The sequence below is a fragment of the Chitinophaga sp. RCC_12 genome (assembly GCF_041360695.1).
Lineage (GTDB): Bacteria > Bacteroidota > Bacteroidia > Chitinophagales > Chitinophagaceae > Chitinophaga.
Genome location: NZ_JBFUPS010000013.1, coordinates 173015 through 277738, shown reverse-complemented (window position 1 = coordinate 277738; position 104724 = coordinate 173015). Strand labels below are relative to the sequence as shown.

Annotated in this window: 68 protein-coding genes and 1 tRNA gene (1 of these 69 running past the window's edge); 25 read left to right on the top strand and 44 right to left on the bottom strand. The window is 46.7% G+C overall.

Annotated features, from left to right (window positions below):
• The 7 genes from AB6805_RS29550 to AB6805_RS29520 all read right to left on the bottom strand — a co-directional run.
• A partial coding sequence (locus AB6805_RS29550) for a hypothetical protein (RefSeq protein WP_370913038.1) occupies nt 1-256 on the bottom strand: 256 nt, incomplete at its 3' end.
• 80 nt (nt 257-336) lie between these two features.
• Nucleotides 337-1191: an SDR family NAD(P)-dependent oxidoreductase gene (locus AB6805_RS29545; protein ID WP_370913037.1), complete on the bottom strand. Its 855-nt coding sequence runs from the start codon at nt 1189-1191 to the stop codon at nt 337-339.
• Nucleotides 1173-2123: an adenosylcobinamide-phosphate synthase CbiB gene (gene cbiB, locus AB6805_RS29540; protein ID WP_370913036.1), complete on the bottom strand. Its 951-nt coding sequence runs from the start codon at nt 2121-2123 to the stop codon at nt 1173-1175. Before cbiB ends, AB6805_RS29545 begins: the two co-directional genes overlap by 19 nt.
• Nucleotides 2108-3130, bottom strand: a complete 1023-nt coding sequence (locus AB6805_RS29535; protein WP_370913035.1) for a histidinol-phosphate transaminase — start codon at nt 3128-3130, stop codon at nt 2108-2110. The genes cbiB and AB6805_RS29535 overlap by 16 nt, the downstream gene beginning before the upstream one ends.
• 12 nt (nt 3131-3142) lie before the next feature.
• On the bottom strand, nt 3143-4612 hold the full coding sequence (locus AB6805_RS29530) for a cobyric acid synthase (RefSeq protein WP_370913034.1): 1470 nt from the start codon (nt 4610-4612) through the stop codon (nt 3143-3145).
• Nucleotides 4613-4703: 91 nt separating this feature from the next.
• Nucleotides 4704-7313 carry a M1 family metallopeptidase gene (locus tag AB6805_RS29525; RefSeq protein WP_370913033.1) on the bottom strand — a complete coding sequence of 870 codons (2610 nt, stop codon included), beginning with the start codon at nt 7311-7313 and terminating at the stop codon, nt 4704-4706.
• Nucleotides 7314-7441: 128 nt separating this feature from the next.
• Nucleotides 7442-8020: an HdeD family acid-resistance protein gene (locus AB6805_RS29520; protein ID WP_370913032.1), complete on the bottom strand. Its 579-nt coding sequence runs from the start codon at nt 8018-8020 to the stop codon at nt 7442-7444.
• A 169-nt stretch (nt 8021-8189) separates the two neighbouring features.
• Between AB6805_RS29520 and AB6805_RS29515 the strand changes: the two genes are divergently transcribed.
• Together AB6805_RS29515 and mgrA are read left to right on the top strand one after the other, a co-directional pair.
• The gene (locus AB6805_RS29515) at nt 8190-9101 is read left to right on the top strand and encodes an acyl-CoA desaturase (RefSeq protein ID WP_370913031.1); all 912 of its coding nucleotides are present in this window, start codon (nt 8190-8192) and stop codon (nt 9099-9101) included.
• A 255-nt stretch (nt 9102-9356) separates the two neighbouring features.
• Nucleotides 9357-10349: an L-glyceraldehyde 3-phosphate reductase gene (gene mgrA, locus AB6805_RS29510; RefSeq protein WP_370913030.1), complete on the top strand. Its 993-nt coding sequence runs from the start codon at nt 9357-9359 to the stop codon at nt 10347-10349.
• Between the two features lie 45 nt (nt 10350-10394).
• Here mgrA and namA read toward each other — a convergent pair whose 3' ends face one another.
• Nucleotides 10395-11465: an NADPH dehydrogenase NamA gene (gene namA, locus AB6805_RS29505; RefSeq protein ID WP_370913029.1), complete on the bottom strand. Its 1071-nt coding sequence runs from the start codon at nt 11463-11465 to the stop codon at nt 10395-10397.
• A 171-nt stretch (nt 11466-11636) separates the two neighbouring features.
• On the opposite strand from namA, the gene AB6805_RS29500 reads away from it, so the two are divergent.
• Nucleotides 11637-16463: a PKD domain-containing protein gene (locus AB6805_RS29500; protein ID WP_370913028.1), complete on the top strand. Its 4827-nt coding sequence runs from the start codon at nt 11637-11639 to the stop codon at nt 16461-16463.
• 240 nt (nt 16464-16703) lie between these two features.
• The gene (locus tag AB6805_RS29495) at nt 16704-17453 is read left to right on the top strand and encodes a phytanoyl-CoA dioxygenase family protein (RefSeq protein WP_370913027.1); all 750 of its coding nucleotides are present in this window, start codon (nt 16704-16706) and stop codon (nt 17451-17453) included.
• A 186-nt stretch (nt 17454-17639) separates the two neighbouring features.
• Here the strand turns inward: AB6805_RS29495 and AB6805_RS29490 are convergent, their stop codons facing one another.
• From AB6805_RS29490 to AB6805_RS29475, 4 genes are all read right to left on the bottom strand, one after another.
• The gene (locus AB6805_RS29490; RefSeq protein WP_370913026.1) at nt 17640-19448 is read right to left on the bottom strand and encodes a RagB/SusD family nutrient uptake outer membrane protein; all 1809 of its coding nucleotides are present in this window, start codon (nt 19446-19448) and stop codon (nt 17640-17642) included.
• Between the two features lie 27 nt (nt 19449-19475).
• A complete protein-coding gene (locus AB6805_RS29485; protein WP_370913025.1) occupies nt 19476-23024 on the bottom strand; it encodes a SusC/RagA family TonB-linked outer membrane protein in 3549 nt (1182 codons plus the stop codon).
• 56 nt (nt 23025-23080) lie between these two features.
• Nucleotides 23081-24118 carry a FecR domain-containing protein gene (locus tag AB6805_RS29480; protein WP_370913024.1) on the bottom strand — a complete coding sequence of 346 codons (1038 nt, stop codon included), beginning with the start codon at nt 24116-24118 and terminating at the stop codon, nt 23081-23083.
• Between the two features lie 67 nt (nt 24119-24185).
• The gene (locus tag AB6805_RS29475; protein ID WP_370913023.1) at nt 24186-24797 is read right to left on the bottom strand and encodes an RNA polymerase sigma factor; all 612 of its coding nucleotides are present in this window, start codon (nt 24795-24797) and stop codon (nt 24186-24188) included.
• A gap of 104 nt (nt 24798-24901) precedes the next feature.
• Between AB6805_RS29475 and AB6805_RS29470 the strand changes: the two genes are divergently transcribed.
• The gene (locus AB6805_RS29470) at nt 24902-25069 is read left to right on the top strand and encodes a phosphatidate cytidylyltransferase (RefSeq protein ID WP_370913022.1); all 168 of its coding nucleotides are present in this window, start codon (nt 24902-24904) and stop codon (nt 25067-25069) included.
• A gap of 118 nt (nt 25070-25187) precedes the next feature.
• On the opposite strand, the gene AB6805_RS29465 is transcribed toward AB6805_RS29470, so the two are convergent.
• On the bottom strand, nt 25188-25550 hold the full coding sequence (locus AB6805_RS29465) for a helix-turn-helix domain-containing protein (RefSeq protein ID WP_370913021.1): 363 nt from the start codon (nt 25548-25550) through the stop codon (nt 25188-25190).
• Between the two features lie 619 nt (nt 25551-26169).
• On the opposite strand from AB6805_RS29465, the gene AB6805_RS29460 reads away from it, so the two are divergent.
• The 5 genes from AB6805_RS29460 (at nt 26170) to AB6805_RS29440 (ending at nt 34064) form a co-directional block, all read left to right on the top strand.
• Nucleotides 26170-29325 (top strand): SusC/RagA family TonB-linked outer membrane protein, encoded by a 3156-nt coding sequence (locus AB6805_RS29460; protein WP_370913020.1) that lies wholly within the window; start codon nt 26170-26172, stop codon nt 29323-29325.
• Between the two features lie 33 nt (nt 29326-29358).
• Entirely contained in the window at nt 29359-31260 is a 1902-nt protein-coding gene (locus AB6805_RS29455) for a RagB/SusD family nutrient uptake outer membrane protein (protein WP_370913019.1), read from the top strand.
• A 26-nt stretch (nt 31261-31286) separates the two neighbouring features.
• Nucleotides 31287-32468 carry a DUF5000 domain-containing lipoprotein gene (locus tag AB6805_RS29450; protein WP_370913018.1) on the top strand — a complete coding sequence of 394 codons (1182 nt, stop codon included), beginning with the start codon at nt 31287-31289 and terminating at the stop codon, nt 32466-32468.
• 30 nt (nt 32469-32498) lie between these two features.
• Nucleotides 32499-33605 carry a DUF4998 domain-containing protein gene (locus AB6805_RS29445; protein WP_370913017.1) on the top strand — a complete coding sequence of 369 codons (1107 nt, stop codon included), beginning with the start codon at nt 32499-32501 and terminating at the stop codon, nt 33603-33605.
• Between the two features lie 186 nt (nt 33606-33791).
• Entirely contained in the window at nt 33792-34064 is a 273-nt protein-coding gene (locus tag AB6805_RS29440) for a DUF4242 domain-containing protein (protein WP_370913016.1), read from the top strand.
• 27 nt (nt 34065-34091) lie between these two features.
• On the opposite strand, the gene AB6805_RS29435 is transcribed toward AB6805_RS29440, so the two are convergent.
• Nucleotides 34092-34616, bottom strand: a complete 525-nt coding sequence (locus AB6805_RS29435) for a hypothetical protein (protein ID WP_370913015.1) — start codon at nt 34614-34616, stop codon at nt 34092-34094.
• Between the two features lie 342 nt (nt 34617-34958).
• Between AB6805_RS29435 and AB6805_RS29430 the strand changes: the two genes are divergently transcribed.
• Both AB6805_RS29430 and AB6805_RS29425 read left to right on the top strand, forming a co-directional pair.
• The gene (locus tag AB6805_RS29430) at nt 34959-38000 is read left to right on the top strand and encodes a SusC/RagA family TonB-linked outer membrane protein (RefSeq protein ID WP_370913014.1); all 3042 of its coding nucleotides are present in this window, start codon (nt 34959-34961) and stop codon (nt 37998-38000) included.
• A gap of 28 nt (nt 38001-38028) precedes the next feature.
• The gene (locus AB6805_RS29425) at nt 38029-39411 is read left to right on the top strand and encodes a SusD/RagB family nutrient-binding outer membrane lipoprotein (protein WP_370913013.1); all 1383 of its coding nucleotides are present in this window, start codon (nt 38029-38031) and stop codon (nt 39409-39411) included.
• 83 nt (nt 39412-39494) lie between these two features.
• Here AB6805_RS29425 and AB6805_RS29420 read toward each other — a convergent pair whose 3' ends face one another.
• From AB6805_RS29420 to AB6805_RS29405, 4 genes are all read right to left on the bottom strand, one after another.
• The gene (locus AB6805_RS29420) at nt 39495-41075 is read right to left on the bottom strand and encodes a hypothetical protein (protein ID WP_370913012.1); all 1581 of its coding nucleotides are present in this window, start codon (nt 41073-41075) and stop codon (nt 39495-39497) included.
• 439 nt (nt 41076-41514) lie between these two features.
• Nucleotides 41515-42069: an RNA polymerase sigma factor gene (locus AB6805_RS29415; RefSeq protein ID WP_370913011.1), complete on the bottom strand. Its 555-nt coding sequence runs from the start codon at nt 42067-42069 to the stop codon at nt 41515-41517.
• Nucleotides 42070-42133: 64 nt separating this feature from the next.
• A complete protein-coding gene (locus AB6805_RS29410; RefSeq protein ID WP_370913010.1) occupies nt 42134-44230 on the bottom strand; it encodes a molybdopterin cofactor-binding domain-containing protein in 2097 nt (698 codons plus the stop codon).
• Between the two features lie 18 nt (nt 44231-44248).
• A complete protein-coding gene (locus AB6805_RS29405; RefSeq protein WP_370913009.1) occupies nt 44249-44689 on the bottom strand; it encodes a (2Fe-2S)-binding protein in 441 nt (146 codons plus the stop codon).
• 225 nt (nt 44690-44914) lie between these two features.
• Between AB6805_RS29405 and AB6805_RS29400 the strand changes: the two genes are divergently transcribed.
• Together AB6805_RS29400 and AB6805_RS29395 are read left to right on the top strand one after the other, a co-directional pair.
• Complete coding sequence (locus tag AB6805_RS29400) at nt 44915-48100, top strand: two-component regulator propeller domain-containing protein (protein WP_370913008.1); 3186 nt, start codon at nt 44915-44917, stop codon at nt 48098-48100.
• A gap of 1 nt (nt 48101) precedes the next feature.
• Nucleotides 48102-48866, top strand: a complete 765-nt coding sequence (locus tag AB6805_RS29395; protein WP_370913007.1) for a response regulator — start codon at nt 48102-48104, stop codon at nt 48864-48866.
• An 80-nt stretch (nt 48867-48946) separates the two neighbouring features.
• On the opposite strand, the gene AB6805_RS29390 is transcribed toward AB6805_RS29395, so the two are convergent.
• The 5 genes from AB6805_RS29390 to AB6805_RS29370 all read right to left on the bottom strand — a co-directional run bounded on the left by AB6805_RS29390 (nt 48947) and on the right by AB6805_RS29370 (nt 57063).
• Nucleotides 48947-50869 (bottom strand): RagB/SusD family nutrient uptake outer membrane protein, encoded by a 1923-nt coding sequence (locus tag AB6805_RS29390; RefSeq protein ID WP_370913006.1) that lies wholly within the window; start codon nt 50867-50869, stop codon nt 48947-48949.
• A 32-nt stretch (nt 50870-50901) separates the two neighbouring features.
• Nucleotides 50902-54138 carry a SusC/RagA family TonB-linked outer membrane protein gene (locus tag AB6805_RS29385; protein WP_370913040.1) on the bottom strand — a complete coding sequence of 1079 codons (3237 nt, stop codon included), beginning with the start codon at nt 54136-54138 and terminating at the stop codon, nt 50902-50904.
• 486 nt (nt 54139-54624) lie between these two features.
• A complete protein-coding gene (locus tag AB6805_RS29380; RefSeq protein ID WP_370913005.1) occupies nt 54625-55728 on the bottom strand; it encodes a glycoside hydrolase family 105 protein in 1104 nt (367 codons plus the stop codon).
• A 414-nt stretch (nt 55729-56142) separates the two neighbouring features.
• The gene (locus AB6805_RS29375; RefSeq protein WP_370913004.1) at nt 56143-56562 is read right to left on the bottom strand and encodes a DoxX family protein; all 420 of its coding nucleotides are present in this window, start codon (nt 56560-56562) and stop codon (nt 56143-56145) included.
• Nucleotides 56563-56658: 96 nt separating this feature from the next.
• On the bottom strand, nt 56659-57063 hold the full coding sequence (locus AB6805_RS29370) for a VOC family protein (RefSeq protein ID WP_370913003.1): 405 nt from the start codon (nt 57061-57063) through the stop codon (nt 56659-56661).
• A gap of 137 nt (nt 57064-57200) precedes the next feature.
• On the opposite strand from AB6805_RS29370, the gene AB6805_RS29365 reads away from it, so the two are divergent.
• Entirely contained in the window at nt 57201-58178 is a 978-nt protein-coding gene (locus AB6805_RS29365; RefSeq protein WP_370913002.1) for a GlxA family transcriptional regulator, read from the top strand.
• Between the two features lie 41 nt (nt 58179-58219).
• Here the strand turns inward: AB6805_RS29365 and AB6805_RS29360 are convergent, their stop codons facing one another.
• Nucleotides 58220-58750: a hypothetical protein gene (locus tag AB6805_RS29360; protein ID WP_370913001.1), complete on the bottom strand. Its 531-nt coding sequence runs from the start codon at nt 58748-58750 to the stop codon at nt 58220-58222.
• A gap of 81 nt (nt 58751-58831) precedes the next feature.
• On the opposite strand from AB6805_RS29360, the gene AB6805_RS29355 reads away from it, so the two are divergent.
• Complete coding sequence (locus tag AB6805_RS29355) at nt 58832-58924, top strand: BrxA/BrxB family bacilliredoxin (RefSeq protein ID WP_370913039.1); 93 nt, start codon at nt 58832-58834, stop codon at nt 58922-58924.
• Between the two features lie 277 nt (nt 58925-59201).
• Here the strand turns inward: AB6805_RS29355 and AB6805_RS29350 are convergent, their stop codons facing one another.
• Complete coding sequence (locus AB6805_RS29350; protein WP_370913000.1) at nt 59202-59798, bottom strand: Crp/Fnr family transcriptional regulator; 597 nt, start codon at nt 59796-59798, stop codon at nt 59202-59204.
• 108 nt (nt 59799-59906) lie between these two features.
• Between AB6805_RS29350 and AB6805_RS29345 the strand changes: the two genes are divergently transcribed.
• Nucleotides 59907-62279, top strand: coding sequence for a carboxypeptidase regulatory-like domain-containing protein (locus AB6805_RS29345; RefSeq protein ID WP_370912999.1), 2373 nt, complete (start codon nt 59907-59909; stop codon nt 62277-62279).
• 171 nt (nt 62280-62450) lie between these two features.
• On the opposite strand, the gene AB6805_RS29340 is transcribed toward AB6805_RS29345, so the two are convergent.
• A tRNA-Pro gene (locus AB6805_RS29340) sits at nt 62451-62524 on the bottom strand.
• A gap of 543 nt (nt 62525-63067) precedes the next feature.
• Here AB6805_RS29340 and AB6805_RS29335 point away from each other — a divergent pair.
• Nucleotides 63068-63523 (top strand): (2Fe-2S)-binding protein, encoded by a 456-nt coding sequence (locus AB6805_RS29335; protein ID WP_370912998.1) that lies wholly within the window; start codon nt 63068-63070, stop codon nt 63521-63523.
• A 29-nt stretch (nt 63524-63552) separates the two neighbouring features.
• Nucleotides 63553-65841 (top strand): molybdopterin cofactor-binding domain-containing protein, encoded by a 2289-nt coding sequence (locus tag AB6805_RS29330; RefSeq protein WP_370912997.1) that lies wholly within the window; start codon nt 63553-63555, stop codon nt 65839-65841.
• Nucleotides 65842-65902: 61 nt separating this feature from the next.
• On the opposite strand, the gene AB6805_RS29325 is transcribed toward AB6805_RS29330, so the two are convergent.
• From AB6805_RS29325 to AB6805_RS29315, 3 genes are all read right to left on the bottom strand, one after another.
• Complete coding sequence (locus AB6805_RS29325) at nt 65903-66805, bottom strand: helix-turn-helix domain-containing protein (protein ID WP_370912996.1); 903 nt, start codon at nt 66803-66805, stop codon at nt 65903-65905.
• A gap of 52 nt (nt 66806-66857) precedes the next feature.
• Nucleotides 66858-67625, bottom strand: coding sequence for an SDR family NAD(P)-dependent oxidoreductase (locus tag AB6805_RS29320; protein ID WP_370912995.1), 768 nt, complete (start codon nt 67623-67625; stop codon nt 66858-66860).
• A gap of 93 nt (nt 67626-67718) precedes the next feature.
• Nucleotides 67719-68279: an RNA polymerase sigma factor gene (locus tag AB6805_RS29315; RefSeq protein ID WP_370912994.1), complete on the bottom strand. Its 561-nt coding sequence runs from the start codon at nt 68277-68279 to the stop codon at nt 67719-67721.
• A 198-nt stretch (nt 68280-68477) separates the two neighbouring features.
• Here AB6805_RS29315 and AB6805_RS29310 point away from each other — a divergent pair, with 198 nt between their 5' ends.
• From AB6805_RS29310 to AB6805_RS29290, 5 genes are all read left to right on the top strand, one after another.
• Nucleotides 68478-69482 carry a FecR family protein gene (locus tag AB6805_RS29310; RefSeq protein ID WP_370912993.1) on the top strand — a complete coding sequence of 335 codons (1005 nt, stop codon included), beginning with the start codon at nt 68478-68480 and terminating at the stop codon, nt 69480-69482.
• Between the two features lie 150 nt (nt 69483-69632).
• Nucleotides 69633-72824 carry a TonB-dependent receptor domain-containing protein gene (locus AB6805_RS29305; RefSeq protein ID WP_370912992.1) on the top strand — a complete coding sequence of 1064 codons (3192 nt, stop codon included), beginning with the start codon at nt 69633-69635 and terminating at the stop codon, nt 72822-72824.
• Nucleotides 72825-72844: 20 nt separating this feature from the next.
• Nucleotides 72845-74557 carry a hypothetical protein gene (locus tag AB6805_RS29300; protein WP_370912991.1) on the top strand — a complete coding sequence of 571 codons (1713 nt, stop codon included), beginning with the start codon at nt 72845-72847 and terminating at the stop codon, nt 74555-74557.
• A gap of 28 nt (nt 74558-74585) precedes the next feature.
• The gene (locus AB6805_RS29295) at nt 74586-75326 is read left to right on the top strand and encodes a DUF4397 domain-containing protein (RefSeq protein ID WP_370912990.1); all 741 of its coding nucleotides are present in this window, start codon (nt 74586-74588) and stop codon (nt 75324-75326) included.
• Nucleotides 75327-75342: 16 nt separating this feature from the next.
• A complete protein-coding gene (locus AB6805_RS29290) occupies nt 75343-76518 on the top strand; it encodes an IPT/TIG domain-containing protein (RefSeq protein WP_370912989.1) in 1176 nt (391 codons plus the stop codon).
• 108 nt (nt 76519-76626) lie between these two features.
• Here AB6805_RS29290 and AB6805_RS29285 read toward each other — a convergent pair whose 3' ends face one another.
• The 7 genes from AB6805_RS29285 to AB6805_RS29255 form a co-directional block, all read right to left on the bottom strand.
• On the bottom strand, nt 76627-77037 hold the full coding sequence (locus AB6805_RS29285; RefSeq protein ID WP_370912988.1) for a VOC family protein: 411 nt from the start codon (nt 77035-77037) through the stop codon (nt 76627-76629).
• A gap of 55 nt (nt 77038-77092) precedes the next feature.
• Nucleotides 77093-77590 carry a DinB family protein gene (locus AB6805_RS29280; protein WP_370912987.1) on the bottom strand — a complete coding sequence of 166 codons (498 nt, stop codon included), beginning with the start codon at nt 77588-77590 and terminating at the stop codon, nt 77093-77095.
• A gap of 22 nt (nt 77591-77612) precedes the next feature.
• Nucleotides 77613-78143 (bottom strand): YbhB/YbcL family Raf kinase inhibitor-like protein, encoded by a 531-nt coding sequence (locus AB6805_RS29275; protein WP_370912986.1) that lies wholly within the window; start codon nt 78141-78143, stop codon nt 77613-77615.
• A gap of 82 nt (nt 78144-78225) precedes the next feature.
• On the bottom strand, nt 78226-79083 hold the full coding sequence (locus tag AB6805_RS29270; RefSeq protein ID WP_370912985.1) for a helix-turn-helix domain-containing protein: 858 nt from the start codon (nt 79081-79083) through the stop codon (nt 78226-78228).
• Nucleotides 79084-79320: 237 nt separating this feature from the next.
• Nucleotides 79321-80436, bottom strand: a complete 1116-nt coding sequence (locus AB6805_RS29265; RefSeq protein WP_370912984.1) for an endo-1,4-beta-xylanase — start codon at nt 80434-80436, stop codon at nt 79321-79323.
• Nucleotides 80437-80454: 18 nt separating this feature from the next.
• Entirely contained in the window at nt 80455-81540 is a 1086-nt protein-coding gene (locus tag AB6805_RS29260) for a glycoside hydrolase family 43 protein (protein WP_370912983.1), read from the bottom strand.
• Between the two features lie 42 nt (nt 81541-81582).
• Nucleotides 81583-83583: a family 43 glycosylhydrolase gene (locus AB6805_RS29255; protein WP_370912982.1), complete on the bottom strand. Its 2001-nt coding sequence runs from the start codon at nt 83581-83583 to the stop codon at nt 81583-81585.
• Nucleotides 83584-83918: 335 nt separating this feature from the next.
• Between AB6805_RS29255 and AB6805_RS29250 the strand changes: the two genes are divergently transcribed.
• Nucleotides 83919-88028 (top strand): two-component regulator propeller domain-containing protein, encoded by a 4110-nt coding sequence (locus AB6805_RS29250; RefSeq protein WP_370912981.1) that lies wholly within the window; start codon nt 83919-83921, stop codon nt 88026-88028.
• A 71-nt stretch (nt 88029-88099) separates the two neighbouring features.
• Here the strand turns inward: AB6805_RS29250 and AB6805_RS29245 are convergent, their stop codons facing one another.
• The 8 genes from AB6805_RS29245 to xylA all read right to left on the bottom strand — a co-directional run.
• Entirely contained in the window at nt 88100-90256 is a 2157-nt protein-coding gene (locus AB6805_RS29245) for an endo-1,4-beta-xylanase (RefSeq protein WP_370912980.1), read from the bottom strand.
• Between the two features lie 28 nt (nt 90257-90284).
• Nucleotides 90285-91238 carry a DUF5627 domain-containing protein gene (locus tag AB6805_RS29240; RefSeq protein ID WP_370912979.1) on the bottom strand — a complete coding sequence of 318 codons (954 nt, stop codon included), beginning with the start codon at nt 91236-91238 and terminating at the stop codon, nt 90285-90287.
• A 49-nt stretch (nt 91239-91287) separates the two neighbouring features.
• Complete coding sequence (locus tag AB6805_RS29235; protein WP_370912978.1) at nt 91288-93057, bottom strand: RagB/SusD family nutrient uptake outer membrane protein; 1770 nt, start codon at nt 93055-93057, stop codon at nt 91288-91290.
• Nucleotides 93058-93089: 32 nt separating this feature from the next.
• Nucleotides 93090-95909 (bottom strand): SusC/RagA family TonB-linked outer membrane protein, encoded by a 2820-nt coding sequence (locus AB6805_RS29230; protein ID WP_370912977.1) that lies wholly within the window; start codon nt 95907-95909, stop codon nt 93090-93092.
• 47 nt (nt 95910-95956) lie between these two features.
• A complete protein-coding gene (locus AB6805_RS29225) occupies nt 95957-97834 on the bottom strand; it encodes a RagB/SusD family nutrient uptake outer membrane protein (RefSeq protein WP_370912976.1) in 1878 nt (625 codons plus the stop codon).
• A gap of 11 nt (nt 97835-97845) precedes the next feature.
• Nucleotides 97846-100983 carry a SusC/RagA family TonB-linked outer membrane protein gene (locus AB6805_RS29220; protein WP_370912975.1) on the bottom strand — a complete coding sequence of 1046 codons (3138 nt, stop codon included), beginning with the start codon at nt 100981-100983 and terminating at the stop codon, nt 97846-97848.
• 416 nt (nt 100984-101399) lie between these two features.
• The gene (locus AB6805_RS29215) at nt 101400-103376 is read right to left on the bottom strand and encodes a family 43 glycosylhydrolase (RefSeq protein ID WP_370912974.1); all 1977 of its coding nucleotides are present in this window, start codon (nt 103374-103376) and stop codon (nt 101400-101402) included.
• Nucleotides 103377-103555: 179 nt separating this feature from the next.
• Nucleotides 103556-104724: the 3' portion of a xylose isomerase gene (gene xylA / locus AB6805_RS29210; protein WP_370912973.1), read on the bottom strand. It continues 160 nt past the right edge of the window; the window shows 1169 of its 1329 coding nt (coding positions 161-1329); its start codon lies off the right edge, out of view; it ends in the stop codon at nt 103556-103558.

Here is a 104724-nt window from a genome sequence, read left to right as displayed (position 1 = left end):
GTTCAATATGTTGGAGAATACTTCTTTTCTGCTGGGCTGTAAAGGAACGGTTTTTCTTACGATGATAATCTTCTGAGCCATACAAACGCATCCAGTTTGCTAAACTGGACCCTGATATGCCATAGTGTTCACATACGACCTCTCGCCTTATTCCTGACTCTACGCTTGCTACTACCTCTTTTATCAATTGTTTACTACACTTTTGATGAGGATCTGTCCTTAAATCGGAATTGTTAAGACCTTGTTCTACTAACATAACACTTTTTTTAGTGTATAGTTTTTTTAGGACGGGTCACTCTGTCTCATTTTGCCCCCGGATGGACAGGTGTTGGTACCTTAAACATTGATATTATTAAACACCTGTAGCGGATCATCATACAGAAAACTATATCCCAGCACGTTTCTAAGTTTACTGGAACCTACAATTTTATAGGGCTCCTCTTCGGCGGGTAATCTGCGTGGCATCTGGATGCCGAGGTATTGCGCGGCTGCCTTATAATAGTTGCTGCGTTGCGGATGCCCGCTGGCGCAGGCGTTGAATACTTCTCCCCACATCTTCTTTTCTATCACCTGCCGGATAATACCGATGCAGTCATCGCGGTGGATGACATTCATGGGCTGGCCGTTGGCTTTCCGGCCTTCCATGATCCGGCGCTGATCCGGCAGCCGGTCGTAGCCAATGAGCCCGCCGAAGCGCAATACGGTGGTATCAAATGCGTCTGACTCCAGCAGGAGGCTTTCGGCTTCCCGTAGCGCCATCCCGTTGGGAGTGTCCGGGATTTCATCATTTTCTTCTGTTACCAGGCCGTTGATGTCTTTATAGACAGAAGTGGAGCTCACAAAGATAACTTTGCTGATGGGGGTAGTGGCTATAAAGCTGCGCAACAGTGCTATTTCTGATACATGTGCATCTTTGCCTCTTTCTTTCCGCGGCGGGATATTTACGATCAGTATGTCGGCATCCCAGAAGGCATCGGGGCCGGTCAGCACGTCTTCTGACAATACCACCGTATACGCTTCGAGGCCGAGGGCCTGCAGCTCCTGTACGCCTGCCATGCTGGTGCGGGCTCCCTTTACGGCATAACCTGCGGCCTGCAGGTGCAATGCCAGCGGCTTCCCGAGCCAGCCACAGCTTAAAATACTGATCCTTTCGTTTCTTTCCTGTCGGGGGGTTACTGCTGTGCTGTCCATATAAAATAATATTTTACGGCAATAATGCTGATGATCATCACGAAAGTAACTGCCTGATTAAGGTACATTACCTTGCTGAATTCTCCATGTTCAATACTGCGTTCATTTTCACCGATGTAAGGTTTATTTACCACTACTCCCTGGTAGAGGTTGGGACCACCGAAGCGGCAGTCCAGGATACCTGCCAGTGCGGCTTCGGGATATCCTGAATTGGGGCTGCTGTGTGCCGGTCCGTATTTAATCATAAAATGCCAGGCACGGCTGCTTCCATACAGGAGGATCATCAGCAGCGCCGTAATACGGGCCGGGATAAAATTGGCTACATCATCCAGGCGCGCAGCGAAGCGTCCAAAATACAGGTATTCCTTGTCCTTATAGCCTATCATGGAATCCAGGGTATTGATCATTTTATACAACATCATGCCGGGTAGCCCCAGCACGGCGTAAAAAAACAGCGGTGCTACTACCCCATCGCTCAGGTTCTCAGACATCGATTCAAATACCGCGATGCGGATCTGATTGGGTGAAAGATGGGCGGTATCCCTTCCAACTATCCACGACAGCCGCCTGCGGCCGGCTTCCACTCCTTCGTGATGTAAAGCTGCAAATACTTCTTTGCCTTCCTGTAGCAGGCTTTTGTTAGCCAGCGCGAAAAAAACAAACACTGCACTGAATGCATAGTACACTACCGGCCACCCCGATAGTACTATAAGCGTAAAATAAAAACTTATATATACTGCTACGCACAGGGTAACCGTGAGCAAGGCCCCCTTCCAGAACCGGGCGCCTCCCCTGTTCAGCCAGCGTGTGCCCCGGCTGATCAGCCAGCCATAAACTTTCACCGGATGCGGCCAGCTGCGGGGATCTCCCAGCAGCAGGTCGGCGATATACCCTAACAGTAGCGGCAATACGAATTTTAATACAGGGTCCATTGGCGCAAAGCAGTAGTCAGTAATTGATTGTCGGCGGCATTGCGGCAGGCAACCCGGCAATGCCCGGCCTCCAGTCCGTAGAAATTGGAAGCATCCCGGATCAGCAGGCCATATCTCTCCATCAGCCATGCTTTCAATGTAGCGGCGGTACCGGTTAATGTTTCAAACAAAAAATAATGCGTATGCGATGCATATACTTTGTACTCCGGCATCTTACGGATACTCTCCCACAAATGAAAAGTTCCCTGCAACAGGCTGTCGGTCGCAATGGTAAACTGCTCCGGGTGTTCCACGATATAATAGCCGGCTTCCAGCGCCAGGCTGTTCACCGACCATGGCATCCGGAAAGCCCTGACACGGTCCAGCAGTTGTTTCCTTCCTGCCATATACCCCAGCCGTAAGCCCGGGATACAACAGGTTTTAGTCATGGATCTCAGCACCAGTACATTTGGCAACCGGTGCAGGAACGGCAGCATGGTAGCGGCATTGAGTGTAAACTGTATATAGGCTTCATCAATGATGAACACCGTATGCTTATTATGGGCGATGAGTTGTTGCAGCGCTGTTTCATCCAATGTCTGCCCTGTAGGATTGTTAGGATTGCAGATAAATACCAGGTCGCTGCTGAACACGGTACCCGGTGTGAGCTTATCCCATTGCAGGTACAACACCTGGTGCCCATACAGCTTACACGCATCTGCATACTCCGAAAAAGTGGGTGCTACCACCGTGGTAGTGGCGCCTGTAAACGCCTGTGCCACCAGGTAAATGGCCTCTGTGCCACCGTTGGTAACCAGGATGCTGCCGGCGGGGAGGGCCGCCTGGTTTTCGAGCATGCCCTGGAGCTTTGAGCCACCCGCATCCGGGTAATGATCTATGCCCGTTACTTTACTCCTGAGATGCTCCTTCAATCCTTCCTGTAAACCGCCATACCATACGTTGGAGCTGAAATCAGCTTTCACCTGTTGGGCAAACAGATAACCATCATCACCGTGTCCTTGTATCATAATGCAATATTATTATAATTCCAGTGCCTTATAAACAGCCGGAATGTCCAGATGTTCACGGATGTGTGTTGCCAGTTTGTTATATTGTTCCTCCTTAAACCGGCGGTAATCGAATTCCTTTACTACTGCGGGTTTCCCGCAATGCGCCAGCAGGTCGTTGATCACAGTGTCGTTATCGAGGATGCCGTGCAGGTAAGTACCCCAGCAGTTGGCCCGGAGGAAATACCCGTCTGTGCCGCCATCTGTAAACGTGTTCAGCGGGGAAGCCACTGCGGCGGTGGTATCTCCCATATGAATTTCATATCCTTCACATACTTTCGGCTGATCCCGGTAATAAAAACTTCTTTGCCTGGTGATCTTTTCTTTTGTAAGCACGGTAGTAACAGGCAATATCCCCAGTCCCGGTATACTGCCGGCAGGACCTTCCACACCATCAGGATCCGCTACCTGCTGTCCCATCATCTGGTAGCCACCGCAAATACCGATCACTGCTTTATTTCGTTTATACGCATCCGTTATTGCGGCAGCGGTACCGTTATTCCTGATGGAGACCAGGTCGGCAATCGTATTTTTACTGCCCGGCAGGATGATAATATCTGCGGCCGACAGTTCTGCCGGATTATCTGTATAAAATATATTTACGCGCTCATCTTTTTCCAGCGCATTGAAGTCGGTGAAGTTGGACATATGCCGCAGCAGTACGATGGCTATATTTATCTGACCGGCGGCAAACCGTTTCTGCTTAAGCTGCAATGAAACCGCATCCTCTTCTTCAATATGAATATCGTGATAGTAAGGTAGTACACCGGTTACGGGTACGCCGGTAATGCTTTCCAGCATCGCCCGTCCGTCTTCAAACAACCGGATATCGCCACGGAATTTATTGATGATAATTCCTTTGATCAACGCCTTTTCTTCCGGCGGCAGCAGGGCGATAGTCCCATATACGCTGCCGAAAATACCGCCGCGGTCAATATCCGCGATCAGGTACACCGCTGCTCCCGCATGCAGCGCGATCCGCATATTGGTGATATCTTTTGCACGCAGGTTCAGTTCTGAAATACTGCCTGCCCCTTCCATTACCAAAGGATTGAACCGCTGCGACAGGCGGTCAAACGCCCCTTTCACTTCTTCAAAGAGCGCACGTTTGTCGTCTTCCATAAAGTATTCCCAGGCCGACTGATTACCAGCTGGTTTGCCGTGTAGCACCAGTTGCGCATTGCGGTCGCTGGTAGGTTTCAACAACACGGGATTCATATCGGTGTGGCATGGCACCCCCGCAGCTTCTGCCTGAACGGCCTGCGCACGGCCTATTTCCAGGCCATCGGGTGTAGCATAGCTATTGAGCGACATATTCTGGGCCTTAAAAGGCGCGGGTGTATATCCATCCTGTTTGAAAATACGGCAAAATCCCGCGGTGATCACGCTTTTGCCTACATCGGAAGCCGTACCCACAAACATTACCGGCCGGAGTTGTTTCATTCGTTCATGACGTTAGTACTGCCGCGAAGATATTAACTTTAAGACAAGTATGCCACCTTTATGCCGCCTGTAAGGGAGTGGCCTGCGGCAATTATTTAAACACATCATCTCCCAGCCCACTGTTAATAGCCGCCTTTTTCACTTTCATCACCGCGTCATAACCGCCTGTATTGGTAGTAATGGTAAACGGCAGTTGTACACCATTCACGTTGCGGTAATCAGTGTAATCAGTAGTGGTTTCCTTTTCATTGCCTTCCTGTCCCGGCAGGGAAACAGTGCGTACTTTCAGGCCCGTTTTCACATCGTAGTAGTTGCGCAGCAATGCCCCGTTGGAAGTAGCCACACCGATAACATAGGCGCTTGCGTTATTTACGTCGGCTGTCAACGGCGCCAGTTCCAGCTTAACATCGCCGGCATGGTTAAGGTATTGCAGTTCGGGAAACAGGCTGTTTTTATCCTTCAGGATAGCCTTGTCCGCCGGTGAAAGTGGCACCTCCTGCCCCATGCGGGCCATGCTCACGTTATTGCCATTGATAAGTAACTTATAGGCAATTAACTTATTCACCGGAACGCTTACCACCTGCAACATTTTATCGGGTTGTTTCACCTGCACACTGCGTTCAATAGCCGTTCCTGCAATATCTCCATCTTCTTCCAGCAACAGGTCTTTTATGCTATTCAGCTTATCGGCGCCGCCTATGGCATCGATATATTTTTTTAATATAGCCGTTCCCGTAGTACCGTCGGGTACAGGTTTACCGGTGTCTGCTTTCCAGCTGTTATTTACAGGATTGATATCGGGGAAATTGCCTGCAGGATCGATGATCACACTGGTGAGCTTAGTAGTGGAAGGATAACGGAATGTCCAGTTGCTGCCGCGTTGCCACACTTCCACCGGCAGATGAACGGTATCTGTTTTACCGTTGGCGTCTGTTACTGCCAGCACTACCGGCATGGGAAGTTGTTCCAGGTTCTGAATGGTAATGAGCGCGCCCTGGGCAGGGTCGTTCTTTACATATTTGACATCTTTTACTGCCTGGTCCAGTTTCCAGGTATTAAAGAACCAGCCGCGCCAGAACCAGCTAAGGTCTTCACCGGCAGCGTTTTCAATACTTCTGAAAAAGTCCCACGGTGTAGGGTGTTTAAACGCCCAGCGCTTAATATATTCCCGGAATGCATAATCGAAACGTTCTGGACCCAGGATTTCATTCCTGAGAAGATTCAGTCCTGCTGCGGGTTTATAATAAGCCGCGATGCCATTGTAATTGAGACCGATAACATCCGGAGTATTCATTATGGCTTCCGCATTGGCGGAAAACAGCATGGGGGCTGCTCTCTGCATACTTTGACGGGCAGCATATTCTCCGCTGTTGAAATTTTTAGTGGAAATACCGTTAATGAAGGTGTTGAAGCCTTCATCCATCCAGGCGTATTTACGTTCGTTGGAGCCCACGATCATGGGGAACCAGTTGTGTCCGAACTCGTGGTCTGTAACGCCCCAGAGGCCGCCCTTGGTGGACTTCCAGTTACAGAAAACGATACCGGGATATTCCATTCCGCCCACCACGCCTGCTACGTTGGTGGCTACCGGGTAAGTATATACGTACCATTTATCTGAGTAGTGTTCTATACAGCCTTTCACATATTCGGTGGATCTGCCCCAGCCGTTTTTACTGGCTACTTCTACCGGGTAAAGTGATTGCGCCAGCGCCTTTTTGCCACCGGGCAGGTTAATGCGGGCGGCATCCCAGATGAACGCTGCGGAGGCGCCCCAGGCTACGTCACGGGTATTTTTACATACGAAATGCCAGGTACGGTTTCCTTTGGCGGTATTGTTTTTTACATCTGCGCTGTCGCGGATATACACGGTTTCATCGCTGTTGCGCGCTTTGGCCAGCCGGCTCATTTCTTTCGGCGACAGCACCTGCGCTTCATTCAGCAGTTGCCCGGAGCCGCCTATCAGCAGGCTGGCGGGAGCTGTAATGGTATAATCGAAGTTGCCGTATTCCAGATAAAACTCCGACGCGCCCAGGTAGGGGATATTATTCCATCCGAGAACATCATCGTATACGGCCATGCGCGGGTACCATTGTGCTATTTCGTAGATCCATCCGTTGGCGGTGCGCAGGCGGCCAGTGCGGTCGGTGCCATATTCCGGGATGGTATGGGCGTAATCTATTTTCAGTTGCACGGAGGCGCCTGTTTTGAGGGCATCTGCCAGCTTCACCTGCATACGGGTATCATTTACCAGGTAATTGGCGGAGGCGGATTTGCCGTTGGCAACTACGCTTACGCTTTTCAACTCAAAGCCCTGTGTAAAGCTCCGGTTGGCAAAGCGTTCGCCGGAAGCCGCTACGGTAGCGCTGCCGCGGGAATCTTCCCGGTAAATGTTCTGGTCCAGCTGCAGCCATAAAAAGGGCAGTTGGTCCGGGCTGTTATTTTTATAGGTAATGACTACGGAGCCGCTTATACGATGTTGTGCCGTGTCGAGCGTTACGGCCAGTTTATAATCTGCTGCGTTCTGCCAGTATTTTGGTCCTGGTTGTCCGCCTGCACTGCGGTATTCGTTACCGGGAGCAGGATAGAATAGCGGGGAAAAAGCCTCATGCGCATCATATTTAGATACTGTTTGGCCCATTACCTGCTGCATCCCGGTGCATAATAACAAGGACGCGATAGCATAGATTCTGTTGATTTTCATCGGAAGAGAATAGATTTAGCAGCACCGAATATACAGAAAATGCCGACAGCATAAAGCTGTTACAGCGAACGGCAAAGTGGTGAATTACTTTGTGGTTCGCTGTAACAGCTTCTACGGCGTATCTTTTTTTAAAGACCGTGTTCTTTTAATTCTTTTTTAACATGTTTGAGACGGAAAGCGAAGATAATGCTGAGGATACCGGTTCCCCAGAAGGCAGCGGCCATCAGTCCGAGTACAGTAGCCACACCGAGTGCGGGGTTATCGAGAATAAAGATAGCGATAATAATAAGCCCGATTCCTCCCACCAGCAGCCAGCCCCAGTTGGGCACCTTATCTGTTTGAAGCTGGATAGAGAATCCAATGAGGCTGATACCTTTGAACAGAAACCAGAAAGCCAGGAAAAGCGGGATCACAGCCATACTTACCGAGGGATACAGCATCAGGATAAAGCCTATCACCACATCTATGATGCCTGAGGCCAGCGACCATCCCCACCCGTGGTGCCCCCTGCGGTTGCCGGCTGCAAAAGCTATTTCAAAGATCCCTGTCACGAAAAGGGTGACACTGAAGAATATACTTAGCAATACGTAGCTGCTGAAGGGATTGGCGAAAACAACGCAACCTGCTATGAGGAATATGATCCCGTTGAGCAGGTACAACCACCAATACTTCACATTGTTCCTGATAGCCGAAATGAATTGTGACATAATAATTACTTTAACGTGATGAAAGGATAGTACTACGTTTCTCTCTAACACATCCGGTTGTAAAATGTTCGCCGGAATATAGGCGCGCAAAAACCGGGGAAAAGCACTTAACTTTGTCCAAATGATTTAAATCATTTATTTAATAAAAGACGGAAATTATCTTTGTGGAATGAATAAGGCGATCAAGCAAGAAAGACAGCCACCTAACTGGTGGCACCAGGCAGACTTCATGGGCATTCACGCGGTGCCCTTACTGGCATTTTTCACCGGTACAACAGCTTTTGACTGGATATTGTGCGGTGTACTGTATGTAGTACGTATGTTTTTTGTAACGGCTGGTTATCACCGTTATTTCTCGCACCGTGCATTTAAAACGTCGCGGTTCTTCCAGTTTATCCTGGCGGGAGGTGCGCAAAGCAGTTTACAGAAGGGCGCCTTATGGTGGTCAGCCAATCACCGTATTCACCACAAACACAGCGACACCCCGGAAGATCCGCATTCGGCGAATGTTTACGGATTCTGGTACGCGCATATCGGCTGGATCATGGGCCCTGAATACAAGCCTACCCGTTTCGACCTGATCAAGGACCACAAAGCGAAGGAATTGTTGTGGCTGAATAAATGGCATATGATACCGGCAGTGGTACTGGCAATAGCAGTGTATTTTGTGGGCAATAAAGTAAATGGTACTGGTTGGTTCGACTGGTCCGCCGGGTTATCTACTTTACTGATCGGTTTTTTCCTGAGCACCGTACTGTTATATCATGGTACTTTTACCATTAACTCTCTTATGCACAAAATTGGTAATAAGAGATATTATACCGGAGATGAGTCCCGCAACAGTGCCATCCTGGCGCTGATCACCCTGGGAGAAGGCTGGCATAACAACCACCACTACTACCAGAGTGCAGCCAGACAGGGCTTTTACTGGTGGGAATTTGATATCACCTACTATGTGATCAAAACACTGGGTTTCCTGGGAATCGTCTGGGAAATACGCCCGGTTCCAGCCAAACTGAAGGAAAGCAATAAGCTGAAGCAGGAAGCTGCTCCGCGCGTACCGGTGGAGGAACTGAGCTAAAGCGGATGTTGTCTTGGAACACTGATTACGCTGATTATACTGATTAGCTTGATTTTTACTTTGGATTTATAAAGGATTAAGGGAGATAGAAGCGAGTATTCGCTCTTATCTCCCTTAATTATTATTGTAAGAAATCTAAAAATCCAAAAAAATCCAAAAGTAAAAATCAAGCTAATCAGTATAATCAGCGTAATCAGTGTTCCAAGACAAAATCCGCTTTATTTTTCTATCTTGTCTCCCTAAAATTAAAATTCCATGCATTACACACCCGCTGCAGACAGGTATAACAATATGACCTACAACAGGTGCGGTAAGAGCGGTTTACAGCTGCCTGCCGTATCACTGGGTTTATGGCATAACTTCGGCTCTGTTGATAATTTTGAGAACGGACGCAGTATTATTCATAACGCTTTTGATAAGGGTATCACTCATTTTGACCTCGCCAATAACTACGGGCCATTACCTGGTAGTGCGGAGGAGAATTTCGGCAGGATATTGAAACAGGATTTCACCGGGCACCTGCGGGATGAACTGATCATTTCTACTAAAGCAGGTTATACCATGTGGCCTGGTCCTTATGGCGACTGGGGATCCCGTAAATACCTTGTTTCCAGCCTGGACCAGAGTTTACGCCGTATGCAGCTCGAATACGTGGACATTTTTTATTCTCATCGCCCGGATCCGGCTACCCCCATTGAAGAAACAATGGGAGCGCTGCATAGCATTGTGCAACAGGGCAAGGCGCTGTATGTGGGACTTTCCAACTATACTGCCGAGCAAACAAAAGTAGCTGTAGAGATATTGAAATCGCTTGGTACGCCCTGCCTCATACACCAGCCCAAATACAGCATGTTTGAACGCTGGATAGAAGGCGGACTGCTGGATGTACTGGAAGCCAACGGCGTAGGTTGCATCCCCTTCTCTCCCCTGGCACAGGGATTACTGACAGACCGTTACCTGAATGGTATCCCGGCCGGCTCCCGCGCCAGCAAACCAACAGGATTTCTGCAGGAAGGTGAAGTAACGCCTGAAAGAATTGAGAAAGTAAAAAAGCTGAATGTATTGGCGCAACAACGCGGCCAGTCCCTCGCCCAGATGGCGCTGGCGTGGATCCTGAAAGATAAACGGATCACCACCGTATTGATCGGCGCCAGCTCTGTTGCCCAGCTGGACAACAACCTGGATACACTGAAAAATACCGCCTTTACAAAAGAAGAACTGGACGCAATTGAAGCGATACTGAAATAGTTTCTTAGCGGTTAGCCGTTAGCAGGAATTGCTAACGGCTGCCTGCTACTTTCTTCGTTTTGCCCGCTCGTATTGCACCGGCCATTTGATCTCAGCCCCCAGTTCATGGGCCGCCCTCATCGGGAAATATGGATCACGCAACATTTCACGCGCCATCAATACCATATCCGCACGCCCCCCGGCAATGATAGATTCTGCTTCTTCAGCTGTGGTAATTAATCCTACTGCACCGGTGGCAACGCCGGCTTCCTTCCGGATTTTCTCTGCAAAAGGGGTTTGGTATAAAGGTCCCACTTTTATTTGCTGATGTGCGGCCAGTCCGCCGGAAGAACAATCTACCAGGTCTACCCCCTTCCCTTTTACAATTGCTGCCAGCTTTACAGCTTCCTCCGGGTTCCATCCACCTTCCGCCCAGTCGGTAGCCGAAATACGCAACAACAAAGGATATTGCACCGGCCACACTTCCCGTACCGTTTCTATTGTTTCTACCAGCAACCGTATCCTGTTTTCAAAACTGCCTCCATATTCATCTGTACGTTGATTACTAAGGGGAGATAAAAAGTTGTGCAGGAGATAACCATGCGCGCCGTGTATTTCTATTACCTGGAAGCCGGCCTTCTGAGCCCGGATAGCGGCGGCCTTAAAATCATCTTTTATTTTACGTATGCCTGTTTCCGTGAGTGCTACCGGCATAGGATATACGTCGTTGAAAGGAATGGCGCTGGGCGCCACTACCTGCCACCCGCCGTCTTCTGCAGGCAGGGCGTGGCTGCCCTCCCATGGTCTTACTGTGCTGGCTTTCCTGCCGGCATGCGCCAGCTGAATGCCGGGAACGGCGCCCTGCGCGGAAATAAATGAGGTGATTTCCTGCAGCATAGGTATGTGCTCATCTTTCCAGATACCCAGGTCGTGAATGGAAATACGGCCTTCGGGGGATACGGCTGCGGCTTCCGTGAGCACCAGCCCTGCGCCACCCACTGCCCGGCTTCCAAGATGCACCAGGTGCCAGTTGGTGGCAAATCCATCGGTAGAAGAATATTCACACATAGGCGACACCGTTATCCTGTTCCGGAACGTAACTTCCCTCAATTGCAGAGGGCTAAACAAATGTGACATAAAACGCTGCTTTTAAGACCTTTAAAATTAAGCATTAATCGTATAGCGAAAACATAATATTCAAGACCCGCCTGGCAAAGCAAATATCCGCGGAAAAGCCTATTTTTAGGGCTTATACCTATACGTCCGATGTACCGTTTCCCTGTCCGATGCAAATTTGTTGTATCCCTTGTGCTATGTTTTGTTACCAGTTTATGTGCAGTCGCGCAACAAAACGCCGACTTTTCTGCTTCCGCCATCAGCGATTGTGAATCGCTCATTACCAGTTTCACCGACCTGTCTACCGGTAACCCCACCGCCTGGCTGTGGGACTTCGGGAATGGAACTACTTCTACCAAAAAAAATCCCGGCGCCACCTATGTAAAAACCGGAAAGTATACTGTATCCCTGAAAGTAACCTTTGGTGATGGCAGTACGAAAACGGCCGTTAAAGCAAACTATATCGCCGTAAGGGCAAAGCCGGCAGTAAACTTCAGCGTGTCTTCCGGCAAAGGATGCGCGCCGTTTACGACTACGTTTACGGATAAATCCACTGCGGAAGGCAGCCTGCAAAACTTCAGCTGGGACTTTGGCGACGGCGAAGTTTTACAGAACGGCAGCGGCGTAGTTGATCACATTTACAGCAAACCAGGAATTTACAGTGTAGTACTTAGTGTAACTGACAGCTATGGCTGCACGAATTTCAAAGTACTGGATAAGGCAGTAGATGTAGCCCCTGCTATAAATGCTGATTTTACTGTAACAGAAAAAACCTTGTGCAGTGGTCCGGCCGATGTGTTCTTTAAAAACACTTCTACAGGTCCGGGGACCCTTTCGTATAAATGGGAATTTGATGATGGTGGCAGCAGTACTCAAAAAGATCCCGCCAAACATACTTTCAACAAAGGGCAGCACAGCATTAAGCTCACGGTTACCAATGAAAGAGGATGCAGTGATACAAAAGAAGTAAACGATATCAACGTCGCCAACTATGGTACCGACATTATTGTTCCGGCGCTTATGTGTTCTAACGAATATGCCACCTTTAATGCCAGTTTTAGCGGGGTTACTCCAAACAGCACCTTATGGGAATTTAATGGACAAAACGCTTACGGCAACTTCGACAACGCCACCTATATGCCCTATGGCAGTGCCGGCACTATTACGGTACGGCTAACCGCCAACTATGGAAGCTGTAAAGAAGTAGTAGAGAAAAAAGCGGTTATTAATCCCGCTCCTACAGGGAATCTGCTGATAGAAAGTCCTCCAACCTGCACGGTACCGGCTACCGTCAAATTCAAAGACAATTTAACCGGCGCCAGCAGCTGGAAATGGGATTTTGGGGACGGACAAAGTTCCACCGAACAAAACCCTTCTCATATTTACCAGGCAGAAGGCGCTTACCAAATTGTGTTGACCGGCACCAGCAGCAACGGTTGCGCTATGAACAGCTACAGTGCGGTGACGGTTTATACTACAAAAATATCTGCCATCGCCTATAATGACAGTGGTTGCGAAGGCATGTCGTCCGGCTTTACCGCCATTGGCAACTATAATGATCCCATTACAAAATATGAATGGGATTTTGGGGATGGCAGCCCGGTGTCCCATGAAGCCACACCAAACCACATTTTTAAAAAATCCGGCATCTTCGAAACATATCTCCAATATACCACCACGGCAGGCTGTACAGGCAGAATAAAAGTTTACAACGACGTCAGGGTATTTAAAAAACCAGTGGTAGATTTCAGTTCTCCCAATGCACCTGTCGTTTGTGGGAATTCTATGGTTACCTTTAACGACAAATCTGATGTTGCCGATGCCTGGTTCTGGGAATTTGGAGACGGCGCAGGAGATGGCCATAAAAGCACTCAACATGAATACAGTGAACCCGGTGCATATGATGTAACACTTACCGTATGGAACGGCGGTTGCCCTGCTACGCTTACCAAAAAGGCATACATCACTACTGTTGATCCCTTCCCGCGGTTTACGATAGACGATGTGGATTGTGCGAACCGGAATGTAATCACCGTGACCGATGGTTCTCTGGGCGCCACCGGCTGGAAATGGGAATGGGGCGACGGGCAGGATACCGCTTATACGGTGAGCAGCAATAAGATCTCACACTATTACCAAAAAACCGGCACCTATATTATTAAACTTACTACAACAGCGGGCAATTGCACCACTTTTAAAGAAGTAATGGCGCGTATATATACTAAATCCCCGATTGAAATCACTACTGATAAAACCATATTATGCGCCGGCGAGGCGCTGACCACCACCATTACTAAAGCTGATCCTTCCTATTATGATGTAGCTGGTTACTACTGGCAATTAAACGATCTTAGCAATTTTCACAATAATTCTTCCCAGTCGTTTGGTTATTACATCATGGAACCCGGTAAATATCGCGTAAGGGTAATTGGTATCAATGATCTCGGCTGTGTAGACACCAGTAATTCGATTGATGTAAACGTACGCGGCGCTGTTGCAGATTATAATTTCCCCGTTCCCTATTCCTGCCGCGGCACCGAAATGAGCTTTACTGATAATTCAAATGTCAGTAACAGCAGTGGAATTGTAAAATGGGAATGGGATTTCAGGGACGGAAGCACTCCGCAGACGTTTACAACCCCTCCCTTCAAACATACCTATAACAAATCCGGCTATTACCAACCCTCCGTTACTATTACGGATAAAGAAGGTTGCAGGAATACATTTGATGGCAGGTATATCCAGGTGAATGGCCCCATAGCCGATTTTGAAGCAGATAACTATATAGTAAAACCCGGTACAGACGTATTTTTCCGCAACACCTCGAGTGAAGTGGGTGGCAATATCTCTATGGTAACATGGAATTTTGGAGACAATAATACTTCCAATGCCATGCAGGATGTAACCCATAATTATCCCAATAAAGGAACATATCCTGTAACTATAAAAGTAAATGACAATAACGGCTGTACGGACGAGGTAACCAAAAATATCAAAGTGGCATCTGTTGCCGCAAGTTTTGTTTACACATCAGAATTTGTAAACGGCGGAAAATGCGCTCCTATGATATTCCGTTTTAGTAACCGGTCCCTCAACTATCTGAACAGCTCCTGGGATTTTGGTGATGGCGGTACCTCTAATCAAAGTGATCCCGTACATACCTACACAGAATCCGGCCATTATACCGTAAAATTAAAGGTATACGGAGAAGCCGGCACTGAAGATGAATACAGCGAGATAGTGATCGTTACCGGGCCGTACGCCACCATCGCAACCAGTGCCGACGGTGGTTGCCTGGAAAAAGAGATCACCTTTACCATCAAACCGGAAAATGCCACTACCTTCAGCTGGGACTTTACGGATGGTAACGTTGAACAAACCACGTCGCTCGAAATAAAACATCATTTCACCGAACCTGGCATTTATAAACCACGGCTATTACTGAAAGATGATGCCGGTTGTAAAGGCAGCGCCTTCCTTGATCACCTGGTAGTAATAGATCAACTGGATATTAAGTTGAATCCCTCTCCCACAAAAATATGCGATGCGGGTACGCTTACTTTTGCACCGGAGTTTAATAGCTATTCTGCAGATGAACTGGGTATTACCCCTGCTTATACCTGGACCTATGATGCCGCACTTACTCCTACAGATATCAATACCACCACACCGGTATTTCACCTGGACAAAACCGGCGAATACATCTTCGGCATGACGGCCACCACTAAATACGGCTGCACACAAACCGTAACGGTACCGGTAAACGTATACCCGAAGCCGTTAGCTGCCATCAGCGCGCCCGATAAAGCGTGCAAGGACGTGCCGGTTACCTTCAGTGGCAGCGTTACCAAAACGAATGACGTTACCTGGAGCTGGGATTTTGGTAATAATACCACCAGTGATGTGCAGCAACCATCGGCCTTGTCTTATTCCCAACCCGGCCTGGTGCAGGCAAAGCTCACTGTTACCAGCAAAGACGGCTGCACGGACGAGGTAATACATCCACTAAATATTTTACCGTTGCCGGATATCAATGCCAGCGTCCCCGCAGATTTTGTTTGTCTTGGTAACACCACCGTATTACATGCCGGCGGCGGCGGCACCTATGAATGGACTCCTGCCACCGGACTAAACGATCCCACCATCGCTACACCTACGGCCGCTCCATTGGTAACCACCGCCTACCAGGTAAAGGTAACCGACAACAACGGCTGTATCAATAACGATGAAGTAGCAATACGCGTAGTACAGCCCTTTCAGATACAGGCAACGCCTGATACTGTTTTATGTCTCGGTGATAAATTGCCGCTGCAGGTATCGGGTACAGATTATTATACGTGGACCGGCACCGGAATCGACAAACCCTCCTCCGCTGCGCCTGTAGCCACGCTCAACGCCACAGGGCAATATGTGTATGAAGTAACCGGGTTCGACAAAGACAATTGTTTCTCCGATAAAACTTCCCTTACTGTAAAAGTAAATCCTGCTCCAACCGTAAATGCTGGTGTAGACCGTGAAATTATGGCGGGCATCCCCGTATACCTAGCAGCCCATGCCAGCAATGATGTGATCCGCTGGCGCTGGACTCCTGCGGAATTCCTGGACTGTGCTACCTGTGCACGGGTGCAGGCACTGCCTGATTTCACCACAAAATACCGGGTAGAAGTAGAAAACGCGTATGGCTGCAAAGCTGCCGACGAAGTAGTGCTGCACATCCTCTGCAACCAGGGCGCCGTTTTTATGCCCAACGCCTTCACGCCCAATCATGATGGCAGAAATGAACGCATCTATCCAAAAGGAAAAGGTGTAAAAGAAATTGAGTGGCTGCGCATCTACGACCGCTGGGGTACCCTTGTATTTGAGAACACCCACTTCGCTATCAACTCGCCTGCCTCCGGCTGGGACGGCCGTAGCGGCAACAAGGAAGCGCCAATGGGCACTTATATTTACTCCATGCAAACCGTATGCGAAGGCGGCGAGAAATTCGAGTTTAAAGGGAGTATTACGCTGATTAAATAACGCGGATTTTGTCTTTCTCGCTGATTACGCTGATTATACTGATTACTTTGATTTTTACTTTTGGATTTTATAAAGGATTAAGGGAGATAGAAGCGGATATATTCGCTTTTATCTCCCTTAAATATTATTAATCTAAAAATCAGAAAAAAATCCAAAAGTAAAAATCAAAGTAATCAGTATAATCAGCGTAATCAGCGAGAAAGACAAAATTCGCGTAATTTGCAAAAGAATAATTGAAACATGACGAACGAAGCCATCACACAACACCGGCTGGAATTAAGCAGGGACGGATATACGGTGATCCCCGGTATATTTCCGGAAAGTGCTATAGAGGAAATGATTGCTTTGATCGACGGCGTGGATCCTACCGGTCCCCTATTCCGGAAAACCAACGACCTCTTTGCCATCCGTTGTTTTTTGCAGGAGGTTCCTGCCATCACCCCGCTGATATTTACACCAGGTATCAGGCAAATTATCCGGGAGCTGTTTGGCGAACAGCATGTGCCGGTTAAATCCATTTATTTTGATAAGCCCGGGCAATCCAACTGGTTTGTGGCCTGGCACCAGGACCTCACTATTTCCGTAACAGAAAAACGCTCCGTAGCCGGTTACGGCCCCTGGACCGTGAAACCCGGCCAGTTCGCAGTACAGCCACCGACAGACATCCTGGAAAGCATCTATACCCTCCGCATTCATCTCGATGATACGGATGAACAGAACGGCGCATTAAAAGTACTGCCCCGCTCACATGCCAAAGGTGTTTACCGGGCAGACAGTATTGACCTGAACGAAACACCGGATGTTAGCTGCCGCGTAAACAAAGGCGGCGTGATGATCATGCGGCCTTTACTGATGCATGCCTCCGGACGCAGCAGCAACGGGCATAACCGCCGTGTAATCCACATCGAATTCAGCGACCGGCAACTGGCGGGTGGCCTCGAATGGGCAGAGGCTCAGAGCGGATTTTGTCTTGGCTCAGGATTACGCTGATTATACTGATTAGCTGGATTTTTACTTTTGGATTTTTTTTGGATTTTTAGATTTTCTTAAAATAATAATTAAGGGAGATAGAAGCGAATATCCGCTGCTATCTCCCTTAATCCTTTATAAAATCCAAAAGTAAAAATCCAGCTAATCAGTATAATCAGCGTAATCCTGAGCCAAGACAAAATCCGCTTAATACCCCGCGTTCTGCTTCAACGTAGCCGTACCGTTTTTAACACTGAGATCGATCTGGCGTTGCGGAATAGGGAACCGCACGTTTTTGCTGGTGAAGTTGCCGTTTACGATGTCGGTGGTGATATTTTTTTCGTAGCTGAAATAGCGGTTCAGTTCTGTTTGTGCGATGCCCCAGCGTACCAGGTCAAAGTAGCGGTGCCCTTCCATTGCCAGTTCCAGCTTGCGTTCAAACTGGATGGCTTTGATGGCCCATGCTTTGCCGTTGGCGGTAAAGGCGCCGGCAGGATAAGCTTTGATGTTGTATTTCGCGGCGGGCGTGTTGGTATATCCGTCCATCGGGTGTGATGGATTCAGGTATGTTTTCACCCAGCCAACAGGATTTGCAGCACGCGTGCGAACGGTATTGACATGGTCCTGTGCAGTAGCCAGGCTTCCGGCCTGGGCCTGGCATTCGGCGGCCATGAGCAGCACATCGGCGAAGCGGATCAGTACATAGTTGATGGCGTTGCCGGGCGCCCAGCCATTACCATCGTAAAACTTATCCTGGGTAGCCTGCATGTACACGTTTTTGATGGCAGCATAAGGGCCAGCGGATTGCTGGTCGCGCACCCAGTTCATACCAGGATGATTACCCCAGTCGAGAAAAGGAATACCGCGGCGGCCAACGGTCCAGTCGAGACGAGGATCCAGGTTGCCTGCATCCGGTGTAAAAGCGGCGCTGCTGGCTAGTCCCATGTCGTTTTTCACAGGATGACTGTTAAAGTCATCGATGTAGGGCAGCCCGTTGGCGTCGGTACGATAAGAGTTCACCAGGTCTTGTGAAGGCTGGTAGAAACCACAGCAGCTGAAAGGTCCGTTGTAAGGATAGTTCAGCATTTCGCCCTGGTTGGCGTTGCCGGTGCCGCCGGAACCATCGTTGGCGCTGTATTGAATGGAGAACACTGCTTCACTGTTATTCTCTGTAAAAGCATCAAAATTATCATGGAACTTTGTAGTGAGGGCGTAAGGAGTTCCTTTGGCAGTAACGCCGTGCGCAATCACATCTTCAAAAATGGGCATGGCTTCCGCATATTTCTTTTCATAGAGCAATGTTTTAGCCAGGTAGGCTTTGGCGGCCCAGCTGTTAGCGCGACCTATTACATCCTGTATTTCATTAAGATTTTCAGCTGCATATTTAAAATCCGCTTCAATCATCGGCCAAACGTCTTTGTCGTTCGGTATTTTATATTCATCTACATCGAGCTTGTTGTAGCTGTTGGAACTTTCATCTACCCAGGGAACATTATCAAACATCTTTTTCAGGTCGGAATAAAAATGTCCGCGAAGGAACCGGGCTTCCGCTGCCAGTTCTTTCTTTTCATCTTCCGTCATATCTGTAACATTTGGCAGGATGTGCAATACAAAGTTACAGCGGCGCACGCCTTCATAGTTTACGCGCCATTTATCATTGAAGAAGCCGTTGGTAGCATTTCCCACGAAGGTGCCGATTTGCAAAATAGCGGCGGCATCACCGGGATCACTGCCTTTATGGGCATCTCCCCCGCATACGCTGCCATAGATCCAGTTATCGGGAGATACGGCAAAACCGCTGCCACCGGAGATATTCACCATATCGCCATCTTTAAAATCCTGCCCGTCCAATGCGCCATAGGCGCCTATGAGCAGCGTATTTACACCCTTTTTATTGGTGAGGGAAGATTCTTCCAGGGAAGATTGCGGGGTGCGTTCGAGAAAACTCTTGCTGCAACCGGAAATGAAGGGAGTTGCAATGGCCGCACTCAATAGTATATGATATAATGATTTCATGATCCTACTTTTTTAAATGAGCAATTGTTAGAAACCCAGGTTGATACCAATGAGGAACTGCCGTTGGTTGGGATATGCGCCTTCGTCTACCCCAAAGTCGGTGATATCGGAACCGCCGATTTCAGGATCCAGTCCGGAATATTTTGTAATGGTGAATACGTTGGCAGCCTGTATATAAACACGCAGCTTTTCTACGTGTATACCCGACAGCAGTTTAGTGGGCAGGGTATATCCGAGCTGCATATTTTTGGCCCGGAGATAAGCGCCGTTTTCCACCATATAGGAATTGGGAACGCCTTGTGTGCTGGTAGATCCATCCACTTCCTGGATAGGCGCTGTTGCGTTGTGGTGATCGGGTCTCCAGGAATCATACAGGGCAGTTTTGCTTTTAGCACTTTCAAAGGATGGATAGAAATCGCGCCACCAGCGTACGTTATTCCAGATATGGTTGCCATGTGTACCGAAGAGGAAGATGCTGAAATCAAATCCTTTGTAAGTTACGCCCAGGTTGATGCCGTAGGAGAAGTCGGGGTTAGGATTGCCGAGGAAGGTACGGTCATCCGGTGTGATGATACCATCGCCGTTCACATCCTGGTAGCGGAAGCGTCCCAGTCCTTCGCCTTCCTGGTAAATGGCGTCTGTGCTGTTGGTTACTTTCTTTGCCTGTTCATCTGCTGCTGCAATTTCAGATTCTTCATTCCAGAAGCCTATCACTTTATATCCAAAGAAAGAGGAAACCGGTTGTCCTACTGCGTTGCGGATGATGTTGCTGCCATCGAAGCGGCGACCGTCGCTATCGAAGTAGTCTACGCCGTCGGCAATTTTCACGATTTTATTTTTATAGGTAGTGAGTGTACCGCTGATGTTTAGCTGCAGATCTTTGTTGATATTTTTATGCCAGCCGATGGAGAAGTCGAATCCTTCATTTTTCATGCGGGCAATATTTACAAAAGGTTGAGCCCCGGTGCCGGCAAGTCCGGGCAGTTCAGGATTGTAGAGCAGGTCTTTGATATCTTTGCGGTAGTAGTCGGCAGAGAAATCTAATTGCCCGTTAAAGAGACTGGCATCGATACCAATGTTTGCATTCACATCGCTTTCCCATTTGGCATCGGGGTTACCGATTTGTGTGCCTGCAAAGCCGGCATTGAGGCCATTGTTAACACCAGCCAGGTCGTAATAGGAAGAGTTGCGGTTACCACCGTAAAGGAAGTAGCCGTTGTTAACGCTGAGGTTGAGCTGGTTGCCCATGATTCCCCATCCGCCGCGGATCTTCAGGTCGGTGATCCAGCTGATCTTCTTCATAAATTCTTCCTGGGAAATACGCCATCCTGCGGTAATAGCGGGGAAGGTGCCGTAATGGTCGTTTACAAATTTGGAGGAACCATCGCGGCGTATGGTAGCGCTTAAAAGATACCGGTCGTTAAATGAATAATCAACGCGGCCCAGGATAGAAAACAGTCCTTCCGATGCCCGGTTACTGTAGTTGGTTTGCGTGCCGGTGCCGGTGCTCAGGTCGGGGAAGTAATCATCGAAAGTGAAGTAATCTTTCGTGGTACCACCTACTGCGCGGTTGCGGCTATCAAAAGATTCCGTACCGGCAATTATTTTCAGGTCGTGTTTATTAAACGTCTGGTGATAGGTAAGGGTGTTGGTCCAGGTCCAGCTATGTGCGTTCACAGATCCTTCTGTGTAGGAATTGCTGGTGGAATTTTCTTTGTTCTCATATTGCGGGAACAGGAAAGAGTGTGACCAGCCGGAGGCTACCTCTCCGCCGAAGCTGGTGCGGAAGGTCAGGTACCTGAGGAAGTCCACTTCTCCATATACATTACCAAACAAACGGGTATTAAGGCCTTTATTATTCCGGGTACGATATTGCATCGCCACAGGGTTAAAAGCGTCTCCCAGTGCGTCGCCGGAGGAACCGGCAAAGTTACCTTTGATATCATATACCGGTATAATGCTTTGTTCGCGCATAGCATGACCAATAGCGGCATCCGACGTATTGATATCTACCGAAGGATTTTCTGACATGGAAAAAGCGAGGTTCTCTCCCACCCTGATACCGGGTGTAATATTATACTGGGTGTTGGAGCGTACCGTATATCTTCTCAGGTAGGTGTTCATTAAAGTTCCCTGCTGATTAAAATAATTAAGGGAGAAGAGATAGTTCCCTTTATCGCCGCCGCCGCTCACCGCTACATTGTGGCTGGTGATAGGCGCCGGGCGGAAGATCTCGCGGTACCAGTTGGTACCTGCTTTGTTGGCCTTTGAAATCTGGTAGAAGCTGTTATAATCGTCGAGGTCAGTATAGTTTGGATTTACATAATAGAGAGATGGGTCAACGGAAGGATCTCCTTCCATTGCGCCCGATGGCAGGATGTAATCCGGGATAACGGGTTTTGTACCGTTGCCATAGAGTTCTGTTCCGGGATCTAATCCGGAATTTTTATAGGCCAGCCACCGGAGGTCGGCCTGTTCCTGCGGGTTGAGGGTATTCCATACGTTACCTTTCTTTGGATATTGCCGGCCATAGTAGCCGTCGTATGCCACCTTTACCTTGCCGGAACCGCGGCGGGTGGTGATGATGATCACTCCGTTAGAGGCACGGGAACCATAAATGGAAGCAGCGCCGGCATCTTTTAATACCTGCAGGCTGGCTACGTCGTTGGGGTTGAGGTCTGCGATATCGGTGGTAGGTACGCCGTCCACTACATAAAGCGGGGAATTGGCGCCGAAGGTATTCACGCCACGGATGCGGATCTGCGGGGATTCGCCCGGCTGACCGGAGCCTATAACGGTAACGCCTGATGCCTGTCCCTGTAGCTGTTCTGTTACCTGGCCGGAAGGTTGTTTTTTCAGGTTATCGATATTCACTACCGCCACGGAGCCTGTCAGGTCTTTCTTTTTCTGCGTGGTATAACCGGTAACCACTATTTCGTTCAATGCACTGGAACCTTCTTTCATGGTAACATTGATGAGTGATCTACCGCTAACGGGTATACGTTGTGCTTCGTACCCGATGAAAGTGATATCCAGTTCGTCACTGCTTCTTCCCGGGGCGGAAATGGTATAAGAACCGTCGGCGTTGGAAACGGTACCGATGCTGGTGCCCGCGATGCGAACCGTTACACCGGCCACGGGGTTTCCTTTTTCATCCCTTACCACGCCCTTTACCGGGTGTTGTTGCTGTATGCCGGCGGGTTCTGTGGGAGCAGGAACAATGGCTTTTTCTGTGACCATGTAAAAGTGTTCCCGCACCTTTTCGAAGTGGAGGTTAAAGGGCGACAAGGCCTTGCCCAGGGCTTCTTCTGCCGACTGGCAGGCAGCTACCGACAATTGTATCTTTTTGTTTTTAACCAGGTTGCTTTTGTAGGCGATGGATACGCTGAAATGTTCTTCGATGAGGTGGAGAACTGTTTTCAGGGATGATTCATCTGGTTGTGCTTCCGCACTGTTACCGGTGGCGGGGGGAACCGGCTGATTGCCGGCATCAGCCAATTCCTGAGCTGATACCGTTTGGGACAGGAAATACAGGGCCAATGCTTGCATCAGCAAAACACGTAAACCTTTTTTCATCTTGAACAGGTTTTAACGATTAAGAATAAGACATCTATAAAATTGAGCGGCGAATGTTACGGTTTATGGATCCAGACTTCGTCGCCTCTTTGGTTGAATTGCATACGGAAAACCTTACCCAGCTGTGTCATCATAGTATCGGCGTTATAAACGATAGGCATTGAACCCGATACTTTATAGTTTAATAGTTGTGTGTCGCGAACGATCAGTTTTTTACCAAACACCTGTTCCATGAAGATGGCTGCATCTGCCAGTGTAAAATCATCCATAATTAACCGGCCGGTGTGCCAGGAGGTGTAGTGTATGGCATCTACACTTTTTTTGGTATAGTCGCCGTCCTGTTTGTTGTACCGGAGCATTTCCCCGGGCTGCAGGTACAGCGCTGCGGCTTTTCCTTTACTGGTTTCGCCTATATTGAGCAGGATGCTTCCCTGCTGCAGTACTACTACTATTTCTTTACCGGTGCTGTTTACATTAAACTGTGTTCCCAGCACTTCCACGTCGAGGTTATCGTAGGTATGCACAATAAACTGCTGTTTGGAGGCGGTATGTTTTACATGAAAAAAGGCTTCTCCATCGAGCCATACTTCGCGCTGCCCGTTTCCGGCAACAGCATACAGCAGGCGGGAATCGGCGTTCAGCGTAACTTCTGAGCTATCCGGCAACATCAGGTGCCTGGTTTCTCCCAGCCGGGTATAAGTGCTGAGGATGGCCGGTTGCTGTATGGCAGGCTTCCACCACCACCAGGCTGCAGTGAGCAGGATACCGAGTATCACGGCCGCTGCATATTTACCCACATTTCTCCAGATAGACGGACGTATTGGGATGGTTGCTTCTTCTTCCTCCTCTTCCAGTCCATTCAGCACGGCATCCCACAGTTGTTCCTTGTCCGGTGCGGACAGGGAATAGTCGCGGAAGCGGATGCTTTGCACGAGTTGCCTGGCGTCGCTGATGACGGGTTCTTTTTCCGGGTGTTGTCTGAGCCATGATTCCCAGAACACATTCCTTTGCTCCGGGTGTAGCACCCATTGCTGAAAGTCCTCGTCCATCGCAAACTCCCGGGCCGTGTATGATAAATAGTTACTGGCTGCCAAGAGAACGTGCTTTTACCTAAAGAGCAGGTTAAGCTCAAAATCTCATCACTTTTTTAAAAAATATTTTTTATTTGCCCAAAAGCAGCAACAGGAGCGGTAGCGGGAGGTTCTTTTTGAGGATGCCGATGGCTTTGGAGATGGTATTATATACAGAATCTACCTGCATGGACATGATATCTGCGACTTCAGTATAGCTCAGGTTCTGGAAGAAACGGAGATAGATGGCTTCACGCTGGCGCCGTGAGAGGTTGCTGAGGGCTTCCTGGAGGAGGCGCTTTTGTTCTTCTATGGTTTCGTGCTGGATTAACTGGTTTTCGAGCGGAAGGGTGTATTCAAATTCGAAGGCTTCCCATGATTCGCGGTGCTGGTACCGGCGATCTTTACGCAATGCGCGGAGCAACCGTCTTCTCAGGCTGCTGATCAGGTAATACCGGACATTCCCGATATTGGCAGTCAGGTGTTCCCTGCTGATCCAGAGATCCTGGAACAGGTCCTGCAGACAGTCTTTCACCCTTTCCTTATCCTGGCAGAAATGCATGCCATAATGAAAGAGGTCATCGATGTGTGCATCGTATATGCCGGCGAAAGCGTGGCGGTCACCCTGTAGAAAGAGTCCCCAAAGTGAGGAATGGGAAGCCACCACGTGCAGCCCCGATCTGAAGGCTTTCCCTGTATTCATGCTATTCTGGTTGATCTGCTAAAGCTTGTTAATTATTCTGACACTTGCAAATATTTTTTGGTACAGGATATGTCTGGTAGTATATAACATTAAAACTGAATGATATGAAAAACCTCCCTTATTTGTTACTGTCATGCCTGGTACTTTTACTCAGCAGTTGTGAAGTTATAGGCGGAATATTCAAAGCAGGCGTGTGGACCGGCATATTAGCCGTAGCAGTGGTGGTGGGCCTGATCATTTTCTTAATAAGCCGCGGCGGCAAGCGGGGCTAATGCTTTATAAATGCAGCCTTGTAACGGTGTTACAAGGCTGTGTTGTTATCATGGGTGTTTATCGTAGTGATGGTTGTTAAAGGTAACCATGCGGTTGTTAAAGGGTATTTATTACGCTTCAGCGATTTTTTTCCTGCTCCTGCTTCAACATCGCTTCCAGCAATTCAATACGCTTCCGTTCTGTAGCCAGGAGCTGATCGTATAAAGCCACAATTTTTTCGATGGGATTAAACTGGTAATTGATCACGGTATTATTCTGGTCATACACATTGTTGATGATCACGTCTTCCCGGAAATTACGGATGACGTCCGGCGATACTTCCAGGGCGGAAGCCACTCTCTCCAACCGTTCATCATCCATCGACTCACAATTCTCCATTTTAGATAATGCCTGTTGTGTAACGCCTAACCGACGCGCCAGATCAGCCTGCTTAATGCCCCGGATTTCCCGGAGGCGGGCAATTTTCTGACCAATATTCATAGTAAAAAAAGTTTTGCTTTCTAAAAGTACGTCAAACAATCAAATAATAGCTGATCCGGTACTTTTTTCAAATACTTTATATACAATAAGTTAGCAGGATTGTCAGTCAGGCCGTTTGTAAAACACAACTATACAGGTTGTATTTTACAACCTGTAAAACTTGCATTACGCGCAATATTATGGAATCTTTGTTTTGGTGCTGCAACAGTTCCTATATGCTTAAAACAGCACCTGCCCACAACCAGATGATAAACATTCCCCTATTTGTGATCCACGTATGAAGCAATGTTTGTTAAGGGGAAAAGAATAATGACCAAGACAAAGTACTGAGATTAACATTCCGGCAGCAACCGCCGGAAAGGATGTATGTTTTTTTTAACCACGCTTGCAATCGATTACAAGAAAAATTGACCGCCACAAAAAATCCGTTATGAATTATTATCTCCTGATGAAAACATCCGGCGCATAGCCGTGTACTGGCAACATTCTCCTGAACAAAGGTGATTACCGCAGTTGCTATTCCACTGATCCACCGGATAAAAATACCGGTGGAAATGGCCTTTCCATGTCTGTAACGGAAACGTATACACGAATTTTATCCATCTTTTAAAAACAATTTATGCGAGACAAATTTTACGTTGGTATAGTAGCCATATTGCTGCTTTTATTCCGGCTGCCTGCCTCTGCTGACGCCATTCTCCCGGTGGCCGACAAGGAAGTAAGGGGACTGGTAACAGACAGCAGCGGCGTTCCCATGATAGGCGTAACCATCGCTGTAAAGAATAAGCCAGGGGTGGGCACCGCCTCCGACGTCAACGGACGGTATATCCTGAAAGTACCGGACAACGCGTCCCTGATATTTTCCATGATAGGCTTCACCTCACAGGAGATCCCGGTAAATGGCAGGGAGGTAATCAATATCATCATGCGGCCTTCCTACAACCAGCTGGGAGAAACAGTAGTAGTGGCTTTTGGTAAACAGAAAAAAACGGATGTAGTAGGCGCCGTAACCACTATTAACCCCGCTGAATTAAAAGTGCCGGCCAGCAACCTGACTACCGCACTGGCAGGCCGCATTGCGGGCGTCATTGGCTACCAGCGCAGCGGCGAACCAGGCCAGGATAACGCGGATTTTTTCATCCGCGGCGTAACTACCTTCGGCTATAAAAAAGATCCGCTGATACTGATAGATGGTATAGAACTCACCGTAACAGACCTCGCCCGGCTGCAACCGGATGATATTGCCAGCTTCTCTATCATGAAAGATGCCACCGCCACCTCCCTCTACGGCAGCCGCGCTGCCAATGGTGTAATACTGGTCACTACCAAGGAAGGAAAAGAAGGGAAAGCCGCCATCACTGTCCGGCTGGAAAATTCCCTGGCCTCCCCTACCCGCAATGTGGCACTGGCAGATCCCATCACTTATATGCGGCTGAATAATGAAGCGGTACTCACCCGCGATCCACTCGGGCAGCTACCTTACACAGATCAGAAAATTGATAACACCATTGCCGGCATTAATCCTTACATGTATCCGGCTACCGACTGGAGAGGCACACTTTTCAAGAGCTATACCACCAACCAGCGCGCCAACCTCAATGTAAGCGGTGGCGGCACTGCGGCAAGATATTATGTGGCCGGCTCTTTCAATAAAGACAATGGCATACTGAACGTAGATAAACGGAATAATTTTAACAGCAACATCGACCTGAAAAATTATTCGCTCCGTTCCAATGTAAACGTGAACATCACCAAATCTACCGAGATGGTGGTTCGTTTAAGCGGCTCCTTCGACGACTACACCGGTCCTATCGACGGAGGCGCAGACCTGTACAAAAAGGTAATGCGCACCAATCCCGTGTACTTCCCGGCCTATTACCCGGCAGATGCAGACCACCAGTATGTTCAGCATATTATGTTCGGCAATTATGATGATGGCACCAACGCCTATCTGCTGAATCCATATGCCGACATGGTAAAGGGATATAAAAATTATTCCCGCTCTATGATGGCGGCGCAGTTTGAAGTAAAACAAAACTTATCGGCGCTGACAGAAGGTTTGAATTTCCGGACGATGGTAAATGTAACACGCAATACTTATTTTGATGTAACCCGTGCCTACAGCCCCTTCTGGTACCAGGCAGGTTCTTATGATAAACTACAAAACACCTTTAAACTGGAACTGCAGAACGAAGAACTGGGCACAGAATACCTGAATTATGTACCCGGCGCCAAAACAGTGAACTCCAGTTTTTATATGGAATCCGCACTTAATTATAACCGCACTTTTCACAAGGATCATACCCTGAGTGGTTTGTTTGTGTTTATGGTACGTAACAATCTTACCGGTAACGGCGCGGATCTGCAGGCGTCACTGCCCTTCCGCAACGTGGGCCTGGCAGGACGCGGCACCTACTCTTACCAGAACAGGTATTATGTGGAGCTGAACTTTGGCTATAACGGGTCGGAACGTTTTCATGAATCGCACCGCTATGGATTTTTCCCTTCTGCGGGCGTAGCCTGGAGCATTTCCAATGAGAAATTCTTTGAGCCTTATAAAAATGCGATTTCCAACCTGCGGCTCCGCGCTACTTACGGGTTGTCCGGTAACGATGCGATCGGTGATCCAAACGACCGCTTTATGTACCTCTCCAATGTAAACATGAACGACGCCGGCAAAAGTGCAGTATTTGGCCGCGACAATGGCTACAGCCGGCCAGGTATTTCACTCTCGAGATATGCAGATCCTAACATCAGCTGGGAAACTGCTAAAAAAGCCAACCTGGGCCTGGAGCTGGGCCTGTTTGGCAAACTGGATATCATGGCCGACTTCTACCAGGAACAACGCAGTAATATCCTCATGACCAGAACTGCCACACCAGCCACTATGGGACTTTCCGCCCAACCCCGCGCCAACGTGGGCGCCGCCGAAGGAAAAGGAATCGATCTCTCCGCCGATTACAACCATTCTTTCAACCAGCACTTCTGGATCCAGGCAAGGGCCAATTTCACCTATGCCACCAGCAAGTTCACCACGTATGAAGAACCTTCGTACGATGGCGCACCCTGGAAACTGCACGTGAACTACCCCATTTCCCAGCAATGGGGATACATCGCGGAACGGCTTTTTGTAGATGATGCGGAAGCAGCAAAATCGCCCCGCCAGAATTTTGGGGAATATGGCGGCGGAGATATCAAATATCATGATGTAAACGGCGATGGGCAAATCACCCAACTCGACCAGGTGCCATTGGGCTTTCCCACCACGCCCGAAATCACTTATGGATTCGGGTTTTCTGTAGGCTATAAACGATTCGATCTCTCTGCATTTTTCCAGGGACTGGGCCGGGAATCGTTTTGGATCAATGCACGCGCCACTGCGCCTTTCATGACCTATTACTATGATAATGAAACACTGTCCGGTAAACCACAGAACCAGCTGCTGCAGGCATACGCCGACAGTCACTGGTCAGAAGAGCACCGCGACCTGTATGCTTTATGGCCACGGCTCAGCACTACCGCCATTGGCAACGACAACAACTCCCAGCAAAGTACCTGGTTTATGCGGAATGGCGCTTTCATCCGGCTGAAGCAGGTGGAAATAGGTTATACCGTTCGGCAATGGGCGCATATGAGAACTTTACGTGTATACACCAACGGTACCAACCTGCTTACCTGGAGCAAGTTTAAACTATGGGATGTGGAGATGGCCGGTAACGGCCTCGGTTACCCGGTACAACGGGTATTCAACGTTGGCGCACTCGCCACTTTCTAAACATCCGCTTTCTTATTCTTTTAACTGCATGTTATGAAAAAGATCATCTGCCTGATATTCATTGTTACGTTACCACAGCTTTTCATCAGCTGTAAAAAATACCTGGACATAGTACCGGATAACGTGGCTACCATCGACTATGCCTTCCGGCTCCGTTCTACTGCCGAAAGATTTCTTTTTACCTGCTATTCCTATATGCCGGCGTTGGGCAACTTTGATGGTAATCCGTCTAATGCCGCCGGAGATGAATACTGGCTGCCCGTTACCAATACCTCCAATGCCTGGCAGATTGCCCGTGGCAACCAGAATGTAGTGAACTGCTATATGAATTACTGGCAGGGTACTGCCGGTGGTAAAGACTTGTTTGAAGGGATCCGGCAATGCAATATTTTCCTGGAAAACATTGGTAAGGTGCCCGATATGGAAAGCACCGAAAAAGAACGCTGGGCAGGGGAAGCAAAATTCCTGAAAGCCTATTATCATTTCTGGCTGTTCCAGATGTATGGCCCTGTTCCGCTCATCAAAAACAACGTACCTGTAAGCGCCGGCGAGGAGGAAGTATATCCAGCCAGAGAGCCGGTAGATTCCTGTGTGAACTACATTGCCTCGCAACTGGACGAAGCTGCTGCACAACTGCCGGACAAAATAGAGAATGAAGTATCAGAGCTGGGCCGCGTTACCAAAGCCATTGCATTAACGGTAAAAGCACAGGTGCTGGTACTGGCTGCCAGCCCGCTGTTTAACGGCAACTCCGACCACGCCGGTTTTAAAGGTCCCGATGGCCGGTTGCTGTTTGCCCAAACCAATGATCCGCAGAAATGGGTACGCGCCGCCGCTGCCTGCAAAGCTGCGCTCACGCTTTGCGAGTCGCAGGGATACAAACTATATACCTTCAATCCGCAGTTCTTTCAGTATAAAATTTCGGACACCACGCGGATAGAACTCAGTATCCGCAATGCCGTATGTGAGAAATGGAATCCCGAAATCATATGGGGCCATACCAATAGTTTGGCCGGCAGCATACAAGCCAGCGCCACTCCGCGCGGACTGGATCCTTCTAAAACGGCTAACAGCGCCACCGTGGGCAACATCGCCCCTACCCTGAAAATAGCGCAGCTATTTTACACCAATCATGGTGTACCGATCACAGAAGATAAGACATGGGACTATAACGGCCGTTTTAAACTGCGTACCGGCACGCATGCATACCGGTACGACCTGCAGGAAGGTTATCAGACCGCAGCCCTTCATTTCGACCGGGAACCCCGCTTTTATGCCGATCTGGGATTTGATGGTGGCATCTGGTACGGACAGGGTTTGTTTAACGACAACGCCAATCTCTTTTTTGTATCCAGCAAAAAAGGACAACCAGCCAGTGCGCAGAACCAGTCGTCGTACTCCGTTACCGGTTACTGGCCTAAAAAGCTGGTGAACTTCAACAACGTAATCGGCGATGGCACCACCTACACCATTCAAAACTATCCGTGGCCTATTTTGCGACTGGCGAACCTGTACCTACTATATGCAGAAGCTGAAAATGAAGTCAATGGCCCCAGCGCAGAGGTGTACCGGTATATCAACCTTATCCGCGAGCGGGCTGGCTTAACATCCGTGGAAAGCGCCTGGACCAACTATGCGCGTAACCCTGCCAAGTTCACCACAAAAGAGGGCATGCGTGATATCATCCAACGGGAACGGCTGATTGAATTAGCCTTTGAAGGACAACGCTATTGGGATCTCCGGAGATGGAAGAAAGCTGTGGATGAACTTAACAAACCCATTACCGGGTGGGATCTGGCGCAGGAAGACGCCACCGCTTATTATCGTGAAAAAGTGATCTATAACCAGGTTTTCACCACCAGGGATTATTTATGGCCGATACCCGAATCAGAGTTGCTAAGTAATAAAAAGATCAATCAAAATCCCGGCTGGTAATCTGTTTACAAAAAAAGAAATTAACTATGAAAAAATATATCATACCTGCTCTGCTTTGTGCTGGTTTATACTGCTGTAAAGAGGACGGCGTTCAGCCGCTTAACAAAGACCAGGCGCCTGGACCAGTTACCAACGTAAGCGCCGAAAGTATTGCCGGCGGCGCCAATATCAGTTACAGTCGCCCGAAAGACAAAGACCTCCTGTACATAAAAGCCGTGTACTCCATCCGGCCAGGCATTGAGCGGGAAGTAAAAGCATCTTACTATCAGCATATGCTGACCATAGACGGATTTCCCGACACACTGGAATACCCGGTGAAACTTTATGCCGTGAGTCGTGGCGAAAATATGTCGGAGCCGGTCACCATCTCCGTAAAACCACTTACGCCACCGGTAAAACAAGTATTCCAGCACCTGACGCTCGCTGCTACCTTCGGCGGCGTAAGGGTCAACTTCGTAAATAATTCAGAAGCTGATGTGGTGATTACCGTACTGGCGGCTGATTCCACAAACGACTTGGTACCGGCGGAAACATTTTATACCAAAAGAAAAGCAGGCACGTTTGCCGCCAGGGGCTTTAATACTACCAAAAGAAAATTTGCCGCCTTTGTGCGTGACCGCTGGAACAATCACTCCGATACGCTGTATGCTGAACTATCGCCTTTATTTGAACAGAAACTGGAGAAAACAAAATTCAAAGAAGTAGATCTTCCGACGGATACCTATGCAGGACACATCAGCAGTAAAATTCCCTATCTCTGGGATGACAAGCTGGGCAACGCCGGTACCTCCATCTTCCATACCAAACCAGGCAGCGGCCTGCCGCAGTGGTTTACGATCGACATGGGCGTTACTGCTACCCTGAGCCGCTTCAAGTTACATCACCGTGATGGCAGCACCGCCGACGGGTCTTATACCGGCGGCGATCCAAAAATATATGAGGTCTGGGGCAGTAACAATCCATCCAGCGATGGCAGCTGGGACAACTGGGTATTGCTATCTGGTTTTGAATCTGTAAAACCATCTGGTACACCCGATGGTGCCATCACCACGGAAGACAAACAATTTGCCACTGTAGATGGAGAAGATTTTGATTTTCCGCCCGATGTACCACCTGTAAGATACCTGCGCTTTAAAACCGTCAAAGTATGGGGTGCGCTGGATCATATCTACATCGCAGAACTTACCTTCTGGGGCAATGTGAAGTAAAATGTTATCATCAAACACAAATAACTGATCATGAAAATATATAACGCCTGTTCATTAGCGCTGCTCCTGCTGTTTGCTGCCTGCAGCAAAATGGACGACACCTACAAACAGTTCATTAAAAACGGAGAAATCCCCTACGCCGGTTCAGTAGATTCCGTAAAGGTTTTTCCCGGTGATAACCGGATCCAGTTGTCGTGGCTGGTCAGCGATCCCAGGGTGACTAAAGCCAAAATTTACTGGAATAACAAAAGTGATTCCCTGGATATGGTGTTGAAAAGACAATATGATGTAGACACCATCAACGTAATCCTCTCCCCGGTAGCCGAAGGCGCTTACTCTTTCGATATCTATACTTTTGATGACGAGGGAAACAAGTCCATAAAAGTAAGTACCACTGGTCAGGTGTATGGTGAGCGTTATATCAGCTCATTATTACCCAGACCTGTTAAAAGCGCGCTGTACTCCAACGGCAAAGTAGCCATTACCTGGGGAAGCGCAGATACCCACGTAACAGGTACAGAAATAAGCTATACAGATGCTGGTGGTACGGTGCAGCACATCAGCGTACCGGTAGATTCCAATACCACCACCCTGTCTAATTTTCTTTTCAGTGATAATACCGATCTCGCTTACACTACGGTATACTTGCCGGATTCCAGCGCTATCGACCTGTTTAAAACAGCCTACGAGGCGATTGCGGTAAAGGGCCCGCCGGTGGAATATGCCAAAACAGGGTGGACGGCCACCGCATCTGACTATGACGAACCCTCCGGCCGCGGGCCCGCCAATGCGATCGATAACAAAGCATCTACCGTATGGCACATGTCGAAAGTTGCAGGTCTTACTTATCCGCGTACCATTACAGTAGATATGGGTACCCTCAACCAGGCCTATGGCTTTACCTTCACACAACGTACCCCGCTGGACGGACCATTGAAACTGATTGAAATTGAAGTGAGCGACGATAATACCACCTGGCAACCGCTGGGCGCGTTTACCTTGTTATCTGCAGCAGATAAGCAATACATAGACCTGGCGGAAACGGTGAGTTTCAGGTATTTCAGGGTGATTGTGCGGTCGGATTATAAGAATGGAAATTTTTCTGCGCTGGCGGAAGTGGGCGTATATAAACGTTAAAGGAGCTGTTTTGATAAAAAGGCCGCAGGTATTGTACCTGCGGCCGCTTTTCGGTTTTACCTGAACGATTTCTTAGAATAAATGCTTATATTTAGGATGTACATTTCTTACTACTCCACTACCTGTAAAAACCCCGGCAAGAAGCAAGATTTAACTTCATAGGATAAAAAACTAAAATCTACCATTATGCCTAAGTATGTTATCGAACGCGAAATTCCTGGTGCAGGTAAACTCTCAGGAGAACAGTTGAAAGCTATTTCACAAGCTTCCTGTGGCGTCTTAAGTAATATGGGTCCGCAAATTCAATGGATCCATAGTTATGTGACTGCTGATAAAATTTATTGCGTTTACATTGCCCCTAATGAAGAAATGGTTCGTGAGCACGCGAAGCAGGGAGGATTTCCGGCGAATGCTGTCAGTGAGGTGGCTACTGTTATTGATCCTACAACTGCGGAGTAAAATGTTATAGTATTTTAAAAGGGAAATCTATTGTTCAGTATCCTCTCCGGCCATTAGAAAGAATTTTCCGCACCGCGGTGAATTGCATTCAAAATAGCAGGTAGTGTCTCTATTTGAAATGGTGAAAAATGATCCGGCATTTACGCTGTATTTATACATACTACTATCAATTTGTACGATGCCCTTTACCTCGCACGGTAAGACATAGTATAAATAGTGAAAATCGTGCATGCTGATGGGTCGCCCATGTTTGAAAATAGTAGTAATGGCTGTTGAGGATAAACTCCATTCCTTACATCGGGTAATTATCGCATCATCTGATGTTGAATCATTCAATTCCCGGTCGGCAGATATTATTCTAATGATAGCGTTGGGCTTAATTTCAATTTTCACAGGACTCAATTGGGTGGTTAAAGTATTAGTATATCTATTAATTGGAGAATCATTGGCCGTGGGCTGCTGCAGTTCTTCATTCGCAAATCCCGGTTTAACTTTGCAGGCAATACATAGACTGATCAGACAGATAAACAAGATGAAAATAGCAAGCTTCATAATTACAATTTAATATATTTCTCTTAATAGCTGGCATTCCGAGGCATTCTCGCCTCAAGACAACCAGCGGCAAACTAACCATGTATTTAAATACCAGGGCTGGCATATCTCCCCCAATTAGTGTCCAAACAACGCTTATAAAAACCCACACACCCTCTCTTATTCATATTATTGTCGATATGACATTTAACATAGACGCATATTAATACTCTACCGGCTTTTGGGATAAAATACGTTTACAATCGGTTAATTATTCTGAATCCATGTTTACGGCTTACACCTACTTTTATTCCGCTAACTATTCTATGCAGCCCTCAACTTGTCAACCAAACGTTTATTCAAATGGCACTATCAGCAAAATCAGCAGTATCAGGATGCTTCATACCGTTATATGTGGTATGTTTTCTCGCTTTCTTCTCCTTGTCTGCATCTGCGCAGAAGAAAGCGATTACGGGCACTGTCGCCGATTCGTCCGGCATGCCTGTTATAGGCGCCACCGTCAGGGAGAAAGGCGGGAAGGCCGTCACCACCTGCAGCGCCGACGGTACGTTTAAATTAACCGTGGATGAAAAAAATTCGCTGGTCATTTCCAGTGTTGGATTTCTTACAGCAGAAGTACCGGTGGGTAGCAAAACAACGTTTGCCATTACTTTAGCCAGCAACACCTCAGCGCTGAATGCCGTGGTAGTAACGGCATTGGGAGTAAAACGGGAAAAACGCAACCTTACCTTTAGTTCCCAGCAGCTGAACGGAGAAGAATTGTTAAAAACCAAGGAACCTAACCTGGTCAATACTTTGGCCGGCAAGGTGCCGGGCATACAGATCACCAGTTCTTCGGGAAATGCAGGCGCCTCCTCCCGCATTGTGATCAGGGGAAACTCTTCTCCCACCGGGGAAAACCAGGCGCTGTTTGTAATCGACGGCGTGCCCGTAGATAACACGGAAACCGGCAATATCAGCGGCGGGGCCGCGGGCTCCGGCGTAAACCGTATCGCAGATATTGATCCTGCTATCATTGAAAATGTGAACATCCTGAAAGGCGCCGCCGCTACCGCGTTGTATGGATCTTCCGGCGCCCGGGGAGTGGTACTCATTACCACCAAAAACGGCGGTGTGGATAAAAAACCGGTATTCAACTTTTCGTCAGATGCTTCTTTTGAGCATCCGCTCCTGCCGGAACGGCAAAATATATATGGACAAGGTACCACCGGTATCTTTTATAACGGTGAGGATGCGGACAAGAAAACAAGCCTTTCCTGGGGACCTCTCATGGATACCCTTAAAGTAAACGGCCAGCCCGCACCTACCTACGATCCGTACGACTTTTTCCGCACGGGTATTACTACCAACAATACTATTTCTGCCTCCGGCAGTACCAATAATTCCAACTACTTTCTCAGTTATTCCTATTTCAACCAGAAAGGTGTAATGCCGGGAAATGATTTTAAGCGGCACTCCTTCTTTGCAAAGTACAATTCCAAAATAGGCAAATATGTGAGCACTACTTTCCAGATGGGATACAACAACTCCGACCAGGAAAGGCTGCCGGAAGGCGCCAGCAACGGGCCTTTATTTGTGCTGCTGCTGCAACCGGTATCCTGGAATCCTTACCCTGTGCTCCTGCCGGACGGTAGCCAGCGCGGCTACCGCTATTCCAGGAATATGCCGCTGTGGACGCTCGACAACATCAGCAATGATTCTAAAGTCAACAGGTTTCTCCCGGTGTTTACCGCCAACATCACTCCTACCAGCTGGCTTACTATTACAGAAAGACTTGGCGCGGATATCTACACGGAGTCTGATAAGTATATAGAACATCCAAGTCCGCAGATTGGCCTCACAGGACAAATCAGGAACCAGAACATCAACTTCCGGCAATTCAATAATGACCTGATCATCAGCGCCACGAAAACATTTGGCAAATTCAATGTAAACCTGTTAGTCGGTAATAATATCTATACTACTTACAGCCAGTATATGAATATTAACGGCACCGGGCTCAATATTAACGACTTTAATAACTTATCGTCCGGCTCCACTATCACAGGTACTGAAAGTTACACCCAGCTCAGAAAAGTGGGCTTCTACTCCCAGGCTAATATTGAGTACAACCGCTTCCTGAACCTGTCTTTAACCGGCAGGTACGACGGCAGCTCCGTGCTCAATCCCGATAAAAACTTCTACCCTTACGGATCTGCCGCTGCCAGCTTTATCTTTTCCGAATTCCTCGGACCTAAAGCCTCCAATGTCATTAACTTCGGAAAGGTACGCCTGAGCTATGCTACGGTGGGCAACGACGGCGTAGGGCCATATGCGTTATCTACCCCTTATGTGCAGGCAGGCAGGAATACAAACGCCGGTTTTTTCCAGTTCCCATTCCAGGGGCAGCAAGGGTTTTTACTGACAACGGCGCTGGGTAACCCAACGCTCATCAATGAACGGCTCAATGAATATGAAGCAGGGCTTGAAATGCGTTTTCTGAAAGACAGAATCAGCTTTGAAGGATCTTATTTTAGCCGTCGTTCCAAAAGCGGGCTCATTCCGGGGTCACAAATCCCCCCTTCAACCGGTTTCAACAGCACTACTATTAACTCCGCAGAAATATCCAACAAAGGAATAGAGCTGTTGTTGAGCGCCACTCCTGTAAAGACAAAAGATTTCAGCTGGAATGTTACCCTGAACTTTTCGAAGATCAAAAACGAAGTGCTTTCCCTCGCGCCGGGCGTTGACCAGTTGGGACGTTTGATCAAAGGAGAACCCTATAACATCTTCTTTGGCAACCGTTATAAACGGGCCGACAACGGGGAGCTGCTCATCGACGCCGGTGGACTACCGGTAGTAGATCCGCAACAAGGCATTGTGGGTGATATTAACCCGGATTGGCTGGCCGGCATGGATAATACCTTCCGTTATAAACAGCTCAGCCTCTCCTTTTTCTTCGATATGAAAAAAGGCGGCGATGTGCAAAATGATGTTGAGTCGGCCGGTTTCTACTACGGCACTGCAAAGGTAACTGCCACCCGCGGCCAAATGGTGGTGAAAGGAATCAGTGAAGTAGACGGGAAGCCCAACACCGTAGCAGTAGATGCGCAAACCTACTACCAGACCAGGCAATACGAATCTACCATCCAGGATGGTACTTATATCAAGTTGCGGAATGTAAGTATTTCATACCTCCTGCCTGCTTCCTTCGTGGCTAAAACACCTTTCAAAACTGCTTCCCTGGCAGTAGCCGGCAGGAACCTCTGGATTTACAGTCCGCATTTTACCGGTGCTGATCCGGAAGTAAGTTCCTATGGCACAGGCAACAGCTCACAGGGTATTTATGCGTTTTCCACGCCTACATCGCGCTCTATCAACTTCTCACTGAAATTTAGTTTTTAGTATGCCGGCACCACTAAAATTTATCAACATGAAAAAGTCTTTTTATATACTGCTGCTTACAGGTCTTTGTTTACAGGGATGTAAAAAATTCCTGGATATAAACACCGATCCCAATAATCCGATAGACGTACAGGAATCACTGATCCTGGCGCCGGCGGAACTGAACATTTCCGACAATATCCATGGCGGCAATGCGGGAATCATTATACAGAACTATGTGCAAAACATAGCCGCCAACCAGCTGAATCCTTATGTGGGCAGTTACCAGCTGTTTAATATTGATATGGATGGCGACTGGTCCAACTTCTACGTCACCTCGCTCAACAACCTGATCACGCTGAATAAAAAGGCGGAAGCAAATAACAACTGGAACTATGCGGCCATTGCCAAAATACTTACGGCTTACACCCTTGGTACCGCCACCGATTTCTGGGGAGATATTCCTTATTCTAAAGCATTTGTCAGCGGCGTTTTCACAGTACCTTACGATAAACAGGAAGATATTTACAAAAGTATCCAGTCGCTGCTCACCGATGCCATAGCCAATATCGATAAAAACAGCAGTCCAAAGAGCCCAACAGGCGACGATTACTTCTACAACGGCAATATGAACGCCTGGCGCAAGCTCGCATGGTCGCTGAAAGCGAGGTACTATATACACCTCACTAAAGCACCCGGGTATACCGCCAAAGTACAGGCCGAAAGCGCGATAGCTGCTTTAAAACAAGGCATGACATCCAACAACGATGATCTTAAGTTCACCTACTCCGGTGCGGCAGGATCGGAAAACATCTGGTACCTTACTTTTACACCAGTAACTACCTACGTGATGAATGCCACTCTGATTGATACCTTACGCAACCGGAATGATCCGCGGCTGCCAAAGATGATTGCTCCCGCCACGGCAACGGGACTGTTTACCGGCAGAAAGATCGGTACGCCCACAGGAGACCTGGCTAAGTACTCTTACCCTGCTGCCTTTTATGGCGCCAAAGCATCGTCCAATTACATCTTCAATTATTCTGAAGCACTGTTCATACAGGCAGAGGCCCTGCTGATCACCAGCGGTTATGCCGCCGCACAGCCGGTGTATGTAAATGCGATCAATTCCCATCTGTCCAAACTCGGGATTGATACAGCCAGCGCCGCGGCCACTGCTTATGTAAACCGCCGCAAACTAACCGCCGGCAACGCGCTACAGCTGATCATGGAGGAAAAAGCAGTAGCTAATATCTTCAACTTTGAAACGTATAACGACTGGAGAAGAACAGGTTTTCCAAAATTGCAGAAAGTAGATGGGGCATTGATAGATATCCCCCGCCGGTTGTTATATCCGCAAAACGAGATATTAACGAATGCACAACCGCAACAGACAGCCATCCAGAGTACAAAGGTTTGGTGGGATAACTAAGCAGGTATAACAGTAATACGGGGCGTCTCAAGAGTATTTGAGATGCCCCGTATTCTTAAAACAATCGCCAATGTGGCTACCTGTTATTTTTTTCCACCCTTCTTTTTCGTGGTTGCGCCACCTTTTCCGGATGATACCGCTGCCGGCTTTTCTTGCGTTGCCCAATATTGATTGATACCGTCCACCATGGTAGCAATAACGCGTTGTCCTTCTTTCAGCCGTTCCAGGGTATCCAATACAGCTGCCCTGCTATCACCCAGTGGGATCTTTGCAAAAGCCCGCAGGTCAAAACGTAACTCTTCTAATCTGTCGGTGCTGCTTCTCAGGAAACTGAGTTCGTCTTTCAAAATGGAATCGTCCCCTTTTATAATGGTATTTAATAAATTCTCTAAGGCGAGGTTTAATGCCTGTACTTCACCTGAGTTTCCAGTCAGGGTTTGGCTTTCATATTCCCTGTCCAGCGCCTGCTTTTGTTCTTTTGCCACTCTTTTCTTTTCTATATTTTCTGCAGAATTTTCCTTTTCCCAGAGTGATTTCATTTCTTTGCTGTCGCCCAGCCGCCGTAGCAGACGATCTTCCAGTCCATGCATTAAATGCTGGCAAGCCTTACAGGAAGGTACAATATCACCACTGCCATATTTTATAATCTTGCCATGTGCATCAATTATAGGAACTGTACTGTCGGCATTGAGTGGAGACACCCATCTTTCCGTCATGGATGCATGCTGCATAGTGGTAGGATGCAATTTCACATGGCCTCCGTCAATGATAGACCAGATCAGCTTCGGGGCTGCACAGGTACCGGCAAGCCCGGTTTTCACTTCTTCGCTCCCCGTATGTTCTTTTACAATGTTCTTCTCCTCCCCGGTTCCAAAACTATGCTGCCCTATTTGTTTGACGATAATTCCCCTTGCTTCCTCCACATCCATTACGGAGCTTACGTACTGCATCCCCAGTGACTTGGCGATGAGCTCAAAACCGGCCGACTGACCACCGGAGCAGGTAGCAAACACTTGCCCATCCATAATAAGCACACCAAGCATATATCCTTTATAGGTGTCGTGCTCTTTATCATAACGCAGCAAATTTCCCAATTTCGTTTTTGCCCCATTATCATTCTGTTTCACCAGTTCAAACAAGCGTTTCGCTTCCTTATCAATCTCTTTATACAGTGCCTCCGAGCGCGCCTGGCTTTTCTCGCTTTGCGGAATGGTAAAAGGCTTGTCCGGCCTGAGGTCATGCGATCTCAGGTTGGGATAGGGCGTATGTTCCATAAAGATCGTATTCACGTCTTTAGACAACCGGATAATGCAATCTGTTATGACATCAATTTTTTCCCCAGGCAATGACTCCTTTAATAAAAGCCAGGTTTGGGAGATTGCCAACTTCTCACTCAACGCCGGGAACAATACCATCACTTCTTCCACCGCCTGTTCAAAAGTCTGGCCCCGTGAATTCACGGCGCCTTTCATATAACGTTCAATCGCCTGCTTATCACTTCCGTTGTCCAATAGCTTGTCAATTTTGAGCTGCATGATCCCCTGTTGTTGTAATACAGGTGGCGCTATAACGGCCGGATAGGCAATTCCACTACGGGGAACCGTTTGGTTTGCAGCTGCACGGGAAGCGGCAGGGACAGGTATTTTGAGGAAGCCTGATGACATATGGGATGCATCTATTTATACAAAAAATAATCAATTGCACCTTCATAAACAAAAATTGTTTGCAGATGGGCCACCCGGCAACATTTCACTTTTTCATTCCCCTGAAAAACCTGCCGATACTATACGATACACTCATAGTAATACAAAGGGGACATACCCCGAAGCGGAAAAATGTTAAGGCCACTTTCTTATACCAGGGCAGATGAGCGGGAACAACAGGGCAGCTCTTACCATCTCCTTTATATTCCCTTATTCCCCAAATATTAACAGCTGTTTTCATTCTAACTGTTCTTTAATCAACCAAAGAAATGATAAAGGCAAATACCTGTTAATACTAAAGAGACAATACAAAGAGTGATTTTTGTTCTTACAGACATAATTAAACTGTTTAAAGGTGATTTCTTATTAATACCCGTTCATAAGATTTATCACCCAAAAACTATATGCTTTCTTCTTTTGCTTTCATTTTCCTAACCTGTTGAATGCATTTATATTGCTGATTGGCTGCAGTATGCCTGTTTTTCCAGCCCATTCTTTTCATTAATACCTCCATGGGCTCCCGGTAAAAAAAGATGGCTTTTAAAAGCCGTTGGCAATGCCCTGTAATCCTGGATATCCAGGATTGTACTTTTTCATCGACGGTTTTCTCCTGGTGTAATTCCATTGGAAAGTCCGCTGTTACGCACGGATACAGGGATACATCCTCTACGGGTAATAACCTATTATCCCGGAGACGTTTCAGCCAGAGGTTCCTGGAAATAGCAAAAAGATAAGTTTTCAGGGAGGCCGTAAGTAAGAAATCAGGTTGCCGCACTTTTTGAAGCAATACAATCATTGCTTCCTGGAAAATATCTTCCGCATCCTCATTTTGTCCATAGTTATTAATAATATATGCGGCAATAGTTGGAAAATAGTATTGATACAATACCTCAAAAGAAGCACTATCCTCACTTCTGAGCATATTGAGCAATGTGTGGTCTGATATTGTTTGCATACGATGGTGAACTTGGTCCATACTATATACCGGAAGACGGATTTTATCACCCGCAAACTTAAAATTATTTATTGGATGATAAACTGGGGGTTTTTAATGTCATTCCATGCGGCAGCAATGGCAGCGTATTCAGCTTTACGCCGGTAACATCCGCAATCGCGTTACGGATGGCAGGCGCAACACCAACAATCGGTGCTTCACCTGCTCCTGCAGACGGCATGTCCTTTCTGTCAACAAGCACAATGTCCAGTTCCGGAATATCTCCAAACCTGGGCACGCGATAGCTGGAAAGCGATGGGTTTAAAATGCGGCCATCCTTAAAGTCCACGGCTTCAAATAAAGCGCCACCAAGTCCCTGCAACACACAACCCATCACCTGATTTTCCAGGTGCATGGGATTCACAATGGCGCCGCACTCAAAAGCCACTACGAGCCGGAGCAATTGCAACTGCCCGTTGGATTTATTATAGGCTACTTCCGCGCAGGTTCCTACATAGGCATTTTTTACAAATCCACACGCCATACCATAACCACGACCAGCTTCCTTTTGCCGTGTCCAGTCAAATTTAGATGCAGCTGCCTGTAACACTTGTTTTAATCGTTCCTCTTTTAAATTATTAAGCCGGAACCGGAATGGATCCTGTTTTAATTGCCGGGCCAGGTCGTCCATCACGCTTTCTATGGAAAAGACGTTGGCCGTAGCGGCAAGGCCCCTGTAAGAGCCTTGTTTCAACGGTGTATCAGATGGATGGTATTGGATGTGCTTGTGTGGCACTTCATAAGGGATTTCAATACCCGCACCGCCGGAGTTGTAATTATGAAACTCCCAGGACGCCAAAAGTCCTTCGTTGCTGGCTGCGGCGGCTACTTCTATAAGTCCGGCCGGTCTGAAATAAGCCCATTTGAATTCTTCTTCACGGGTCCACACTACTTTTACCGGTTTACCTACGGCCCTGGAAAGGCGCGCCGCTTCCACCGCAGCTTCCCCGCTGTGTTTTCCGCCATAGGCGGAGCCGGTATCCGGCATCATTACACGGATATGATCTTTCGGAATGGAAAATACTTCCGCCAGTTCTTCCTGCACACCAAAAGGCCGTTGCGTGCCGGTCCATACGGTCAGCTTCCCATTTTCCCACACCGCCAGCGCCGCCCTCGGCTCCAATGGCACATGGGCAATATATTGCACCTCAAAATGTTGTTGTACCTGCACCGGGGCTGCTCCAAAGGCTTTATCAACGGCCTCCCCGGCTTTTCTTTCCTTGTCTTGTGCGTGCGTTTTAAGATAAGTGAAAATTTCCGCCCTGGAAGGCTGCGGTGTAGTTTTCCAGCGGGCCTCTATTCGGGCCAAAGCATTAGTGGCTGTTTGAGGATCAGGGGCAGTTACGCCAATGAAGTTATCTTCTTTAACAACATTTACACCTGGGGAGATCTTCGCCTTTTCTACATCAGCAGCAACCAGGGATGCGCCATAAGACGGCGCACGGAGCATTTTCCCATACACCATACCTGGCATTACCATATCTGATACATACTGATGCTTTCCTGAAACGAAGCTTTTCGCATTAACCTTTGCCACGGGTGTACCGGCTACGCTCCATTTTTCAGCAGGAGTAAGCTGCACCTGGTCGTTTACAGCTAAGAGCATCTTCTTTCCCCTGGTGAGAACGCCGAAGCTCACCGTTTTACCGGATACGGCATGGATAACCTGGCCATTTTTAACGGCCACCGTTTGTTGGGCTACATTCCACTGTTTCGCAGCCATATCCGTGAGCACCTCTCTTAACGAGGCGGCCGCTTTGCGTAGCTTTGGTCCCATAGTAGGCGTAGTGAGACTACCATAGGTGCCCCGGTCGTAGGGCGTAAGAAGGGTATCGCCCATGATCATTTCAATGCTGCTCACGGGAACAGACAGCTCCTCCGCCACCACCTGCGATAAGGAAGTACGGATGTTTTGTCCTACTTCCACTTTGCCGGTGTAAACGGTTACTGTTCCGTTTTCCAGGATGTGTACCCAGGCGGCGATAGCGTCATCGCCGGGAGGAACGAAAGCAGTGTGTTTCGACAATGCGTTCAGATCAGAATAGGTAAGGGCAACCGCAATACCGCCGCCCAGCAGTTTCAGAAAATTCCGTCTGTTGATTCCTTCCACTGAATTTTTCATAACCTTGGGTTTTGAACGTTAAGCCTTGCTGATGGCATTTATAATACGTGGATAAACACAGCAGCGACAAATATTTCCCTGCATTGCTTCTATAATTTCCTGCCTGGTGGGTGTTGGATTTTTTGTTTTTAAAGCAACCGCTGAAATGATCATACCGGAGCTGCAATAGGCGCATTGGAAGGCGTCTTCATCAAGAAACGCCTGTTGTAAAGGATGCAGCTGACCGTCCTTTTCCAATCCTTCTATGGTGATAACAATTTTGTTCTCCACGCTTGCTACCGGGGTAATACACGAAGGTGTAGCATGACCGTCTATCAGCACTTTGCATGCACCGCATGCGCCTTCTCCGCAGCCGTATTTACTACCGGTGAGATTTAAATTTACTCTTAAGGCATCAAGAAGGCTGGTGTTAGCCGGCACGTTCAGGGTATAATCGGTGCCATTTACATTGATTTTCATAAGAGATGATTTAGAATGACGGGAAAACCATTTTATTCTGTGACTAAACTTACTCAAAATTAGGTATTAAACCTATTTCCTAACTACCATTCCATACTCCTCCCCGGATTGTTCAATATTTTGACGAATCGTACCAAATATAGCATGCACCGCCATCAAGTGATACAATTTTATTTTAAAACCCATAGTATTTTGATATCATTATTTATATTTGAATTCAGTATTATGAAATTCCTCGGTTATATTGTTTTGCTGAATTTATTCTTACCGGTCACCATTTCTCCATGTTATGGGCAATATTATTTCAAGCACTACCAGGTGGATGACGGGCTGGTGCACAATGCGGTGACCGCTGTAATACAGGATAGTAAAGGGTTGATATGGGTAGGAACCCGTGGTGGTTTGAACCGTTTTGACGGGTATTCTTTTAAAGCCTACAAAAACAATAACGATAAATTCGGCAGCCTGGGAAATGATGTTATCAATTCTATCGCTGAGGATAAAAACAGGATAATCTGGATAGCCACCGGCAAAGGCATCTTTAAATATAACCCGTACAAAGAAGTACTCACCGAGCTGGAAACCGTCCCGAAAGAATATACCAATAATCTTGTAATAGACAAGGATAACAATCTTTGGTTTCTCATCCAGTTTTCTCTATACAAATACATACAGGCAGAGAACCGGGTGGAGGATTTAAAAACAAGGGCATCCTGTATTGCGCTGGATTCAAATATGAATCTATGGATGGGAGATAATGATGGTAATATTCATATTTACAACCCAAAAACAAAGCCTGGTACAAAGATTAGGATCGTTGATAAAAGTGCCCCGGCAAATGCCCGGTCTATCAGCAAAATATACCCTGTAAGTAATAACGAGTTATTGATAGGTTGCTTTAAACAGGGATTAAAAAGCTACCATACCCAAACAGGCATCGTCAAATCTTTATCACTGGATGCCGATAAAAATAAAGACATATTTGTCCGCGATATAGCAACGGGTAATGACGGGCAATACTGGATAGCCACTGAATCGGGAATTTACATTTACGACTTAGCCACCAACAAGAGCATAAGCCTGAGAAAACGGCCAGGCGACCCCTATGCCCTGGCAGACAATGCTGTTTATGCAGTATGCAGGGACAACCAGGGTGGTATGTGGGCCGGTACTTTTTTTGGCGGGTTAAATTACTATTCAAAAGTCAATGCACGATTTGAAAAATATTATCCGCTACCGGGTGCCAATGCTATTTCAGGAAATGCGGTAAGAGAGATATGTGCTGATAGCAGCGGCCACTTGTGGGTGGGCACCGAAGATGCAGGTATTAACAAATTGAATTTAAAAACAGGCATATTTACAAACTATACAGCCACAGGCAAAAAAGGAAGCATCTCTTACTCCAATATACATGGCTTGCTATCCTGGGGGAACGAGTTACTTATCGGGCCATTTTTACAGGGCATGGAAATAATGGATACGCGTAGAGGTTTGGTGACAGACCGGTTTAAACTTATTGGTGACAGGAACGGCCCGGTAAGTGATTTTGTCATTTCAATCTACCGGACAAAAAACAATAAACTACTGGTAGGCACTGCATACCGTAATGCCGGACTATTTGAGTATGACCCACAACACAAAACATTTAAGCGCATTAGCCAGATACCATACAACACGTATGTTTATGATATATTTGAAGACTCAGAAGGAAATATCTGGACAGGCAGTGTAAAGGAAGGCGCATTTTATTATAATCCCAAAACCGGTCGCCGCGGGAATTTACATTTTGGAGATACTACTAAGGGAAAGACCATTAACGAATTCCCCGTGTACAATATTTTTGAAGACAGCAACCATGCTTTATGGTTTGCCACAACCGGCGGTGGGCTTATAAAACTAAGCCTTGACCGGAAAACCATCAAAAGGTATACAACCGCAAACGGGCTGCCAGGCAATGTATTATACAGCATCCTGGAAGACAATTCAAAACATTTGTGGATCAGCTCATCCAAAGGTCTTATTTGTTTTGATCTGCCCACAGAACAGGTAAAAGTGTACACGCAAGCCAACGGGCTGATAACGGACCAATTCAACTACAACTCGGCGTATAAACATACCGATGGTAAAATGTACTTTGGCTCTGTTAAAGGAATGATTGGTTTTGACCCGGTTTTATTTAACCAAAGAGAACCAAGCCCGCCTACCTATATTATAGGTTTCCAAATCAATAACATAGAAGCAGTGCCTGGTGGGCATAACAGCCCCCTCTCCCAGTCTGTTTTATACACAGACACCGTTATATTGAAATATGATCAGAACAATTTTAGTATTGAATTTGCGGCGTTGAACTTTTCGTCGCCTGAAGCAACCCGGTATAAATATCTTATGAAAGGTATTGATCAGCCCTGGACCTATCTCAATACTAACCGCAAAGCATATTTTACGGATCTTACCCACGGCACTTATGAATTTATTGTTCAGGCTGAAAGCAACACCGGAAGCTGGACCGGCAAGGAACGACGGCTGTTCATCAAAATTCTACCCCCTTTCTGGAAAAGCAACTTCGCTTATATTTTATACCTGCTGCTTTTGTGCGCTATAATATTCATCACGGACCGTTTGTATCGTCAATACCTGGAGCGTAAAAATTTGCGAAAGCTACAGTTGTTTGAACATGAAAAGGAAAAAGAAATCTACCAGGCCAAAATAGAATTTTTTACCAATATTACCCATGAAATACAAACGCCGCTTACACTTATAGCGGGGCCTATAGAATGGTTGAGCAAAAAATTTGATCAAGACCCCGATGTTAAGAAAACGCTCGCCATAGCTGAAAAAAATACCCGTCGCCTGATAGAGCTGGCCAGTCAACTACTCGACTTTAGAAAAACGGAAGCGGACCAGTTCAGCCTGAATTTTGTAAAAACAGATATTGTTGGACTGATAACCGACCTGGTAGCGGGTTTTAAAGCACAGGCTGCCGCCAACAATATTGAACTGGATATAGCATTACCGGAAAAACCCTTCACGGCTTTTGTAGACAGGGAGGCGCTCATTAAAATAGGTACCAACATACTGTCAAATGCTATCAAGTATGCAGCTACCAGGGCCACGATTAACATAAACACGGTAAGCGATTCCGATGAATATTTTAAGATCAGCTTTCACAACGATGGCAAAGGCATACCAGAAGAATTTAAAGACCAGATATTTGAACCCTTTGTAAGGGTACGTGGAAATAATAAGCCGGGAACCGGTATCGGGCTATCGCTTGCCAAATCGCTCACAGAGCTGCACAACGGCTCGTTGCGATTGATTTCCGGCGAAACTGATTTAGTTATATTTGAACTGCAACTGCCCATACATCAAAAAATTGAATTTCAGTTAAGCAGTTGGAAAAAGATAAAATAGTATGACCGAAAATATTCTTATTATTGACGATAATGAAGATATCCTGGAATTCTTATCTATGGTTTTGAGAGATGCTTACCAGTTACATCTTGCCACCAATGGAGAAATTGCACAAACCATTTTAGACAAAGAAATTATTCACCTCATCATATCAGATATTATGATGCCGGGAATTGACGGGTTTGAGCTATGCAGGCTCATCAAATCCAATGTGGAATACTGCCATATCCCCATCATTTTATTAACATCTAAAAACACGTATAAAGCCCACATCGAAGGACTGGAGGTAGGCGCAGACGCTTATATACAGAAGCCATTCTCATCAGAATTGCTGCAGGTACAGATTGCTAACCTGCTTAAAAACCGCCGTAAGATAAAGGACCATTTTGCCAGTTCGCCTTTTGAGGATGTGAGGGTAATGGCGCATTCAAAAACAGATGAAGCCTTTCTAAAGAAACTGGATGAATATATCAAAACAAATATTGAAGACCCCAATATTGATATTGACATGCTTGCCGCACACATGTTCATGAGCCGCACCACACTATATCGCAAGATCAAATCCTTATCCTCGCTATCCCCAAAAGAACTTATTGACATCACGCGTCTTAAAAAAGCCGCCGATTTAATTGCTAAAAATGAGTTTTCATTTTACGAAATTTCAAAAATGATAGGTTACAGCTCGCAAAGTCTTTTCAGTCGTAACTTTCAGAAGTATTTCAAAATGTCGCCACTCGAATACTTTGATTCATTGCCAAGAGAGTAAGTAAGCCTTGGACGCTTTCAAATGAAGGCGTCCAAGTATTTCCATTACCCTGGGAGATGACCATGACTGTATCTCTCTTCTTAATTCTTATTTTCATCATTAACAGCATCTTCCCATTTCGTCCACATTTCCACGCTCTGACCATAACCGTTATAACCGGGGTTTTGGCGTAGTTTCCCATACAAATTTGCATCGATCGCCGATTGGGGAATGGGCCAATAGATATTATGTGGTGCTATGGTATAGGATCTGCCCTTTACAGTTACTTTGTTTTTATTGTAATAATTGCTGTAATGCTGTATGCGCTGATACCAATAACTGTTTTCTGAAAGGGTATTCACGTTATAAGTATTCCCCCATTCGTCTGCTTTACCACTTAAGGCCAGGCTATATGACATACGGCTTAGTTCCATGTGCCGCCATTCTTCCATCCATAATTCACGGGCACGTTCATTCGCGATATCACCAATAGTAATAGTAGTGTATAGCTGCTGGCATTTTGCCCTTTGTCTTACAATATTTACGTCTGCTACAGCTGCGCCTATATTCCCTTTATAAAATTGGGCCTCGGCACGGAGCAGATAGGTTTCCGCAAGACGATAGCAATACCAGTCGGCCGCCCCGCCCTTATTGTTATTACTTGCAGCATTGCCAATATGATCAGGATCGTTTACAAAAACTTTATAATGCGGCCAATCGAACCAGTTACGCACCGTATCGGTACATAAAAGCTTGTTGCCATTATAAAGCCGCAGGTTTTTACCGAAATACAATGCATCTGAAGGATCATTGTATTTCAGGGAATCCATTCTGGCCCAGTTGCCCACGCTGCTGTTATGTCGTAGATCCCCGGCATCATTAATTCCGTTTACATTCCAAAGATCGTGTTGTGCAAAATAGGTAGGGCTAATCATTGCAATACCACGACCAACAGCCGAGTTATAATCGAGGTTGGCCCGGTAGGAGCTGCTTGATGAAGCGTAGCATTGCATAAATTTTCCCGCAGGCGACACTAAGGTAGAGATATTCCACATCGGACCCCAATTCCGCATGGTGCGCATTTTTATTGCGGCATCTGTATTATCACGGTTGGGCATAGCAAGAATGGCTTCCTTATTTGTCATGATACACTTGTTCACAGGGCGGTGCAGGTCCCATATCACGTTCCGCGTAATATGCCAGGTGCCTTCCAGCGGGCTTTCGAACGTACCAAATGTGTTTGTCATTAAGGAATAACCCGAATTATTAATTAAAGAATCAGCTTGTGCAATTGCTTTGTCCCACTGACCAGTAGCCAGATAGCATTTGATCAATAACTGGCGGCAGGCGCCTTTATTAATCATGCCTATATATGACATACTGGACTGATCAGGCACCCATTGCACGGCATCTTCCATATTTTTAGTGATCATTTCTAAAATAGCTTCACGACTGGTGCTTTTATAGTTTTGCTTTGGAGAAGAAGGGATTTGGGTTATCAAAGGAACATTGTTAAACTGAAAGCACAGGGCGAGATAACGAAAAGATCTGTGAAAGTAAGCCCTGCCAATATATTCACGTTTTGTAGCTTCATCCAGGCCGGGAACTTTATCAATAAACGAGGTGATTGTATTGGCATACTTGATACCATTATAAGTTTCTCCCCAGAAAAAACTCAGCATATTCACATCATTAGTATACATGCCGTCAGTTGGCGTAAGGCGGGTAGCTACATCCGCAAAGATGCTTCCATCGTCTGTTTTACCCGCTACCGCCATGTCTGACAACATATACTCTGTGTTAATGGGTACCGAAATATCCCTGGTCGTAATGTAGCTCCAGTAGCTCCGCAAATGCTTGTCACACATCCCTATGGCAGCATCCAGCCCCGACTTGGTAGAGAAAGTAGTTTCGGGCTCATAAAAAGATAAAGGATCCGGTTTAAGATATTTCTTACTACAGGCGGCAATCATTGTTGATGCCATCACCAGGAAGAAAATTTTTCCTATATAGTTATTTTTCATTTTTGATTTTTTTATTTCCCCTGCGTAAAAGTTTAGAATGTCACATTTAATCCAAGCGTGTAAATTCTCGGCGCAATGTCACCAGTTTCTATATCCCAGTAATCCCAGTTTTTATCTTTTCTCCAGACAGCTACATTGCGAACGGTTGCATATAGCTTCAGGTTTTCAATCCCTGCCCGTGAAATAAGTTTACGGGGCATTGTATAACCAATTGTTACATTATCAAGCCTGATAAAAGAACGATCGAATACTCTGCTGGGGGCAGCAACTCCGGAAGGACCTCTCGCATCCAGCCGCCCAAAAAAATCACTCGGATTATCAAGCGTCCAATATTGTTTTTGATAGGTATTGGCATTGTATGTAACCAACGAAACACTATTGTCCTGGTTCAGGTAAGAAGTACTTAAGCTTTTACTGCCCCAATAAGAATAGATATTGAATGAGAAGTTGAAGTTTTTATAGGTAAAATCATTTCGCAACGACCACATAGTAGGTGGTGTAGTCTGGCCCAGGAATTCCTTATCCTTATTATTATAAACCGCCGTTGTCGTTCCATCAGCATTTTTAATATCATCTGCCGTGTAATTATTGGCTACTTTAGGATCCCCGGGGCGTTGGCCGTATTTAGCAGCTTCCGCAACCTCATCCACCTGCCATATTCCCGTTACGCGGTAGTTCCAGATGGCACTGGCCGGTTGTCCGATAAACCATCCGTTGGATATATCATCAGATTCTTTGGAGGTCACTACATTTCCATTGGCATCTAACACATCCTCGTACCGGTAATAAAGATGCTTAATCGTGTTTTTATATTTCGAAAACCCCACTGTGGTATTCCAGGTAAAGTTGGGTGTTCTTATATTTTGTGTGTTGACTGAAATTTCGAAACCTTTGTTTTGTACTTCCCCTAAGTTGGTAGTGATACTCGTAAATCCTGAAAAATCCGGCAACGATTGGCTCATGATCATGTTAGTGGTGGGCATGTAATAATAATCGAGCGTACCGGAGATCCGGTTATTTAAGAAAGCGAGATCCAGTCCGATATTATATGCTGTAGTTTTTTCCCATTGCAAATTGGGATTTGCCATACGGTCAATTCTTAAATAGTAATACTGGATATAATTACCGCTGGCATCTACGTATCCCTGAGTGGTTGCGCCGTTTGCAAGATTTGCCAATGCTATATAGGGATTAGCAAGCGATCTGTTTCCATTTTGTCCATAGGACAAGCGCAATTTACCATTGCTCAATGGACTCCACTGAAAGAATTTTTCATTGCTAAATGTCCAGGCCAAAGCTGCTGAAAAAAAGGTGGCCCGCGGATTCGAAGTACCGAAAGCAGAATAGCCATCACGGCGTACAGAGGCTGTCAGCATATAACGGTCGTCATACGAATAAAACACACGCGCAAGCATACCATCAGCCGTTTCATGAGAATCGTCCGTATTAAAACTGCTGTTAAGCGGATCGCCGGTAGAAGTTTCGTGGAATCCCAATGCATCACTTGGCAAAATATTACGTGCATTAATAGCATCACTCCAGTACCGCCGTTCTTCTGCTTCCTGGACCAGGGTTATATTTACCTTATGCTTTTGGGCAAAAGTTTCTTCCCAGCTGATCGTATTATTCAAAGACCAGTCGAAACGCTTTCCCCAGTTCCGGTCAACACCATGATTAATTGGCAGCCAGTCGGGATGTTCCGAGGATTCAAAATAGCGGTTATAATACCACTGATACCTGGGAGATACATTAAAAGAGTACTTGATATTAAAAGGCAGTTTTACTTTGGCAGAAAGAATGGTATTCAGAACAGTATAGCCTCTTTCCAGTTTCATATACTGTTTATTGAAATCAAAATTATACCCTTTACTGGCAGTCATTTCATCGCCCATAGGATGTACTTCCAGGTTTCCATCCTCATCCCTGTAAGATGCAAAAGGACTGTTGTTAATAATCTGTGATCCCCAGTTAACCGCAATATTTCCGTCGGACCGGTCCTGAAAATTCACATTGGCGCTAATATCCAGCCAGTCGGTGACCTTGCCGTCCACTTTTAAGTTGGAGCGCACTGCCCTGTAATTATCACCCACAACCACTCCCTGGTTAGACAAATAACCTGCAGACAAATAATAATTTATTTTATCACTGGCGCCGGATACGCTGAGGTTATAATCCTGGTTAAAACCGGTACGGAAACTATGGTCATACCAATCGAAGGTTTTACCTTTCAGATAGTTATCCAATGTTGTATATTGAAGACCTAACCGTTTAGCCCGGATTTCGTTATCAGATGCGTTGCCTGTATTCGTTGAATAAGCTCTCCATTCGTCGATAGTGATACCATATTTTTTCAGCGTTTCATCGGTAGGCATTTCATAGTATCCCAGCTTACCCGCTGTTGCCGTTTCTGATATATAAGGTTCATAGGCTCCTGTTGCTGAATTGATGCCGTAGGTACCAGCCATGTACCAGTCCTGCCGGTATTTCATATAACCGTCGGGGCCAAAAACCTTCCTGTTTGCGGCCATATCGGAAAGCCCGAAATTGGTTGTCAGATTAACAGTCGGCTTCCCCTTTTTTCCTTTTTTTGTAGTGATGATAAGAACCCCATTAGCTGATTTCGCGCCATAAATTGCAGCAGCTGACGCATCTTTAAGGATGTCAATCTGATCAATATCATCGGGATTAATTTCAGACAATTCTCCATAAAAAATCATACCGTCCAGTATCAGCAAAGGATCATTATGTCCGCCATCCGTATAAACGGAACGCTGCCCGCGGATTCGTATGGTACCTCCTCCTTTTGCAGAGGCATCGAAACCTACACTTACACCAGGTGTTCCGCGTATGATATCCTGAACTGTTTTAGGGTTCTCGTCTGCAATCTTATTTGGGCGGATAGAAGTTATTGCCCCGGTAAGATCTTTTTTCTTCATAGTGCCATAACCAATCACCACCACATTGTTCAGGTCATTGGTGGCTTGTTGCAGTATAATAATCAAAGGCTTTCCATCCGGTATCACCTCCCTGCTGACATAACTTACGTGTGATGCTCTCAGGGGCACTCCTTTGGCAGCCTGAATGCTAAAATTACCTGATACATCCGTTTTTGCAAACACGGTTGTTCCTTTAACGGCAATTGTAACATCAGCTATTCCATGACCGAGAGAGTCAGTAACCCTGCCCGTTATACTTTGATGTTGTGCATGGACGCAAAAGGGAAACAGCAAAAACAATAAAGCCCGGAATAATCCAGGCAATAAGAACATCTTACACAAAGAAGAGGCATTGCTTTTCCTGGTTGCTGTATAATTTTTCTCCATAATGATCAGTTAGTCGTTATCGCGGTGAAATTTATAATGCTGTATTGGTTGTACAGATCCGTACTTGTTTTAATAGCCACAATCGTTAAAAAGATTAATAGAATAATATACATACGCCGCCAAGGCACGTAGTTCTTTGAAAGTTTTCATTCTTTGAGATACGTGGAATATTCACCGGCGCGACTCCTGGCCAATTCATAAGTGGACACACATATTTGTGGATAATTATTAATATTAATTCTGTAACGCGAAGTAAAAATTCTTTTTTGATACGTTTTATTCAACTTTTTGTCGAATCATTCCAAAGTAAGAAAGCATAGAAAAGGGAGGTGTTAAATCACAGGTACGCGAAAACAGCTTTTCAGGATAAGCCGTTGGTGTCATGCCCCCTGTGCAGGGCGCCAACACCAACGGCAGTATAAAACGCTCCAACTATTTTCCTAAAAGTGCAGCTGCGCACCAGAGATAGGGCGCCTGGCCGTGAAGATCACCCGCATTACGTGGGCGGTCGTGGTAATATTGTTTATCATTCTTTTTGCCCGTGCCAACGCAAACTTCGGTTACATTATTACGTTCATCAATATACGAAACCATAGCGGTCCATGCTTTTCGTGCTGCCGGAGCGTACTCGGCCGCATCTAACCATCCTTGCTGAACGCCTGTAATAAACGCATAAGTGAACATAGCCGTGCCGGATGTTTCCGGCCAGAAATCAGCTTCATCAATAAGCTGGTTCCACATTCCGTTGGGCCTTTGGTGCTCCTTCAGACTTTTCATCATGGTAAGATACCCTTCCATAATCCGCGGGCGGTCTTTGTGGTCCTTAGGCAACTCGCGAAGCAGGTCGGGCATGCCTACCGCCATCCAGCCAGCTCCTCTTGCCCAGTAATATGGAACATCCGGAGCATGATAGAAAAGTCCGTTCGGGCGTTGCAGCTCATCCAGGTAGCGTACCATTTCCTTTGCCGCCCTGTCAATATATTTACGGTCGCCGGTTACTTTATAGGCTTCATTTTGTACAACAGTAATCATATACATATCGTCGATCCACAAACGGGTTTGCCAAGAATATCCTTTATCGGCCCAGGCTTTTTCATCTGGATTCGCATTCTTTGGCACTTCCCACTGTGTATCGGCGTAGGCCAGTCCGATTTTCTTATAACGTTCGTCTTTTGTTACCTGATAGAGTTTCAGCGCAACGCTGCCAAACATATTGTAGTCCACGTGATTCATGGGAGGCAGCAATACTTTCTCCCGGGAGAAGAAGGGCTCAAATTTATCCTGTAAAAGCCTGATCAGCTTTTGGTCTTTTGTTTTTATAGCGTAGTCCAAGGCACCATTCCAGGTGCAAACTTCGGCATAGTGAATGTACCTTCCTGCATAAAGTTCATGCCTGCCGTCCACGAAGTGGTAGGCCAGTCGTTTGCCCACCTCGCCGGGTGTGGATCCCTTTGGAAATTTGGTCAGATGATCCTGCTGGGCAAACAAAAACTGAAAAGACATCATTGCCAGCAACGATAAAAATAATTTACTCATAACGCTTTTTTGTAGAACTTATTTAAATTTTTAGTGGTTATTTCCAATGCTTTGAACGACCGTCTCATACTTTCTTCCAGCGCATGCCGCTGGTATATTCAGCTCTGAGATCGTGCGAAGAAATGAAATATCTCCTTTAAATTTTGTTCAGTTTTTTGTCGAATTGATCCTAAAAACCAGCGTGAGGAAGAATAGCGGGAATGTATGGCAACAGCCGTGGATGGCAGGAATATCTATAACCAATGGATTATTTAGCAAAAGATAGATTCAGGGCATTTTGCTGTCCTGTATGAAGAACGTGGATAAAATAAAAAGGAGCTGCCTCATTTATTTATGAGACAGCTCCTTCTTTGTCGCCCTGACTACTGTACAAAATTCGAACTTACTTCTGCATGGCTTAAGGGAACATTCTTTTTAAGCTATGCTTCCCCGCATTACCACACCATCCTCCTTTCTCCCGCTCTTAGCGATCTGCATTTTATTTCTGTTAAAATAAGATAGCGCCAGCACACCCATCACACCCACAGGCAATAGTATAAACCCTATGTTCCCATCTACAACGGCATGACTGATAGTAGCGAATACCAGGTTGAACGTAAGTCCTGCATAGGCCCATTCCTTTAACCGGTCCGGGATCGGGGGCAACAATATAGCTAATGCGCCTGAAAATTTCAGAATGATCAGCGCAACTGCAAAATAATCGGGATAGCCAAGTGGCTTGGTTCCTGCATTGGTATACTGTGGTGCAAACAATAAGGTACTGATGGGCATGATGCCTTCAAACAGGAATATAAAAACAGTTGATACCCAAAAAATAATTTTAGCCTTTTTCATTTTTTTATAATTTATTTTTGAACACTTAATATCAAACTGATATAGTATATGTCAACGATGTTAACTAACGGGCTGGGATTTCGGCCTACATCATGGTTAACCGGGGAACTTGCTCATATCCATATATAATACCTCCCAATGGTTACCATCCTGATCGCTAAAGCTTCTTTGCTGCATAAACCCGTAGTCCTTTGGCGAATTGGGCTCGTTGCCACCGGCACTTAAAGCAGCATCTGCCATGGCATTTACTTCGTCCAGGCTGTCGACTGAAATGGAGTTGATCACCCCAATGTCTGTTTTAGTGTCAATGATTTTTTTGCTTGTAAACTGCGAGAACTTGTCATGAGTCAATAGCATTGTATAAATTTCTTCACTTAGTACCATACAGGCGGCAGTATCATCCGTAAAAGCCGGATTGTTGGTAAAACCAATTTTGGTGTAAAATTCCATTGCCTTTTTAAGGTCAGTTACCGGTAGATTGATAAAGATTTTCTTTGCCATGAGGTGTAATTTTAATTGTTAGTTCGATGAGACAAAGGTGGTCTAAATACATGGGACTGAGGGTACATAAATGCGTCAAATTAGGGGGGTGAAAATGACAGGGATGTATTATCTTTACTTTTAATTTTACAGCGTCTATGTTAATATCAGTTTTCGCACCGGAGAAGGGCGTAATAGAAGCGGTAACGCCACCCTACCGTGCTTTTAAGACAGCCAATGATTTTCTTATGGCCCTGGGAAAAGAGGCGATATTTGAGGTTGAATATGTTGGCCTTACCCCGTTTGTTTCGGCAAACGACGGTGAATACACGATAAGGACCGACCGCTTGCTCCGGGATGTGAGTAAAACGGATTTATTAATAATTCCTCCTGTATATGGCAATATTGCTGACGGAATAGAAATAAATGCTGACGCCATTCCACACATCAGGAAATTGTATGAAAAGGGCTGTAGCGTTGCCAGTTTGTGTTTAGGCGCATTCCTGCTGGCTGAGACCGGGTTGTTGAACGGCAAAAAGTGCTCCACGCATTGGGCCTTCCTTGACGAGTTCAGGGCGCGGTACCCTGGAATTGAGGTAGTGGATGGCGCTATTATTACTGAAGCAGGAAACATATATAGTAGCGGAGGTGCCAGCAGCCTTTGGAATTTGATCCTATACCTGATTGAAGAATTTTCCGACAGGGAAACGGCCGTATTAATTTCAAAAAGCTTCGCCTTAGATATTGGCCGCAACAGCCAGGCTGTATTTACAGTGTTTAAGGGGCAAAAGAAACATGCCGATGAAGAAATCATGAAGGTTCAGGATTACATAGAGATGAATTACAACGAGAAAATGTCGATAGACGAGTTAGCGGCCATGGTTAATTCCGGGAGAAGGACCTTCGAGCGAAGGTTCAGACAGGCAACAAGCAATACTCCTTTGGAATATATACAAAGAGTACGCATAGAGGCTGCTAAGCGCTTCTTTGAGGCTTCCCGGAAAAATGTGAGCGAAGTAATGTTTGATGTAGGGTATACCGATACCAGAGCTTTCCGGGATACATTTAAAAAAGTAACCGGCCTAACGCCTATAGAATACAGGAACAAATATGCTAAAGTTACTGCAGAAGTATAGATGTGGGTTGGTATTAGGAATGGAAAACGCACGGTACAGGATCAGGAACATTCCATTTGAAATTGTTTACAAATGGCTAGAATTTCCTCCGGTGTCTTTTCAAAGCGATTTAATACGACTGTATACCTCTGGTTGCTGGTTGGATTCAGGTTGTCTATATTACTAAGGGTTATAATAAGATACTCATAGTTCGTTGTGATGGCTCCTCTATCACCACCGTTATCCGGAATGCAGTAGGTATAGGATTTTACATCAAAGTCTGCGATAATTTCCCATTTAAGTTTTACAATTGATGGAAAAGCAAAGCTGCCCCGGGCATCTACATCCTCTAAAATACTTCTGCCATAATATATGACCATCTCGTCTTTTGATAGTTTTATTTGTGATGGCACATCCCATAAATATTTCACTATTCCAACTGAAGGGATGATTAATGAGACGATAAAAATAATGGATGGTAATGAAGCTGAATATTGTATAATAGAAATCAGTCCTCCAGCCAATAATATAGCAAAAATGATCAAATCTGCTATATATTTTCTCTTGCGTTCTGCAATGATTATTGTTTCCATATATTGTTCATAACAAGGTAAATATTTTTAGGTAAAACTGTTCTTAGGTTCTAAACCTTCAATTGTAGTGGCAAGTTAGAACTGGTTTACTTCCTTCTCAAACATCGGATTGATGGCCGGGATCCAAATTCAATTGCCAACGATTTAAAAGCAATCTTTGATGAATTCTGCTAAGTCCGGGTATTATCCAAAACAGGGTCGAACCAGGTTAAACAATTGTTTACAAAACGTTTGATGTACTGAATCGGAGCATCTTATTCAAACAGCAAGGAACTGCTCACTGGTCAGGTTTTTGCTGTTTGAATACTTTTCCCTGGCGTCATTGATTCTTCCGGAACTGATCTAATCGTTGCTTAGCTTTAGGATGGAGGTCTCACAAAACACTTGAAAAGCTGCTGGAAGGTATTCTATATACAGGATACATAACACTACCTATGATGCAGTATTTCAACTATTTTGAAACCAGCCTTTTCCTGATCCGGCTTAATGCTTCGGGCGTAACTCCAAGATAAGATGCCACGTAATACTGCGGTACTCTTTGAATCAACTCTTCCCTTTCTTTTATAAGATTCAAATACCGCTCTTCGGGCTTTTCTCCCATCAATTTGGCGTTTTTTTGGGTAACACGTAAAAACTGGGCTTCTGCAATGAGCCTGCCAATGCGTTCATACTCAGGAAACCTTTCATACAGCTTCTGCAGGCTGTTGAAATGAAGATGATACAATTCACAATCTTCCAGGGCTTCTATTCCATAATTAGCAGGACGGGACGTCAAAAAACTTTCATAATCTCCTGTAAATTGATGTTCAAAAAAGAATTCATAGACGGTCTTCTTCCGGTCAGACAAATCAAATGCGATCACCGCCCCCTTCTCAATAAAGGACACCCATTTGTTTACGGCACCCAAATCACTGATAATTTCCCCCTTCTTGTAAGACTTCACTACCAAAAGCTCAGTAAGAGGCTCCCACGCCCTGGCAGAAAGGTTGGGTAAAAATTGCAAAAAATACTGATGAATATTTTCAAACATAAACTTAGCCGGCTTCAATAGACTGTTTTCCCAGGTTATTTTCTTTATTGACCCAGATCAATGAACAGGAAGATCCTGTTGTAGATTTTTGTCCAAAATAATTTCCTGAGATAAATATAGCGAATTATGGCAGCAAAATCAATCTATTATAAGGCCACTTTATTGGCTGTGTTCCTCATTGCCTTTTTCAGCAATGTACAAGCCCAAACACAAACTATAAACGGGAAATTAGTTGACGAGGCCTCGTTCGCTCCTATCGGTGGTGCGACAATACAAATGGCAAATTACCCGGGGATAAATACGTTTTCGGATTCGCTTGGAAGTTTCCGGCTTATGGGAGTTCCTTTAGGTAGGCAATCTATTATCATTATGTTTGCAGGATACGAACCCTTGTTTCTTTCCGATTTATTGATCACCGCAGGGAAAGAACTTCAACTTAATAATGTGGTAATGCGCGAAAAAATTAAGATGTTGGATGAAGTGGTCATCAGCGCTTCTAACAGGAAATCACCCAACAATGAAATGGCTACTGTAAGCGTCCGCACGTTCAATATGGAAGAAACCAAAAGATATGCCGGTTCTTTTGGCGACCCTGCGCGGATGGCTATAAACTTTGCCGGAGTGGTATCCACCAATGACACAAGAAATGACATCATTATACGGGGCAATTCCCCCAATGCTATGCTATGGCAGTTTGAAGGTCTTAATATTCCAAATCCTAACCACTTCGGTGCGCTAAACAGTATGGGAGGTTCTGTAAGCATGCTGAACAACAACCTGATAGCTAAGTCTGATTTTATATCAGGTGCTTTCCCCGCCCAATATGGTAACGCTGTTGCAGGCGTCTTTGATTTACGGTTGCGAAATGGAAATAAAGACAAGCATGAGTTTGTAGGACAAGTAGGTTTCAACGGATTTGAAGCCGGAGCAGAGGGGCCGATCGGGAAAGGTAAAAAAGCATCCTACCTCGTAAATGCCAGATATTCCACCCTTTCTGTATTCCGGCAGTTAGGGCTCAACTTTGGTACTGGCGGCGGGCAACCCGACTACTACGATGTAAATTATAAAGTACACTCATCAGTCGGGGCAAAAGGAAACCTGAGTTTGTTCGGTATATGGGGCAGAAGTTCATTTGTGAGCCTTGGCAAAGATTATGATCCCGGCGGACAGGCTTATGGAAATAGCTACTCCAATCGTTTTGCCGATTACGAAACCAACATTACAGGACTTAGTTACGAGCATCTGCTCAGCAATAAGACTACTGCGAAAATAACAGTTGGTTATAGCAGTACGAACGAATGGTTTGACAGGGATTCTATCAGTACGGTAAAACCTGATATCGCTATTCCCGACTGGCACTGGAAATTCTCCACGCAAAAATATTCTGCTGTCTTTCAGCTGAATCATAAGTTAAATGCAAGGCATAGCCTTATTGCAGGGGTTTCCAATGACTATACCGACTTCTCCATACTCAACAAACGGATCTACGCCGGCTTACACGACCTGGTAATTGCTGACCGCCAACGCGGTTTGGACCTGTTGCAGAGCTACGCTCAATGGAAATACAGGATGAACGATGTGTGGACATTTATTGCAGGGATGCACTACCAATATCTGGATATTTCCCGGAGCCAAAGCATAGAGCCAAGAATCGGGCTAAATGCTAAAATAAACAACAGGCATACTTTAGGCTTCGGTTTCGGAATGCACAGCCAAATGAACAACCTACTAAATTACACGGTTGTAACATCCACTCCGTCCGGCCACTTGTATACAAATGAATCTTTAGGGTTTATAAGAAGCAACCATGCTGTGTTGTCACACAACTGGAAATTAAACAATAATACAAACCTGAAGACCGAACTTTATTACCAGTCGTTGTATGACCTTCCTGTGGAAAGTCATCCGTCTTCTTTTTCGACCGTCAATCTTGGAGCAGAGGCCACTCCTACATTGCGGGACAGTCTTATCAACCAGGGCAAGGGAAGAAATTTCGGTGTTGAGTTTACCCTTGAAAGGAATTTTTCAAAAGGGCTTTATTACCTGCTTACCACGTCGCTGTTTGATTCCAAATACCAGGGAAGCGATGGGGTATTGCGAAATACGGCGTTTAATATGGGTTATGTGATCAATGCCCTTGCAGGCAAGGAATGGAAGTTCAACAGGGAAAGATATTTTAGCATTTCGATGAAGATCTCTGCTGTCGGAGGTCGCTATCTTTCACCTGTGGACATTACAGCATCTATTGCGGACGGCGAAATACAGTTTATTGAAGAAGAGGCTTTTTCATTAAGGCAATCAGCTTACTTCCGCTCGGATGTAAAGCTATCCTACCGGAAGGAATACAGAAAATCATCTTTAGAAATTTCGCTGGACCTGCAAAACGTTACCAATAACAATAATATTTTCAGACAGGAATGGAACGCCCGTACCGCACAAGTCGTAAACAATTACCAGCAGGGATTTTTCCCGGTGCCGTTTGTAAGGTTTACTTTCTAATGAAATTGACCAGGATTGGGTTTCGTCCAAAAAAACAAAAAGCCGTCTCCATGTTTCTGCAAACATAGGAGACGGCTTTTTTTCAAATATCCATTTATTTTGTCGTCGACAGGGAAATTGCCCAAAATAAAAACAGGACAAACGAGAATAAATCCCATTTGTCCTGTCAAGTCGGGACGACTGGATTCGAACCAGCGACCTCTTGCACCCCATGCAAGCGCGCTACCGGGCTGCGCTACGTCCCGTTTTACCGGTATTTCCCCATTCGATGGGGTGCAAAAGTACTTAATTATTTTATTTTTCAAAATATTAGGTATACTTTTTTTATAAAATATTCATTTCTAAGGAATCATCGAACCGCCCCTTATTTTTACAGGCCGGGTAGTCCCATGATCAAAAGTTCAGCTCCGGCAACGAACAGGCCACCATGCCTACGTGGCTTATCCCTTGTGTAACGCTTATACTTAATGTGCCGGTTATCATGTGACATAGTCGCCATCACATAACATCTTTATAAAATCTAAAAGTGAAATCAGACTCCGGATATATCGCGCCGCCTTATTTATTGTAAGAATACAGATTGTTACCTTTTTTCATTATATTCAATATCGATATAACTGCTTGTCAGATGAAGGACGATTGATTGATTATCATAATCATTCGTTTCTTTTTCTTAACTACCTAAGTATATTAATCAATAGATTTGTTTTCATGTTAAGGCGCGATCATGACCTGTCAGGCGCTGTATACCCACCAACGCAAGATCAAGATTAAATAAATAAAGCAATATGGCTAAATATTCAATTCATGTAAATGGCAAAACACACGAAGTGGATGTGTTAGAAGATATGCCATTGTTATGGGTGCTGCGGGATATCATTGGCTTAAAAGGAACCAAGTTCGGTTGCGGCAAAGCTTTGTGCGGCGCCTGCACCGTACATCTCAATGACACGGCAATCCGCTCCTGCAGTTATCCTGTTTCCGCAGTTGGCGCCGATAAGATTACCACCATTGAGGGGTTGGCGGAAGAAGGGGATCATCCTGTTCAACAAGCCTGGGAAAAGCTGGTCGTGCCACAATGCGGCTATTGTCAAACCGGGCAAATCATGAATGCAGCAGCCCTGCTGAAAAAAAATCCGCACCCGTCCGAACAGGAAGTGGAGCAGGCTATGCAGGGCAATCTTTGCAGATGCGGCACCTACAACCGGATTAAAGCAGCTATACTAAGTGCTGCTACTGTCTAATTAATCAGTCATTCAAAAAGAACAGATCCATGAAGGTTATATCTCCATTTGAGAAGAACACCGATGCCGTAGCATCGGAAATCTTCAGAGCTTCCAGAAGAGATTTTCTAAAAGTAGGTAGTTTACTCGCAGGAGGTTTGGTGTTGGGTGTGAGTATTTTTAGCTGTAATGAAAAAGGAAAAAAGATTGCCACTTTAGCTCCCAATGTATATTTACGCATTACTTCGGCCGGAGAGGTGATCATCATTGCCCACCGCTCTGAAATGGGCCAGGGCATCCGGACTTCCCTCCCACTGATTATCGCAGACGAATTGGGAGCCGATTGGAGCAAGGTTCAGATTGTGCAGGCAGAAGGCGACGAAAAGAAATATGGCAATCAAAATACAGATGGCTCCTTTTCCATAAGAATGTTCTATAAGCCGATGCGTGAGGCAGGCGCAATCGCCAAACTTTTACTCATGCAGGCGGCGGCAAAAAAATGGCAGGTGCCGGTGGAAGAATGCGATACGGCCAACAGCCAGGTGATTCACCAAAAATCTAATAAGAAACTGGATTTTGGTGAGTTGGTGGACGCCGCCAATCTTTTACCGGTTCCGGCTGCGGGCAATGTGAAGCTGAAAGATCGCAGCCGCTTTAATATGATTGGCAAAGCCACCCCTATCGTGGATCTGCACGATATTGTAAGTGGCAAAGCCGTTTTTGGGATAGATGCTGTAACAGAGGGCATGAAAGTGGCGGTTATAAAAAGATGCCCGGTAGTAGGCGGTTCTGTGAAGTCATTTGACGATACAAAAGCCCGCAGCATACCAGGGGTGATCAAAGTTATTGCCATCAAGGGCGCAGGTCTTCCGGCTACTTTAACAAAACCCCTGAGTGGCGTGGCGGTTATTGCAGAAAATACCTGGGCGGCCATCAAAGCCCGCGATCTGCTGGAAGTGGAATGGGACCTGGGACCTAATGCTACCTATGATTCAGCCAAACAAATCGAGGAATTAAAGCTGGAAGTTGCGAAAAGTGGAACGGTGCGCAGAAAGCGGGGCGACTTTAACGCCGCAAAATCAGTAGCTAAAAAAGTGATTGAACATACCTATGTAGCGCCACATCTTGCCCATGCAACCCTGGAGCCGCCCTGCGCGCTCGCAGTGGTAAAAAATGGCACCTGCGAAGTTTGGGCCTGCACGCAGAACCCACAGGGAGCGCGGGATGCCATTGCGGAAGCTTTGGGATTTTCAGCAGAAAAGGTAAAGATAAATGTTACCCTGCTGGGCGGTGCTTTCGGACGCAAGTCCAAACCTGATTTCATGCTGGAAGCGGCTATACTGGCAAAGGAATCCGGTCTCCCCATCAAAGTGCAGTGGACCCGGGAAGACGATATCCATCACGATTACCACCATGCTTTAAGCGTACAACGCATTGTTGCCACTATTGACCACGACAATAAGCTCAGTGGCTGGAATCATCACATTGCCTATCCCTCCATTTCGGCCACAGAAGATATTTCCGTGGTGCAACCCAGTGATGGAGAGTTGGCGCTGGGTGCTTCAGACTTCCCCTATAACGCACCCGCCATACAAATAGAAACGCATGATGCCAAATCACACATGCGTATAGGCTGGCTGAGATCCGTGCGTAACATTCCCCAGGCATTTGCGATTACCACCATGCTCGACGAAGTAGCGGAAGCAAGGGGAATGGACGCTGTTGCCAATGCCATTGACCTTTTAGGGGAAGACCGTAACATCACCTTCAACCAGGAACTGGTGAAAACCACCTATCCGAATTATGGAGAGGATATCGCCAATTACCCCTGGGAAATCAGCCGGATGAAAGGCGTTATCCAACGGGTTGCAAAGGAATCCGGCTGGGGAAAAACAATGCCCAAAGGATCTGCACTTGGCTTTGCTGCGCACCGGAGTTTTTTAACGTACGTTGCCTGCGTGGTGGAAGTACAGGTAGATGCGAATAACAAAATCACGATTCCGAGCGTCCATTATGCGGTCGATTGTGGTACAGCGGTGAACACTGACCGGATCAAATCGCAGTTTGAAGGAGGTGCGCAATTTTCAGCCAGTTTTGCGTTGAAGAGTGCTATTACCCTGAAAAACGGACAGGTGGAACAGAACAACTTCGACGGCTACCAGATTATCCGGATGCCGGAGTCACCGAAAGAAATACATGTGCACATCATAGAAAGTGATGCCCAGCCAACCGGTATTGGCGAACCTCCCGTGCCGCCCTTCACCCCTGCATTATGTAATGCAATTTATGCCGCAATAGGTAAACGTATCTATACCTTGCCTATTGACTTGAGTGCCTGATGTATGCAAATAGTTAAATAATTGAATGAACAAGGCCCGTTGCAAAGCGGGCCTTGTTCATTCAATTCAAATTCCGGTATTCCCTTGGTGAATAACCGGTTTTGCTTTTAAATAATTTTGTAAAGTGAGATGGGTGTTCAAATCCCAGCTCGTAGGCTATTGTTGCAATAGCATTGTCGGTGCTCCACAACAGGGATTTAGCCTTGTCTATCAACTTCAGATGAATGTGCTCCTGTGTCGACTTACCGGTATATTTGCTTAATAAATCCGAAAGATAATTGGCGGAGAGATGAAGACGCGAAGCGAAATATTTCACATCCGGGACACCGGACGCTATTGGAGCATCCTGGGCGAAATAGTCATTCAAAATCCTGTCAAATTTCTCTATAATATCATTGCTTGCCTTTGTTCTTGTAAAAAACTGGCGGTCGTAGAACCTTGCACAATAGGATAACATCAATTCAAGATTAGTCAGGATAAGATGGTGTGAATGAGTATCCAGGTTCATCGAGATCTCCCTGCTGATATTCTTCAGACAATCTTCCAGCACACTTTTTTCAGCATCCGAAATATGCAGGCATTCGTTGGTATCATAACCAAAAAAAGAATAGCCGGTTAGCTTTTGTCCCCTGCTGGTGTGCAGAAAATCAGGGTGAATATAAATGGCCCAGCCTTCCACCTTATTCTCTATGCCGGGCGATAAAACCTGCTGCGGAGCGGTGAACATCAATGAGCCTTCTGAGAAGTCGTAGGAAGTACGCCCATACTTAAAGGAGCCTTCTATTTTCTTACAGGCAATGGAATATAAATCCAACCGGTATGCCGCGCCTTCCTTCCGGTGCGACCGGTCTACCTTAGACAAATCCACTACACTTATTAACGGGTGCAGTGGCTTATCATAATGAAAAAAATCATGCAATTCCGAAATCGATTTGATGTCGATATACTTCGTTGGTGTTGCCATAAAGTAAATTAACAAAAAAAAGAGCAATCTGACAGATTGCCCTTGTCGCTCATCAGATAAAAATACCGCCGCTAACCTCAATTCGCTGCGCGTTTACAAAGCGGCTGTCGTCTGAAAGAAGTGATGCAACAAAAGCACCTACATCATCCGCCTCGCCAAGGCGACCGAGGGCTGTCATACCGGCAATTTGCTGGCGGTGACTTTCATCCCCTTTCCCCCCGCCAAACTCCGTGTCAATGGCCCCGGGAGCCACACTGTTGAAACGAATTTTCCTTTCCGCATATTCTTTGGCAAAATACCTGGTCAGTCCTTCTAGTCCCGCTTTGAGTGCACCATACACTGCAACACCGGGAAAAGCGAAGCGGGCCAGGCCGGATGAAATATTGATCACCTGCCCTCCCTCCTTCATCAAGGGAACCAGGTTCTGCGTCAGAAAAAATACGCCTTTGAAATTTACGTTAACGAGCTGGTCAAAAATCTCCGGAGTAGTGTCTTTAATGAGTGTTCGCTGGGCTATCCCTGCATTATTTACAAGGTAGTCGAAGTCTTCCCGGTTCCATTCTTTTTTAAGCACCTGTTGTACCTGGCTGACGAAATCATTGATGGAGCTGAATTCAGCCGCATCCATCTGCAAAGCAACAGCTTTTCCGCCATTGCTATTGATAGTATCCGCTACCGCCCGGCCTTGTTCAGGATGGCTGTTGTAAGTAAGGATGACGCCGATATTACGTTTAGCCGCATTTAATGCAATGCTTTTCCCTATACCCCGGCTGCCACCGGTCACCAGGACGATTTTTGATAGCTGTTTTGTTGTGTTCATAATCATTAAGTTTTATGACACAAAGTTCCATCAGCCCTTCGTTATTCATTTGAACATTTAACGGTAAAACTTATACATTTCTCTTTACCTGCGCTACATAAACGCTGCCTGCATGCCTAATAATATCAATACCACCACCAATTTATCCGCAACAAACTTCTTGCGTAGTACCTGGTTAGCGAGGTGCAGATGCTTTTCAATCGCTTTTACACTCAACTTCAACTGATCTGCAATTTCCTGGTGGGTATAACCATGTTGTTGCTTCAGGAGGAATATTTTACGACGTTTCTCCGGTAAGGTATTAATAACCTCCTGAAAACTACGCCAGCCATCTTTGAATATCAGGTCTTCTTCGAAAGATACAGCAAGCGGTTGCTGCTCATTAAAGGCAGCGTCCCGTAACAAACGTCTTGCTTCTTTCTGATTGTGGTTCACTATAATACGGTAAACATAGGTGCGCAACAAGGGATAGATCATTGCATCATCCTTCAGCGAGGGCAGGTTATCCCATACCTTAATAAAACACTCCTGCACCAGGTCTTCTACCACGAGGGTATCTTTAGTATATCGTTTTACAAAATGATAAAGGCGGTCTTTATTGTCTTGGTAGATCCGCTTAAACCTTTCCTCCAGGTGAAGTGATTGCATATCCATATTGCTGATACTTCCCGTTATCGGGGAGCCACAAAGTTGGAAAAGTTTTACCTTTTGCCGCTCCTCTTATAAAAGATAATGATTAATTCACACGCCCACCCGCCAATGTTATCTCCATGTTAACTCCACTTTTCGCGGTAGGGTTTTAGTTTGACAGTGCTGTGTTATTATTAGCAGGGATCTTAAATGCACTTCATAATGATAGATAAAGCATTGCTTGGTAAATACTTTGATGGAACATGCACACCACAGGAAGAACAGCAGGTGCTTAGGTACCTGGCTGGACAGGACCACCAGGAATTTATTTCCCTCATGGAACAATCATGGGAACTACCTGCTGACAATATCGGCGAAGACATTACCCGGCGGATGCTAACGCAACTGGAAATGAAAACATATGGGAGGAAGCAGGTTATTCCTATTGAACGTGCTTCGCGGAAATGGCGGAAAAGCTGGCTGCGCGTAGCGGCGGCGGTAGTGTTGATGGTAACAGGAACTACATATTGGTTTATTACGAACAGGAACCATACGGCGCCCATTACCTGGACCACCATTTATAATGATCATAACAATCCCGAACTAGCTGTATTACCTGACAATAGTAAGGTGTGGCTGGCGCCAGGCAGTAAATTATCCTATACGCCATTTACCGGCAAAGGGCAACGCAGTATAAAACTGGATGGAGAAGCTTTTTTTGATGTGGCGCAAAATGCCTCCCAGCCATTTGTGGTGTATACAGGTAAGCTGGCTACCCGTGTGTTGGGTACCACCTTTAATATTGAGGCCTATCCGCACGAAGCAGCAGTGAGAGTGTCGTTGGTAAGCGGACTGGTTACAGTAGCATCTGCTGACAGCGCTGATCAAATGGCTACAAGGCTTCACCCGGGCGACGTGATGGATTACGAAAAAAGCAGCCATACCTTTAAACGGCAACAGATTAAAATCAGTGATCCACAAGAATGGACGAGCGGTTCACTGGTGTTTAATGATCTGCCGCTCACGGATGCGGTACAAAGGGTAGCCGCACGATATCACCTGGTTATACACTATGCAAAAGGAACGCAATCAGCACTGTCAGATAAAAAGATAACGGCCATCTTCCGGAAAGAGAGCAGTAGCGAGATCTTAAATAATATACTTTTCATCTCCAACTGTTACATGCAACAACGCGGCGAGGATATCACTGTGTACAATATGCCTTAAACCAACGCCAGTAGCAGGGCCACATCCCCGCTATAATCTATTCTTAAAATAAATTAATGTATGCTTTCTATGTACTATAAGGCAAATGAAATTCTTTTGCTATTTAAGTCCCTTCCTATACAATTAAAGCGAGGGTGTTTATGCCTGCTGATGTGTTGTACCATTTATACGCTACAGGCGCAGGAAAAATTCTCCGGGCTTACAGCTAAAGTTGAGTATTCATCTGCCGCCATCAGCGTATCTGCGTTACTCGAATCCATACAAAAACAAACGGACTATACTTTCTCTGTAGACAAAGCGGTATTAAACAGCATCACCGTCCGCGACGTGCACTTTACAAAAACGAGCCTCGGTAAAGTATTACAATACCTGGAAGAACACTATGGTCTTGCATTTTCCGTGGCCGGAAAAAATATTGCTGTGAGAAAGGTGGCTGCTGCCAACCCGGTTCCTCAAAAAAAAACAGCGTCAGCAGAAGGTATATTAAAAGGAAGAATTGTTGATTTCGAAAATGCACAGCCCTTGCCGGGCGCAACGGTTCGACTGGAAGGAACCAGCAAGGTTACCGTCAGCGACGACAAAGGCTTTTATAACATCAATAGTGTACAAGCCGGTAAATACACCCTGACAGTCACCTATACGGGCTACGGCACCGCCCATCAGATGATCCGGATAGAAGCCGGAAATAACACCGTGGATGTAAAGCTACAGGTGAAATCCACTACCGCCAACACTGTAGTGGTAACAGCCATTAAACGAAAAAGGGTGGCCAATACCACAGATGCACAGCTGATCCGCGAACTATACAATGCCAAATCCGTAGTATCCGGCATTTCCAGCGAGCAAATAGCCAGAACACTTGACCGTGATGCGGCTGAAGTGGTAAAAAGAGTGCCCGGCGTAAATATTTCAGAAGATAATTTTGTTATCGTTCGTGGGTTAAACAAAAGGTATAACCTTACCTATCTCAATGACGCAATCGCCCCTGCCAATGATGCCGACAGCCGTTCATTCTCTTATGATGTAATCAGTAGTAACGTAATTGACCGCATTATGGTGTATAAATCTCCTTCTCCTGATCTGCCCGGGGAGTTTTCAGGGGGACTTGTAAAAATATATACCAAGAAAAGCCAGATGACCCGGCAGGTGGATCTTCAGCTTTCTACCCAGTACCGTCCCGGTTCTACCTTCGATAAGGTCTGGGATTATGCAGGCAGTAAATATGATTTCCTGGGCTTCGATGATGGTACGCGCAAACTACCCTCCGGGATACCAAGAGCAGCAAATTTTAATCATCTTTCTCCTGCTGAAAATGCCGGATACTCAAAGCAGTTCAAAAATGTTTATGTACTGGATAAAACCTATAAGGCGTTACCGGACCTGCGGCTGAATCTCAATTATTACGATGCCTGGAAAACAGGACGGAAATACCTGAAAAACCTTAGCGCTGTTTCTTATTCAAACACCCATGAACAAAGACTTTCAGAACAACGTTCGCTATATAAATTCTATAACGGCCAGCTCACACAAGGTATTCACGCTGCCAGGATTTCCATAATACAGGATAATGAAATGCAGGTCAGCGACCGGCTTACACTGGCGCTTCATAATTTTTTTAACGTAAATAATCAGCGTATTGCAGTAGAAGATTACCGCAAACTGGATGATTACCCGGGTCAGGAATTTCGCCACACTAATCTTTACTATGTACAAAATACCTTATACTCCGGCCAACTTGCCGGAACATACCTTTTTGGAAAAAATAAAAGAAATGAACTGAAAGCAAATGCAGGCTATTCCACTATCCATAAGCAGGAGCCAGACAACCGGGACTATACATTAAACAGGCAGATATCCAATACCGGAGAAAGCCCCTGGGCCCTTAGCACTGAATTGATCTCTTTTTATACGCTATCACGCTCTTTCAATGACATTACCGAAAAAACCCACCAGGCAAACACTGACCTGAATTACCGGCTTACGGATGTATGGGGATTTAAAGCAGGCGCCTATTACCAGTCAAGAATGAGGAATTTCAATAACCGGATCTTTATAATCGTAAACGGTGTAAACCTGTACGACCCCAACCTGGCCATCCGGGGTTCAAAATATGATGGCGACAACGGGGAGATAATGGGAAATGGCCAGCTCGTTGAAGAGAAGTACCTGCAACATTATTTTGACCCCTCTATGTTCCGCACTGATGGAACCGGTTACCGGTGGCTGGAAAAAACAACCCCCAATAACCAATACTATGCAGACAATACGTTGAAAGCAGGTTATATCAGTACCGATATTAACCTGTTACAGAAGCGTCTTAATATATTTGGCGGCGTGAGGATTGAAGATAATCACTTCCGTATCCTGGGATCCTACGAAAACGGCCTCGCCGCGTATCCGCTTATCGTAGATCAGCCGCTCACCAGCATTCTGCCGTCTGTGAATGCCTCCTTTAAGGCAGACAGCTCCCTGATCATCCGCATCGGTTATGGCAAAACACTGAACCGTCCCGAGTTCCGGGAAGCCGCACCCATGCAATACGTTAACTACGTGGACCAGGAAACCTACAACGGCAACCCGGATCTGAAAACAGTAAATATTCATAACACCGAACTGCGACTGGAATGGTATCCCCGCGGTGCCAGCAATAATGAACTGATAAACGTGGGCGTCTTTTATAAACAACTCGACCGGCCTATTGAACGTTTCAGGATGATCTTTAGTGAAGGTTTTGACCAATTTGTATATGTGAATACCGGCAAAGCTAAAGTATATGGCATAGAAGCAGAACTACGAAAGAACCTGGATTTTCTTTCAGGTAATTTCTTTCGCAATTTATCGGTGGTCCTGAATGGATCCTGGTTCAAAAGTAATGTGGATGTACCTTCCATGCCGCAGTATGTGGGTTATGAAGGCACCAGGTCCAGACCCATGCAGGGCCAGTCGCCCTATTTGATCAACGCTGCTCTCAACTACGAAAACCCCGGCCTCGGTACAAAAATCTCCATTACCTATAACCATGCGGCCGACTACATCTATGCAGTAGGCGCCAACCAGGGAAAAAGGGCGGATACCGATATCATGATGAAGTCCAGAAATCAGCTGGACCTGACATGGAGACAACGTATCAATAAAACGTGGAGCATAGGCGCCGGTGTACAGAATATGCTGAATACGCCTGTACTGCTTTACCAGGACTGGAAACACAACTATCACTTTGATAAATTAAAAGGCATTGCACCTGAGCCCGGGCAGGTAATCCCTTTTGACCAGGCAGATATTATATATCGCAGATACTACCAGCATCCTTACTATTCATTCGCTTTAAACATTATTCTCTGATTGTCATGATATGTACCCATATGCAAATAAAATCACCCACTGTATACCTGCTCCTGCTGCCGCTCCTCTTATGCTGCTGCAATAAATTCAGGGAAAAACTGGATCTTCAAAACAACGAATCCGGCATTATTAAGGTAGTGAAGGCTGGTGTCAATATTACGGAAGCACAGATCGATGAAACGATTACGGTATATGCCAAAATAGGAGATCCGGCAGCAGGCGTCAAAATATTCATTTCGGACGTGGAAGCCCAGGTACTCACCCACGGTAAAGGCAACAGTACGCTTTTAACATCAATCGGAGAACATGTGCAGGTACCTATGGACACCTTTAATATCACTGTTCCCAAGGCGGCTCACATTGGTCCGGGTAATATTTACTTCTCCGTGAACGGACTTGCAAAACCCGCCCTTCCATTTGTGGTAAAACGGCCGAACATCCTTATTCCAAACCAGGTAACAGTAATACCTTACCTCTTCTCGTATTCCGATAGCGTGAAAAACAGTGACGGGGCATACGAATACATTTTTCCTGTTGAGCTGAAAGACGGTCCTTCCAGACAGGCAGTGGTAAACGTAGTGAAGCAGCTGACCTATGATCGCAATACCCAAACCTTTTACTTCATCGATTTTCAGCAGAGCGATAACTCCTTACGCATCCGCATGATCAAAAATGGAATGGTAACCACCATAGCAGGGGGCGGCGATGACTATTTTGCCACCGCCGGTAGTAAACTCAAACTGGGAATAACTGATTTTAGCCCCAGTGCAGCCAATACCGTTGATATGAAACCTGGGCCCGACGGCAAATTATATTTTAAGAACCTGTTTACAGTAGCGCCTGCAACGCCTGACGAAAAACCAGCCGATTACTCGCTGATCCAGAGTTTAGACCCCGCCACCGGTAAAGTAACCATCCTTGCCGGTAATAACAAACGCAGTATAGATGCTTATTACTCGAATACAGTAATGAACTACCGTGGATTGGAGGATGGTCCTGCAGATTCAGCGATGATCACTTCTCCCAACGGACTTACTTTTGATAAAAATGGAAATCTCTATTTCCTGGATATGGAAACATTGTTCCGGGTGCTTAAACCCGATGGCTCTATTAAAACGATAATGGGTAAAGTTAGCAGGGAAGTATTTGATTTTGAAGACGCAGATGGCGTTACCTACCATCCTGTATTGTACACCAATCTCATGGAACACAGTGATGGATTTGGTGAGGAAGTACGCTTTTATAACGCCACAAACATGGTGATGGCAGGCAATGGCAAACTCTATATTCTTAGCAACGGCGCCGGGTGGGGTACTAACATTGCGGAAGTAAACCTGGACACCCGGGAAGCCTCCACCATTGTGGGATTACCAGAGGGGCAACGCAGTGATTATGAAACCGGCACTTTCAAAGAAGTAGGCTTACCCTATACTATTACTACCTACGATACCGATTTCGACGGGAATATTGTTTTTGGGTTCACCACTATTTACAAAATGGACCTCAGATCAGAAACGATTGCCCTGATTGCAGGCGGGCCTATGCAAAATCCTATTCCGCCGGAGTATAAGTCACAAAGAGCTTTTATGCAGGATGCACATCCGGGCAACAACTGTATTCTCGCCAGACCAAACAGGATCGTATTTGATCAATTCGGCGATCTGTATGTAGGCTATGACAATGTGTGCTGTGGCGCAGATGTAAGAATAGTAAAAATAGCCATTGGAAAATAATAACCGGGACATTTAAAGTCAATAAACAATGATAAAAAAATATTTTCTCCTGGCCCTGGCAACAGGGTGGTTACTGATATCCTGTAAGAAAGATAGCGAACTACCGGCCTCTCCTACCCTTGCCTACCTGATGGTATACAATGGGGTACCGGATTTTTATGGCGCCAATAGCATGGTGCTGGTGAATAATGCTCCTTATGGACCCCGTAGTTATAATGATAACGGCAATGGACTGGTGGGCGCGTTTAATTTTTCGAAATACACTTACACGGATACCGGCGTTTTCAAAATTGGATTTACTGATACCACCAATCTGCCGGACAACGCCCGTAAAATTTCGGAAACCCTGCTAAAATTTGAAAACCGTCAACATTATACGCTTTACCTGCTGGATAGCCTGGGGTTTTATGAAATACGCTATACCCATGACGACGTACAACCAGATCCTGACCATGCAAAAATAAGGCTGGTACATCTGACTCCTGATATGGGCGCAGTATATATGAAGATTGATACCACCACGATTGATGCTATCAAAAACATTGCCTTCCGTGGCGTGAGCAATTATGCCACCGTTTCTCCCGGTCCCAAGCCCGCCATCCGGATCATGTACCAGGATGAAACTACGGGTGAAGAAAGAACCCTGGTCCGCAAATCAGTACCACTGGAACCCGGTAGATGTTATACAGTCATCCTCCGCGGTTATCGCCAACCGGTAGATGGTAATGTAAATAAAACCATCAACCTCTCTACCATCACCAATTTCTGACCTTACAACCGCAATAATGAAAACAACTTTTTTACTTAAACATTTACCCGGCATTGTGCTAATGTCTTTGCTGATTGCTTGTAAGAAAGATCAGCCTCCGGCAGATGACCTGGCTATACAAACACCGGTGATCAATAAGGTCAGCAGAACGTTTGCACAAACGGGAGACCGGCTCACGATATACGGCCACCTGCTGATACAGGATGGCCTGCTTACGGAAGTATTTATCGGTGGGCGCCCCGGCACTATCCTGAACCGGTCTGCAGACAGCATCTCCTTCATAATTCCCGCCAAAGTACTGAATGGCCGGACCCGGGTAACGATCAGCCGTAATCAGCAATTTAAAAGTGCAGATGGTCCTGAAATAGCGGTAAATCCCACCCCGCTAATAAAAAACTACTGGCCCAGCTATGCATTTGCAGGAGACACCATTGCTTTATACACGGAGAATTTCAGCAGACAGGATAGTGATAATTTCTTCTATATCGGAAACGCTGCGTTAAAAATTGTTTCAAAAAAAGGTAGTGATACCTTTCTTGTTAAACTACCTGCAAATGCAGATACCGGACCTTTATCATGGCATACTTATGATGGCCCTTCAGATACTTTTCCTGTCCCTTTCCCTATCAGGCAGGCCAGCTATGCAGTCAATACCGTAAAGGATTGGCTGCACCTGGATCCTGCGTTCTCTTATATGGATACGCTCGTACGGGGTTACCCCGTGCTCGCTGGCGGCAATTATGCCGACGTCCATAAAAGGGTCTACGATTCTGTGCTGCTGTATATAGCGCATACCAACCGGCCATACACCATCTTTCTCCCGGCAAGTGACAGTTATCTGCAAAATAATATCAGCAAGGAAACCTTTTTGAATAAAATAAAGGCAACCCCTTATAATTATAACACCTTATTGATTACCGCGATTGTTCCCGGTCGACAGCTTCAGCTGCAAAACCTGCAGGCGGGGGACCTTTTCCTTACCGCCTACACTATGAAAATGGCTTTTGGGGAAGGAGGCAGTGACGAGTATGGAAATTCCGTTTCAATAATAGAACAGGATGGCGAAAAATATGCGCAACTGACAGGTATCTATGGAGACACAAATCCACCGGTTAAAATACTCAGAAGTCACCAGGTAGGTAATGCCACCATTCTTGAAACAGACGGAGAGCTGGGAATTATCTATTTTTAGATCCGGGTGTAGCTTGAATGTACCAATTTAAAATATGAAAGCCGCTCCGGTAGCGGCTTTCATATTTTAATAAAACCGGGGAAATAAATATCAGCTCAAAGGCTTTCCCTACATTGTTGTTTCGTTTCTTTTCTTTGCCTCCTGCGTCAGCGGGGTAAAGAAGTTAACCAGGTTGCCATCCGGATCCCTGAATAACAGTGAGCGATTCCCCCAGGGCATGGTGGTTGGTGGCTGCACCACCTGTTCGCCTAGCAAACTGGCCAACTGCCGGTATTTGTCATCAACATCCTCAACACCAAACTCAATGATAACCGACCTGTTACTGGAAGCCGTAGCCACCTCATTTCCTCCAAAAAGAGCTAAAGTGCGGGTACTTCCTATAGCCAGGGTCCCGAGAGGCATTCGCAGTTCGGCAAAATCATCAGTATACCATTTAAACGGCACTCCGGTGATGCTTTCATAAAACTGCACCAGGCGTTTAATATCGGCAGTAATAATACGGATGGAAGATAAATTCATATTGTACTTCGTTTTGTTTAGTACAAAGCTATTCCGGCCGTGTGACAACCCTATGTCAGCAGTGTAAACGGTAGAAGGTAAACAAGTCGGTTGAAGACAGCTTTGTGAAGCCAACCTGGCGCAGCATGGTTACTAATTGTCCCCGGTGAAAGGTAGAATGGTTAATGATGTGAGGAAATGTTTGCACAAACTCCATCTGGTCTTCTTCACCATTCGGTTTTTTTAAGGAAACTTTTTGCAGATAACTTTCTTCCGGATATTCTGCTATGAAATTTCTCAGACCGGCGGATGCTTTTCCCCAAATTTCTATTAAATCATTCTTCGTGCCCTTAAATCCGGCAGATAAATAAACCGGATCAGGAACCTTTCTCCAGAAGTCCACCCAGATTTTTTCAGCACTGGCAATATGGATGGCGGTTTGTTGAATGCTGCTGAAACTGCTGATGATAGCCTGATTCCATTGCTCATCATCGATTTGATTCAGCCATCCCATAGCAATATTATCTGCCCAGGTATTGTAATCTGCCAGTGTTATAAAATACTTTTTGTTCATTTTCCCGATGTTTTTCCTTGCATCAATGTTTTTGTCCGTACACCAGCAGCGAAGCTTTGGCGAGGGTAGCGAAGTGTATATTGAAACCTACTAACGCCGGGGTGGCGCTTTTATCCAGTTCCAGTTTTTTGCCCAGGGCATAAACCGTAATCACATAACGGTGTGCGGGGCCATCGGGAGGTGCAGCCCCTGCGTAGCCGGGAGTTCCCATATCCGTATTGCTTTGCACGGCGCCTTCCGGAAGTAAATCCTTTGCCGGATTTCCCGCATCCGGCGGAAGTTCGTGTACATCAGCCGGGATATCAAAAACCACCCAATGCCAGAAGCCACTGCCGGTTGGAGCGTCCAGGTCATGCATGGTTACTGCAAAACCCTGCGTTTCTTTCGGGGCGTTCTCCCAATAAAGCTGCGGGGATTGGTTTTCGCCGGAGAACCCCATGCCATTGAAATACTGTTTGCCGGTTAACTGGCCTCCAAGCTCGTTGCTCTTCAGGGTGAATGCCTGCGCCAGGGCGCCGCTGCCGGATGCCGTAGCTGTTGTTAGTGTTGCCATAACTTTATAATTTTTACTCAAAGGTAGCCCGGAGGAGGGCCGGCAACAGATAGCGCAACGTTCAAAAAGTATCGCTAAACGTTCAATTTGACAGCTGGAACTGCTTGGGGGTTATTCCGTGTACTTGTTTAAATGATTGAATGAAGCTCGACAGGTTTTCATAGCCAAGTTCAAAATATATCTCACTTACTTTGCATTCGCCTTGTTTAAGCAGTTGGGCCGCTTTCTGCATTCTCTTTTCAAGCAGCCATTTATTGGGCGAGGTGCCATAAATTCTGGCAAAGCGCCGCTTAAAGGTAGACAGGCTCATATGACACAGAAAGGCCAGCTCTTCAACGGTCACGGTGTTATACATGTTCGCTGTAACAGCCTGGCGGATCAGCAAATCATCGTCAGTTTCATCGTTAAAATTGCGGAGCCCCTGCATTTTTTCAGGATAATGCTCACTTAAATAAAGCAGCAATTCTTCCAGTTTCACTTTCCGCAATTCCGCGGATGGAGGCACACCGGAAGCTAAAATAAAACCCAGCGACTCAATGAAGTTTATCAGAAATGCATCTTTCTCAAACACCAGGAAAGGTGCTTCCTGTTTTTTTTGCGCCGGAGCCTGGGGATGACGGAGGAAGAAATCTGCCAGCACTTTATTATCCGCAAAAAGCAGGATACTCCTGTAACGACCACCAGGCGCTGCAATTTTCTCGCTCATGAGGCAATTGCCGGATGAAAGCAGTAAGAACTGATCCGGGTTGATGGTTACCTGTGATCCGGCGTATTGAACGCTCTTCTGGCCTTCCAGCAGGAAGCTGAATAAGTTTTGCCGCAATTCAATTTTACCATTAATATTTGCCACGTCCGGGTTATACAGCATAACAGCCACCTGCTCCATCGTATTTTGTGAATCAGCAGTAGGATGATTGGCAGGTAATATAGATTGCTTCATAAAACGGTGTATATAAAACAATGCGAATTTACATTATTTTGGTTTGAGGGCCGCGTGCCGGCTATGTTGTAGCTTTTTATGCTTATATCACGGACCCACCTCCCGGTGGCGCCACCTATGTATTGTAAATACAGTAGCCGTGCGATCGGCCTGGTGGACGAATGCACGGCTACTGTGAAGGCGGGCTAAATAACCGCCTGTTGATCTGTTTACAGAAAATACGCCCCGGAACAGTCGTCAGAACCTGACAACAGACCAAAACGCCTTCTTGGGCTGCAAATCCTTGTCGAATAAAAGAGGATAATCCTTCCGGCCACGTACAGGGAAATTATCAAGCCAGCTGTACCTGTCAGATATATTCCAGAATGTTACGCCGGTTAAAGCATTACTATACTTCCGGAAAACATCAAAACACATACGGAATTGTTCGATCTGCCGCTGTTCCCTGGCAGCAGTAAAAGCAAAGGCGCTGTCACCCGGTTGCCTTTCCCGCATTTCATGCTCCTTTGCGTAAACAGAGATATCGAGTTCAGTGACCTGTAATTTCAGGTTCAGGGTGAGGAAATCTTCGAAAGTCTTTTCCAACTGCTCTTTGGAGGGCTCATTGATGGCCCAGTGGCCCTGCAGGCCAATACCATGCACTGGCACACCTTTGGCGATCAGGCCAGTCAGCAGCTGCATTATTTTTTTTCGCTTTACAGGGTTAATTTCATTGTAATCGTTGTAAAACAACAACGCCTCCGGATCGGCTTCATGCGCCCACTGAAATGCCTTCTCAATAAATTCCTCACCGCAGATCTGGTACCAGGGCGAATTCCGGTAAAATTCATCCCGCTGGTCGCTTATCACTTCATTGGCAACATCCCAGGCATACACCACTCCTTTATACCTTTTCACTACTGTTGTAATATGATCCTTTAACCGCTGCAGCAATACTTCTTTAGACACCTGCTGTCCGCTGGCATCCTTAAAGATCCACTCCGGCGCCTGCCGGTGCCAGACTAATGTATGCCCCCGCAGCTTCATCCCGTTGCTACGGGCAAATGCCGCTATGGAGTCGGCGTCTTTCCAGTTATACCATTGCTCACGGGGATGGACAACGCTCATCTTCATGGCATTTTCGGGCGTGAGACTATTAAACTGGCTGATAAGCAACCCCGCTTCATCTGTTCGCAGGGCACGGGCGGAAACAGCCACGCCTATAGGAAAATAATTTTTGTAGTAATCCTTCAACCCGCCCGTTCCGGGAGCAGCAGCGGGTTGTTGACGGTAGGCGAGGCAACAAAAGCTCACCGAAATAACGATCAAAGTAATAGCAGCAAAGCTGGTATATTTCATATGAAAATTGTTCATGAAGTGGTTATTCCAATTTTATTTAAATGCACTCAAAGGCTGGATAGTACCGTCACTATTATACTTCATCTCAGTTACCTTCACGTTTCTTAAATGTGTTTTACCAGACAGCTGCGTATCGTGGTAAAACAAATACCATTTATCGCCAATCTGAATAATGGAGTGATGGTTCGTCCAGCCATCAACGGGTTTCAGTATCACCCCCTGGTACTTAAACGGTCCGTATGGGTTATCCCCGATCGCATACACGATATTATGCGTATCCCCTGTTGAGTAAGAGAGATAATATTTCCCATTATACTTATGCATCCAGGCGGCTTCAAAAAAACGTTTGTCATTGTCTTTTTCCAGGAACAGGTTACCATTGCTGTCTGTTATTTTTATTTCTGCGGGCTCCCCCTCCAGGCTTTTCATTCCCTGCGAAAGCTTGGCCACACGCGGAAGAATCGCTGTCTCATCTTTATTACGCAGCTTTGCGGAAGAATCGTACCGGTTGTTGTTCCAGTTTTGCAACTGCCCTCCCCAGATACCTCCGAAGTATAAATAAAACGAGCCGTCATCGTCCCGGAACACGCTCGGATCAATGCTGTAGGTTCCTTTAAGCGGCTCCTTTTCTGCTGTAAAAGGGCCTGCGGGCCGCGGGGAAGTAGCCACGCCTATTTTGAATAAGCCCTGCTTATCCTTTGCGGGGAAATACAGGTAGTAAGTACCCTGTGAAAAAGCGGCATCCGGCGCCCATAGTTGCTGCGAAGCCCACGGCACATCTTCTACTTTCAAGGCAACACCATGGTCTGTTACCCTTCCTCCAATGGAATCCATGGAAAGGATACGATAGTCGGCCATCCTGAAGTGATCACCATTATCATTCTCTGTTGTGTTTGTTGCCGTATCGTGAGATGGATAGATAAATATTTTACCATCAAAATAATGGGCCGATGGATCGGCAGTATAGATATGAGACACCAGTGGCCGGGAAGCATATTTTCCGGTTGTTCCTTCTGTGATCGCACGTCCGGCACGTGGCGGACTACAGGCAACCATGTAAAAAATAACTATCACGGACAACAGGTACTTAAACGATGTTTTTCCCGGTGTACAATACATTTTCTTTGATTTAAGTGAATAAAATAAATTCAACATAAGCAGTTATAAACCGGAAACAACGCTGGTGGCGTTGTCCTTCTTTCCGGGCGTGGCGTTGGTGAAAGAAAACCAGTTAAGACTCACCGGCGATCCCGCATCTCCCGTGAACTTAAAAGTCAGCCGGTGTTTTCCCGTCAGCTTTTTAACAGGGATAGAGATGGTGCTATATTCCTTAGCCGCCGTGGAAGGCAGCGTGATGGACGCATAAGGGTTCCCGGAATCTTTGTCAACATACACAGTAACATGCCCCTGTCCGGGAGAAACCCGCAGCAGGAGCTGTTGGTATCCCTTTTCAAAATCCACCTGGTTAAACCTGATCCAGGAACCATTGGTTAAATTGGAGATATCCTGATCACCGGGATGGCTCAAATCCCTGCTGGCAGTGACACGCGCCAGGTGTATTTCATCATACATCTCCGCCTGGATGAATGAAGCCGCTTTAAAGAGATTGGGCGGCCCCTGGCGGGTATCCATCCGGAACCAGTTAAAATCTACATACCCGCCCGGCCGCACAGTGGCATAGTTAAACAACGTAAACCTGTTGCCGGTAAACATCTTCAGGTCAAACTTCATGTTCAGCGTATCTCCAATGGGAACAAACACCTTGTTATCAAAACTATAAGAAAAATGAGCCTGGTCTTTAACCGTATTGACCGACGCTTTGAGGAAGATAACATTCCTTTTCCCTAAAGCAATACTATCAATGGTTTTCCCCGCATTTTCCATTACAATAAACTTTGCGCCTGCTGCTGCCCTTATACCAATGAGTGCATGAGGGATTTGTAATACCGCAAGACCTGCCACATCTCCAGCCTGCATGTGGCTCACATCCAACTCCGTGGTGGCATCGGAGAAGGGACCAAATATCCGTTGGGCCAGGGAATTCCGCGCCTGCGGAAGGTTGGCGGCAATACCACTTGTAATCAGCCGCAGATAACCTTTTCGCGCGGTGAGCGACCAGGCGCTGTCGTTTGGATTATGGTTCCAGGCCCATTGAATGGCCGGCTTATCTGTATTAAATTCGTCGCTGGTGGGCAGCACCCGCACGGGTGAAAGGATACCTGTATTGGGCTTGGCATAGGTAACCACTGCGCGGCCATCTTTCCCTACCATGGGCCAGCCATCCACCCACTGAACCGGCTGCAGCGTGGGCACTCTTCCTACGCCTCCCCTGTCCTGGAAAATCACACTCCACCATTCCCCTTTCTGCGTTTCAATCAATGCCCCCTGGTGAACACCCCTGCCATGAAGGTTCATATCGTCCTTTAACACAATCTTCTCTTCATAAGGGCCAAAGATATTTTTTGACCGGAGACAACATTGATAACCATCCCCGCCACCATAAGTAGCATAGATATAATAGTACCCGTTTATCTTGTAAACATGCGATCCCTCCAGCCCGGGTCTTTGCACCTTGTCAAACACCACGCTGTCCCTGCTGATGGGAGCCAGGCTGGAATCTACTTCTGTGACTGATATTTTATTATAACCATGCGCGATATAGGTGCGTCCGTCGTCATCGAAAAAAAGGCCCGCATCGTAATAAGGTCTCGGCAACTTCCGTATCTCCCAGGGACCTTCGGCTTTGGGGGCAGTACATAAAAAGCCGCCCTCATTCAGCGTAAGAAAGAGAATGTGAAATTTTCCATTGTGATAACGGATACTGCTGGCCCATTGGCCCTTCCCATACCGGTTACCGCCGTTTAAATCATAAAAGGTATGTTGTTTAAACCGCTCCACCGCATTGGAAGCATACTCCCAGTTCACCAGGTCTTTCGACTTCAGCACAGGAACACCCGGGAAAAAATACATGGTGGTGGTTACCATGTAATAGGTATCTCCCACACGGATCACATCATTGTCCGGAAAATCAGCCCAGATAATCGGATTTGTAAAGGTACCGTCTCCATTATCAGACTGCTGCGCCTGAAGAGCGGTACCTGTAAACAAGAGGGCCATAACGAGGAATCTTTTCAAACCTTTCGCGGTTAGATCTATAAGCATCTTCAAAAAATTATACTATCACCTGCTGCCGTTTTGTCCACACTAGACATTTCGTCACTTACGTTTTGCATGGCAGGCGGTGACCAACGATAAAACAAAAATAACCGGACTACCTTTCTGCTGATAGCTCATTTGTTGAAATTGATAGCACAATTGTCTTACAGACAATCATTTTAAGGGCAAGAAACCATCAGGGGACCGGCGCGGCGCAGATAAACACCCGTAACACTTTTAAGATTGCTTTACAATACTTAAATTGGGTGATGAAATAGTCCCGGCAAAGTTCCATGTACGAATAGTTCAACCAACATCTTGTTTCTTAACGACTGCCTGATATGTTTAAATATAAATTCCCGTTCCTCTGTTGCTTACTGTTCCTGGTTCAGATAGGTTGGGCGCAAACAAAGAAAATAAATTTCACCTCGCTGGTCGCAAAAGACGGATTGGTGTCCAATGCGGTAAATTATATCATCAAAGACCACTACGGCCTGATGTGGTTTGCCACGGATGATGGCCTGAATAAATTTGACGGCACTAATTTTACCGCGTACCGGCACAATCCCGGCGATTCTTCCAGCCTCAGGGCAAACGAGGTATTGGTACTTCATGAAGACAAAAACGGCAACCTCTGGATAGGCACCAGTGGCGGCGGGCTCAGCCTGTATGACCGCAAAAAGGATGCTTTTATTCACTTCCCGGTAAACGCCAATACGCCTGAACTGCCCTCCAACGCTGTTATCATGGACATTTGCAGCGATACTTCAGGAAAGGTTTGGATAGCGCAGTATGAGAACCTCTTTCAGCTTGATCCTGTTACCCGCCATATTTCCAGGATCAAACTCGATACGGGAAAAGACAGCCAGGAAGCAACAAAAACCCTGGGCTGTGTTTTGGTCGACAAAAAACAACAAATCTGGATAGGCACTACCATTGGTCTTTACTGCTATTCCCCATCAACAGGCGCCTTAAAGCTGGTATTCAACACAGCAGCGAAATCCAGCGCACCGGATAATGATATACAGGCCATTGCAGCCGACAAAAACGGCCAGATCTGGGTGGGTACCTTAGCCGGCCTATGCATGTTGCAACCAGACGGCTCCGGATTTACCCCCTACCGGACATCCACCGGGAATGCGCCCATCAGCAATGTGCAGGTGAACAATATTGAGCCCGACGACGATGACCAGTTGTGGATCAGTACACAGGAAGGACTCATGGTGCTTAATACCAGGACACAAGCCGTTGATCAATATCTTCCGGACAATGGAAATATCTATAGCCTTACCAGCCAGTCGATCAGATGCACCTATATCGACCGGCAGGGAATTTACTGGATAGGCACCTTTCGCGGCGGCGTGAATAAATACGATAAAAACCTGAACCTCTTCAATTTCAAGCCCGGCACTATCTTTCATACATCCGACCGCAAGTCGTCGATAGTAAGTGCTTTTGCAGAAAAAAGTGCGGAAAATATCCTGATCGGCACCGACGGCGGAGGTTTGTTTGAATTCAACCGTAATACCGGGAAAGCCCAGCCAGTCAACATCCCGCTTCCGGCAAACAACAACGTGTCCATCATGGCGCTTCACTACACGCAGGACAAAAAGCTGTTTATTGGCACTTACGCCCATGGTCTGCTGATTTCCAACGGCGCCGGCAATTATAAACACCTGGTAAAAGGAACCAGCCCGGACAACCTGAACGCCAATGATGTTTTTTGTATAAAGGAAGATAGTAAGGGCGACGTTTGGGTGGGTACCAACGGTGAGGGTGTGAATATATTAAGAAATGAAAAAGTTGTTGCCAGATTTAGTCCGCATCCCAGACCAGGCATACCTGAAGAAAAAAAGCTCCCGTTTAATGGATACATCAGGACCATTGAAGAAGATGCAGAAGGCAACATCTGGATTGGTTCACACGGCGGGGGAATCGGCGTTTATCATCCCGCCAACAACAAATGGGATATCTATACCCAAAGCAACAGCCAGCTGGCAGGCGATAAAGTGCAGGTGATACTGCGCGACAGCCGCGGAAATATATGGGTAGGCACCTATGGCGGAGGCCTGAGCCTGTTCGATAAAGCCACCGGGCGATTCATCAATTACGACGAAAAAGACGGGCTGCAGAATACCACCATCTACCAGATCCTGGAAGATAAAGACGGCATCCTTTGGTTAAGTACCAACACGGGCATCAGCAGCTTTAATGCTGCCACAAAAAAAATCAGGAACTACAGCCATTACAACGGTGCGCAAAATAATAACTTCGTACATACGTCCGGGTTACGGCTGTCTGACGGGGATATCATGTTCGGCGGATTGGAAGGCTTTAATTACTTCACCCCTTCCGGGTTAACAGTGAACAGGAATGTGCCGGTGGTTCTCCTGACAGACCTAAAAGTGTCCAACAAATCAGTGATCCCGGGGGAAGACAGTCCCATCAAAGATCACATTTCGGTTACCAGCGAAATCAGGCTTGAATACAAACAAAACTTTGCCCTCAGCTTCGTAGCGCTGAATTATACCATCCCCAGGAAAAATTATTACGCCTATAAACTGGAAGGATTTGATAAAGACTGGAACTATACAGGCACTATCAATACCGCCTCCTATACCAACCTGGATCCGGGAGAATATACCTTTCATGTGAAAGCAAGCAATAACGACGGGGTATGGAATACAAAGGACACCACGATAAAGATCTATGTAAGGCCGCCTTTCTGGCGAACCATTTATGCCTACCTGTTTTATATCTCCGCCATCTGCGCCCTGCTGTTGTACAGCCGGTACCGCGGAATAGCCAGGATAAGAAAGAAGTTCCTGGCCGAGCAGGAAAAACAGGAAACAAAACGTGTCCGTGAGCTGGACCGGATGAAAATTAAATTCCTTACCAACCTCAGTCATGACTTCAGGACACCCATTTCCTTAATCCTCGGGCCGGTGGAGCAATTAATTGCCAGTGAACAAACCGGCAACAGGCTGGAAAAACTGAATATGATCAAGCGCAATTCCAGGCGGCTGCTCAATCTCGTTAATCAACTGCTGGATTTCCGGAAAATGGAGGAACACGAACTAAAACTGCAGCTGGCAAAAGGAGAACTGGTATCTTTTATAAAAGAGGTAACGGACTCTTTCAGTGACTTTGCCGAACGGAAAAACATCCGTTTCACCTTTAGCAGCAGAACCACCTCCCTGTATGTTTTCTTCGACCATGATAAAATGGAACGTATTCTTTTTAACCTGCTTTCAAACGCATTTAAATTCACCCAGGAAGAAGATGCGGTGATGGTGGAACTGCAGTTGCTGGAAAAGCCCACTACTCCCGGCTTACAATGGGTGCTCATTACAGTGAAAGATACGGGTATTGGTATTCCGAAAGATAAGAGAGAAAAAGTATTCGACCACTTCTTCCAAACCAATACCAGTTCCGCTATACTTAACCAGGGCACAGGTATCGGGTTATCCATTACAAAGGAATTTGTAAAAATGCACGGGGGAGATATTGAAGTGGAAAGTGAATCCGGACAAGGCGCTACCTTCTCCATACAACTTCCGTTAAAAATAGCCGAGCAGAAAACCCCTCCCCTGGCCACAGTTTTAGCATCCCAGCAGGAAGATACTGCGTTACCGGAGGCATCCCGCGTATCGCCCGCCGCACAAAGTTTCTCAGAGATGTCAACGATATTACTGGTAGAAGATAATGAAGACTTCAGGTTCTATCTTAAAGATAACCTCCGCAACAGCTACAAGGTAATAGAAGCAGCCAATGGCAAAGACGGCTGGCAAAAGGCACTGGCGCTGCATCCGCATCTGATTGTCAGTGATATCACCATGCCGCAAATGGATGGTATCAGCCTGCTGCAAAAACTGAAATCAGACAAAAGAACCAGCCATATACCGGTGATATTACTGACCGCACTTACCAATGAAGAACAACAGATCTCAGGACTGGAAACCGGCGCCAATGATTACCTGATTAAGCCGTTTAATTTTGAGATACTTCATGCGAAGATCCGGAACCTGCTGCATCTCAATCATACCCTGAAAAACACCTATACCAAACAAATAAAAGTGCATGCCCCCGAAGTGCAGAAAGAATCAACAGATGAAAAACTGCTGAACAGGATCGTTTGTCATCTCGAAGAGAAGCTCACCGATTCCCAGCTTTCTGTTGAAAGCCTCAGTAAAGAGGTTGGCATGAGCCGCAGCTCCCTGTATAATAAATTACTGGAGCTCACCGGGCAAACACCTGTTGAATACATCCGTTCCTACCGGCTGGAAAAAGCGATGACCCTCATGCAAAAAAGCGATATGACCATTGCCGAAATCGCCTACCAGGTGGGATTTTCCACGCCTAACTATTTCGCTAAATCATTCAAGAATAAATACAATATGCTGCCCTCTGAATTTATAGCGCAGGTTAAAAAAGAGAACAGCAGCGAATAACCCTTCCTCAAAAAAAATCCCCGGCTTCTATTGCCGGGGATGCTTATCAAAAACAAAAATAGGGCTTCCTGTTATTTTGCATTGGCCTCAAGTGCCTTTGCCACTGCAGCATACGAGAGCTTCCGCACAAATCCTTCGGTCCACAATCCGATTGGTTCGCCCGGCCGCCAGAAGGAACCCGCCCGGCTGTCCAAAGGACTCCAGATGGTAATGCCGTAACGTTGCTTCGCAGGAATGAGTTCAAAATATTTATCAATGACATACTTATACATCTCCGCCTGCGCTTTGTAATGTTCAGCAGTAGCCTCGGTTGTTTTCACCCCCACACCAAGATCCAGTTCAGAAACTTTTATCAACTTGCCCGTAGCGGCCAGCAGCTTAAACATTTCGGCAATGTTTTCCTTGCTGGTGGTAGTGGTGATATGCATCTGCGTACCAATGCCATCTACTTTTGCACCTTTGCTTTCTATGTAGTTGACATACGCAATCAGGCCACGGCATTTATCCAGGCTATACTCAAGATTGTAGTCGTTGATAAAATGAATGTCGCCCGGATTGCCGTATTGGCGGGCCATTTTAAATGCAGTTACTGCATAGTCTTTACCCAGGTAGTCCTGCCAGAAAAACTCATCGGCCGCTATGACCGGCCTGCCAATACCCGTTTTTAGTTCATATGGATTACCGTCATCCATGGGTTCATTCACAACATCCCAGGCTTTCACTGCTGTTTTTCCGGCTCCCACCATGCCATCCATCCATTTATCGAGTGCAGCTGTCAGAATGGACTTTTTCTCTGTAGCTGTTTTTTCCACGATGGTCGTTGATCCACCGGTGGCTTTGGAATTTTTCAGTACTACATCATCAATGTAAACGGTACCGGCAAATTCACCATAGCTGAAGATCAATCGTGTTCTGTCGGCCGCGGTAGCGGTGGTGGCGACAGTTACCTGCTTCCATGCGGTAGTAACCGCCACCTGTCCGTACCCATTGGACGAATAGTTGGCGCTTTGCAGTTCCGGGCGGATTACGCCATCGGCGGTTCCTTTTACCCAAAAGCTCAATTCGTAAGTTTCTCCGTTAGCAAGCGGCGCTGCAAAATCATAGCTGGTTTGCACGTCCCAGTAATTGGCGCCTTTTGTAGGATTGGTCACATAAAAAGCCTTGCCTTTGTTACCAACACCCATACCGTCAGCAGTTACGCCGCGGGTGGAGCTGCCGCCCCAGCCTCCCCAGCCACCTCCGGATTCAAAATCGCCGTTGGCCACCAGGTTGTTTACTACGGGTGCGCCTTGCGTATCGTAGATGTACAAATTGTTGACGTCAATATAATAAGTTACGCCGGCTTTATAGCCCAAGTCAAAATGCAGTTTAATATTACCGGCGGAAAAATCATCAATAGTAAAGCGGATTTCTTTCCACGAAATCCCGGTTGTAAAAGTCGGGGAAGGCGTACCTGATTTGGTCCAGTCGATCGATGGCGTATTGTTATTTAATCCTTCAAAAGAAATCCTTCCTTCACCCGCTGCATCCGACTTTATATACATCACTACTTCATACTTATGCGATTTGTTCACGCCAACCTGCGGGGTAACGAGCTGCAGATCGGCAGCTGACGATGAGCCGCCTTTTGACACCAGCTTAATGGCTTTGTTCCCGGTTCCCATGCCTTCACCTTCCGCTATTGAAATGCCCGCCCCCGGATTGGCCAGGGACCAACCGGTGAAGGTTTTATCCTTCAGGGCTGCAAGATTTAAGTCATTCTGATAGGCGGGGGATGTTACCAGCAAAGGACTAAGCAATCCATTCAGGTAGCTGGCATTCTGGTTGGCATGCCACATGAGGGTATGACCATATACCTGCATTCCCGCTTCGCCGGCAGATTGAAGCAATGATTTTACTTTTACCAGGTTTAAACTGCCATCGGCCTGTACTACGGCGCCATGTTTCATATCGTAGCCTATAACCACCTCGTCGAAATTCCTGTTGGCTAACCGGTACATCACGCCTTTGTCAAGATATTCCTGTAAACCCAGCGCCACACCCAATTTAAACCCGGGTTGCGCCACACGGTTAATATAGCTTTTCAGGGCGGGGTAAGCGTCTATGTCTTCCTGAAGCGCAATACTTTCAGGCTTGTCCACGTTAAAATCAAGCGCTTTATATTTACTGCAGGAAGTAATGGCCATGAATGCCATAAAGCCAACTGCTATTTTATGATGTTGATGCATATAAATTACTTTAATTGTAGGCAGAAAATTATTTGCTCACCGGTGTAAAAGTTTCCATGGTTACGGACCGGTCCCTTAATACCAACGTATCTGATGTAGACACCTGCATACCCGATAAGGACACCTGGTAATTGAGATACAGTGCATCACGGTCTTTGCTGCCCCAGCTGTTCTTTTCTCCTCTTTTTACAAACTGGCCGCTCCCCGTGGCTGTGAAACCGCTGGTGGCAGACGAAATGGTGCATTTACCGTTGTCGTCGAAAGTGAGCAGCAGTGTGCAATAAATATTATTGCCGTCTTTGTCTTTATACACTAACGGAAACTCAAGTTCCTTCCTGGACTTCGTGTTCAATTTATTCACCTCATCTGATTCAACATATTCTTTATGCCTAACAATTGTTTGGTTTACACTTCCGGACACCACATCTTTTCCCCTGCGCAGATAGTTGCCATGCCAGGTGTTCACATATTTGATAGCGTAAAGGATGAAGTCTTTCCCACTGAGGATAGAGTCAGCGCCCGATTTATTATTGATGCGCAGCGGGATCACATAGGTATTCCGGATCGACTTTGGATCATTGAAGAAAGCGTCTGTGAGCTGTACTTCCACGCCGCCTGTGAGGCCGCCTTCCGGGATAACAATCTCATTTGCCGCCAGCGAATAGTAGTTAGCGGGCATCGCTAAGATCTCATCTTTGCCGGCGCCAAACAGCAAGCCGTTTCCCAGCAGGGAGTTATCTACCGCGATCCCAATATGCAGATCCTTTTTGCTGTAGTAAACACCTCCGGTTGTTGCCATGATTTTACATTTGCCCTGGTTGTCCAGTTCCGTGCTGAATATATCTTCCCCGAAAGTGATGGTTCGCACGGGGTACTGATAGGCGAAATACACCGTCTGGTATTTATAATCCGGGAATTCTACCTCTTTATTGCATGCTGTTGACACAACGAGTAGCATGATGGGTATTAAGAACTTTTTCATCTTTGTTAATTTCAAAAATCAAAGAAAATTATTTATGTACCAGGAGCTGTTAGCGCCAGCCTTTGTTCTGTTCCAACGACCCAAACTTTAATGTTTCGCCGTAGGGAATAGGACCATAGATCATGAACGGCTGGAACTGGCGGTTTTCCACGTTAATCACAGCGTAACTGTTGTTGCGTATGCTAACGCCTTTAGCCGTTTCGGCGATGTTTGCCTTCCAGCGGCGAAGATCCCAGAAGCGGAAGCCTTCAAAGCACAGTTCAATTCTACGCTCATTCCTGATAAGCGTGCGCATTTGCTCCTTGCTGCCTTTTGATTCTTCGAGATATGCATCGCCGTTAGTAGTGCCTACCCCTGCTCTTTTGCGGATAGCTTTGATAACATCATAAGCGGAGAATCCGAAGGCGCCACTGCCTGTTGGTCCCCAGGCTTCATTGGCAGCTTCTGCGTAGTTGAGAAAAATTTCTGTATACCGGATATGAGGTTTGTAATGCCGTTGATTATTCGCCGAATTAGGATTGAGGTTCACATCCTGGCGCAGCAATTTGCGGAGGTAGTAGCCGGTCCTGGTAGAAGTTTCTACTTTATTCAGCGCATCGTTGGTAGCGCCGTCTGCCGCGGTGGAGATCACGGAATTATTTGGACCTGCGGTGCCGCCATTAACTAAAATAAACATCCGCAGCCTGGGATCGCGGCCCACATAGGGATTGGCAGCATCATAACCGCTGGCGGCATCCGTAATGGGAAGCCCGTTCGCCATCGGGAAAGCATCCACGAGGTTTTGCGTTGGATTGATGCGGCCATTGCCGAACAAGCTCGGTGGGAAATTGGCTTGTTCCAGGTCACGATTATCGCCATAATTGTTTCTCCAGAGTATTTCAGAAGGATTGGCGCCATCGGCTAACCCTGCAATCTCAGAAGCATTGGAATACCAGTTGAGGCCATTTGCGGACAAGGCAGTTATCCCGCCTTTCAGGGCAATTACTTCGCCGGCGTAATTCGCAGCGTCTGCCCAGGTGGTGGTGGTGCCGGTGCTGAAAGCAGGGCTCGCCGCCAGTAACGCTGCTTTCGACCGAATCGCCTTTACAATACGGCCGGTGAGAAATCCGCGGAAGGCAGCGCCAAAGGCACGATCGTATTGTTCCTTTGTCACCGTGCCATACTTAGCAGGGATAAGGGACGCATTGGGAATGTTTTCGTAGTCGGTTGGCAACAGCTGATCCGCCTGTGCCAGATCACTGTAGATCTGCTTCATGCACGCATCAAAATTGCTCCGGGGCTTATTGAAATCAGCATTGGATCCCTGCACTTCCAGGTTGATGGGCACACCAAGTACAGCGCCACTTTCAGACATGCCGGCATGCGCCTGCAGCAGGTGATAATAGAAAAGGGCGCGCAAGCCATAGGCCTCTCCCTTTACCCGCATACCAAACAATTTGCTGACAGCAGGATCAGCGGCCCACTTCACGGTGTCAACATCCCGCAGTGTGATATTAAGATATTGAATAGCGGCATAAGCATTCTCCCACTGGTTAAGCGGATTATTATTGGCGGTCCATTGGCCATTGGCCATTTTCAGGAACCCGTTGTTCTGATCATTTGTTACCGCATCATCTGTGGCTACATCATTAAACGACCATGAATTGGTTGGTATGCGGTTGTAACCGTTGAGCAGCACACCAAACGGGAGTCCGGCATCGTTAGGATTATAATTTCCCGGGTTCAGGTCCCGGTTATTTTCAATTTCCGGTGTCAGCAGGTCCTTGCAACTGGTTAGCAGCAGAACCGATGCCAGCAGCATGATAATATTTCTTTTCATAAAGTGGAAACTTGATTGGGTGAAAGGCATCATTAGAACATAGCTTTTACTCCCAGGTTATACAAGCGGGTTTGAGGTGCACTACCAATATTCATATCCATCAATTTGCGCTCGGCAGCAAGCGTCAGCAAATTGAAGCCACTCACATACACCCCCATCTCCTTCACGATCTTTTTATTGCCAATCAGATCGCTCATATCATAAGAGATCTGCACCTTGGCCAGGTCGATGCGGTTAGCCTTGTACAACCAGAAATCCGAATTGCGAAAATTGTTATCGCTGTTGAAGGTGGTCAGCCGCGGATATTTCGCTGACTGGGCTGTTTCGGGCGTCCAGCGGTCTCTTACCACTTCAGAATATTTATCCTCTCCATCTACCCAGAACCAGGAATTGTTCTTCATTCCATAGGAACCGAAGCGACCCTGTGCCAGCGCAAAGAAGGAGAAATGCTTCCATTGCACACTTACGTTCACACCTAGTGTAAGCGGTGAGCCAAACCAGCCCCCACGGCCCAGGTATACTTCATCGCGGGTATCAATAACCCCATCTCCATTCTGATCTTTATACTTGATATCGCCCGGTTTTACCTGGCCGAAAGTTTGGGAGGGAGAATTTTTGATGTCATCCGCATCCTGGAAGAAGCCCATGTTTTGCAGTCCCCATATGGCGTCCAGTGGCCTTCCCTGCCGGTATTGGTAATTGTCTTCATAAATCTCCGCCCGTTTTGTGGCAATCGTTTTATAGTAAGTACCTACCAGCCCGACGGAATAGTTAATATCAGACAGCTTCTTATTCAGACTGAGGCTGAAATCAACTCCCATCCGTTTATCGTCATTATAATTTACATAGGGAATGAAAGAAGATGATGGCCAGCCGGTGGTGTAGTAAGAAGGGAACAACACGTTGGGCTGGATAATGTTGCCGGTAATTTTATTGACAAAGAAGTTACCATCCAGTTTTAAAGATTCATGGAAGAAAGAACCTTCCAGGCCGATGCTGATCTCCTCTCTTTTTGGGAAACGCATATCCGGGTTAGCGCCCCTTCTTGACTCCGTGGCCTGTACGCCGGTACCATCTTTCCAGCCGAACCAGCTTCCCTGCGTGGTATAAACACCCTGGTATAAATAGTAAGCAGCAATATCGAGGTCGGTATGCAGCACACCTGCGGAAGCAGTTAAACGAAGATCATCCACTCCCCTTACACCACGCATAAAGGGCTCATTGCTGAGCCGCCACCCCAGCGATACGGTAGGCGAAAAAGCGGTGCGGTTTCCTTCGGGCAGCTTCGCGCTATGAATGACTGCGCCGCTGAAATCGATGTAGTAAGTATGGTTTAAGTTATAGCCCAATTGCAAACCGAGATTGGCGTTGCTGGTACGGTGGTACACGGCTGATTCGGATTGCTGGAAGCCATTTACCAGTAATACGGCTGAAAGATTATGCCTGTTGTCAATGGAGTTCACATAATTGAACTGACCGGAAGCAGAAATCGTTTGCCGGTACCAGCTGTTGCTTACATTCTGCACACCTGAAGTGGCATCCTGTCCGTATTGCGTGAGGCTACTGATCAGGTCCACCCCGGAATAGGTATTCCAGGTGGGCGCATATACCGCATAGGTATTGTTAAAAGCCAGGTTATAAGAGGTGTTGTAGTCAACTGCAAACGCAGAGCGGAAGGAAAGGCCTTTCAGTAAATTTCTCAGATCGGCATTCACGCCGGTGTTGAACTGGAATTGCCGGCTGATGTAACGGTTGTTTCCACCGGCATAAATGGCGGCAAATGGGTTGGTTTGATCCAGCTGTGTTCCGCCCAGCAAATATTTCCCATCAATAATGTGATTGCTGTTCTTCACAAATACATTGGACGCTTCATCATTTGGCTCGATCATATCCAGCGGAATGAGCGGGGAAAAACGATGCGGGCGCAAGGTAGCAGCGCTTTGCCAGTAGTCGGTGTTTACGCCCCTGCCGGTATAGAAAATCGCAGTGGCATCCACGTTACAGGAAATATACTGGTTGAGATTCACATCCACATTACCGCGCAGGTTGAGGCGGTCGGATTTGCCATTGCTCACAGCCTCACCGAAGTTGAGCAACGAACCGGCCGTCTGGTAGCCAATATTGGTATAATACCGCGCCTTGTCATTTCCTCCGGATATCTCCGTGGTTACATCATAGCGGCCAAAGGATTGTTTAAGATATTCATCGGAGTAATAATCGACATTGGGATACCGGTATGGATTTTTACCTGACGCGAACTGGTAGATCGTTTCAGGGCTATACAGCTCGGCCAGTCCGTCGTTGCGGCGGGCTTCATTATAAAGCGTCATATACTCCGCCGATCCCAGGTAGTGGGGATAGGCTTTGGGTACATTTACGCCGGCATTGGCCCTGATATCAATCCGCTGGTTGCCTGCTTTACCTCTTTTGGTGGTAATGTATATAACTCCTTTGGCGGCCCTGCTGCCATAAAGCGCCACGGCATTCACTCCTTTGAGAAAAGAGATCTGTTCAATTTCTGTGGGCACTACATTTCCTTCATCACGGGGCACTCCGTCGATGACGAGCAGATAGCTACCCATCCCCCACATACTATTTCCATTATAACCATTTATCCAGCCGTCCATGTTCTCCAGGCTGGTAGTCATATAGTTTAGTTTCATTTGTGATGCCACATCCACTACTGAAACGCCTCCTGACAGGTCTTTTTTATCCACCTTCCGGAAGGCTACCTGTACCGGGTTACCGGGAGGAATAACAGTGGTAGTTTTTGCCGTGGTGTCCTGCGCCTGCGAAACCGGCGTCAGGTTCATCAGCGCTGCAAAGGCTATTAATGCTTTTATCTGATTCATGAAATTTTGAAATTAACAGTAAACGATACATGTAAGGGTTGCACGTTTTACCAACCCGGGTTCTGTGGAAATTCCAGGTACATATTGGCATCTGAATTTTTTAACGGCAGCCAGTAGTGTTTCTCTGTATACCTGCGTTCCAGGATAACGGATTCGCGTAAATTGAGTACCCGGTTATTCATTGGATCTACAGTACTGAATGAGGACGACCGGTCAAATTCCACCGACTTCTTCAGTGTGTATGGGCTTTGTATCAGCAACATCCACCTTCTTAAATCATTGAAACGATGGCCTTCAAAAGACAGCTCCACGGCCCGTTCCCGGCGTACTTCGCTCATAAAGCCCTCCAGGGAGGCGGTGAAGGCTGCGGCTACATGGCCGGCGCCCGCGCGGTCGCGGATTACATTCACAGCATCTAATGCTGTTTTAGCATAGTTGCCGGCTTTACCTGTGGCGGCGCCATAGCCCTGTGCGGCAGCTTCGGCATACATCAGGTACACATCCGCCAGGCGCATATACGGCAGGTGAATATTCAGCGCTTTGTCGTAGCTCCAGCCATTATCAAACCTGTTGGCAGTGATAGGAATAAACTTATAGAGCAGGTAACCGGAGCGGCTGCCGGTGCTGATGTCGCGGTAAGTTCCACCTGTATAAAGATTGGCGTAACGGTTTCTTTCATCGGTAGTGGCGCCCTGCACACATTTAACCCCATCGAAAACGATATCATTGTAGAAACGCGGGTCCCTGCCTCTCCACGGATAAGCGGGGTCGTATCCTGATTCTGGATCAGCCTTTGTAATATCCTTGATGGGCAGGCCGTTGGCCATGCCGTAATAGTCCACATAATTGGCTGTAGGCACAAAGGTGATGGCTTCTTCTGTGAGCAAAGCCGGACCGTATTGTTTGGCGGTGCCATAAGTGGAGCCATGCGCACCATAGTAAGGACCGCGGAAAATAGCTTCTGTACCGCCTGGCATTAACCAGTTCTGACCGGCGCTATAGAAATTGGTATAGTACTTCGAAAATTCTACCAGCTTGTAAGGCGCATCTCCGGACTCGCACAATTGCAATAACTCACCAAATGCTTCTGCCGCCTTTTTGCAATACTCCGCGTTGTAGGTTTTGCTGCCGGCAGATACATAGTTCATCAGCGGACTGCCTGCCCATAAATAGTTTTTCCCCAGGTAACCCAGCGCCATAATTTTATTAATGCGCAACTGGTTTTTTCCGAGCGTTCTTTTACCTGCTGTGGTATTGTCCCAGTTTACGGGCAGCAGGTTGGCCGCCTCTCTGAAATCGGCCGCCGCTTTATCCGCACATTCACTGTATTTGAGACGTGGTAAGGTGAGCTTCTGATCACCCGGAAGTACTTTATCGATGTATGGTAACCCGCCAAAATACTGGATGAACATAAAATGAAACCATCCCCTGAAAAACAACAACTGCCCTTTAATCAGGTCTTTCTCTTCCTGTGTGGCGTCCGTTAATTTATCAATATTTTCCAGTCCCATATTGGCTTTCCGGATACCGTACCATCCCAGTTTCCACATCGACTTTGCAAAACGGTCGTCATTGGTACTGGTATTATTCCGGTCCATCCAGCCGGCCTGCCAGCCGTCAAACTGCGACTGCCAGCCCCAGAAATCACCATTGTCTATTTTTATGATAAAATGGAAATCACGTGCGGTAGATTGAATTTCATCTTCTCCCCAGTTCCAGGAATTGGTCCAGTAGGCATTGGTAAAATCCGGTATGCAGTGATAAAGTTCTTCGGTAAAGCCCTGGAAACCGATAAAGGTTTTAAAGGCATTTTCTTCCGACACGATAGATTGTGGTTCCTTATCCAGGAACTTCTTGCAGGATGCCAGGCCAAGTATCGTTACGATCCCTGTGGCAGCCAACAACATCTTTGTATACTTATTCATAAAGGTCATGTTTAGAAAGTAAAATTGGCGCCGAGATTGTAACGCTTCACTGTAGGATAAGCTCCCTGGGATGCCCAGCCGGTACCTGCAAAATTTGATTCCCGATCGTCCGGCATCTTGCTCCAGGCGGCCAGGTTATTGCCGTTGAGATATATTCTCAGTGATTCAAGACCTATCCGTTTTATAAATCCTTTATCGAGTGTGTAGGCAATTTCAGCGTTCTTTAAGCGCAGGTAGGAACCGTCGTACATATATTGGGTACCGCGGTAATAGCCTGCTGGTGTGGATAGCCAGCGTGGCATGGGCACATCTCCGTTGGTATTGTCCTTCGACCAATAACTGCCTTCGTTATACACCGTGTGGCCCTGGGAACCTAAACTGTTGAATACCACCTGGCGGGTTACGTTATTCACCCCATAGAATTGTACAAAAGCACTGAGCCCTTTCCAGTCCACGCCAAACGTGGCGTTGTAAGTATTGGCAGGCCATCCGCTATGACCATAGGGAATGTTATCGCTCGCGTCGATTACGCCGTCGCCATTATAATCCACGATGTAATAGTTGCCTGGCAGCTTCTGATTGTCGTTGGTATTATGCATGGTGCTGCCATAAAGTTCATCCCATGTGTTGTAGTAACCCTGGCTCACATAAGAGTAAGCCTGCCCGATCTGCATGCCCTCCGATTTCTGGTAAGCCGGCAGCAGCTCAGGATTGTCGGCTTCAATCACCTTATTTTTGGTATGAGTCATGTTCAGGTCTGACCACAGCCGCAACTGTTTTGTGACAGGATAACTGAAATGTAACTCCACCTCATAACCCCGCGATGTTACGCGGCCAAGATTTGCTACCGGGGGAGTGGTGCCGTAATAAGACGGCACAGACGACCTGTTGGCAAGCAATATTTTGGAACGTTTATCTTCGAAGAAATCCACTTTACCTTTTACGAAACCTTTGAATAATTCAAAGTCGGCTCCAACATTCATTTTCTCCGCCTGCTCCCATTGCACATTCGGATTTCCAACGGTAGATTCACGGTACCAGTTAAACGGACTTTGCTCCGCACCTTCGCCTGTAGTTCCAAGCCGCGAGCGTCCACCATATGCCCATTCTGTCATGTACAGAAAACGGCCTGCTACGTTGTCAAAACCCGTTTGTCCATAAGAGGCACGGAATTTCAGCAGGTCCAGGAATTTTATATTTTCCATGAAGTGCTCATTGGATAAAATCCAGTTTACACCGCCTGACGAGAAGAAGGCAAACCGGTAATCAGGTGCAAACTTCTCCGAGCCATTATAGGCGCCATTGTATTCGAGGGTGTATTTGTTTTTATACGTGTAAGTGGCACGGAATACCCAATCTTCGCGGTACGAGGGTATCATACTGCCGTTGGCGGTAACATTGCGGTTCAGCAATCCCATGGCAGTTACCTGGTGATCGTCCGCAATCGTTTTTGCATAATTTAACTGCAACTGGTAAAACAGTCGCCGTTGATTATCCGAAACCGCACCTGCTGCCGGTGTCCACTTGATGCCTTCCTGGAAATCGAAATTGGTGACGCCGTCAAAAGCACTCTTATAAAATACATTTCCCGTTGCAGGATCAATCCATTTGCGTTGTACATCGTGGTAAAGGTCATTCACTCCCCTGTCGCTTTCAAGGAAGGTATTATCCATTGAAATGGTGGCGTTGAGTTTCAGTCCGTCCACGAGCATATCCAGGTTCTGTTCTACGGTAAAGTCGGTGGTGATGCGTGTAGTGGTCTGGTATTGAATACCGCCCACTGCCAGGCTTCTGGCGGAATTCTCCGCCCGTCCCTCATTTGGCGCATAGTAGCCCCAGGAACCATCCGCATATACCGGCAGGAATACATCCGGCGCGGTAGTGTAAGCGTCGATCCAGGAACCATACTGATTACCCGAAAATCCCCAGGGACTTTTCCGCACACCATATGATCCGGAGAGATTTACCTTGAAGAGTGTAGAGGGCGTTAATTGAAAATCCAGGTTGGACCGGACATTTAATCTTGTAAAACCAAAACCGGGTTTGTATCCGCGTTTGTTATCGTATATTCTAAAGAGATCGCCTTCATGCAGAAAATCTGCGCTGGTGAAATATTTTACGAAACGGGTACCGCCGCTGATATTGAGATTAGCATTTTGCGACGTAGCATAATCCTTGAATAAGGTTTTTGCCCAGTCCACATTAGGATAACGTTCGGCTTCTTCCAGGTTGGCGGGATTCCGGTATTTATCCAGAATTGCCTGTGGGTAATAGTTATTCCAGCTTTCAGGTTTTAATGCCAGCTCATATTCTATGGCTTCGTTAACAGTACGCAAAGCGTCGTACGAATCTGCCTTTCCGGGCAGTTTGGATGGCGCTTTCACGACATTGTTCACCGTAGCCCGGATAGAAGCTTTGCCGAGCTTTCCTCTTTTTGTGGTGATGAGGATAACGCCATTGGCGCCCCGTGAACCAAATACCGCCGTTGCCGAAGCGTCTTTTAAAACCGTCACCGTTTCTACGGAGCCGATATCGACACTGGACATGGGCCGTTCCACACCATCTACTAATATTAACGGGTTACTGTTATTCCAGGTACTAAGACCGCGGATGATCAGTTGAGGATCTTCCTCACCGGGCAAGCCGGTACTTTGGGCGGTAATAAGACCCGGTACATTGCCGGTGAGGGCAGCGCCGATATTTGACACGCCTCCGGCCCTTTCCAGCGTTTTACCGGTAGTTTGGGAAACGGCAGCAACAACGCTTTCCTTTTTCTGCCGCCCATAACCTACTATCACCACATCTTCAAGACCAAAAACATTGTCTTTCAGGGTAACGGCGATGGTCGACTGGTTACGGACGTTTACTTCCTGCGGCGCCTTTCCTATAAAACTGAAAATAAGAATGTGTTTGTCGGCAGGAACGCGGATGAGAAATTTACCATCATTATCTGTGCTGGTACTAATCTTCGTTTCTTTTATCTGTATGGTGGTACCGGGAACAGGCGTCTTTTTCTCATCCAGCACTACTCCCTGTACTACCCGTGTATCCTGGGCCTGTAAGGAAGCACAGGTGAGCGTACCTGACAGCATTACTGCTGTCACGACAAGCCATTTCCACGACTTTTGCGAAAGAATCATTTTAAACATGGAATTCAAAATATTTAATGTTAGGGCAATGAGGGGTTCTGACAGCCAGTACATGACTATCACGCCGGCACACCCGGCGGGAACAATGAGATGCGATAAAAAGCAGAACCCCTAAAGTAATTATCGGATGCTACCCATTAAGTGATGGAACTGAAAATGATTATATCGGGACGTGGTACCCCGGGGGACATTCAAATTTCATAAGTAATCATTTAGTGTTAAATTGACAATTTTTCATAACGGTAATGCGTAAGCCTATCAGGTGGAGCTGAAAGGAAAAGCAACAGACGAATCTACAATAGCCATGTATATATGAATGGCACGAATCTCCAAAAGGATGGAAATAATGTCTAAATAAAGCGCAGATGGCCCTGTCAGGAGCTGCGAAATCAGTTCGCTACAAAAAAACGGGATGTTTATTTTCCTGTTTTTAGCAGCCGGATACTTTTAATAAATATTTCCTGTGAGGCGCCTGCGGGAAACCAAATAAAGAGGTCGTGCTGACCGGAAATATCCTTATTCAGCAAAGGAGCATGCCCGGAAAGTTTACCGGGTTTGATGGGGACGCCGGCAATTTGCCGGCCGTTCTTCAGGTCATCTATCCATACCTTCAGTTCACCACTTTTAGTTGCATCAGCTGTGACTTCAATCGCTTTGGCATCTCCGGCGGCGCCGAAGTCCACTCCTGATATCATCAGCCAGCCACCGTGTGCGGAAGCGTTAGTGACTACCCAATCATCTCCCCGTTTTACTTTATAGGTTCCATAGTGATTGCTGCTTCCTGCAGCTGGCAGGGCAGAAAATCCATCTTTACAAACAAAAAAGTCGAAATCAACCGGACCGCCCTCCGCAAACAAACCAATGCTGGTGCCTACCCAACTGTTATAATTAGGTTGAACTTTATCCAAAGGCACTGCACTGACAGCGGCGCCAACGGGTGTCCAGCTTTTACCATCGGAGCTGAAAAAGCCGGTCAGCTGATGTTCCAATCTTTCCAGTTTAAGCCAAACCTGGCGTCCTTTATTATAGGGTAGCTCCCTCAACGCGGAATCCAATTGAAATACAATGCGTCCGTTGGAATAATAAAGACGGGCAAACACACTTTGGTTGCCATTGGTGAGGTAGATGCCACCATGTGCTGCCGGCTCGCCCGCGCCAATGTCCACCCGGGTGACTGCCGAATAGAAATGGTCGGTTTCCTTTTGCAGCAGGTGCGTTCTGCCGCTGTCGGGAGATAAACGGATCCAACCTTTCCGGTGCGCCAGTGAGTAGTGCGCAGCAGCAGGCCTGGTTAAAAAATGCCACCAAAGGCCCAGGCTGTCGGTATTAAAATGATCGGTATGCACGCTGCGCCAGGGTGTGTTATTGTTATCCAGTGCAGGCTTTACTACTGGTCCGCTTACCGGTGGGGCGCCCCAGGGGCGGTCGCCCTCCCATAATACCTGGTACAAGGAAGTTTGCCTGCCCATACCTGACCAGTCGTCGTTACCTCTTTTCTGGTAACTCTGCCCGATCGTCCACCAGGTACCATCCGCCAGTTGAACGGGCGCTGAAATATGATTAGGACGGGGAAAAGTATTGTGCGGGTCGGGACTTGGTTTGAAAAAATCCCCTAACCGCTCCCACCTGGTGGAATCAGCCGTGAGGGCCGTTGCCCGCAAAACGTACTGTCCGCCGGATACATCGCCGGCCGGGAAGTAATAATAATACCCGTTACGCTTACACATCACAGGACCTTCCGCCCAGCTGTATTGCAGGTTCGCATTGATCCAGTCGAGGTTGATCACCGAATCTGTAAGCTGGCCATCCTGCCCCAGCGCTTGCAGCCGGTTTACCTTCTGACCGTTTTTAATTACCATGTATGGCTTTCCATCATCATCTACAAAAATGGAGTTATCATATCCCAGCGGCCCTGTTTCCCGGTTCTCCTTCACCCGCACGGGGGCAGTCCACGGGCCTTCGGGCGACGATGCTTTGGAAAACCATTGTCCGCCTGAAGAAAAATAGATCCAGTATGAGCCATAAAAATAAGTGATGGCGCCCTGCCATACACCGGCGCTGGGACGATCTGCCACCATACCGGCATGTACCGGCGGCAATACACGGCTGATCACTTTCCAATGTACCAGGTCTTTGGAGTGGTAAATGGGCAGGTAGGGATTGAAATGAAAAGAGGAGCCACAGTGATAGAAGTCGTCGCCGACTTTCAGCAGGGTTGGGTCGGGATGATCTCCCGGTAAAACAGGGTTGACATAGGTATTTACCTCCGAATAAAAACGTGTGGAATCTGTTTCAGCGGGCGGCTTCCTGCCAGGACCGCCTTGCCGGGCAAGCCCGTTTTGTATCGTCAGGCTAAAAAATAAAAAGATAAGAACAATAGATTTTAGTAACATTTGACAAACGTGGTTTTTTGTAGCGGTAAGATAATTCCGCGCTCCTCCAACCGGCAGGTACAAATGTTGAAATGAAGGGTAAAAATGTTTTGACCGGTTGTTTGTTACTCATTTGCAGGCAAAAAAAACTCCGCCGGGTAAATACCGGCGGAGTCAGGAAGGTGTTTTATAAAAACGTTCTACAGATAATTATTGATAACATTTTCCAGGTACTCTTGTCTGCCGCTCTTCACTGCTGGTTCTCCCTGGGCAATTGCAAAGGCGCGCAGTTCTTCCAGGCCTGCCTGTCCTGATTCAAAAGCTTTGGCTGTATCAACATTGAAAGAGGCGTAACGATCCTGGCGTATTTTCCGGTAGTCGCTTTTCTCCAGGATGGCATCGGCAGTGATCAGTGCGCGGGCGAAGCTGTCGACGCCACCAATATGCGCATAGAAAATGTCGGCGGGATCGGTAGAGTTTCTCCGGATCTTCGCATCGAAGTTAATGCCACCGCCTTTAAAGCCACCGCCTTCGAGGATAATCAGCATGGCCTCGGTAAGTTCGTTGAGGTTGGTCGGGAACTGATCTGTATCCCAGCCATTCTGGTAGTCGCCCCTGTTGGCATCCATGCTTCCGAGTAAACCGGCGTCTATGGCTACCTGCAGCTCATGCTGGAAAGTATGGCCTGCCAGTGTTGCGTGGTTTACTTCGAGATTGAGTTTGAAGTCATTCAGCAGGTCGTACTGACGGAGGAAACCGATCACCGTTTCTGCATCATAATCATATTGGTGCTTGGTAGGTTCGCATGGTTTAGGCTCAATAAAGAAGGTACCTGTAAAGCCATTTTTGCGTGCATAATCTCTTGACGCCTGCAGGAACCTGGCCAGGTGTTCCTTTTCCCGCTTCATGTCTGTGTTTAAGAGGCTCATATAGCCTTCACGACCGCCCCAGAAAACATAGTTCTCTCCTCCGAGTGCGATGGTAGCATCGAGCGCAGCTTTTACCTGGGCTGCGGCGTGGCTGAGCACGTGGAAATCGGGATTGGTAGCGGCGCCGTTCATATAGCGGCGATGACTGAACAGGTTGGCGGTACCCCACAACAACTTAACGCCGCTTTCCTCCTGCTTCTGCTTCAGGTACTGCGTAAGCGTTTGCAGGCGCTTTTCATTATCTGCGATGTTGTTGGTGTAATCAACCACATCTACATCATGAAAGCAATAGTAAGGCAGATTGAGTTTGGTAATCAGTTCAAAAGCGGCATCGGCCTTATCTTTTGCGCGCTCAATGGGGTCGGCATTTTTATCCCATTCAAAAATATGTGTTGCTTCGCCAAAGGGATCGGCGCCGGTTCCGTTAAAGGAATGCCAGT

Bases quoted from the DNA above. Each gene is read 5' to 3' on its own strand.
- AB6805_RS29235 (WP_370912978.1), bottom strand. From the start codon at position 93,057: ATGAAAAGAAATATTATCATGCTGCTGGCATCGGTTCTGCTGCTAACC.
- AB6805_RS29330 (WP_370912997.1), top strand. From the start codon at position 63,553: ATGAAGGTTATATCTCCATTTGAGAAGAACACCGATGCCGTAGCATCG.
- AB6805_RS29380 (WP_370913005.1), bottom strand. From the start codon at position 55,728: ATGAGTAAATTATTTTTATCGTTGCTGGCAATGATGTCTTTTCAGTTT.
- AB6805_RS29335 (WP_370912998.1), top strand. From the start codon at position 63,068: ATGGCTAAATATTCAATTCATGTAAATGGCAAAACACACGAAGTGGAT.
- AB6805_RS29250 (WP_370912981.1), top strand. From the start codon at position 83,919: ATGTTTAAATATAAATTCCCGTTCCTCTGTTGCTTACTGTTCCTGGTT.
- AB6805_RS29325 (WP_370912996.1), bottom strand. From the start codon at position 66,805: ATGGCAACACCAACGAAGTATATCGACATCAAATCGATTTCGGAATTG.
- AB6805_RS29525 (WP_370913033.1), bottom strand. From the start codon at position 7,313: ATGAAAATCAACAGAATCTATGCTATCGCGTCCTTGTTATTATGCACC.
- AB6805_RS29520 (WP_370913032.1), bottom strand. From the start codon at position 8,020: ATGTCACAATTCATTTCGGCTATCAGGAACAATGTGAAGTATTGGTGG.
- AB6805_RS29515 (WP_370913031.1), top strand. From the start codon at position 8,190: ATGAATAAGGCGATCAAGCAAGAAAGACAGCCACCTAACTGGTGGCAC.
- AB6805_RS29545 (WP_370913037.1), bottom strand. From the start codon at position 1,191: ATGGACAGCACAGCAGTAACCCCCCGACAGGAAAGAAACGAAAGGATC.
- AB6805_RS29405 (WP_370913009.1), bottom strand. From the start codon at position 44,689: ATGAAAATCAATGTAAATGGCACCGATTATACCCTGAACGTGCCGGCT.
- AB6805_RS29450 (WP_370913018.1), top strand. From the start codon at position 31,287: ATGAAAAAATATATCATACCTGCTCTGCTTTGTGCTGGTTTATACTGC.
- AB6805_RS29215 (WP_370912974.1), bottom strand. From the start codon at position 103,376: ATGTTACTAAAATCTATTGTTCTTATCTTTTTATTTTTTAGCCTGACG.
- AB6805_RS29290 (WP_370912989.1), top strand. From the start codon at position 75,343: ATGAAAACAACTTTTTTACTTAAACATTTACCCGGCATTGTGCTAATG.
- AB6805_RS29430 (WP_370913014.1), top strand. From the start codon at position 34,959: ATGGCACTATCAGCAAAATCAGCAGTATCAGGATGCTTCATACCGTTA.
- AB6805_RS29475 (WP_370913023.1), bottom strand. From the start codon at position 24,797: ATGAATACAGGGAAAGCCTTCAGATCGGGGCTGCACGTGGTGGCTTCC.
- AB6805_RS29220 (WP_370912975.1), bottom strand. From the start codon at position 100,983: ATGTTTAAAATGATTCTTTCGCAAAAGTCGTGGAAATGGCTTGTCGTG.
- AB6805_RS29285 (WP_370912988.1), bottom strand. From the start codon at position 77,037: ATGAATTTATCTTCCATCCGTATTATTACTGCCGATATTAAACGCCTG.
- AB6805_RS29435 (WP_370913015.1), bottom strand. From the start codon at position 34,616: ATGAAGCTTGCTATTTTCATCTTGTTTATCTGTCTGATCAGTCTATGT.
- AB6805_RS29275 (WP_370912986.1), bottom strand. From the start codon at position 78,143: ATGGCAACACTAACAACAGCTACGGCATCCGGCAGCGGCGCCCTGGCG.
- AB6805_RS29440 (WP_370913016.1), top strand. From the start codon at position 33,792: ATGCCTAAGTATGTTATCGAACGCGAAATTCCTGGTGCAGGTAAACTC.
- AB6805_RS29390 (WP_370913006.1), bottom strand. From the start codon at position 50,869: ATGAAAAATAACTATATAGGAAAAATTTTCTTCCTGGTGATGGCATCA.
- AB6805_RS29385 (WP_370913040.1), bottom strand. From the start codon at position 54,138: ATGTTCTTATTGCCTGGATTATTCCGGGCTTTATTGTTTTTGCTGTTT.
- AB6805_RS29225 (WP_370912976.1), bottom strand. From the start codon at position 97,834: ATGAATAAGTATACAAAGATGTTGTTGGCTGCCACAGGGATCGTAACG.
- mgrA (WP_370913030.1), top strand. From the start codon at position 9,357: ATGCATTACACACCCGCTGCAGACAGGTATAACAATATGACCTACAAC.
- AB6805_RS29245 (WP_370912980.1), bottom strand. From the start codon at position 90,256: ATGCATCAACATCATAAAATAGCAGTTGGCTTTATGGCATTCATGGCC.
- AB6805_RS29345 (WP_370912999.1), top strand. From the start codon at position 59,907: ATGGCAGCAAAATCAATCTATTATAAGGCCACTTTATTGGCTGTGTTC.
- AB6805_RS29460 (WP_370913020.1), top strand. From the start codon at position 26,170: ATGCGAGACAAATTTTACGTTGGTATAGTAGCCATATTGCTGCTTTTA.
- AB6805_RS29395 (WP_370913007.1), top strand. From the start codon at position 48,102: ATGACCGAAAATATTCTTATTATTGACGATAATGAAGATATCCTGGAA.
- AB6805_RS29445 (WP_370913017.1), top strand. From the start codon at position 32,499: ATGAAAATATATAACGCCTGTTCATTAGCGCTGCTCCTGCTGTTTGCT.
- namA (WP_370913029.1), bottom strand. From the start codon at position 11,465: ATGTCACATTTGTTTAGCCCTCTGCAATTGAGGGAAGTTACGTTCCGG.
- AB6805_RS29420 (WP_370913012.1), bottom strand. From the start codon at position 41,075: ATGTCATCAGGCTTCCTCAAAATACCTGTCCCTGCCGCTTCCCGTGCA.
- AB6805_RS29280 (WP_370912987.1), bottom strand. From the start codon at position 77,590: ATGAACAAAAAGTATTTTATAACACTGGCAGATTACAATACCTGGGCA.
- AB6805_RS29485 (WP_370913025.1), bottom strand. From the start codon at position 23,024: ATGAAAAAAGGTTTACGTGTTTTGCTGATGCAAGCATTGGCCCTGTAT.
- AB6805_RS29530 (WP_370913034.1), bottom strand. From the start codon at position 4,612: ATGAAACAACTCCGGCCGGTAATGTTTGTGGGTACGGCTTCCGATGTA.
- AB6805_RS29320 (WP_370912995.1), bottom strand. From the start codon at position 67,625: ATGAACACAACAAAACAGCTATCAAAAATCGTCCTGGTGACCGGTGGC.
- AB6805_RS29240 (WP_370912979.1), bottom strand. From the start codon at position 91,238: ATGAAAAAGTTCTTAATACCCATCATGCTACTCGTTGTGTCAACAGCA.
- cbiB (WP_370913036.1), bottom strand. From the start codon at position 2,123: ATGGACCCTGTATTAAAATTCGTATTGCCGCTACTGTTAGGGTATATC.
- AB6805_RS29295 (WP_370912990.1), top strand. From the start codon at position 74,586: ATGATAAAAAAATATTTTCTCCTGGCCCTGGCAACAGGGTGGTTACTG.
- AB6805_RS29310 (WP_370912993.1), top strand. From the start codon at position 68,478: ATGATAGATAAAGCATTGCTTGGTAAATACTTTGATGGAACATGCACA.
- AB6805_RS29425 (WP_370913013.1), top strand. From the start codon at position 38,029: ATGAAAAAGTCTTTTTATATACTGCTGCTTACAGGTCTTTGTTTACAG.
- AB6805_RS29495 (WP_370913027.1), top strand. From the start codon at position 16,704: ATGACGAACGAAGCCATCACACAACACCGGCTGGAATTAAGCAGGGAC.
- AB6805_RS29535 (WP_370913035.1), bottom strand. From the start codon at position 3,130: ATGATACAAGGACACGGTGATGATGGTTATCTGTTTGCCCAACAGGTG.
- AB6805_RS29265 (WP_370912984.1), bottom strand. From the start codon at position 80,436: ATGAACAATTTTCATATGAAATATACCAGCTTTGCTGCTATTACTTTG.
- AB6805_RS29465 (WP_370913021.1), bottom strand. From the start codon at position 25,550: ATGAATATTGGTCAGAAAATTGCCCGCCTCCGGGAAATCCGGGGCATT.
- AB6805_RS29315 (WP_370912994.1), bottom strand. From the start codon at position 68,279: ATGGATATGCAATCACTTCACCTGGAGGAAAGGTTTAAGCGGATCTAC.
- AB6805_RS29300 (WP_370912991.1), top strand. From the start codon at position 72,845: ATGCAAATAAAATCACCCACTGTATACCTGCTCCTGCTGCCGCTCCTC.
- AB6805_RS29455 (WP_370913019.1), top strand. From the start codon at position 29,359: ATGAAAAAGATCATCTGCCTGATATTCATTGTTACGTTACCACAGCTT.
- AB6805_RS29400 (WP_370913008.1), top strand. From the start codon at position 44,915: ATGAAATTCCTCGGTTATATTGTTTTGCTGAATTTATTCTTACCGGTC.
- AB6805_RS29360 (WP_370913001.1), bottom strand. From the start codon at position 58,750: ATGGAAACAATAATCATTGCAGAACGCAAGAGAAAATATATAGCAGAT.
- AB6805_RS29255 (WP_370912982.1), bottom strand. From the start codon at position 83,583: ATGCTTATAGATCTAACCGCGAAAGGTTTGAAAAGATTCCTCGTTATG.
- AB6805_RS29415 (WP_370913011.1), bottom strand. From the start codon at position 42,069: ATGCAAACAATATCAGACCACACATTGCTCAATATGCTCAGAAGTGAG.
- AB6805_RS29375 (WP_370913004.1), bottom strand. From the start codon at position 56,562: ATGAAAAAGGCTAAAATTATTTTTTGGGTATCAACTGTTTTTATATTC.
- AB6805_RS29490 (WP_370913026.1), bottom strand. From the start codon at position 19,448: ATGAAATCATTATATCATATACTATTGAGTGCGGCCATTGCAACTCCC.
- AB6805_RS29410 (WP_370913010.1), bottom strand. From the start codon at position 44,230: ATGAAAAATTCAGTGGAAGGAATCAACAGACGGAATTTTCTGAAACTG.
- AB6805_RS29470 (WP_370913022.1), top strand. From the start codon at position 24,902: ATGAAAAACCTCCCTTATTTGTTACTGTCATGCCTGGTACTTTTACTC.
- AB6805_RS29270 (WP_370912985.1), bottom strand. From the start codon at position 79,083: ATGAAGCAATCTATATTACCTGCCAATCATCCTACTGCTGATTCACAA.
- AB6805_RS29365 (WP_370913002.1), top strand. From the start codon at position 57,201: ATGTTAATATCAGTTTTCGCACCGGAGAAGGGCGTAATAGAAGCGGTA.
- AB6805_RS29260 (WP_370912983.1), bottom strand. From the start codon at position 81,540: ATGTATTGTACACCGGGAAAAACATCGTTTAAGTACCTGTTGTCCGTG.
- AB6805_RS29230 (WP_370912977.1), bottom strand. From the start codon at position 95,909: ATGAATCAGATAAAAGCATTAATAGCCTTTGCAGCGCTGATGAACCTG.
- AB6805_RS29370 (WP_370913003.1), bottom strand. From the start codon at position 57,063: ATGGCAAAGAAAATCTTTATCAATCTACCGGTAACTGACCTTAAAAAG.
- AB6805_RS29305 (WP_370912992.1), top strand. From the start codon at position 69,633: ATGTGTTGTACCATTTATACGCTACAGGCGCAGGAAAAATTCTCCGGG.